Here is a 115,343-nt window from a genome sequence, read left to right as displayed (position 1 = left end):
AGATCTCTTATTTACAAATCGGTAGTTTATTAATGAAAAACTGTAAGAAAGTCGCTGCAAACTTGGTAGTATAGAATAACAGGTGCTGCTAGGACACAAGGTTTATTCGCTATTTTTGTGAGTAATTATTTTTTAAGTTGGCCGAGAAATACAATGATACATTAACCAACTGCTATGCGGAAGATTATACATATAGATATGGATGCCTTCTATGCTTCTGTTGAGCAACGAGACTTTCCGCAGTATCGGAATAAGCCTGTAATTGTAGGAGGCTCTCCGGAAGGAAGAGGTGTTGTCGCTACTGCCAGCTATGAGGCTCGGCGATATGGGGTGCATTCTGCTATGTCTGCTAGCAAAGCCCGTCAGCTTTGTCCCCATGCCATCTTTGTATATCCCCGGTTTGATGTATACAAAACTATTTCTCTGCAAATACGGGAAATATTCAGTCGTTATACCGAGCTGATAGAACCCCTTTCACTAGATGAAGCGTATCTGGATGTAACTGCTGATAAGTTGCAGATAGGTTCTGCTATGGAAATTGCGGAACAAATTCGAGCAGCTATTTTGAGCGAACTGCAACTAACTGCATCAGCTGGGGTTTCGGTAAATAAGTTTGTGGCTAAGATTGCCTCAGGTATGCAGAAACCCAATGGAATTACATTTATTGGTCCTTCCCGGATTGAGACTTTTATGGAAAAACTACCTGTGGAGAAGTTTTTTGGGGTAGGAGAGGTGACTGCCCGTAAAATGAAGAGTATGCATTTACATACAGGGGCTGATCTGAAGAAGCTATCAGAAGTGGAGCTAATCCGGATCTTTGGCAAGATGGGGTCATTTTATTATAGAATTGTACGTGGCATTGACGAAAGGCCTGTACAACCCTTTCGTGAACGCAAATCATTAGGTGTAGAAGATACTTTTCCTGAGGATTTGACTCTGCTGGTACAGATGGAGGCTGAACTGTATTATATCAGCCAGAAATTGATAGAACGTCTGCAACGAAGCAATGCCAAAGGAAGAACCCTAACCCTAAAAGTTAAATATAACGACTTCTCTCAGATCACCCGTAGCCAATCTTTTGCCGTACCGTTTGTGGATGTGTCAACCATTCAGGCAACTGCGTTACAACTCCTGGAAAAGACAGACCCTGAATCCAAACCGATACGATTGCTGGGAATCTCTATCTCTAACTTTGAAGATACCTCTTCCGACTCATTACAAGCCGATAAATCAGGCCAGCTTTGGTTGTTTTCATAATGGTTACGTAACGCGATAAACAAAATAGGTCCTACACTCTTTGCAAAAGTGTAGGACCTGATAAGATCTGAATAGGGTATGTGTTAAACAGCTTCTCTTTCTTGTAGAGAACGCAGTGCATCCTGTAATTCCTGAATCTGGTTTAGATACTCCTGTTCTTTTCGAAACATTTCTTCCTGGGTAGCAGCTAACTCTTCCATATTCTGACGCATCTCTTCTTCCTGTGACTTCATTTCCTCTGCCTGTTGCTGACTATCATCCAGTAATTGCCGTGTCCGTTCATTGGTTCTGACAGATACAATAGTCGATGCCATCTGCTGGGCTAGTTTTTCGATAAATGCAATCTTATAGCCTTCCAGTTTCTCAAAAGAGGCAAGCTCGATTACACCCTGTACATTCTCATTTACCTTCATCGGCATAATAAGCAGACAGGTAGGATTCGCCATCCCCAATCCGGAAGTAATCTTCAGGTAGTCCTGAGGTATATCTGTCAGGTATATATAGTCTTTTTCAAGTACTGCCTGGCCTACAAGACCTTCGCCAATGGCAACCTCTCTGTGAAGGTATTTTTTCCGGTTATAGGCATAAGCGGCCTTTAGCTCCAGATACGGTTTGTCATCATCTCCTGCCAGCAAAAATAATCCACCCTGATTGGCTCCAATGTATTTAACCAGTTCAGCGATGATAGCATTTGTCAGGGTATCCAGATCGGTTTCTTTGCGTAACAGTTCCCCCATAAAGTTCAGGCCTTCATTGGTCCAGTTACGTTGTGCATCCTCCTTCTTAACCTCCTTCATGCGTTTTTGCATCTTCTGTAATTCACCTACCAGGTTATTCTGATTCAGAGCCTGGTTTGAGTCATTTAATCCTTCCCATTGTGCGTCCTCTTCTTCGGTAATTTTCTTTATAAACACAGCTGCCTTTTTCAGATTTTCCATGGATTCTTCTATCACATTCCGGTTATGTTCATGACCTGGATGAAACAGATACTGCTGATTGGTCTCCTGAAGTTTTTTAAGCAGAGCTTGCTGATCTCTACCTTGTCTTCTAAGAATATTGATAATCCAGTAAAGAGTAGGTAGTCCCAATATAAGAAGTAATACTTGTATCCAGGCATTGCGGCTAACAGCTGTATCATAGTCTGTCTGTGCTTTTTGTGCAACTGCATGTTCAAATGTTTCCAGTCGTACATGCAGGCTATTCCATGCACCCCATGTACGTGATCCTCTGTCTTCGGCCAATGCCCGTTTAAAGTCATCTGTACTGTCTACTTTGAGCATCTCAATCATGCCCTGCCCAAACTGATGGTAATTCTTTAATACACCTTTAACTTCTGCCAAAGAAGTTAGAAAGGAATCCAGCTTAACGGTAGATTCAGGCATAAGCGCCTTTTGTTCTGTAATAATTTTAGCCAGCGTATCGGCTACACGTTGTGAAGCGCTAACATTATAGCTGATATGGCCTATAAATCCATCGTCTTTTGTGATTCCGAAACCACGAAGGTTTTTATCATAGTTTACCAGGCCCTGGTTCTGTACTTCCATAGAATGCGATAAAATCGCTTCTGACAGTTTCTGAGCATAGGTCGTGGTAGACATTATGTGTCGGTTATAAAAGACCGTTACTGCGGATAGTATAATCAGAATCCCAACAAGGGCTGCTGATAGGACAATGCCATTCTGGCGTACAAAGTTTTTTAACGTCATATAGGATACCATCTAAACAATATACAATACATCAGTACCTGAATAATTTATCAGTTACATTCTTTCTAAAGAAAAATAGAGTTACAGAGGCAAAAGCACAATCAAAATCAAACAGATTGGCTATACAAAAAATCTTACTAGCTACTTGTCAGATTATTTCAAGGATGGTATTCATTTTACAGAATGTACATGCCGTTCACATAATTACTTTTCTGCCTGTTGTAAGGATACAATACTGCTAATCTGAATCTTCCGGGTGCAAATTAGAGATAGTTTAAAAGCACTGAAACTACAATAGTGGGTAATTCTGTAGTCATGTAATATTACTTTCGATTCGGTATATTTTAGGCTTACTAGCTTTATATCGAATAGGAAAAGCCTAAAAAACAGGGTCTTATATTTTTTTACAAAAGATGTAAAATGGATACCATGACACGCAATAACATATAAAGTCTAAAAATTACATTTCTATAAGCCAAACAATAAATAGATTTATGGTTGGAGACTAAAGCACTTCATTGGCTTTAGAGTGAGTCAATCTGTTTTTCAAGTATCTTGCCATTATATTCTACACCACTTCAATAACATAGTCCATCAATGGGAAGAGATTTATATCTTTATCAATTAAGCACTAAAGATATTCAGGAACAGTTGCCTCTTGAGATTAAACGTTTGGATGATTCTGAACAGTCATTTAAAAACTGGCTTTCCAGAGAAAATGATCTATCCTATGAAACGATATGTCAGAAGATTGCCCATGACCCCAACTCACTTACAGGCAGTGAATTGTCTCAACTGACAACATGGCTTTGGAATGTATATGGTGATGCAAACTATGATGAGTCATTACTTGCCCGATTAGGTCTTATAGAGGTTTGGTGGGAGGGTATTACCTGTTATTGTAATGTCGTAATTGAGCAGTTGAATAAATATTTTGATCAATTGCCAGAAAGATCATCTCCTCCGGATTATGTTTTTACTTCTAAAGAGTTAGTGAATTTTATAGAGTGGATGATTATTCTTCTAGGACATTTTTTTGTCAACGAAAGAATGGGAGAAGACGAGGAACTGAAGCAGCTTACCAAACAAATAGATGAATTGGGTTTGATTCACCCTAACCATTATGCACAGGCTCAGAAGATATATAAAGAGCAGTTGCAACAGCGCCAGGAGTTGGGTGAATACTATACAGGCAAATGGAGTACTGACTATTTTTCTACTGCCTGGAGGGTATTTGATCTGATCGCTCTGCGAGCTGTTGTTGCAGAGGCAAATACAAACTTTTATCTGCTGGATTCTTATTAATAGCAGAATGCATTCAGGATAAAGCTTCTTCCAGTGTAGAAACAAACTTTACCAGAGAGCCTTTATTGCTTTCGTAAATAAAGCTTTGTAAACTATGGCTGGAATACTGTGAGAAATCACCCACAATAGCCAATTGCATGCGATAATTTGAGAACTTCTGCAGAACCTCACCTGCCAGCTTGGTTTTCAGATCAAAAAAGTCTGGTGTGATATTTTGTTCATATACAATAATCTTGTCTGCTCCCTGATAAGAACAATTACCAATCAGATCCAGTGCATCCTGTAAATTGGTAATTATCAAGGCTTCAGAGATGGCTTCTGCAATAGAAGTACCATTGGTCTGGTGGATTTTTATATTCATGAGTATAAGTGAAGTAGTTGTATTGTAGGTTGCTTGTCGCAAAGTTGTGAAATTTTTCTTTGTCAGTTATAGTGAATCGAATAGTGAGATGATATAACACGATTAGTGAATAGGCAATAAAATGCCTATTTTTTTGGAATAATATTCTTTTATAGCTTTTTTTGCTAAAAGAGGCATTTTATTGCCGTTTTGTTATGGAGCTTATAGCTATTGGCGAAATTATACGAGAACGACGCAAATCCCGTAAAGTTACTCAAGATGACCTAGCTGAAATTGCAGGTATATCTATTCGGACATTGCGTGATATTGAGAATGGGATGGGTAATCCTGAGTTAGAGACTTTAGTAAAAATTTGTCATGCATTAGGTTTAGAAATAAAAGTGGAAGTGATTAAATGAGCATACAAGCAGGAGTATATATAAATGATCAGTTGGCAGGAATTCTGGAAAAGGTATCAGATCGGCATTACATTTTTCGGTATGATCTTCAATATTTTAATGACCCGGATTGTCTTTCAATTAGCCTTTCTCTGCCAAAGGATAAACAGGAATATAATTCTACTACACTCTTTCCTTTCTTTTATGGCCTATTATCTGAAGGAATAAACAAACAGACACAATGCCGATTACTGCATATTGATGAAAATGATCACTTTGGTCTACTTTTGCGAACAGCACATACAAATACAATTGGAGCTATTACTGTAAAAGAAATTAAAGATATGACGGATTTTGGTCAGGAGAATATGAGCAACAAAGAAATAGATATATGAAATGTCCAGGATGTTTAAAAACACAGCCCCAAACTGAGTATTGCCGTAAGTGCATTACCGAACTTTTTGATGGGCATAAAGTTAGTCCTTTTTTGTCTTTTGAATCACCTTATAAAGAAGAGTCAAATATATATAGTGATTTGACCAAAAAGATTTCTATTTCTGGTGTACAGATTAAATATTCAATAATAAGGGAAAAAAATACGCTTCGCCTGACAGAGAAAGGAGGGCAATATATTCTTAAACCTATCCCTATCGGCCAATTCAGATATCTTGATCAGGCACCTGCCAATGAACATTTAACAATGCAGATTGCTCGTCAGTTATTCAAGATTAATGTGCCGCCTAATGCTGTTGTCTATTTTAAAGATACTAGTCCCGCTTACCTTGTAAAACGGTTTGATGTGAGAGCAGATGGATTACGGTTTCAACAGGAAGATTTTGCTCAAATTGCACAGGTTACAGAATATACTCATGGACAAAACTACAAATATGATCTTTCTTATGAACAGATTGGACAACTGATCAAAAAATACATTGCTTCCTATCCTATTGAGATAGAAAAGTTTTTTCGGATGATTATTTTCAACTATGTTTTCTCGAATGGAGATGCACATGTGAAAAACTTTTCAGCTATACGGACGTTGGAAGGTGATTATATTTTAGCCCCTGCATATGACTTGTTGTGTACCCGTATTCATGTTCCCTCAGAGTCAGATATGGCATTGATGCTTTTTACAGATACTTTCACGACTGCTTATGACGCATATGGTTTTTATACGCGCTTTGATTTTCTGCAGTTTGGAAAGGTATTAGGACTTAAGGAAAGCCGTATAATCAAAATACTTTCCGAATTTACTAATCGCCATATGGAAGTAATTAAGTTGATTGATAATTCTTTATTGAAAGATGAGGTAAAACATCTGTTTAAAACGTTTTATGAGAAGAAGGTAAACTGTCTTCAAATGGAATGGACAGAAAAGTGATAGGTGATTTCTTTTTGGCCTTATGATTTTGGATTGTCATTGTACAAATTACTTTTGTATAAATCCTATTTTGTGTCAATTCACATATCCCTTATGAACCGATCAAGTCTCTTTCTTTTTTTGTTGGGCACTGTTATGACGATAACCGGATGCCAGTCTTCTGAAAAGCAACAAACCAATACTTCTACTACAGATACATCTCAAACAGAGATAGCTTCTGTCGATTGGGCTTTATTGCCTTTTCAGAAAGTAGATTCTGCCAATCCGATTCTGTTGCCAAAGTCTGGTACTATCTTTCATTGTCCAATCTGGAAAAAAGATGTTCAGTGGGAAGAGCATGATGTATATAATCCTACAGCTGTAGTGAGAGATGGAAAGGTATATATGATCTATCGGGCAGAAGATACAGTGAAAGCGGTGAAAGGTACTTCGCGCCTGGGATTAGCTGAAAGCAGTGATGGTATCCATTTTACACGACTGTCACAACCTGTTTTCTATCCGGATAATGATGCCATGAAACAATACGAGTGGATGGGAGGATGTGAAGATCCACGTGTTGTGGAAGATTCAACAGGGACCTATTACATGACCTATACTGCATATGATGGCAAGACAGCCCGATTGTGTGTGGCAAGTTCAAAGGACCTGAAGAAATGGAAAAAACATGGACTGGCTTTCAAAGAACCCAAATACAAGGATATGTGGTCAAAGTCAGGTTCGATTGTTTGTAAACAACAGGATAGTCGAATGGTGGCTACAAAGATTAATGGCAAATACTGGATGTACTGGGGTGAGAATGGATTACTGGCTCACTCTGATAACCTAACAGACTGGACTTTTTTCGCAGATGAAAAGGGAGAACCTAAGGCCGTAGTTGCAAAACGATCTGATACAAAGCTTTTTGATAATGGTTTAGTTGAGCCGGGACCAGCCGCTATGCTGACTGACAAAGGAATATTGCTTATTTATAATGGTGCTGCATTCAGACCTAAACCGCAGGAAGGGGTGGAGATGTATGCAGGGGGACAGGTGCTTTTGGATAAAAACGATCCGTCAAAGATACTTGCTCGTCTGGATCAACCATTTATAAAACCAGAGAAAGACTATGAACTGGTAGGACAGGTCAATAAAGTAACGTTTGTGGAAGGACTAGTATTTTTCAGGGATAAATGGTTTTTGTATTATGGCACTGCGGATTCGAAAATCGCTGTAGCAGTAAAAGAGTAATCAATGCAAAGAAAAGTGGATATCTAGTATATTTGTATGAAGCTATCCACTTTTCTTCCTAATGTTCAAACGTGCAAAATTCTTCTTTACAGGCATTGCTTTCGCATTGTATGCTTGTTCTATCTCTATTAGTGCACAAACTCAGTCACCTTTATCCCTCAATGGATTTTCTCAATGGATTACCGGACACGATGAGAAAACAGAACAGTTGGTTCCTCTGAACACTCAGGAGGGATTGGTAAAAAATAAAGGGAAGGTAGTTGCCCATGTGAAATTTAATGTGAAAGGGTATGGCGAAATGTCTTTTCCTATTGATCCAAAGACATTGCCTGGCGAAGAAGCCCGAAAAGTAGATCTCAGTAAAAGTAAATTTATTCGGGTAACTTATCAGGCCAATCAGGAAGTAGTATTGCAGCTACGACAAACAGGGGTGCATGGAGGAGTACAGAATCATGTGGTTCTACCTGCTAGTAAAAAGCCAGCAACCCGAATAATCTATTTCTCAGAATTTAAGGGTGGCAAAACCATACTGGATTTGTCGGATGTGGCCAAATTTAACTTTGCCTTTCTGTCAAACCCTCCTCAAGAATCCTTCGCAGAGCTAAGGGTCAAAGCTTTCTATATTGACCAATATCAACCATAAGTTAAATCATTCTCTGAAACTGAAACTAGCCACTACACTCTTTTGCAAAAGTGTAGTGGCTAGCTTTAAAACTCCTAACCACAATTTAAGGACGAATCCTGTCTGTATTTAGCTCCCTGTTGCTGTGGTTGCATTACTCGAAACAGTAAAGCTTGTACTCAGCGTTCCGGCAGTATAATCTCCGCCCTCATAGAGTCCATTAGTAGCTGTTCCTGTTGAACTTCCACCCAGATATACAGAATAGGTTGTGCCCTGAATCAGAGAGGGAGATGATACCACAACAGATTGAAATGTCTTGGCAGGACTGAATGTTATAATTTCATTGCCAGTAGCATCTTGTATGTGGATCAACTGATTGGCTTGTTTCGAAGAACTGAAATTAATCTTTACAGAGTTTTGAGTAGAGGACTGACTAGGCGCTTGTGCCATACCTGTACTTCCTGCAGCTACCAGTAGCCCTCCTGAAATGGTGAATGTACGATCATAGTCAATTGCTCCATTGCTATTCTGTGTAGGACCATTGACAACAATAACTCCACCTGTGATCTCAATGTACCCATTGGAATCAATACCATCTCCTGACGCATTCACATACAGATAGCCTCCATGCATATAAAAATGGTTTTCGGAAGTATCATCGCCTGAAGAGGCATTTACTCCGTCATCGGTAGAAGTTAGCTGAATGCTTGTACCCTCATTAATTGTAATTTCAGCACTTTCTATACCTTCCTCAGATTGTGTGATGACAATATTGCCTCCATTAAATATCAGCGACTCTTCACCATGTATCCCATCATTTCCAGCTGTCAGGGTAAATGTCCCGCCATCAATAATCAGGTTCTTGTCACTTTTCAGGGTAGATTCTGCAGCAGTGACAGCATAAGTGCCATCTTTGATAATCATTCCACCTTCACTTACAATTCCTCCATCCGCATTGCCTGTTACAGTAAGAGAACCCGTTCCAAATATAGAAAGCCTGGCTGCGCTATACAGTGTTCCATCCAATTTGCTGGCGCTTCCGTCTGTAAGGGTATTCTGGGTAGAAGGTGTGAGATATATGATAGTTTTAGCTGCATTTTTTACATATAGAGGAGCCGTAGATGTACTGGTTATATATGCTCCGTTTAATATGATTTTGACCTTGCTGGATGTGTCTGTGTTGACAACCACTTGTCCATCTGTCAATGTACCACTTACACTATAGGTGCCTGCTGCTGTAATGGTTGCAGTTGTGTTTTCTACAGTTACACCCTCTCCTGTCACAGCAACAGATGTGCTATTCAATGTAATGTAGGTGATGTCTGTGTCAAAGATATAATCATCTGCTTCTTCTGTATTGGTTTGGGCTGTTAGTTCGGTATCCGAGTCGGTATCAGTTGTAGTTCCGGGAGTTGGATCGGTTTCTTTGTCTGAACAGGATACCAATGTGAAGAATGTGAATGCTAAGGCTAGTAATGAATTTTTTACTTTTATCATCGCAAAATATATGTTTGTTATGATAATTGAACGCATGACTGTTTCCAATATTTCCTTCTATCTGGATAGTATAGACGTATGGACAGATTGAGTAGGCTAAACAGTCATTTTTGTCTATCATAATATTGGTTTGTCTGTCGTGAGTACAACGGATGACTACTCGCACACTATTATAAGAGTTTGAATATATAAGTAATGAAGTAATACTCGTTCTTTCAGTGTTATAACGAGTGTACATACAAAATAAAACTGCTACCTCATATAGGTAGCAGTTTAGGCTTAAAAAGGGGGCTATATATCTATTTACGATTGAGAAGCTGGTTTTTGCTGCTCATTCATTTGGTGAGCTACTGCACTGTCTGGCATTATATTACTCATGCCTATCTGTACTTTATTCTTCAATCCTGAAATAACTTTATCATCTCCTGACATCAGTGCTTCATAGCCGTCTTTGGCAACATCTGCCGGATCAGATAGTTTTCCTTCTTGTACAATCTTACTTGATACCATGTCAGCCTTATTGAAAAAGTCAGTATCGGTTGCTCCGGGCAGAAGGGCTGTAACAGTGATGTTTGTTTCTTTAAGCTCTTCTCGAATAGCTTCTGAAAAGGACAAGACAAAGGCTTTGGTACCATGATAAACAGACTGCCATGGTCCTGGTGTCTTGCTGGCAATAGAAGCCAGATTCAGAATTTTTCCTGAATTTCTTTGAATCATGTCTTTCAGGAAACATTTAGTCAAAATGACTACTGACGCAATATTCAGATCGATAACAGCTAGTTCGCGGTTTATATCTGTATCCTGGAATTTTCCATAAATCCCCTGACCTGCATCATTGACCAGTATATCAACCTGAATGTTTCTGTTTTTTACGTCCTCATATAATGAGAACGCTGCATCCCGATTAAAAAGATCTTTGGCTATCGGAACCACATCTATTCCAAGTTGTCTGAATTCCTGCGCTTTATTTTCCAGTTCCTGCTGATCTCTGCTTACAATCACCAAATTGTAATGATCTTTTGCAAACAGTTTCGCCAACTCATATCCAATGCCACTTGTGGCACCTGTAATAAGAACATATTTGTTTTCGGTTGTCATAGCAAATACACTTTTAAATGAAAAAACAGAAAAACGAAAAATAACATGCCTCACTTGTTATTAAATGCACTGATAATGAGCTTTATAGATTCTACAGCAGATCACGTTGTCTAGCAAGATAAATTCTACAGGAAATGGCTGACATAGGATAGCTTGCTAATTTCTGTGATACAGCAGTGTTTTTAATTCAATTGTTTTTTTATTACTTGAAAAACAATCTGAATGTATTCCTATACTTATCTATGTTAGTTTACAAAAAATCTTATCTGTTAATTCTCTCCCTTTTTGTTGCATTCTGTACTACACTATCTGCACAGACCCTCCCTAAAGCTGTTGTAACAGAATTGAAATCGCCCTACTTTGAGAAGTTGTATACACATACCTATTATAGTCTTCTGGATCGTATGGGAAAAGATGGTTTTCTGCCTGAATCTCTAACTGGTGCGTATGAAGGAATGTATTGTCGTACTGTAGGTGCTTTGGTGCCATTACTGATTGAGACAGGTCGTTTCCAGGAAGCAGAAGCAACCATTTCGTGTGTATTAAAGGCTACACAGGAAAATGGGCTGGAACGTATACCACATGTAATTGTACTGAAAGACCAGAAATATTCTATTCTCAGCGATGAACCCCAAATAGATGGACAGGCACATGTGATTCTGGCCTGGGCAAAACTTGCTTTAAAGAGAGGGCATACTGATTTTGAAGATAAGACCTGGCAGTTGATAAAGACCTTGACAAATCGTACCTGTGATCGACAGAACCTTTCGTCTGGCTGGTGGTCTACTGAAACAGGACTGGTGAGAAACATCGCACTTGAACATTCCAGGGATGGCCGTCGCTGGGATGCCTGGGACTTACTGACACAGAGCTTTGTAGGTGCTGCATTAAAGGAAATGACCGCAGTGGCCCAGCGTAGAGGAGATGCAACACTAGCTGCTTACTGGCAAAAGAGACTGAATGTACTACAAGATGGCATTCGAAAAAATTTAACCACAGTCAGAGACCGGGATACTACCTATCTGGAAATGCGGCTTCCGGATGGCAATGGGGGAACTCCCTATCTGGGAATGGGGTGGGTAACACTTTCTCCAATTGCGGCCCAATGGGAGTGTATGGATCATACTATTCTACAAAACACAGTGAAGGCTATGCAGCGAACCATGATGAAAACAACCAATGGACTTACCTGGATGCCTACAGATAGTTATCCGGATGGTCGTGTTTCCAATGAGATTATTGGAAAAGGGATTGCATGGGAAATAGAATTTGCTCGTTCTGAAAAAGACTTTAACCGGATTCAACAATTATTGCAACTAATCAAGGAAGTTAATGCGTCACAACCTATCTATATGGAAGGAGGGTGGCTGCAGGCAACTGGATATAAACCCGCGGATAAGTTAACTGACCAGGATATAAAGAGCCTGAAAGGAGCTGCTTGGAAAATTAAAGATGCAGGCAACGGCGAACAAACCGCCTGGTGGTGTTGGGCAATGGCTCGTCTACGAAAAGAGGCTGGATTACCAGTAGAGCCAAAAAGACCAGTGAATTGAGAGTCGGGTATTTATGATTTCATAAAAGCCAGGAGTTGTTCCAACTTATGAGAAAAAGGTAATTTGCTCTCTCATCCTGTTGTTTTTCAGAAAGAAACACTCCTTCTTTCTGTCATTCTGAAAGAAACTCGTGACAAATAGAGTTGCGCTTGGTTTATGAGAGAAAAATACACTCCAAAAGGAAAAGCAGCTGATCTTGCCACGAGGTACTGTCCTGATTTTTAGGATTACCTCAAGGAATTGATGAGAAATCTGAAAAAAGACCTTCCCCAAAATAAAACAGAGTCCACGCTAAAACGTAGACTCTGTTACTAGGCCATATAAGATAAACTGTTAGTAGGCCTCTCTTATAAGGTTAGCGCTTTAAGAGCATAGTCAGGTTGTTGTTTTCGATGCAGATCCTGATTGTATTTGACAAGAGTAAAAAAGAATGTCGTTCCTTGATCAGGTTTGCTTTCAAGCCAGATCCTGCCTTGCAGGTCACTGATAAAATCTCTGCAAAGAAGTAGACCTACTCCTGAACCACGCTCCCCATTGGTACCTGGCTGTGAATTTTTGTCCTGCCAGTTGAACAATTTATTTTGTTGTTCTTTGCTCATTCCCCGACCACTGTCTTTTATGGATATAACCAGATGCTCCTTCCCCTCTAAATCATATTCTTCCCAGCCTCTTACTTCAATAGTACCTGAGACTGTATACTTGTTTGCATTCCCCAATAGGTTCCGAAGTATAAAGCGAAGTATATCATAATCTGCCCACGCTGTCAGAGAAGGCATTGCATTGATAAGCAGATTATGTTTTTGAGAGGCTGATATCGCTAACTTGAAAAGTTCACTTTCTACCAGTTTCTCAAGATTAATCGGTTGGTTGTGAATGGACATTCCTTTGATCTGTCGGGAAGTCCAATGTACCAGATTACTTAATAGCTCATCTGTGGAAACCAGCATCAGACTAATTTTGTCAATTACTTTTTTTTGTTCCTGTGCGGGTATGTCATCATTAGTGAGTAGTGGTAAAAATCCACGTAGGAGATTAACTGGTGTACGAACATCATGAGAGATGATAGACAGAAACCTACTCATAAGCTGGTTAGTTTCTTCCGAACGTTGATGCATTTCATTGAGCTGCTGATTTTGCAACTGCAGCATCTCTGCATCATTGGCAAGTTGCCGATTCTTTTGCCGAAGCTCGAGTTGTTGCACTACCTGGCGGGAAAGCAATTCCAATGCAAATTTTTGTTCTGAGGTCAGTTGTCTTGGTACCTGATCCATTACACACAGTGTACCAAGCTTGTAACCCAATGGAGTCACAAGGGGCATACCGGCATAGAAGCGGATATGTGGATCGTTCACTACCAGAGGATTTTCACAATACTGATTATCTTCAAGTGTATTATCAATAATAAAAAGATTGTTCTGAGTTATGGCTGATGTGCAGAAAGTAATCTCGCGTGGAATTTCTGATGCTTCTACACCAATCTTCGCTTTAGCCCAAAGGCGCTCATGATCAAGGAGAGAGATCAACGATATGGGTGTCTGGCAAATCTGGGAAGCAAGGCAAACAATGTCATCAAAGTCTTTTTCAGCAGGAGTATCCAAAATATGGTATGAAAACAATGCCTGAAGCCGTTTTGCTTCTTCCAACGATATACTAGAATCTTTCATTACAAAATGACGGATGAAAAAAAGTTAATTTTACTGTAACCGGCTGTAGTGAAAACGATTCCTGGGCTTCAATTCTAAGAGAAAATAGGTCAGGCTTGCCAGATAAAATGTTACCTGACAATATCATTACAACAAAAATAAATCAAAATAGTCAGGAAATAATTAAAGAAAGATTAAAATCGACGAATGTAAATATGGATAACTGTATAGGTATGAGTAAGATTTTTTAATAGGTATATATACCTGTTTATGTCAGAAAATTGGAGAAATGATAACCCATTTAAGTAGTAACATATTGTTAGTCAGATTGTTATTGTTTGAGCAGATGTTGCTAATTGCTGTTGTTTAGAAAGAGCTTTCCTAAAACTTTGATTCGTAGGATATTGTATGATTAAAGAATAGATTCTGTAAAATTGATAAGCGGAAATTAGCCAATATGACTTTAAACTATACACAAACCCGACTGTTGGAAAAAGGGGAGCAAATTCCCTATGAGTTACTGCTTCTAGCAGATGAGACTATAGAAATCATAGATTCCTATGCAAAGGGAGGGGAGATTTATATTTTTGAACACAATTCCCAGATTATTGGAGTATACATACTGTATATACTAGACATTGAAACAATAGAGATCAAAAATATTGCAGTGCATAAAGACTATCAGAGATTGGGTATTGGGACTCACTTATTAAATGAAGCAACCCAACGAGCTAAAGAAAAAGGATTTAAAACATTAGTTATTGGAACTGCCAATGGGGCAATTAAACAATTATATCTATATCAAAAAATAGGTTTTGAAATAACTGGAATCCGGAAAAACTTTTTTGTAGACAATTATCCGGCACCAATCTATGAGAATGGAATTCTATGCAAACATATGATTATGCTTGAGAAATAACTATAGAAATTTAGTTTCAGGCAAACTGGAAAGGTAAAATTCTGATTCTGTTAGAATGCTTCTCCGATAAATATATAGAAACCAGGACCCTCCTGAGTAAAGGCTACATCCAATCGGGTGAATATATCTTTCTTAGGAAAGATAAGGAAACGAAGGCCTGCACCTGCTGACCATACAAAATCATGAAATTGTAAGGTGCGAACGCTGTTAAACACAGTCCCACTACCTGCAAATACAGCAGCGCCTACTCGTTTGGTAAATCCCAGGGGTAAAGGCAGAAAGCGATATTCGACTTGAGCTGCAATCTGATTATTGTCTCTGAACCGACCCAAATAATATCCACGCATGATGCTTTCGCCACCTAATAGTGAAAGCTGATTAAAGGGTGGATTACCAAAGTTAAATTGTCCGAATACCTGAGCTGCCAGTACATCCCGTTTGTTAATAGGACGATAGATGCGAGTGTCAGAAATGACAGAGGTAAACGAAAAGTCGCTTCCACGATTTTTGTCATAATTTAGGAGAGAAAGCTCTGAAAAAAATCCCTTACGTACATTCAATACATTGTGTCGGTTATCATATAAGATTCCCAAACCAACTCCCAGATTGGCAGAGCCAGTACTTCCTGGCGGATGGTCGATAGGTTCATCTGTATTGAGTTCAAACTCAACAGAACTTAATCGCTGATAGTCAACTTCCAGTCCAAAGTAAAGACTCGGATATATCTTGCGTAGCACTCTTTCTCTAATCTGAAGCAGATTGGCATTGACCTGGGCCAGATGTTCTTCAGGAGAATCGGGACCAATGCCATGGTAAAGAAGAGGAAAACTTTGGAGACGCAGCCGACCTAGCGAAAACCATTTGTTCTCGTGAGAGTATAAGGCATGATCAAACCAAAAGCCATATTGTCGTTTTAAAGTAAGAAACGTAAAGCCATTGATTTCACTTAAACGATTGTTCGTATCTCCTTTGGCGTAAAATACATAGAGACTGCTTAACCCAAACTCCCAGCTGGTTTCGGGTGCATAGGCCAGCGTTGGATAAACTAAAAACTGAGACTTGGCATTTGCACTTGTATCATTGACAAGTTTATTCCAGTAACGGGAGATGAAACCGGGTTTCTGGTGGGGTTGGGTATAGGCGATTTTATTACCCAGTGATAGCAAAAATACTAGTAGCAAAAAGATACATCTTTTACCATTTTTCATGACTTCCTGTATGATTTACGATGAGGCTATTTTTCTCTTTCTTTCATTTGTAGCTTTATCTATACTCTTCAGATATATCCACATGAAAGTATCTGATTTTGTAGATAATCTACTATCTGTCTCCCTTCAGACTTGTACGAAAATCGTACCACATCACAACTAGCATAAGGATTGTCAGGCTAGTTAATCTGAAGAGGCACATTATTTTACTTTTGACTTCTACGTCCTTTATGCTTAAACCCTAACTGAATAGTACCCCAAAGTGTATAATGTAGTTGCTTGAAAGATGGATAACCATTTTCAAGCGGACTGTCATATGTGCATATCAGAAATATACCCATTTATAAAGCTTGATAAACTATACATTCTTACCATGATTCTAAAACAAAAGTTTCCCTGGTCCAAACTTCTTTTTACTTTTCGACATACCAGCCTGCAAAGATCCGGAGAACGTATACTGGCTGCTACAGGCGTTGCTATTATAGTAACTGTCATCGAAGTTATGACAGATGTGAAGACCTATACACTTACAGCTATACCCTTTACAATTATGGGGGTTGCGATTAGTATTTTCCTGGGGTTTCGTAATAATACTGCCTATGATCGTTTCTGGGAAGGACGTATTCTTTGGGGACAACTGGTCAATGTGAGTCGTAGTTTTGCGCGACAGATTATAACGCTTGTTGTCAAGCAACCTGCTTCATTGCAGGAAAGAGAGCTGGATAAACTGGGGAAAGATGGAGTCGCAGTACCTGAGCCTTATATGGCTTTTCAACAGGAGCTCGTACGGATGATCATTGCGCACGTACACTCACTACGTCATTTGCTACGTGATACAACACCTGATGAAGAGTTGAAAAAGTATCTTTCCAAACAGGATCTGGATTGGCTTAATGAACAACCCAATGTGACGTTAGGACTTTTACAACGAATGGGTGAAAAGATTCAACATGCTTGGCAAAAGGGATGGATACATGATTTTCACCTGCCTGTACTGGAAGCGAGTCTTACAGAGATAACGGCTATACAAGGTGGTTGCGAACGAATCAAAAATACTCCGTTTCCTGTTACCTATGTCATACTCGGTCACCGGATTGTTGCATTCTTCTGTTTCTTCCTTCCTTTCGGGATTGTCGATACTGCAGGAGTACTGACACCTCTAGTGGTGTTTCTTGTGTCACTAGCCTTTTTTGGATTGGATGCCATTGGAGAAGAGATCGAAGATCCATTTGGAACAGAGCCTCATCATTTGCCTTTGTCAGCTTTATGTACCACTATTGAACGAAACCTGTTAGGTTTTCTTCAGCAGAAAAATTTGCCAGCACCTGCAGAGCCTGTTGATAATGTATTGATTTAAGAGGTTTTCTTATCCAGGTTGGTAGTAGTACCAACCTGAACAGTAGGAAATGGGGTGTTAGTAATAACACCACTAACAAGAGAGACTGCAAACTCTTTTCCTCAAGTTTGGGATGGCTTATGTGTTGTTTCTGTGTATGTTTGCCGAGCAAAAGTTCTATTCCAATAATCGGTAAATATGGCTTTGGCTACTAAAGAAACAACAATATGAGTCTGATCAAAGACATATACACACCCGCTTTTTATAATCGTTTTGCCGATGTTGTGACTCCTGTCATTCCATCCTTTGAGAAGAATACATTTGTTACGATGATCTTAACAGATTCCTTCACAAACATGGAATGGAAGGAGCGAATGTTACATACAACAAAAGTGTTTCATCATTTTTTGCCGGAAGCTTTCCCAGAAGCTGCACCACTATTGTTAAAAACTGTAGATGCTTTGTTAGAGCAGGGATGGGGAGAAGATGGATTGGCTTTTGTGTTTTTACCAGAATATGTAGCTCTTTATGGATTGGAGGATCTGGCTGTAGCAATACCTGTACTGGAAAGGCTGACCCAATTTGTGAGTTGTGAATTTGCTGTACGTCCCTTTTTGCTGAAATATGGCAATGATATGATTCGCGAAATGACTAAGTGGTCTTTGCATCCCAATCATAAAGTGCGACGATTAGCCAGTGAGGGGAGTCGTCCTCGTTTGCCCTGGGGGCTTGCTATTCCAGCCCTGAAAAAAGATCCTTTGCCTATCTTGCCATTACTCGAGAATCTGAAAAATGATCCGTCCGAATGGGTAAGACGGAGTGTAGCCAACAACCTGAATGATATTGCAAAAGATAATCCGGCTGTGGTACTGGAGATTGCACATAAGTGGAAAGGCCACAGCAAAGAGACAGATGCTATTATCAAGCATGGATGCAGAACTTTACTAAAACAGGGGCATACAGAGGTATTATCGTATTACGGCTTACAGAGTAGTTTCATTGCAGTAAAGGGTTTTGAGATTCGTACGACGGAAGTAAAAATGGGCGATACACTGGAATTTGCTATGGTGGTTACTAATACTCATACACAAAGCCAGATAGTCCGCTTAGAATATGGTATTTACTATCTGAAGGCAAATGGAAGTCTGAATAGAAAGGTTTTTAAAATCAGTGAGAGAGAATATAAGGCAGGAGAGTCAGTTACTGTAGTCAAACGGCACTCTTTCAGACCTATTACCACACGAGTATTTTATGCTGGTATGCATCAGGCATCTGTGATCATTAATGGGGTGGAAATGGCTATATCTTCATTTAATCTTGTATAAGGGAAGATGTTTTAATCTTTCAGCTATAAGCTTGTTCCTTTTCATTACTCTCCTTATAGTGTTTAGAGGTCTCTCTTCCTTTATTTACTTAAATTTCTGATCATTCTTCAACTTGCGGCATGGTACTTTTTTGCTTGTCCAAAAAAGTACCCCAAAAAGGACACTTTCTGCCGAACCTCCCCCACGCAAAGCCATGGGCTTTCCTCGCGGCAGAAAGACTCCCTACGCACCTACACCACCATCCACGATTGAAGGCAACACAACTCTCTTTGTAACTCCTTCGTTCTTCTTTCCTATCCTTTGGTCTAGAATACCACAAAGAACGAGAGTATCAGTGATAAACCTAGCGGAAAAGACTCTCTATACCTCGCTACCCTTATCAATTAAGTCTGCATAATGCTATTTGTAGCTTTTTTTGCTCTGTTATAACTTCCTTCTTTAAAGGAAATGATATCCTCTTTCTGAAAGTTTGGGATAGTCTAATTTCTTAGTTTATTAAGCAGGCATTCCGGACAAGATACTTTCATATAATCTCTGATAGTGCTTGGTTTGGGCTGTTAATGAAAACGATTGTTCTGCTTTTTGACGTGCTGCTTCATGCAAAAACTGTTTGTCTGGGGATTGTAATATCCATTTGATTCCTTCTGCCAGAGAACTAGGTTCAAAGGGTGTGGCCAGGTAGCCATTTTGTTGATGGTCAATAATATCCGGAATACCACCAATGTTAAAGGCTACTGTTGGTGTACCACAAGCTAGTGACTCAACCAGGGTGTTGGGAAGATTGTCTTCCAGTGAAGGTGCAATAAAGACATCGGCAGCAGAGTAAACAAGAGATAATGACAGATTATCTGCAAAACGTCCCAATGAGTTGATGGGAAATTCTGCTTCCTGCATTTGCTGAAAAGAGGTTGCTCCAAATACAAGCAATTCAATTTTATCATTGAGCTCACTTTCATGCAGTTGCTTGAGAGCTGGGAGTAACAGGTGTAGTCCTTTGCGTGTATCTTCAATATTGGCAGCCCCAAACAAGAGTAAATATTTATTCTGAGGTAGATTGAGTAGCTGACGTGCTGACTGCTTATCAATAGGTCTATATTGATTCATATCCAGCCCATTGGAAATTTGCTGGACCGGCACATTCCGGAATAACGAACTTTCGCGTGCACAGTTTGCCATCCAGGTACTGGGAGCTACTATTGACATGGAGAGATCTTTCCAATGCTTATTTTTTCGTTTCCAGATGTAATGTGATAGATCTTTTTCTTTTGTACTGCCCAATACAGTACAGGCTCCACAAGTATGTTTATATCTATCACAGGTACTGCTGTAGTGACAACCTCCTGTAAAAGGCCACATATCATGGAGAGTCCAGACAATAGGCTTTTGGAAGGCTTGCAATGCCTTGAGATCCAGAAAGCCGTGATTGATCCAATGTAAGTGGACGATATCGGGGTTGAGTTTGTGCACTATGTCTGTAAATGACTGAAGTGCAAAAGGAGGGGAGAATGCCCCACTGGTTCTTTGTTTGTATAATCTCAGTGGAAGATGTGAAATGTGTTCACTCAGCTTAAGTTTAGCTGATAGCTTTCCTAGAGCACCATCGGGTGTGAATATAAATTCATCATCAGATGTTTTTACCTGCACAAAGGCAGATGATTCAATTTTGTCAGCTCGTAGTCCCTGATGCAAACGAAGCATTGCCCGACCTGCCCCTCCATCATCTCTTTGATTAAAATGTAAAATTCTCATTATACGGAAATAAGCAGCTTGATCCCGGAAGCGAAATCAACTAAGTTTGGTTTCGTAAAGTTAGGTTAAATTTTGCTGATTGGATAAAGGAAGGACAGATGATTCCGAACACACGATTGTCTTACTATCTACGTTGGGATTAACCTGTCAGATTGAGTATCCTACACATTTTGCAGTGTTGATTGTTTATATACAACCAACGTGAAGGAAAATATTGTAGTGATACAAGTTAATAGAATACTCTTCCTGGTCATAAAAGACCTTGTCTGTAGATTAGGATTGCGTGAAATATACAAAAGATTGTTGGCTTTTTATATAACCTCATATGAAAAGCTAAAATTGAGGTATTTAAGACGTTTCCTACTAAATTTATAGTCTGATAAAATCAGTATCCAATCCTTTCCTATACGATTTACTAATTCAGGAAAGGATTGGATACTGATTTTATATGTTAGCTAGACCTATATTTCGATTCTTACATTTTTGATAATAACAGTTTACCAATCTCAGGAATCGCCAATAGCTTTTTGAGAGATGCATTTTTGCTGTTAACCAATTCTTGTGCCATGAACAGGCGCATATCATTTGGGATAAATTCCAGCAACAGGAATAGCTTCAGATTGTCTGTCTGGGCTTTATCTATACTGATATTGTTAACAATAAGATAGTTGATAAGACGAGTAGAAATTACGGACAGGATATCCAGTCGTTTGGTTTTTTGTTCTACAAGTCCTCGTAACTGTTTTTCGATACCATCAAACTTTTTGGCATTGATGATTTCTTCCGGACTAATCAGCTGGTTAAGCTGTAGCTTCACAAAGCTCAGGAAGGCTGCTGCTGTTTCTTCATCCAGTGAGGCATCCGCCAGCATTTTTACCAAAGGTAAATTTTCTGACAGATCCTCTATTTTTTCGGTTTCTCTGAAAAACTGTACTAGTGACCGTGGGGTCGTCCGGTTTCCTGTTACCATTTCAGGATACGTCAGAATAAAGTTAATACCCCGAGGGTCGATTTTGGCTGCCTCAGCCCAGCGTGCCCAGCTTTGTACTTCAAACTGCAAGGTAATGTGCAACATCCGTGTAAGTACAGCGTCATCCATGGAAGTTACAGAATAATCACCCCCATCAGGGTTAGCGGTAAGGACAATATGCCACTTAGGAGGCATTTTCCAACTTACCAGTTCGTAGTTCTGTAACAACTGCATGATACCACGCAAAATCCGGTCATCCGCACGGTTTACGTCATCTATCAGGAATATTCCAGGTCCTTCAGTACGTGGTACCCAGTCCGGAGGAATAAAATGGGTTTGCTGTCCGTTTTCATCTATTTTGGGCATCCCTACCAGGTCGCCCATTTCTTCAAACTGAGCCGGAGCTATATAGACAAAATTAGCTCCTAGCTTATCTGCTACATTTCGGACAATCTGTGTTTTACCAACGCCATGTCGTCCCCAGATACAGACAGGTGTTGGGGGTTCGTTGGGTTTGGGTGGTGTGATAAATGTATACTTGAGTACATGTTCCAGAAATCCTTCCAGCTCTATACTGTTACATTTGGAGCCGTAGGTGATGTAATTAAAATTCTGACTGTTGGGATTGTCGTTTTTAGCCATGCTGCGTTTGAATTATAACTAATGATTGTTTTAAGTTTTTAAATTTTATTAATGGATTATATGTTACCGGATTTTCAGGAATAGATCCCCACCATACATATCTTCACGTTCATGTGGTATTTTTTGTTGGTCCGCACTATTCACACATATCCATTCCAGCCTTGAACATTGTTGTAGCCAATCCCAGTTTTTAACTTTGCATCCTTTCATTGTCAGTCGTTTTAGATTGGGTAATTGTGCCAGAGTGCTAAAATCTTTCATCGAGTTACTGGAAATATCTAGTTCAACCAATGACTGTAACTGACTAAGAGAGGCAGGAAGAGTACCCTTACATCCATTAAGGTATAGCCTCTCGATTGTAGGGATCTGTACCAGTAAGGAAAAAACCTTTTCAAGATCCAGTTCTGGATTTGAACTTAGATGGAGTGTTTTCAGATTCGGAAACAGAAGAATGTTTTCTGTAATTTCCTTTAGTCCGAGGCGTCGCCAGTCTATAGACAAACTACCTGTGTTTTTTCCATAGTGACGGTTGAGATGGTGCTGGTATTCTACCATCAGCAAAAAATCCGTCCGGCTTATATTTTCGTGTGTGCTGATACGTAGATTAAAATCTGTTTCCTTGTAACTTGGTTTACCCATAAGAGGTACAAATGCTGCACTACCCACTTTTTGATAAACCTGACGGGCTCTCTTCCGGATTTTGGTATCTTTATGTGTCATAGCAATGGCTGCAATCATACTTTGTACCGCTACAGGAGCGCCACCACTTTCCACCATTTGAAAGGCCAGGTTTACATTTTCATCATCACCGGAACACAGTAGCCGGATGATACTCTGGTTGAGTTCTTCATTATCATTTTCAAGCAAATAGGGTTTTTCCAGATAATGCAAAAACTCAGTCAGGTGTTCTTCCACAATAAAACTTTTGTCCTCCAGAATAACTTGCTCCAATACATTCCAATCACTTTTTGTATGCAGTATATAGATAGGTTCTCCTCCTGACTTCTCTTCCAGTGATATTTGTGTGTCTTTAAGTTTGGTTTTTAATGTGGTTTTATTGGCAGAAGCCAGCTTTTCATAACCCATTAATACGACAGGAACGGCAGACTTGTGTTTTTCGAGTAAGTGATTGGTTGTATAGGTTTTGACTCGATTCCAGCTTTTGACGCTACATAAAAACAATAGCTCTCTGTGTCTGTCGGATAGTGGTTGGGTAGCGTATTTCTCGCGAAATTTATTGACTTCTTTATAACCTACATGCCGATAATTGAAAAAGCTTACCTGCTTAAATTTACTGAAGAATAACGGGATACTGGTTATATCCTTAAAGACCATAGATATGAGTTCGACATGTTTGAACCGATCCAGACCTAAGAGTACTTCTGTGAGTGGCTCACTCTTTTTGGGATAAAAGTTTATTATTTCTTCCAATACTGGAAATGTATGTAGTAATTCCAGCATACGGGCAAGAGAGAAGGGTAGAGTTGTATAGGACTGTAAATTTAGCATTTTCAGTGCTGGTAGTTTCGCCAATGAACTCCACCATTCATAATTGTCTGTTTGGGGAGGTTGCAGACTGGTTAGATTGGGAAGGTATTGTAGTTGCTCAGGAAATTTGTCAACTCCCTTTGTTTCAAAAGGTATAGATAACTGAAGTTTTTCCAGTTTTGTCGCATTTTCCCAATCTTTGGGAAGAACAAGTGAAGAATCAAAACGAAACGATAGTGATTTGAGATTAGGCATTATCTTGAATGAAATCTCAAGGTCTGGGGACTTATAACCCCAAATATCAAGAGATTCTAACTGAGGATTTGCCTGTAGTATTTCTGGCAATGTCACCCATTTATCCGAATCTTTAAACTTAGTATCAATATAGGACGAAATATTATATGTAAGCTGTGTATACTTTTCCTGATTAAATTCTTCAAAGGTTATTTTTTGAGGATTATCATAGGTTCTAAGGGATATGGATTTCATAGCCTGTGTACTGGTGAGTTAGAAAAATGGTTTAGTTCTTTGTTACAATGAAAAGTTATTCTCTGAGTTTTACACGTCTGCCTGGCAGTTGCTGGAAGGTGTCGCTGCTTTGTTCTATACCCTCTTTGGTGATAATCCATAACAACGGGAACCGGAGATGCATTTTAGGAACAGATCCATACCCATCTGTAAAGTAGATCATCATGTCAGGCAGGTATTCCTGATTTGCATAAAGCAATGGAGGTTCAAAGCTGGTTCCGCCACCTCCTGTAACCGTTTTAGGTACAATACCTCTGTATTCGTATATATTGCCGATAGCAGCGTCACATTCCACAATACGGACCTCTGCCCCAGACCGCCAGATATGGTAAATCTCGCTGAAAAATGTGCTTAGCTCTTCATTCCCAATACTTCCAGATGTATCAATTGCCAGTAATACTTTCTGCTTGCGTTTTACCTTGATACCTGGAACAGTTCCATACCGTTTGGATGGTTTTTTTAAGGTGTTTTTAATATACGTCTTCCGGCTACTTTCTGAAAAAATACGCAACGCCTTACGCCAGTTAAGCTGAGGCACTTTGCGAATCATAAAAAGGTCAAGATAACGCTGTAGATGTGCAGGAAGCTTTCCAATACTTTTCGGACCAGCCCGTTCAACAGATATACGGATCAGGTTATCAAGCTGCATGTCATAGATACTTTTTTCCACTGGGTTGAGGCGGACTAAGGCGTCCCATCCCTTATGACGCAACATCTCTTCTGTCCAGTTTTTGCCTATTGACTCCAGCAGGTTATAGGTATTTATGGTTGGCTTTTCTGTGTTGTCTTCTGAAGAGTCTGAAGGCTCCTCCGAATTTTCATTACCATTTCCACTCGCATTTCCATTTCCACCATTACTGCCTCCGCCACTAGTGCTACCACTACCTATTCCTGAAGACTTACCTGTCCCTGGCTTTGGTGAAGGTAATTCACACTTACTGTTACAACAACCTTTGGTGTCCCACACTTTTTTCAGTTTATCATAGTAATAATCTACTGATTCAAAGGGGGCGAGGTCAACATCCGGGAAGGTATCAAGAAACATACCTGTTTGTGGTAGGTGGCTCCGTGTAATGTATTGATTTACCACCAGATCTGCGGCGACATTATACAGGAAGGGGATGTGATGCTTTTCAAGTCGGGTAACGTGTTTGAATACCAGGTGCAGTACTTCATGTTTTACCAGACCCAGACGTAATTCTTTACTGGTTAAGGTTTCTGTCCAGAATGTTGGATTTACATACAATACATAGGTATCTCCGTTCACTCCAACGGCCATGGTTCCAAATGAGTTATCAATCTGTTTGTTCAGACTTGACAGAAAATGGGCATAATACGGTTCGTTGAGAATAAATTCAACACCTACCCGTGCTACTTCATCTAAAATATTTTGCATACTGACAATGGTATCTTTTAACTACTAGCTGTGTTGTGGTTTGATTATGAAGTTGTGTTTATTCGTATAATTTGAATCTGAGGTGCGTATTGTTGCCAATCAGTCAGAACGTTATCTATGTTCCAGTTGATGTCATTTTTATGCACTTCGATAGTTTTTAAGTGTTCTATTTTACTTAAATGTTCGATAATTTGTTTGTTCATTCCACTCATCGTATGCTCATATACTACCAGTCTTTCTACAGGTGTATAAATGGGTAAAGACAGTAAACTGAACCAACTGTCTCGTATATCCAGTGTTTGATCCTGAAGAAGTGCACTAGCTGCATATTTCTGAATTTTGCCTTTCGTTTCCAGCCAGGGATACAAAAGACTTATGTTATATTGTGCAATTCGCTGAAAGATATTTTCTTTTTGAAGTTGAACCAATGCATATTCGGCAAGGTCATCAGCCTTGTATGAAATTTTGATAATTAGACTTCTGAAAAAGTATTTCCACCAGTCGTTATACTGTGTACTTGGATCAAATGTCTGACGATCATGGATTGGTGGAGTATCAACACTGGTTAGGAACATTTCAAAAGCTGTATCAAACAATAGCTTTTTGTCTATTACCTCTTCCTGCATAAATATTTCCACCAAACGTTTATTTTCTTTTTGCCAGTGTTTTTTTACCAGTTGCACCATCTCAAAAGGTCCGGTTTGCTCAAATACTCTTCGCAGGTCTGGAGCTGGATTGTATACACGCCATATTTTGTAAAAACACATACAGAATACATGGTATAAGATAGAAGCGGGGATACCTCCTGTGGCTATCATCTGCAATGCCAGTCTGATATTATCTTCACTCCCTGAGAATAACAACCGACGCAGGTTTTCAGTCATTGACTCATCTGCCTCTTTCAGGAAGGGTTGTTCCTGCATCTCAAGCCATTGGCGCAGGTGCTCGGCAGTCGCAAATAGTAGGGAAGTCTGGTAAATGGTGCTAATATTATTTTGTGTGAGGTTTTCTCCTACAACCAGATGTGTTGTATTGGGTTGTAGTTTGGTATGTACAGTGATTTGCTGAGCCTGCAGCCGTTCGATTAAGACCTGGCGTTTCATACCGAAAAATAAATTCCCTAACAGACAGATGTTTGTTTCAGATGGTTGTATACCTGACAAAAAGGGATCTGTTAACCGTTGGTTAAGTAGTATATGTACTTTCTGTTGAAATGCCTTTAATTCTATACTCAATAATGCACACAAATCCTGATCGCTGGCCCCGGCTATCTGACTGGTGTTATCCGTAAATACAGCCCATGCTATGTTGGGTAGATGTGCAGGTAGTGATTTTATTTTATTCAGAAACTGAACTACAGGAGCTCCATCTCTGCAGATAGGATTTTTAGCTATAGGATTTCCTGCCAGATTTAGCTTCTGTAGTTTTTTGAAATTCAGGAAACCATCCGGTAAATGAGCAATTTTGTTCGCTTCTAATCCTATTATTTCCAGTGTTGGAAAGCGTTCAGCCTGAAAAGGAAGATTCGTGAACCTGTTACCTGCCAGACTTAGTTCTTTCAGATTTACCAGTTGATAAATAGAATCCGGTAGGTCAGTTAGCTTATGACGTTTGATAGACAAATGGGTAAGATAGACCAGTTGTCCAAGTTGTGATAGCCAACTAATATCTATTTTTTTTCTGGATTGCTGACGGAACTCTAGTTTAAGGACTTTCAGTTGCGGAAGTGCCAGAATAGCCTGTATCATCTGATTGTCTACCTGTTGGTATACCAGATGTAACTCTTGTAATGACTGTAGTCTTACTATTTCAGCTTTTATCAGATCCCACCGAATGGTTTCCTCTCCCCAAATGCATTGCAACTGTTCAAGAAAAGGAAACTTGTGTACCAAGACTATATCTTTGGCATTCTTTACCAGCAATGCTTTTACATTCTGCGGTTCTTGGAGGCCTTCTGCAATAGTATATATTTTGTTTTTTATTTCATTAGCCATAGCCTGTACTTAATAAGTTTGTACCGTAATCTGAAGATGGGGTAAGGTATCTTTCAGTTTGGCAACTCCCTTCTGCCATCCATCATAATACTCTTTTCCATAAGAAGTGGTGATATCTACCGAGTAATGGTATAGGACTAATTCTTTGAGACTGGACATTTTCTGAATAGTTTTTCGGTTGGTTGCTACCTCTGTCATTACATTCTGAGAACAGATAATCCGTTCAACGTCTGTAAATTCCAGTAGTTCTGTGGGCAGTTTAAACTTTCCAAAATAACTATCATCTGTAAACAGGACATTGAGTGTTTTTTCTTCCAGCTGTGCTTTAATGGCAAGTCGGGCTGGTTCACCTCCTGCTACAAAACAGCGTTTAACGAGGTAATGAAAAGGCCGAAGAAATCCTTCATCATTATAGGACTTCATTCGCTGGCTGTTTTCAATGGCAAATATGCGTAATCCTGTCGCTACAAGTTTGTTAAGGTCAAAGAGTTCAGATGGTTTGTCAAATAGTAAGTCAATGGTTTTGTAAAAGCCTGCCTTCTGCTGTTTGACAATGAAATCATATTGCTCAGGTGTGGTATATTTTTCAAGAACTTTCTTAAACCCAGCTCTATAACCTCCCGCTTTCAGAAAACTCAGTAGCAAGATCATATAAAACAAGTCATCAGGTACACCTCCACTTAGCATAATCTCTGCAGCAAGTTTAACATTACTTTCCTCCTGACTTCGTAACAGGCGAAATAAGTTTTCCTGAGTCTCTGTATCAGATTCTTTCAGATAAGGGCGATCAAGTTGCTGTAAAAAATCACGCAGGTGTTGTGGCAAAGCCAGTGGTAACTGATACTTCAGCACTTCTGTTACTTGTTTGGCAGTCAGGCTTTCTCCTATGCAAAGCAGGGTTGTGGTAGGAGTAAGCTTTTCAGATGCTTCAATGCCATGTTGTTTTAGTTGCTCAATAGTCTCTGGAACAGATATTCCTTTAAATTTTCCAATCAGGGCAATATGCTGAGATGAGGTGCCTGTCTCCTTTAGTGGATTGGTTACTTTTTTCAATAATTCCTGCATGGCTTTTCGGTTCAGTAACTCAATATCCATGCTCAAAGCAGGTAATAACTCTTTTGGGGTAGTAGACTCGTTTGGCTGGTTTTGTAACAGATTTAGATACAGCTCCCGCAGAGGTGTTGATGTGTTTTGTTTATTTGACTGGGTAATCAGTTTGGTAATCATGGACTCCTTTAATTCTGTTTTTTTCAGAATTGGATTCGCATACAAAGAGATATTTGTCAACTCTTTGAGAGAGGTGATCCAGACAGGAATAGTTTCAAATCCATTATAAGCTAAGTCAATGACTTTAAGATGGGTAAATGATTTTAACTGTTCAGGTAAGTTAGTAAGATCTGCTTTTGAAAAGGATAGTTGAGTGATCTTTTGTGGATTGAGACAAGCAAGAGCATCCTGTATCTCTTCCAGAGATGTTGATTCCAGATGTAAGGCTGTTGCCTGAGATAAGGGTTCTGATAGAGAAATGGTACACCCCTGCAAGTGTATTTCTGTTAAGTGAGGTAAGCCATTCAGGGATACAGAAAGAGTCACATCTGGATGAAAATTTGTATATCCATAACGAATCCATAACTTTCGCAGTTGAGTAAATTTGTGTAGCTGGTTGACAATTTTTTGCATCCAGACACCTTTGTTTTCAAAAGCTCCGATTTCCACTATCTGCCAGTGGGTCTGACTTAGAATTTCCTGAATGATTGACTCGGGTTGTGGGTCTGAAATTTTAATCCCTTGTTCTGTGTAGGAATCTCCAGAAGGTAATAGTAGTTCAAACTTGAACCAGGTACTAAACTCTGTGAAATCAATGCCAATGCAAGTAGGGTAGGCCTGAAATGCCTCTGTTAAGGACGAAAAAGTATTCATAAACTGTTTGTTAGATAGCTGGGTTTCTGAGTATAAATTGTATAGGTCTGATTATAGAAAGAATAGGTTATCTATCAAGAATAAATAAGGAATTGACAAGTTTGTTAATCTTTTTTAATACAACTGCTTCTGGATAATCATCCGCTATAGATAATTGGTTATTATAAAGTCTCAAATCATAATGATCCCTTGAAATAACTTCTATAACGACACGTCGTCCATCCATAACTACTAGATTATGATCAGGGTATAGTTTTCCGAGTTTGGTTATTTCCTCATTCATTTCTGCTCTTGTTGGTATGTCTAGCAATCCATTGCTTATAGCATTCTGAATAAAAGGTTTCCATCCTTCTTTGGGAGATATTGGCTTCTTCTCCAACTTGTTTGTAGAAAAATGATAATTAATGCATTCTCCTTTCCATTCATTATTATAGAGAGTATATCTAAGACAATAAATACCACCAAAACTGGCAAATAAATACAGGCGGATTTCACAATCATCTTTGAAAGCCAGAGAGTCAGAGATATATATTTTGTTTTTCCAATGTATAAACGTCTCATATTCACCATATCCTTCAGATGAATGCCGAGGCATATGTAGCATCTCCTTAAAGGAAAGTGAGGTGTCTACTTTGGGAGTAACAGGTGGCTGTAAAGAAGTTGCTTTCTTCTCATCGTTACATCCCAATAAAAGGCATAAAATCAGGTAATAATATGGTTTCATTGTCGACGGTAGATTCCAGTTAACAGCTTTTCAATGATATTACTAGTTCTCATAATTTTTTAAAGTAACCTCTATCGTAGGAAATAGCTCTGCCAGTTGTTGCTTGTCTACAGATACCTGGGAGAGCTTATATAACTCAAGTTTTTTGAGCTGATTCATTTTCTTCAATAGCTTCACATTGTTGGGCATAGTGGCACAGGCATAGGAGCAAATGATTTTTTCAACCTGCTTGAACTCCTGTAATTCTTTGGCAAATTGAAACTGATCTTTAACTGTAGCACTGGAAAACAGCAAATCCAGTGTATTTCCGTCTGTCATCTTCTGATATAGGTGCTGAGCTGCGTCACCACCTAATCGAAGGCTTTTTTTGAACACATCCCGGAATGCATAGTAGTTGGTGCGTCCGGGAGGATAGACCCGATTCCGAAACTCTATAGGTGTATATAGTACCTGTAAGCCAGCTTTTAAAACCAGTTGGATATCAAACTCACTGGATTCAAGTAGCTTGTTTATAACCACATCAAATTCTTTCTGCCGGTATTTCTTAATAAAGTCGTATTGTTGTGCTGTTGCGTATTTTTCCAGTAAAGGTCGAAAATACTTCCAATGGAAGGTTCCTTTGCGTATTCCTAACCACAAGATCTGATAAAAAAGGCCATCCGGGATTCCCCCGGCCATCATCATTTGTGCCGCCAGTTTGACTGTACTTTCTTCATCACTCACAATCAGACGGTTTATATTTTCCTGCATTTCCTCTCCGGATTCTTTCAAATATGGTGTTTCCAGTTTCTCCAGAAATTCTTTCAGATACTGAGGCACAATCAGCCGGAAATTTTTTGATAGAATGGTTTTAACTTGTTCGGCTGTAAGGGAATCTCCTACACATACATAGGTAGTGGCATCACTTAGTTTATCACTTGCTTTTATCTTGTGTTTCTTCAATTGAGACAAGATGTCTTTTGTTGACCAGCCTTTGACCTTGCCCAATATGGAGATAGTATCTTTTTCACTGGTAAAGTGCTGATTCAGTGAATCGGAGAGTATAGAGGCTAGTTGGTTAGTCGCTTTTCTTCTCAACAGTTCAATAGCAGATGTTAGTGCCCAAAGTAATCCTGTCATATCATCCTCTACAGTCTGTTTGTCATTTTTCTGTAGCAATGCACTAAAGAATTCACGCAATGATTTCGGGAACTGATTTTCATCACACCAATGGATTAATCGAAGCAATACTGTTTTGCCTTTGATTTCTGTATCTGTCGTGAGCGGATTCTGATTCAGTAACAGATCTTCCAGCTGGGTTAGTGAGAATATTTCGTAGGGGATATGAGTCAGTTGATTGTTATTCAGGTTAAGCAATTTCAGATTAGTGTGAGCGCTTATACCTGTGAGATCCGAAATTTTGTTTCCTGTCAGTCCCAGATAGGTCAATTTTTTGAATCGTTGAAGGTTTGTAGGTAAGGTTGTAAGACCTGCATGCCGTAATTCCAGTTTTTGCAGTGTGTCAGGGTTTAAAACCTCAAGAATGGGTGTTACATCTGTCTTTTGAAAACTACCTAGTATAAACGTATGAATAGTGGGTAGAGGTTCTTTAACCTGTACTTCTACCTCATTTAGATTTGCTATTTCCAGAAAGGAGAGTCCTTGCAATGAAACTTTGCCATCAGGCATTTGAAATGGATGTTTGTATTCAAGTTTTCGTAAATTTTTAAACTGGTACAGGTTGTCCAGTAGCTGTTGGACAAATTCATTTCTCTGTTCCAGTTTAAAGGACATTACTTCCCAATGAGTTTGGGTCAGAATCGCTTCAAGAATTTTTTCATCTATATCGGTAATGGTCTCTGTACTGAGAAGCTCCTCGGTTAGTGACTGATCGATGAAATGCGGAAGTACTAATCTGAGCAGAAATGTGGCATGACCATACGCCTTTGTCTCTATTTTGGCTCCTATACACTGAGGATATTTTAGTAAAAGCTTTTTGAGGTCTAAAAATGCAGTCATTGAATACTATTTTAACCAAACAAAGATAGAATGTTTCGGACAGGATGTATTATTTCTAGTATAATCTTACTTAAATACAAAGGTTCTTATACGTAGGAATAGCTCTTTGTGTTTTAATGAAGATTGTCTCTTTCCTATATGTGTTACCAGAATATACACCTGAAATCCTGCAGACCTGGCCGTGGTTTGGAAAGTACGATAAAAGGGAGAAGAAATTACTAACTAGAATGAATACAAAAAATGGAAGCCGTTAGCCTGAAAGCCTATACAAATTCGATAGTGATGCAAAAAAAGCAAAAAAAATGTAACGATAAAATTTGAGACAGAATAGTATTTACTGATGGTTGTCGCCAGTAAATACTATTAGTCTGGAAAGCAAAAAGTTATCATTCTCTGCTACTTATTTTTTCTCTTTAAGATGCATAATCTTTTCAACCAGCGACTGGGTCAGCGGTTTGGTGAAATAACCACTCAAAAGAGGATGTGATTTGGCTTGTTGGACATCATCAGGTGATACAGATGAACTCAGCATAGCAATTTTCAGGAGAGAGGGCCATTCGGGTAAGTTAAATGTAAAACGTTCCAGCCATTCCCATCCTGATATACAGGGCATATTGATATCTAATAGTACGATAGGTACTATTGGCGGACGTGAATTACGCTGTGAGCCAAATTCTTCTGTAAGTGTATGCAATGCCTCAACCGGATCTGTAAAGCTGATAATCTGGCAATCAGATAACCACATTTTCAACATTCGGGTATGAATGATATGAAATAATTCGTCATCGTCTATAATATAAAGACGGAGTTGTTCCTTTTCTAACGAGGCCGGAGTCATACTAATTGGGTCTTGTTATCCCGCCTACCTCTCTTCTATAGGAATCCCAATTCGAAGGCTATCTATTGCATTCAGAACAATAGTTACCTATACTCCACTGGAAGCATAGACCGTAAATTAAAGAGTATACAAGAGGTAGTTTCGGTTTTATTAGAGTCAGACAACCAATATCCTGTCTAATACTACTGTATAGTAGAATATATAGACCAATAAGGGACTTGTATCGGTGAATAGAAAAAGGGGAACAGGCTTTGGGTTAACCTATTATTTATCAAATTATTTATCAAAGTCAGACCGAAACAGGACATCCCATAAAGAAGAGCTGACACCATATCCCTTGGTTGAATCCTGGTAATGATGGCGCATGTGGTGCTGTTTCATCTTTTTCATGAATCCATTTTTCATAGGCAAATGATGAAGGGCATAATGTGAAATGTCATAAAACAGATAACCTGACACAAATGCTGCAAAAAAAGCCGGAACCATATGCATTGGCAGTAGACTTTTAAAAAGCCAGTAGAAACCAAATGCTAATGGAATGCTTACAGAGGGAGGCATTACGAGGCGAAGTGCATCATTGGGATAGTCGTGATGTACACCATGAAAGATAAAATGCAATCGTTGTCCCCAGCTTGATTGAGGCTCAAAATGAAAGACAAACCGATGCAGGACATATTCTGTAATAGTCCATAGCAAGAGACCACCAGCCAGACTACCCAAAAATACGCCTATACTATTGTGCTGAATAGCTAGTGCCTGGTACAGAAAATAGCCGATAACAGGAATATAGATAAAAAGAGGTACTGAAAAATGTACCTTGGATAATGGCTCTAATAAAGGACTTTTAAACATAGGAGTGGATTCCTGGCTATTAGATACATACTGTTTTTTCATGGTGGATCAGGGTTTAAATAGCTGCACTACTTCTTTTCCAGTGGTAGGATCAGTTCCTTTTACTTCTACACATACTACATTCGGAACCCAGAATGATCCCCCTTCGATCTGGAGAAAGACTTTGTTTACGTCTATCGTTTTACCATTGATAGTGGTGTGTATGCGATAACGATTCAGAAGTGCTGACCATTCCAGATAGAGTAGTTGTTTCTTGTAGGAAACAAAAGAAAGCTCAAATCGATTATCCGCTAATTTACGGGTTTTCAGTCCATAAGCAAATTGTCTCTGAATATAAGAAAGTTCCTCTTTTTGTCCATTCTCTCCATAGCGTATCCAGTAAACATGTACAGGTTCTTCTGTGTCGAGTTTACCTTTCTTCATATTCAGATCATACATAATGGTATTGTGATTGGGTGTACGCTGAATATAGAAGAGAGTCTGATCACTTACAGGGGGAGTCGGAAAGGTATGTTGCAATTTGCAAATACAGGGAAGCGCATTGTCAACAGTTTTATCGTGTAATGTGAAGGATAGAAGAAATAGGGGTATTATAAGAAATTTCATGTTTGTAAGCTACTTTGCCTTTTATCGGTATGGTGGTTATCTGACAACACAGATACAGTTTGTATGGTTCGCTTTGGCTTTATATGCGAATATGTAGATCTGTTTATTCTTTTTATAAAAATTTGTGACCTGTTAGTATTCTTATTGTTTTCCTTATTGAATTGTCCTTTATATACTTAGGCATGACTCTTTTAAATATAGCATTGGTGTTGGTACCCATGAGCAGGTTAAACACGGCATTGACCCGGTTCAGCAGTTGAACTCTTTTCTTTGAAAGCTAATAGAGTATTTTTAATTGCTATATATATCAGTGAATTATCTGTGAGGGTAATGAGGTTTTTCCTTTGACGGCTTATGAAAAAATACGATTAGTGTTCTTTTTGGATAAATCCTTTCTCTACACTATCGTCAATTAATGCTTTGGCAAAACTCCACAAGGTTTCAGAACCATGAGCCATTGTCTGAACTTTTTGTACTACCTGCGCATACGAAATCTGATGTTCCTTCCAGGTACCTCCGCCATTGGAAACATTCTGTAATACAGGCTCCAGACGGTCTATAGATTTGGCAAAGCGAGCTTCAGGTGTTTCTGCTGCCTCAAACTCTTCCCATATCTCTGTAAATTCAAGGGCTTGTTCTGCCGGAAGTAAGCCAAACAATCGCTCCGCTGCCAGGCGTTCGGCATGGGTGTTGGTATGGTTAATCGCTGTGTCAAACAGAAATACATCACCCGCATCAATTTCGACCAGATCGTGGATCAACAGCATCTTTACTACCTTCATTGTATCTACTGGTTCATTGGCATGTTCTGCCAGAACCATTGCCATGATAGCCAGATGCCAGCTATGTTCAGCGTCGTTTTCTTTTCGCTGGCTATTAAAAAGACAGGTTTTACGCTGAATGTATTTGAGTTTGTCTATCTCCTGAATAAAGGCGATCTGCTTTAAAAGATATTCGAAGTTCATACAAATACGTGCTAAATTCTGTAAAGGTAGTTTTTAGACCACATAGATACAGAACATTTCCGAAAGATTAACTAACAGGTACAAATGACAAGAAAGTAACAACAGACTAGGTTCTCTCACGTATTAGACTTATACTCGCAAATACACTACTTCTTACCTATGCCCTCATTTGAAGAACTTACACAAGCTGCTGGCGAGCTTCGGAATGCTTACTGGCAACAAATCGGAGAACTGGCTCCAGATGTGATTTCACATTTGATCAATCCCGCTTTTATGGGTGGACCCGCCTGGCCTGCTTTACGACAGGCATTTGCTAAAATTACTACACCCACAACAATGATTCTAGCCAGTGATGGCCTTTCCGATCCTTATTCGGATGTTGACACCAACCCGGAAAATGCAGGCTACAATGGCCTGGGCCTGGAGATGTATGTTGAAACGCCAGAGATATTGCCTACATACGATCTGATCATGGAAAGCTGGCAGTTTGATGTCTTGTATCAGGTAAGCCAACTAGCTGCACAAAACGGGAATCTACTGGGGCTATTGAATAAATACCAGTTTCTTACAACCGAAATATACGCCAATAAAGTACCCGATGCATTCCGAAATTCAGCTGGTAGAGTAGGAGTGATTCTGGGCTTACCATCTGATAGTCGCTCCAATACGATGCAAGGCAATCTGGAAGAAATCCGTTTGGTCAATACCAAATTGCTGACATTGGATGAGTTGGAGTTTGTACTGGAAAAGAAGGAGAAGGGACGTATGGAACTGGCAGAATTGCTAATCCAACAGGGAAATGCCACTCTATCAGATCTTACCCGAAAGTCTGTTGTTTGAGGTTGTTGACTTGTATATCAACTATGCTATAAGTCTGAAAAAAAACAAAAAATCGTTGAGCATGCTTCATTGACAATAAGTTAAAAAGCATGCTCAATGAGAACTACTGTACAATCTCCAGAAGCATCTCAGGCTCATTGGTAGTAATAAAATCTACATTCTTTTGCAGAAGCCATTCCATCAGACTTTTCTCATTGACAGTCCAAACATTGACTGTTTGTTTTTTCTGATGCGCCTCCTCAAACCAGGACTCATTTTTCTTTAATATAGAATGATGATAGTCTAATCCATCTATATGATCAGCTGCCAGTTGAGCAGGAGAGAGTTCTCCATTCAGATACGCAACTTTGGCATGAGGCTCCATGCTTTTAATTTTTTTGCATACATCATAATCAAAGCTGATGTATTCTGCCCATGCCTGAGCCTTAAGTTCACGTACCATAGCTATTACTTTCTCAGTAAGTAGCAATGCCCTTTCTTTGCTCACTACAGAAGGTTTAAGTTCCAGAATAAGCCGTGTACGGTTTTGTTTCATTCCCTCCTGTAAATAAGACAAAAGAGTAGGCAGCGACTCTCCATTGCTCAGTTTGATTTGTGAAAGCTGGGAAGATTCTGTTTTCTCAATGGTAAATCCCTGGATCGCTGCATCATGATTGATGTAGGGAATAGAGTCAGCAGACAGGTGAATGTCAAATTCACTGCCCATACATCCTAGTGCAACCGCATTACGAAGAGCTGTAAGTGAATTCTCCGTAGTACCTGATTTCTTCCAGGCACCTCTGTGTGCAATTACCTTGTTGCGTATAAACTGATCTTTGACAATACGGAAGGTATTGGTTACTACTTTGCCTTCAGCAGTTGTTGCTTCAATAGTCACATCATGCCAGAAAGTGTTGGCAGGTAAGGTGTTGGGACGAACACTGAGTTGACCATTTTTCTTAATTGCAAATGCACTGGCTAAAGGGCCTTTTACTGCAAATTTTTTGTATACAGTGGTTTTTGTTGGATCTTCTGCTATGCCAATGATTTTGTTATCATCTGTATAGGTGTATCCCGAGAGGGTAAGTTGTTGCGCCATAGAGGATAAGGTACAAAAACAAATGAGAGATACAAGAAATATTCTTTTCATAGGCTTATACGAATAAGTGTGGCTGTAAAAATTGGTTTGTATAGCATAAATGCGGGGCCGAAGAATGGAAAAACTAACGAATGTGTGAAATTTTCTATGTAAAATATTGGTAACATAATCGTAACATACAAGAGAAAATAGAAGAAATTTATCTCATTTCTTTGTATGAATCAGCTAGTTGATCATTTCTTATGTGTCAATTGGTATACATTATTCTGTTTATTCTTATCCATAAAAGTGATATAAGGGTCCAGGACAATAGAATGAGGTTCTTTATTGACAATAAATGAAAGCCGGTTGGTTGGTTGATGGAAAGGATGCGACTTCAAGTAAAGTATCTCTGTGGTATCTGCTACCTTGTCTGGATCACAGGAAAATACGCCAATAGGTATTTGCTCGTGTATTTTCATCGCAATTTCTTTTTTACTGTTTAAGAGTTCACTTTTCTGTATATTGATATTCATGTCAATCTGAAATCTACCATCAGCAAGTTTGTGATAGGAGGCAGAAGGAATAGATAGATCATAAAATACTATCTTCTTAAACCATTCATCTATATGGGAGTGCAGCGAATCGGGAGAAACTATATATAGCTCGTTTAACAAGTCCTGTATGGATGCCTGTCTGTGAGGAATAGTATATTTTCGGAGTATGGCCTGCAAAGCCTGATTCACTTTGTCCGGGCCTATTGATTCCTTTAGAGCCTGCATCACAATAGCTCCTTTGTAGTAGTACACATAGGTCTGATTTGTTACCTGATCAAGAGGTACTTCTTTTACTCCTGCATATCCACGGGCAGCAAAGTACTCATCCCGTTTATTGCCTAGGTATTCCTGCAATCGATTTTTTCCATATTTCTTTTCTGTTAGCAGGGTTTCTGAATATTCTGCCAGGGTTTCGGTTAGCACCTTACTACCAGGCAAAGAAGCAGGTTCCAGTTGGTGTGCCCACCATTCGTGTGCCATCTCATGTGCCAGAATCGTATACGAATAATTTGTCTTTTGGCTATCGCTATAATCAGCCAGAAAGTTTACGGTTTCTGCTGTAAACAGTATGCCTGGATAGGCTGTAGCCGCTCCCCGATACTGTGGTATTTCTGTGATAGAGAGTTGTTTATGCTGATAGGGACCAAATGCCTGCTGGTAAGTGTCTAAAGACTGCCGAACTGACTCAAGCATGCTGGCTACATTGTAACTCTGTCCTGAAAGATAATACGCCTTTATCTGAATTCCTTTGTGATGGGTTTGTGCTTCCTGATAATTGGCAGAGGAAAGAGGAAAGGAAAAAGCGATGGTTTGGTCTGTCTTATAGTGAAAATAGCTTCTGCCAGTCTGTTGCCACTCTTTTTGCAGATTACCTACTGTAACTACTTTTTGTCCTTTTGACGTAGATACAATAGTCTCATAGTGTACCCAGTTGTAATATTGAGGTCTGGATAGGGCTGCGTAAGATGTAGATTTCTGAGCTGTAAGGCCTCTTTTGCTACGTTCTATCGGATTCTCCAATTCTATGTGATAAGCATAGCCAAGCAAAGGCAGATATTTTTCTAGCTCGATATAGGAACCATTGCTGACAACCGAATTTTCATTGTTAAACTGTGTAAAACCTGATCGGTTTACCTTTAGTAAAAATTGCATCGTTGTTTTTTGTCCTGGTTGTAGAGGTTTGTCAAACTGTAACCAGTAATGATGGAATACAGAATCGTGTCTGATAAGGCGGGCATTTTGTAGTGATATTGTACACTGCCCCACTTCGGAGTCCAACCAGACCAAAACCTTTTGGATGGGCACAGTTGTCTTATTTTGTAGCTGATAACTGCCTTTTACATGATACTCTCTTAATTCAGGGTAGAGGTCAACAGCCGTTTTTACATCTGTAATGATAGGCTGAGGAAGAGCTGCATACTGTTTGTACTTTTTTTCATAGGATGCACGGTAGTCTGCTTTTTCTCCTGAGCTAAGATAATTGTGTACTTTGTTTGTCTGATAGAATATATAACTTCCACATGCTGAAAATAGGAGCAGGCATACTAGTAACCAGCTTTTCTGCCACTTTCCTGAAAAGAACTGAGCTTGTTGAATGCGAGTTCTGAAAGAAAGATGCTCTCCTCGTATCCATAGGGTATAGGCAATGGCAACTAGAATACCCATAAAAGCACTCCAGTAGCCCATATACCAGTGAAAAGCCTGAGCATAGTGACCAAATCCATTGAATGCAGAATGTAGAAGGGTAGGAGTCTGGGCAAATCGTAGCAGATAATGTTCAACCCCTGGTATTTGATTCGTAATAAGTAGTAAAAGAAGACATCCTGACACAATCATACCCAGGTATTTGTTGCCAATCACTAGCTGGAGAACTATAATCAGCAGGCCAATAAGAAAAAGTGGCAAGCCACTATAGTAGAGCAGAGATAAATATACTGAACATTCAAAGGTATAGTAGTTATGGAAGAGTTGTACACTTATGCCCGTCAAACAGTTTAATACAATCAGCGTTACCACCAGAAAAGCCATTGTGGCTACTTTGGACAAGAACAGTACAAGATTTGAAACCGGAGTAGTATCTATCAGTGCATCTGTTTTGACAGTGCGTTCATGCCAGAGGAGTTCCATGCTGTAAAACAACAGAATAAGAATAGCTAGTTTCGTTTCCAGAATTTCATTAACAATCAAGCTGGTTGTTGGGTAAAACGAGATGCCAAAAGCTCCATTTGTCATCGATTCACTCACTTCGATGCTAAGATAAAATACCCAGAGTACCAGCATGGCTATGAATGCAATATTCCCAAACATCTGTTTCACAGAAAGCCAGGTTTGTCCGATAAACATCCTTGCCTGAGTTGTCGGTAAAAATGTATTGGACAAGACCCGGTTATATGCTGTTGGCGTATAGGATTGCTCTTTTTTAGATTTTTGTTTGGTAAGCTTGTTTGGTAGTATACGAAACGAAGCGAGTTTGCAGGTAAGTGCAAACAGAAGCAGGCTTAGGCCGATCCATAGAAGCCTGTTTGCCAGGAATGAACCTTCCAGTGAAAGCAATTGTGTATTACGTTGAGTAGAAGGCCAGAAGCGGGTTGTTCCAAAAAAAGCTACCAGTCCATAGGGATCAAGTAAGACAGAGAGAAAATTATCCTGAGAGCTTTTGAACGTGGAGGATGCCATCAGAGGTGAATTACCCAGAATAGAAGCCACCATATACAAAATGTACACTCCCACTCCTGCAATGTAGGTGAGAATCGAACTACGTGTCAACAGAGCTACGGCAAAAATCACTGTGGTATTAAAGAGAATATTGGGTATCCCTAATTCCAGCAATGGATATAAGTAATATGAGGAGTGAAAAGGCCCAATATAGGCCGATTGAACCAAAAATAGCCCAAGTAACATCCCCATTACAATCATGAAGAGAATGAATAGTGTTGGTAGAAGTAATCCGGCAAAACGAGAGATCAGATACTGGAATTTACTGATGGACGTAGCATAAACCAGCGAATCCATTTTGTGTGTACTATCTCGTAAAACCACATTGGCTGCAAAGACAGTAGTACCAAATAATAGAAACAAAGAAAATAAACTAAGAATTACTGAAATAGCATAGGGAGAGTTCTTATATACTTCCTCGCCTCCGAAGCCACCTTTGACAGAGATGAACCCCATGACAAAAAACAGTAGTACGGCAATTTTGAATGAGATTTGTCTGAAATGATACCTCCATTCAAAAGTAATAAGCTGAATTAACATACACTTATCTCCTTTCCAGTGGATTGTGTACCAAACAAAACCGAGAAATACACATCTTCCAGATCAGGTTCCAGCAGAGTAAATCCTGCTTCCGGTTGATAGTCAGACAATACTTGAATTTGTGTTTTGCCGGCCAGTAAGCGAACAGACAATACAGATAAGGCTTTCTGGTAGTGTGGAAGTTGGTCTCTGGTTATTGTTTTGTGCCAGACGCGTCCTTTCAGAGTTTGGATTAATGAAGCTGGTTCACCTTGCAATACAATTTTGCCACCTGCCAATATGGCCATACGGGGGCATAGTTCTCTTACATCTTCTACAATATGCGTCGACAACAACAGAACAACATTTTCGCCGATTTCACTCAGCAGATTCAGAAAGCGATTGCGTTCCTGTGGATCTAATCCTGCAGTGGGTTCGTCCACAATAATCAGACGGGGACTACCCAATAATGCCTGTGCAATGCCAAAGCGTTGTTTCATGCCACCAGAAAAAGTCCCTACAGCTTTGTTGCGAACAGCATATAGATTGGTTTGTTCCAGTAGAGCCAGTGCCTGTTCTCTACGTTGTTTTCTGGAAAGGATACCCTTTAACAGTGCCATGTGGTCAAGTAGTTCGAAAGCTGACATACGGGGGTATACACCAAATTCCTGAGGCAGGTATCCTAGCTGACTTCTTAGTGTTTGTGGGTTTTGATGAATATCTATATCTCCAAAAAGTATTTGTCCCTCATCGGGCTTTTGTAAGGTGGCGATGGTACGCATCAGTGAGGATTTTCCTGCCCCGTTTGGACCCAGTAACCCAAACATGCCTTGAGGGATATGTAACGAAACACTATCCAGTGCTTTGGTTTCGGAAGAATAACTCTTGCTAATGCTGCGGATCTCTAATGTTTGCATAGATCTGTCGTGGATTAAAATTATTCACAAAGGATCTGGAGAATCATCAGATCACCAACTTATAATGATGACAGCTGTTAAAGTGATGATGAAGAGTATATTATTTTCGGAAGATAGCTAGACGGAATGTTTATCATGAAAATACCGCCTTTGATCATTTTAATTTGATTTAGGGTTTTAAATATATCTTCTTTGGTGGTTTGTAAATCATACTATGAATGCATTCCCGAAAAAGATAGAAGCTTTTTTCCTGACTAGTGATGTTTGGGTCTATGGTGGATTGATACTCTTTGGCAGCTTATATAAAACCAATGAATATTCTCCCTATAGCTGGACAGAATATATGTCTTACACCATGCAGTTGACTATTCTTTTCTGCCCTGTATTGTTGTTTGAAAGCTTTAGAGAATACCTTGTTCGTTCCTTCAGAACTAGATATTATATTGTTGCCTGTGTTGTTTGTTTTGTAGGCTATTTGCCTGTGTTTACCTGGTGGTATCCGAATGTTGAGATATGTTGTGGTATTCTTTTGCCTGCAGATTTTCTGATCACGATGGCCTTGTTGGTAATCGGTTTAAAAGTTGTACTGGAAGCCAATCGGTATCTTCGAAAAAAGATTCCGTCCAGAGCCTGGGTACGATTTCTGGAGCTGGACACCATGATTTTACTTTCTATGTTGCTAATAACCCTTATACTGGCTCTGATGACCGTTTCCAGTATGAATAACCCGGAGTATCATACCAAAGAACAACTTCTGATAGGATATGTTTTCGACTTTCAGAAGATCATACATAATCTCTGGTCTTTGGTACTGATTTGGGGACAGTTCTTTATTACCTACTTTGCGTTTTTCTTCTTCTATTATATAAACCGGCATTTTCTGATTCCCAAACTGCTAAAGCAGAGAGGGTTTATTACTTATTTTCTTGCTACAATAGCATGTATAGTGTTGTTCTACCCTATATGGGCACAAATAATTATGTTTTTGCCTATCAATATGTTGTTAGGAGGGATGGTTACTTCGGCTTTTCATGGAGAAAACGGTTGGGGTGCCTTTGCTATTATTGCCATCAGTCTACCTCTGGTGCTGACTCTTCAGTGGTTCCGGCAAAATAACCAGATTATCGCCTTGGAAAAGGCAAAGGCGCAGACAGAACTGGATTTATTGAAGCAACAGGTAAACCCACATTTTTTCTTCAATACCTTGAACAATTTGTATTCGTTAAGTCTGGCAAAATCAGATCAGACCCCTGAACTTATTTTGCAGCTCTCTGATCTGATGCGGTATGTGATCTACAAAGGCAAAGAGCAAAAAGTAGCTATAGAAGAAGATATAGCATATATAGATGACTATATTCGTCTGCAACAGATCCGGTTACATAAAGAGCTAGACTTCCGGTTTGAGAAACAAATACAAGATAACAAACTTCAGATACCACCTTTGCTACTAATCACACTGGTTGAGAATGCATTTAAGCATGGTATAGAACCTGCGGAAGGAAAAACAAAGTTATACCTGCATTTATATAGTGATACACAAAGCCTTTTGTTTACATCGATAAATACTTTTGAACCAGGAGTGATACAACAGAAAGGCATTGGGCTGGAAAATCTCAAACAAAAGCTGATACTTCTTTTTCCTGAGAAACATGAATTACTTTTACAGTCAGAAGGAACTACTTATACAGCGAAGTTGAAATTACTCTTCTTATGAAACTCTCTGCACTGATTATTGATGATGAACCTCTGGCACACGATGTTATTCTTCGGTACCTGGAAGATGTGTCTTTTGTTCAGGTAGTAGGGCAATGCTATCAGGCATCAGAAGCTATACAGGTAGTAAACACCCAAAAGATAGATCTGATTTTTTTAGATATCCGGATGCCCAGAATACAAGGACTGGATTTACTACGGACTCTTCGCCAGAAGCCTCTGGTAATTATCACTTCTGCCTATCAGGAATATGCATTGGAAAGCTTTGAACTGGATGTGTGTGATTACCTGCTAAAGCCGTTTCGGTTTGATCGTTTTCTGAAAGCTGTTCAAAAAGCCTATGAATTGTATCAACTGAAAAACCAGGAAGGGAGCAATCTGCCTGGTGTTAGTGAACCTGCTCCAGAACAACAGATTTTTATTAAATCTGATAAACGTTTCATCCAACTAAATCTGAAGGATATCTATTATCTGGAAGCCTATGGCAATTATATAAAGATTTGGCTGGAGGATCGCTATCATCTTACCATGCGTACCATGGGTAGTTTTGAAGATCAATTGCCTGAAAATGATTTTATTCGTGTACACAAATCTTTCATTGTTAACAAAAATCATGTAGCTTACCTGGAAGGTAAAATGGTAATCTTAAAAAATAACAAAAGAATTCAGGTTGGGAAGAACTATACACAGGCATTTAAGGGTTTTATACAATAGAGGGGGAGATTATCATCAAAGAGTCTATGGCATACTTTTAGACATATAGAAAAAAGGATAGGAATACCCAAGAATAGAGAGATATTGTGAGGGAGAATGGTAGTGGAAAACGGATTATATGGCTAAGCATAGTATTTTGAGTCCGAGATCATACCAACCTATTATTTTTTATATAAACCTTTACGGCAATGAAAATTGTAGTAGTGGGCGGCGGATTCGCTGGAATCAACTTCGTTAAGTCGCTATCACATGACAAACAGTTTGAGATAACTCTTGTCGACAAGAATAACTATCATTTCTTTCCACCACTTTTGTATCAGGTGGCCACTGCTTTTATTGAGCCTTCTAATATAAGTCACCCTTTCCGCAGAATGTTTCAGCATAAGGATAATTTGCGGTTTCATATGGGAAGTCTTGTCAGAATAAACCCACAGAACAATACAATTGAGACAGATACAGGTATACTGCCTTATGACTATCTGATCCTGGCTATGGGTACTGAAACCAACTATTTTGGTATAGAAGGAGTTGCTCAGAAGGCTCTGCCTATGAAAACCATTGATGAGGCACTGGTACTTCGAAATCAGTTGCTGATGAATATGGAGAAGGCTGTGAGAGCAAAAACTAAAGAAGAACGGGATTGCTATCTGAATATAGTGATCGCTGGAGGAGGTCCTACCGGAGTAGAACTGGCAGGTATGCTGGCAGAGCTGGGACAATATACAGCAGAAAAAGAATATCCTGAAATTAAGGACTTTGGATCACACATTTACCTGGTTGATGCAGGCCCTGTCTTGCTGGCTCCAATGAGTACCAAAGCCCAGAAAGAAGCTGCTCATGTACTGGAAAAGCTAGGTGTAAATGTTATTCTGAATACACCTGTAAAAGATTATCGGGATGGAAAGGTGTTTCTGGCAGATGGAAGTACCATTGAAACCAATGCTTTATTATGGGCTTCTGGGGTAATTGCCAGAGAAGCTCCTGGCCTGGCCCCTGAAGTTATTACTCGGGGGAGACGTATTCTGGTAAATGAATACAATCAGGTACAGGGAACAACTAATATCTTTGCTTTGGGTGATCAGTGTATGCAGTTGTCAGATCCGAAGTTCCCGAAAGGTCATCCACAGGTGGCGCAGGTCGCTATACAACAAGGTGCATTGCTGGCTAAAAACCTGAAGCGGTTGAAGGACAATGAATCATTAAAACCTTTCCGGTACAACGACAAGGGTAGCATGGCAATCATCTCCAAATACAAAGCGGTTGCCGATCTGCCTGGATTCTCTTTCAAAGGTTTCTTTGCCTGGATGGTTTGGTTGTTTATTCACATTATACCATTGGTTGGCTTTAGAAATAAAATGCGTTTGGCCTTTAGCTGGATGTGGTCATTTATTACCAACGATCCTACCTTGCGACTTATTATTCGTCCAAATGCAGCTACAATCCAAAAAGAGAAAGAAGCAGAACTACATAATGTCTAAGTATATACCAGAACCAGACTAATAAAGTCTGGTTCTTTTTTTATGTCTCTGGTTTTCTTCAATGATAGAGAATCGTCATTGATCTTATCCAGAGTTTTGAATTTGTTTTTCATGTATTCTACAAACAGCTAGGAACACGATCCAGTACATCCAGAGACTTACGAATCAGCCATGTTGGAACTGCATAGGTGAGTGTTCCTGTAATGACTCGGATATTTGCCTTGTGTATGGCATTGAATTCAAAGTCAATAGATGAAGATCAAAGACTCCATCCTGAGGTTCTACTGTACTCTACATCAACTCTGCTATACGAGACACATTAATTCCTGTTTGTTTCATCATTTGGATATCTTTCTCCAGTCGTTCGTATTGCACTCTTTATAACAAGCAACACCATTCAGCATATAGTCTGTTTTGTTGGACTGGCTATAAATCTGAATGTATAAAATGGAAAGTGGGATACTAAAGAAGATGTATTTTCTTGAAATCAGGAGTATGTAGTAGGTAGGGTATAAGAAGGTAGATAATGAATGAGTTTAGAGAAGTTGTAAGTGTATGTCTGAATAGCGGGATGCCTGTAAAATTTGCCAGATACAGAGCATCAGTGTATTTGTTTTTGTAGCTGTCAGGTGGATGGTTTGAGAACAAACAACATACGTTAAATTCAACTACTTTTGATAAATTTGATGAAAGATGATTATATCCCACTACCTGATGAGAAGATGGAACAAAACCAAAAAGTAACATTTGCTGCTAAAATTGAACAGCATAATGAGATGGATGCTGGCTATATCGCATTTCCGTATGATGTACAGGAATTGTATGGAGTAAAAGGACAGGTAAAAGTAAAAGCATTGCTTGATGGAAAAGTGCTTTATCGGGGTAGCCTTGCTAATATGGGGGCGGGTTGCCATAGACTAGGGATGACAAAAGCTATCCGCAAAGAACTCAATAAAACATTTGGTGATATAGTGGATGTAGAAATAGAGAAAGATACAGAGGAAAGAGTGGTTGAACTTCCAGAAGATGTGATTCCATTATTAGAGGCTAATCCTGAGGCAAAATCTTATTTTGAAAAATTGTCTTATACCAATCGAAAGGAATACATTGTCTGGATTGAGTCTGCTAAAAAAGCTGAAACTCGTACTCAGCGGCTTACTCTCTTTATAGAGAAGCTCAATCAGCATAAAAAATATTCGGATAAATAAGTAAATAATGCCTTTACACGGGATAACTCTACGATCTTGTAAGCAATTTAAAACAATGAGATTAGTGAATTTTTATAAACACATGCAGACAGGTATAAGCTATTGCTTCCTATTGGGTTGGCTACTTTGCTCCTGTTCTGAAACTAAATCTAACCACAATCAATCCATTCAGGATACTGCGGCTGTCTTACTACAACAGGATAGTACATCCGTTTTTACTACTACTGCTCTTGTAGAAGATACTACAGTCCGCTTTGATATGTCAGAGGTGTGCCTTCTGAACCTGATACCAAAATCAAGATCCTGGAGACTGGAAATTTTCATAACAATGAAGTATGGAAAGGTGCAGACAATAAGCAATGGTACGGACTATTTCAGACTACTACTGGGTATTATGTGAAGAAAACTATTGTTCAGGTGAAAACTGTATATGATGCGCTTTTGGATACTAAGTATGTATGGTCTGGAAGACAAGTTTCCGTATCAGATAAGGACACTTGCCTTTTACTTATTACAGGTATAAGTCTGCCTGAGAGAAATATAGATACAGTTGTGATGTCACAAAAGACAATTTGGCCAAGCGAAAAAAATTCTTTTACAGTGGATTCTATCACCTATACGTTGCGAGCTACAGGAAAGAGACAAAAGATCAGTAATGAGGTATCAGACTATCGTTTGTATATCTCCATCATTAAAGATGGTGTAGAAAAACAGCAACTTCTGGTTGAGCATGATGTATTTGATGATACTATGACTGTTGTTATGTGGGTAGGAGATTTGGATGGTGACTATAAGCCCGATGCTATTATTGATGTCTCCAATCATTATAATAATCATAGACCTGCCTTATTTTTATCAGGAGAAGCCAGTGAAAAGGAGATAATGAAAAAAGTAGCTGAGTTTTCACAACTGGGATGTTAATGAAGACTAATATCTGTTTGAAAATACCTGATGACAAAGGAAAAGAAGATGTTTGAAAGACAATGAAATAGTTGACTTGTTCTCTTCTGACCTATTATTATTTGGCCGGTTATATTCTTTTGCTGGTTACTTATTATTTTTCTTACTATCCTAAGAAGCAGATTATGATATTTTTAGATACTTTGGTAGATTTGTATAAAACCGGGCTAAATTTAGATAAAATCTCGAAACTGTATGTTTTGTCATTTCTTGTTATCCATTGTGACAAAAATGAATGGATTATTGAGTTACTTTTTGGGAACTACTACTTTGGGTAGTATATATTTTTTTGAAAATCAGACAGAAACAAATAGTTTGTACCTGAAATTTCTCAAACCTGTATACATTGACCTGATACACTTACCCCTAATACGTTAGAATCTCACAACCATAAGAGAAATCTGCGTGTCACATATAAAATGTGCTTTCAGAAGTACAATGCTGTTTTCAGTTAGAAAATGGTATTATATAAACGTTATACCATTCTTTTTTTGACCTTGTTTCCTTGTGAAAATCTATTCTGAAATACGTGTATTTTATCTCATAGCATTTTTTTTTGTAGGTGTTGTAGATAGTTTGGTTGCTCAGCATCAGGCAATAGATACTACTATTAGTGAATTAGCTCGTACCACACCCACTACTTATCGGACTACCTATCGAAAACTTGAGAATAACCTGCGTCTGGCAGCAGATCAACTATCTGATGAGGAATTGATAAGTATACTGGGCAAGATACAGAATGCCACCAGGCATTTGTCTTTTAAAGGACCTCTGGCTGCAGGATATCGGATGGAAGCGGTCATTTATGAACTAACGAATCATGTTTCTCAAGCACTTGACGCTGCTGTACGAGCTTGCCGATTGGCTCGTAGTTATCATTTGCCTGTTGAACTGGCAGATGACCTTGCCCAGACAGGAAATGTCTATAATTCTTTGGATCAGGCAGATTCTAGTCTAAAGTATTATCTCAATGCACTAAATATATATGCAAGTACTAAGCAACAATTATCTCAGGGGCGAATTCTCTATCGAATAGGAAATCTTTTTTATCACACTAAACAGGAAAAACTTTCTCTTTCCTACCTACAGAAGGCATTAGATATCAGTGCAGATTCTCTGGATTCTCGTTCTCATATTAGCTTGCTGAATACGATTGGCTTGATTTATCGTAATCAAAAGCAATATACAAAGGCTATAAATTATAATAAGCAGTCATTAAAGCTGGCTGAAGAAGTAAAAGATAGTGCCTGGATTGGGATAAATTATGGTAACATCGGGCATATATATGAGCTGAAACATAATTATACTACAGCCCTGAAATATTATCAGGCTAACCTGGAGCTAAGTCGTAAATTTATGATATGGGGGGATGTTGTCACTACCATGAGCAGAGTAAGCCAAATCTATACAAAAGAACAAAAATATGCTCAGGCCAAACAGGTGTTGGCGAATGCTCGCTTATTAGCGATGCGTGAAAAGGAATACGATGATCTGATAGAGGTATATCAATCGTATGTAGATTGCTACCAACATGCTAACCAGTTTGATAGTGCATTTTATTATCAGCAACTGTACTATCAGGTAAAAGATTCTTTGGGGCGACAATCATTTAATACTGAGGTTGAACATATACGTGTTTCTTTTGAATTCGATAAAAAACAGGGAGAAATAGAGTTGTTGAAAAAAAACAATGCTGTCATCACGGCTTCAGAACAAAAGAAGGAATCCTGGTTACTTGCTTCTTCTTTTCTGTTGGTTTGCACAACATTGTTTGCCGGACTGTTGTATAGAAGTAATCATCAGAAAAATAAGGCAAATCGGTTATTGATCACTCAGCAAAGGGAACTGTTTGAAAAAAATGAGGAGATAAACCGACAAAACGAAGAAATATTGGATTTGAATAATCATCTGGAAGAAAGTGTAGCTGAACGAACTGAGGAATTACAAATTGCTCATGATAATCTGGTAAAACAAAATCAGAATCTGGAACAGTTTACCTACATTATTTCGCATAATCTTCGGGCGCCTATTGCTCAGATCATGGGTTTGGTTGGGATCTTTAGTGAAAGCCAGCAGAATGGTTCAGCGACTCCTCAAATGCTCGAGTACCTGAATCGTTCGGCTAGTAATCTGGATATGATTGTCAATGACCTGAATGATATTCTGCTAATGCGTAATCAGGCAGATGCTGTACGGGAACCTGTACATCTGGATGAGGTTGCACAAACAGTATTGGAAAGTTTGAAAGGACCCATTGCTAATACCCAGGCGCAGGTACTAACTGATTTTTCAGATGTACAAGTAATTACTGCTATAAGAAGTTATTTGACAAGTATTCTTTATAATCTACTTTCTAATGCAATCAAATACCGTAGTCCTGATCGGTCCCTTATTGTTACTATTCAGACATTACAGGTAGATAAATATGTATGTGTGTCTGTACAGGATAATGGTTTAGGTATGGATCTGACAAAGAATGATCCCAAAAAACTCTTTAAGCTCTACCATCGAATGCATTTTCATACAGAAGGAAAAGGTATGGGATTGTTTATTGTAAAGGAACAGGTTGATGCTATGAATGGTAAGATTGAGGTAGATAGTGAACCCAACAAAGGAACAACATTCCGTATTTATTTGCCTTCATAGTATATACAGACTCAACTGATAGAATATCGTCATAATTTCAATGGAGTTGCAACATGATTATGGATGGGATTTTATCTACCGTAAATGAGCTTAAAGAAGATAATCTGAAGAAAATAGTAAAAATGAGTATATATACTTGTTTGTCAACATTGGTCACATGTAAGTACTTGGTCTATAGAAGTGGGTGATACACTATAATTTATTAAAAATGATAGTGAAATAGAGTGTTTATTTGATAATAATCAATTTTATTGCTAAACAAGAATTTTAGAGAAATACAGTGAAACTCTGTATTTTGAGAATATTTACTTAGTTTTTAATAATGAAGTGTTTAAGTATTTATACTATTAACTAGATAATGAGCTAAAAGTGAGAAAAAATAGTGAAGTTTAAAATTTTAATGGGTTGAGTTAATAATGGTTGTATTTGTAATCGTTTGAAGATAAGGGTGTTGTAAGTTTTTGTTTTTGACTAAGCTGTTCTGCATTTTTGATTCACTGTACCTTTGTGTTGATTTTTTTTGAAGTGAAGTTAAACTCATTTTCACAACGAAAAACGTACAGGCATGTATTCTTTCCATAATTTCTCTATAAGCAGGAAACTTCTTGTTATTTTCTCAGTAGTGCTTCTTATAGAGGTAATAAGTTTTATTCCGTTGCGGAATTTTATTGCCAGCATGAACCTCAATTCACAACTGGTAGATGTGGCAGGTCGTAACCGGATGCTTTCTCAGCGAATTGCAGCGTTTAGTCTACTGGCTACATCTGCTACAGGCGATATGGCTGCTTCTGCAAAAGAAGAATTAAGCAAGGCACTGACATTGCATATTTCATCTGTTAAAGTGCTCAAGGAGGGTGGAGTCCCTGCCCAGACTGAAACCTATATGTTGTTTCCACCTGCATCACCACAGGTATTGGCTGAATTGAATGAAGTAGAGACTTTGTTATCAGACTATCAGGATCGAACCAAGACATTGACAGAAGCAGATGTGTCAGTTGAAACGAAAAAAGATTCTGCAACGATAGCACTAGCTAGTATTCAGATGCAGAAAAGCAGTAATCAGTTAGGGCAGAAAATAATAAAAGGTGCTTTGCTGGTACATAACCAGAAAGTGGTGTCTCTATTGGTTCAACAGGCAGAAATCACTAAAACGAATTTTAATATCTATCTTCTGTTTTTACTGCTGGTAAACGTATCTCTTTTAGGAGGTGTATATTGGGCTGTTAAGCAGCTAATTGGAAAACCTATTGAGGAAATATCCACCATTTCTGACCGAATTGCTGATGGTGATTTATCCCGACAAATTGCCTATGAATCTGCTGATGAAATGGGACGTATTGCCAGATCGATTAATCTTCTGATTTCGGACCTGAAAAATTCAGCAGCTTTTGTCAATGAGATTGAAAAAGGCAACCTGGAAGCTACATACAAAGTGAAAGTGAACGATCAGATTACTGTAGAAGATAATTTGCCTAAGGCAATTTTGCAGATGAGAGATCGGCTACGTCAGATTTCTATTGAAGATGCTCGGCGTAACTGGCTAAATGAAGGATTAGCTCAGTTTAATGAAGTGATTCGTACACAAGCTGAAGATCTGAATGAGTTATCTCTTGTATTGATAAGGCAATTGATAAAATATCTTCCGGCTAATCAGGGAGGAATCTATCTGTTTTCTGGCAATATGGATAGAGCTAGAGGACTTGAGTCTGGAGCTTATCTTGAACTACTGGCCTGTGTAGCATTTAATCGGCGTAAATACATAGACCAGCGTGTTCCAGTGGAAGAAGGATTACTGGGATCTTGTGTACTGGAGGGACAAAGTATTTTATTGACACAGATACCTCATACCTATCTGCGTATTACATCTGGATTAGGTGAAGAAACTCCTGCATGCCTTTTGTTAGTGCCCTTATTTAATAATCGCAAAGAAGTAATAGGAGTAATTGAACTGGCATCGTTTGAGAAATTTGAGTCTCATCAGCAGGATTTTGTAGAGAGGTTATCTGAAATGATTGGTTCTACTTTCCAGAATGTACGAAATGCGCAGGAAACCAAACATCTTCTGGCTCAGACACAACAGTTGAGCGAGGAAATGAAGGCTCAGGAAGAAGAACTACGTCAGAATCTGGAAGAGTTAATGGCTACACAGGAAGAAATGAGACGCCGAGAGTCTCAAAATCAGAAAGAACCAGCGACACAAGCGCATTTTGTGTACGTAAAAGGAGACGGAATGATGAAGTGGGCTAAGAAAAATCAAACGACATGATAGATAGGAAGAATATCTGCAGAAAGTTATTTTGTAGGTATTTCTGATTCATAAGAGGGTAAAGCCTGAATAGGATGAGGTAATTCTGGCTGGTTAGCCCAAGGTTTACGAATAACACATATCTTTAACCGATAAAGGGCAGTTTTATCCAGTCTATTGTAAAATTCCTGAATCTTTTTCATTTTTTGCTTTCGAGATAACTCTTTCTCAAAAGAAAATCTGTTCTCAAAGTAAGATATTACGAGTCCATCTTTGTATATAAGGGTAAAATCTTTTTCCAACTTCTGTTTCAATAACTTACGGATTGCAGGTTTAATGGTTAGATTGTCAATATCAGCAGGATTGTAGATACGAGTTGATTGCTGTAGAGAGTGAAACTGAAACACAGAATTCAGAATGTCTAATTCTAGCGGTTTGTTTCTAAGCGCTGTACAATGATTCAGGAAAAACTCCAGTCCCAAATAATTATGTATAAGAATCCCGATTTTGGGCTGCTCAAGTACAGCTTCATGTAACTCTAACGGGTAAATAACTTTGGATTCTATAACGGCATCATACAATCCCGAATGGGTCCAGTGATACAGTTGTTTGTTGGATAGATCCAATGCAATAACATAACTTGGGCAGTCTATGCAGTTATCACTGGCATGATATAAGACTGTATTCAGACTCTGGATATAGAGAGAATCTTTGTAAAACAACGATGTACCTGGATATACAATAGAATCAATGTAAACTCCATCATGAAAGCTTCTGATATTTTGGGCTATGTATTCATCTACAAGGTTTATATTGCTTCGCTCTTTCTCTTGAAAAGAAGGCGTTGTTACAGAAAGTGTATTATGTGTGTTTTTAGATTTACATCCGAAGAGATAGCTTACTACTACTAATAACACCCAAATAGCATTCTTCATAAGGATAGTATAGATAAATCAAAGTGTGTGTATCATAAACGATTGGAAAGAAGATTTCTGATTTGCTTGCTGTATTTTATTTGTAGATGAACATAACTAAAATGATATAAACTACTTCTCTCTATATAAACCTGAAAAATAAGCTGCAAAATTTTAAGAGATGTCTTACTTTTGGGAGACTAGAAGCTTTTAAATGATTAGATCTGTTCTTCTCAATTGTACAATAGGATTCCTGTTATATAATTTGTACTATCTTGTTGTGACAGGTACAATTATCGTTGTGCTATTACCTGGTTGTGCTTTGGTTATATTTTTAGTAATTATGAGTATTCAAGGCATAGGAAGAACATCACAAAACTTTTTGAAAGCTATATAGTTACTTACGCTGATAAGCGCATTGGTTGTACCCTTTTGGTTACATTACATGCATTTTAAAAGAATGGAGAACAATCAGGTAAGGAGATATTATAGCCAAAATGCCTTAGACTAATTTCCAATGAGTCATCCTATAGAGGTAATCCTTGAACATTTGAAACAACATCCGGAGATTGTTGTTGAACGATCCGGTGATTCTATTCGAGTTCTACCCAAATCAGAGAAAGGATTTACTGTAATCTTGTCTGCTCAACCAGATTCTTTATTTATTGTCTACTTTGAAATGTGGCATTCAGAGTTTGACAGATGGGAAGATGCTTTCCAGTGTTTTATGTGGGGATTGAGTAACCAATGCCGGTTGAAAGTAACGAAACGAGGAGACACCCCTTACAAGTGGACAGCTGAATCTTCTTACACTGGAACCTGGGAGTTTGTAAGTGCTACCGGAGTTCTAAACTTTGCTTTCTGGAAGACAACGACAGAGTATTATCTGCAAAATGACTGGGTAAGAATGACTCCAAAATCATAAATTATCTGCTACTCAAAACCAGAAATTGCTACATGTTCCTGATTGATTATACAGAAAATGGATTATTAAGATGTTTCGGCTTTAAACTTATCGTGTTTATAGTTTCCTATCTTACATAGTGCTATAGCTATTGGATGGTTTTTGGGCAAACAGGATAATAACTCACTAGGAACAGCTAGTTGATCATCTATAGTACGATAGTACTCAAGCACCTCTTCAAAATAAGCTTCTCCTTTGGTGGGAAAGCCTAATTGGTAATAGCAATAACCAATCTGCTCCCGCAATTTAACATACCGCCAGATAGGGAATTCCTGTTTTAAAGCTTCCTGATCAACCATTTCATATTCTCGTAATGCCTCATCCAGTTCTCGGTCATCGTGCAAGCAGTGAGCCAGATAAAGTCTGGACCTGTAATAGTCAGAGTCAATGGCTAATGATTGCTCAAATTTGCCTTTCGCAACCTTTCTGAGAGTGGGACGGTCGCCATCCGAAAAATAGTATAAATAGCCCCAGAGGTAATAATCTTCTGCATCCAACTGCTGGGATGGTATAGCTTTTAAAATAACTTCGACTGCATTTCTCAAAATGAGTTTCTCTGAATCATCAACAGGCTTATCAAATGCATCAAATTTCTTATATAAAAAATCTTTGTATCCGTCTATAAAATCACTGATTTGCAAATTGTCTCGCGTTAATGCTTCAAAGTCAACAATCCGATCAAAGGGAATCTGACGACTTTCCTGTAAAATTTTGCTCATTTTATCCGCGTAACGATGAGCAAAAGCTTCCCTTTCATTTTTTGGAATATATACATACTCATCACCGGTTTGATTATACTGGACATAGTGCCCGATTTCATGCAGTAAAGTTCGGTATAATTGGGTGGCTCTTACCTTATCCGGTTCCGGATAGATACGGAATTCTCTTCGGTTTTCTTCTATTCTGTGTCCATCGTGTCGGAGTCGTTCCAGTTCTCTTTGAGCATCTACATGTAAATTTCTCTTCCATACCAAACTTCGTTGGTAGCTCTGTGCTTCAAGAATAATCGCAGGCTGTATTACATTTTCAAATTCGTACCCATAGACAAGCCTACCCCATACAGGAGAAAGTATCTCCTCTTTTCGTTTGGGTTGACGCAAAATGATGGTTGTCAGATCTCCCAGATCTTTAACCAGCACATTACGCAGGATTACTTCCAGGTCCTCGATAGTACAGGCATGATAATAATCGGGACGTGTTTTCTCCACAACAAAGAGAAAGTTGACTCCATTGATGCAGCGCCTGACTTTTGTGTATTCTGTGAGGTTTTCATCAAAAAATTTAGTAGAATGTCGTAAAAAAGGGATCACCATCTTATTATTCCGTTTGAATCCCTGTTTGGCAGTGCCAATATTCTTATTTCTGCGTATTGGATTTCTCAATATGAAATGTAGATTGGTTGGCTTCTTGCGTAAAAATTAAAATTTCTCTTTTCCGGGTCTTTCTACGGATTACCCTAATTCAAAATTGGTTGTCAAATATACACTGGTAAGCTCTAATCAGTCTCTTAATTGAATTAGAAAATTATTTCCTTTCCTATGAGAATATATAAATTTTTCTTTGAAATGCATGGCTAATTTGTAAAAAGATAGCATATTTGATCTTTGTATAGTTATATACATGCCCTTCTAAAGCTAAGAAAAGTACCCAGACTAAAATAAGAGCTGATGCCAGCCTCATTGAAAAATGCATTAACCAACCCCTAACAATTTTTTATGTTTAAATCTGGTTTACTTATTCTTAGTTTATTGCTGATACCCATCGCGATTCATGCACAAAATAAGAGCTATGGAGGTACTTCTTTTTATACAGAACGATTAGCGGATGAAGAAGCTGTTTATTTTACACCTGCAAACTTTCCCATTAAAGCAGATGGCAAAACAGACGTTTCAGATGCTTTGCAGAATGCCATAAACGACCTGAAAACAACACACAACTTTGGAATTCTCTTTATTCCTCAGGGAACCTATCTTATCTCTAAGACTATCTATATTCCACAGGCAATACGTTTGATAGGGTATGGAAGTAAACGACCTGAATTTGTTTTGAAGAAAAACTCACCTGGTTTTCAGGCTCCTGATAGTACAGATAAAGGGAAAGCCCACTATATGTTCTGGTTCACCAGTCAGGTAGTGCAGGAAGGCAAGAAAGTGAATGATGCCAATGCCGGGACCTTTTATAGTGCTATGTCTAACATAAACCTTCGGATTGAAGACAGTAATCCTTATGCAGTTGCCTTGCGAACTCATTATGCTCAGCATAGCTTTATCTCTCATGTTGACATTCAGATTGGAAACGGTAAGGCTGGAATGTTTGATGTAGGTAATGAAATGAATGATGTCCGGTTTTTTGGTGGGGAATATGGGATTTATACAACCAAACCTTCTCCAGGCTGGCAGTTTGTTATGATTGATACCTATTTTGAAGGACAGCGGAAATCGGCTATTAATACGCGTGAAGCTGGGCTTACCATCATACGTATGAGAGCCGTTAATGTGCCTTCAGTAATAGAGATTCAGCCTAATTATGTAGAGAAGCTGTTTATGGAAGATTGCCAGTTTGATCGTATAAGCGGACCAGCAATTACCATTAGCCTGGGCGAAAATGCAGGTAATCAGATCAGTCTTCGTAACGTTGATTGTCGTAATGTACCTGTACTGATAAGTTTTCGTGAATCCGGACAAACCGTAACCAGCAAAGAGGCTATCTATAAAATAAAGAATTTTATGCACGGTTTACAGATGAGCAGTCTCTATGCTGATCCTGTGAATCACACCATCTCAGAGTTAGTACCTCTAAAAACATTTCCTGTCCCTGTTGCCAAAGATATTCCCAATCTGCCACCTATTGGTACCTGGGTAAATCTCAAAACGCTGGGAGCTACAGGAGATGGTACTACTGATGATACAAAAGCTATTCAGGAAGCTATTGATAAATACCCAACTATTTATGTACCACAAGGTTGGTATAAGGTTAGTGAAACAATCAAACTAAAGCCGAACACCGTTTTAATTGGTTTGAATCCTATTGGAACTCAATTTGTACTTGATAATAATACAGTTGCCTTTGGCAGTTTTGGCGCTCCCAAGCCATTGCTCGAAACGGCCAAAGGTGGAAAGAATATTGTGAGTGGTATTGGCCTGTCTACAGGCGCAGATAATCCACGGGCTGTTGCCTGTAAATGGACTGCTGGTGAGCAATCCTATCTCAATGATGTAAAATTTATTGGGGGACATGGAAGTATGCAGCGAAAGTGGAAACAACCTGCGGCACCTCCGCTTCCCTGGATTACAAGTGTAGATCCTTCCTGGGATACACAATACTGGAGTTTGTGGGTTACGGATGGAGGAGGAGGCATTATTGAAAACATATGGTCGGCTAGTTCGTATGCCAATGCCGGAGCCTATATATCCAACACCAGCACTCCCGGACGAATCTATGCTATGTCGGTAGAGCACCATGTGCGAAATGAAGTGCGTTTCTCCAATGTAGCTAACTGGAAGGTATATGCCTTGCAATTAGAAGAAGAGAGCCTGGAAAGTACAGAATGTCTGCCATTGGATATTCAGAATTGTCGGGATATGGTCTTTGCCAATCTGTATATGTTTCGGGTAATCCGGGTGAATAAGCCTTATCCTTATTCTGTTCGTGTATCTGGCAATGCTACTATTGAATTTCTGAATGTACACAATTATAGCCAGATTAAGTATACAACCAACACCCCTCTATATGATCCCAACAGTAATTATACTGTCCGTCCGTGGGAGTTTAACCGATTGATCATTACAGAATTGGATAACCAACCCGGGAAATCCTTTCAGACAGAAGGGAATATAGAAAAGCTGGCAACTGGATTTGAGTTTCCGGAAGGTATTACAAAAGACAGTAAGGGCAATATCTATTTCTGTGAATCCCGTATGCGGCGCATTTACAAATGGTCGGCAGAGACTCGTCGCATTAACCTGCTGGCAGATTATCCCTGGGAACCACATGCATTGTCATGCGATAAGAACGATAATTTACTTGTGGTATTTAAGTACGTTCCCAAAAAAGGATATCTGGTAGATGGAAAACCGGAGGTTTACACTAATCCGCCCGATGCTGCCGGAACATCTTTTAGTGGTTGGGGAAATTCTGGTTTTGGTACGCTGGTATATAGCATTAATCCTGCCGATCCGGATGAGACTATTCAGCTTTTGCCAAAAGTAAAGATGGGAAGTATTGCCACTATCTTTAAAGCCCTTTATCCATCCCATCGCTGGAGAGATTATCACGATTTTAATACAGTCACAGTCAATAAACCATCCGAATGTTATGTGGCTAAAGACGGAGTTACTATTATTCCTGTAGTGTATGATCTGGCACGTTCTGCCTGTCTGGTAGAAGCTTATCCTGGCAAGCTGTTATATGAAACTGATGAATACGACAAGAGAACCGTGAGACTGCAAGTAAGCCCGGAAGGATATGTCTCTGGTCTGACTTATTTTACGGAGAAGGGAGAGTTTGCTTCTGCAGTGGATCAGCAAGGAAATGTCTATATAGCCGATGGGCAGATCTACGTATATAACCCGGATGGTAAACTGATAAACACAGTAAAGGTTCCTGAAAGACCTTCAACCATTACGCTGGATACGAATAATCAGAACCTGTATATAACCGGTAGTACATCGTTTTATTGCGTTCATCTCAAATAAAATGTATCAGACCAGAAGAATACATATCTTTCTGGTCTGATCCCCAAGTTTTAAAACGAAATTTGTTAAGTTGATTACGGTAATGAGACCGAATTTTTATGCGCTAGCGAGCAGGTTGATTGCATTTGTTGCTGTACTGATGGTAAGTGGCTTTGTGATCAAGTCATTTGTTATGAGTTCTGGAATAATCTCTCCCTCTGATAAGAAAAATCAGATAAAAGTAAAGGGAGCTATTGTGCGGGGAGATACTACTGTTCAGAAGCTGGCATTGGTATTTACCGGAGATGAATTTGGGGATGGGGGAGAATTTGTTGCAACTACATTGAAACAGAAGAAGATTAAGGCCTCATTTTTTCTTACCGGAAATTTTTACCGTAATCCGGTCTTTCATTCTGTGATAAAAAAGCTGAAAAGCGATGGCCACTACCTTGGATCTCATTCCGACAAACACCTCTTGTATTGCGACTGGCAGAAGAGAGATAGCTTGCTGGTGACAAAAAAAGAGTTTACAACAGATCTTGCCAATTCCTATAAGGAATTGAAGCGATGGAATATCTCATCTGCTGATGCGCCGTATTTTTTGCCTCCATATGAGTGGTATAATGATTCTATTGCTGTGTGGACCCAACAGGCTGGCATGCAATTAGTCAATTTTACATCGGGTACACATAGCAATGCAGATTATACTTATCCTGAAATGGCAGATCGTTATGTATCCAGTGAACGAATCTATCAATCCATACTTACCTATGAGCAGAAACATGATTCCGGATTAAACGGTTTTATGCTTCTGCTTCATCTGGGTACCGATCCACGTCGGACAGATAAGTTTTATCGGTATCTGCCTCAGCTGATTGATGAATTGCAAAACCGAAACTATCGGTTGGTGACAGTACCTGATTTGTTAAATTCCTGATTGTTATTTCTTTGCTTACTTCTTTCATGAAAAGATTAAGTATCTCGTTAGTATTTTTTTTTCTGCCTTCCTGGCTGAGCTATACCAATATACCAACCTATACTACTTCATTTGTACAGGCATGGATACGTATTAATCAGTTAGGGTACACACCTGTAGGTATCAAGGTGGCTGTGTGGTGTGCCAAAGAAAAAAGTCAGATTAAGGAGTTTGAACTAGTGGATGCTACTACAAAGAAGGTTGTTTTTAAAGGGGATGTTGGAAAAGCGTTTGGAGCTTATGGACCTTTTCTAGATACCTACCGACTTGATTTCTCTAAGTTCCAGCGGACAGGGCAGTTTTATCTTCAGGCAGGAGGAGTGCGATCACCACAATTTCGGATAGGGACTGATGCATACAAAGGGGCTGCCGATTTCTGTTTACGTTATATGCGGCAGCAGCGTACCGGATTCAATCCTTATCTGAAAGATAGTTGTCACACGCATGATGGATATGCGTTGTACGGTACAAAAGCGGGACTTCCTGACAGTAGTCATGTGGATGTAGTAGGAGGGTGGCATGATGCAACGGATTATTTGCAGTATGCGACAACATCTGCCAATGCGACCTATCATCTGCTGATGGCTTATCGGGATTTTCCAGGTGTATTTACAGACACCCGGCAGGCAAATGGACTGGAAGGAAAAAATAAACAGGCAGATGTGCTGGATGAGGCCCGGTGGGGGTTGGACTGGCTAGTGAAAATGCATCCTCGTCCGGACTGGATGTTTAACCAGATTGCTGATGACAGAGATCATATTTCTATGCGTATGCCTGCTCAGGATAGTCAGTATGGTCGGGGATATGAACGTCCGGTGTATTTTATTAATGGAGAGTCTCAGCAACAGGGAAAGGGAATGAATCATACTACAGGCACCTCTTCTACGGCTGCCAAATTTGTGAGTGCATTTGCCTTAGGAGCTCAACTCTATAAACAGACAGACAAAGCATATAGTGATCAGTTACAGGAAAAAGCTAAAACCGCCTATGCTTTCGCTTTGAAGAAGCCTGGTGTGACACAAACCGTATCAGTGAAGTCTCCCTACATCTATGCAGAAGACAACTGGGTAGATGACATGGAACTGGCTGCTACCTGGCAGAAACAATGGAATGAAGCACTGCAATATGCCACAAACGAATCGGTTACTCCCTGGCTGGGTAAAGATACTGCTGCTCACTACCAGTGGTATCCGTTTATTAATCTGGGGCATTATGAGTTGGCTCAACAGGTTAAAGGAAAGGATAGAGAAATGGTAGTTGGATACTATAAAAAAGGAATTGAACAAGTCTGGAATAAAGCCAAAGCCAATGCATTTTATAGAGGAGTTCCCTTTATCTGGTGCAGCAATAACCTCACTGTGGCTTTTGCTATTCAGTGTTTGTGGTATCAGAAGCTTACAAACAGCCATGAGTTTGAGGCCTTGGGGCAGGCTACGATTGACTGGTTGTTTGGCTGTAATCCCTGGGGAACTTCTATGGTATATGGTTTACCTGCCTGGGGAGATACACCTGCCGATCCACATGCTGCCTTTACCCATCTGAAACAATATCCTATTGATGGTGGATTAGTAGATGGACCTGTATATGGAAGTATTTACAAGAAACTAATTGGTATCCAATTGCACGAACTCGATGAGTATGCCACTTTTCAGAGCGATCTGGTTGTATATCATGACGACTACGGTGACTACAGTACCAATGAACCCACTATGGATGGTACAGCCTCGCTGATCTATTTGTTAGCCGCTAAAGAAGCAGAAGCAATGGGTAAGAAATAACAAAAGATAGCTTAAAAGCTATCTTTGTCTTGTTTATTCTACCTCCATAGTTGCTTTGGTAATAAAGAGCTGGAAGCGAGGTAAAAAGTTGCCATGTACATGAATGGATTTAAGCTTACCCTTTACACGGCCAATCTTTCCTTTTAACATTTCAAACTCTGCCATAGAGAGCTTATTTTCCAGAATTACGTACTCAAAACAGAGGATATTGGTGGCTTTGTGATTGCTTTGAGTAATCATTAGCGTATCTGCTCTATTGTTGGCAGGGTGAATAACATTAAAACCTTGTTTGGTTTCCAGTGGATGTCCTGGTAGAATAAGAGTTTTACCTTTAAATTCTTTTACATTTTTGAACGCTTCGTCCTTAGAGAGCTTCCTGTCGTTCATCATACCAGACTGTGAAAGCAGATACATATATCGAAGCATAGCTGCCTGGTCTAGTTCCTGCTCTTCTTTGGAAAGTCTATTCAGATATCCGAATGAGGTTTTGCTGGCTTCTTCCCACTGCTCTTGATCAAGATAGTCAACCAGTTGATTCCATTCATCAGAGGTGATAGATTTTATCTCCTGAGCTATGAGGAGTTGAGGAAGCCAGATAAGCAGAAATAAAAGTTTTTTCATTTTGTGTAAAAACAGACAGATGTGGTTTAGTTCATTTTAGGTAATAGAGCTTGAGACCTTTTACTTCGGAATTTCAAGACTATCGTTTACTTCTCTCGCTTCTTCTTTTGTTTTTTCTTTTTCTCGTCCTGATGTTTCTCGATCCTATCCCATGCTTCTTTTGTTAGTATCACCAGTTTGTTTGAAGCACAATCCCAGATTGAAACATAGGTTTGAGAAACCACATAATGTTGCTGCCAGTGAGCATATTTCTGATACAAAAGCAACGTGCAAATATCTGTTGGTGTAATAGTACCACCTGTTTCCGGAAGATGTGTATGCATGGTAATTACACCAGTTGTGTCTTTCGCATAGTCGATGGGGATGATGTTTTTATGCAGGGGTTTTTGAGATACCAGCAGATTATTCTCATCAAATGTAAGCAGATAATCATTGCCTATAATAACTACTCCTTGTTTCTGAGGGCCTGTGAGAACATATACTTTTCTTGAATATTTATCCACTACAGGAATCAGGTTAAGACTGGTGTTTTGGTATTTTTTAAATAATGTATCCTGATTAATCTGAGTCAGTGCTTTCTTGCGAATCAGGTATAAATCTCTTTCCTGCGGAGTAAAGACTCGTTCTGTAGTATCAATACGAGCTGTTTGTGTATTGAATGTATCATCAAATATAAACGTAACCAGTACTTTGGGATCATTTCCTCTGGAGAAGAAAAGACAGCGATTTTCTTCTGCTTCTGTATAAGAGAAATATCCTTCTGCCTGTTCTTTTTTACCCGAAAAATGTTCCAGAAACAGATCAGTACCATACCAGGATGCCATTTCTGATTTGTATAATCGAAATCCTTCTGCTACAATAGTTTGTTCATCGGGTTCTTGTGCATAAAGTGAGGTGGATAGCAGAAAAGGAATCGAAAATATAAGGTGTTTTAAAAGATACATAGAGAAGGACTGAATATGAAGGAAGGTTTCAACTGTAGGTAAACTGGTCGTACTATATTTAACACCTCTATTTTAGAGAAAATACAACTTTTACACGAGTTGCCAATTGTATGAACTGGACTACGTTTAACAACGTGCTATCGTCAGTACTAATTCCTGCAAATCGTAGGGTAGCAACCTTTGGCGGAGCAGTTGAGTAGTTGTATGCTGGGTCATTTTCGTCAATATCTGCAATTTTGACAACCTTATGTAGTTTTCTACCTGATGCATTAGCTAAGATTGTAGCTTTTTCACGCGCATTTGTAATTGCCTGTTCCAATATATCTTTCTCAACTTTATGTATCTGAGATGAAGTAAAATCGCTATCTATTTCAGTAAATCCTTCTTTGATTAGTCGGGTTTGCACCTGTGTATAAAGCTGGATAGAGTCTATATGAAATGTGATCTGTTGACTGGAAGAAATACTAGGTTCTTTGGTCTCATAATCAAATTCTTTGTTAACAGACATTAGAGAATATTCAATATTGCGATCTGGGATTTTTAAATTTTTTAAAAGTGCTACCAGCTTCTTTTCCTGAGCCTGATGCTGTTCATATACAGCATTGACATCAGAAGGGTGAGTGGCCTGTAAACTTATCGTAAAGAGTATTTGATCTGCGGGTACTTCTATTTTTGCTTCTCCTAATACTATGATGCGGTTTTCCGGTGAGTTATTTTGTGCAATCAGAGATAAGGTAAAGAGATTTACCAGTATAAGCTGGAAGATCCGGAATCTTACTTTCATAAATAAGGTGGTTTGATAGATCGTATAATGGCTATTAATAATACAGGAGTGATAATGTAAACAGAATATATAAACTAATCTCAGTTGTCAAGTTGTGATTGGAGGGATGCTGTTTCTGTCAGTAATTCCTGCGCTTTGTCTTTATACTCTGATGAGGATTGTGCAACTTGGACAGACGAAGAATTGATCCACCGAATTAGGATTTGATTATGCATGTAAAAACGATCCTCCTTGACAGTTGTTTTTTGAGAGTCAAAAGCTTCCGGATCGTTATTTTCCTGTGCTGCTTTTTTGTCATAATACATGGGACGATTATAGCGGTGCTCTTGTCGCAGAATGAAAAAAGGATTTCCATTTTCCAGATAATATTCTGTTGTTATATAACCCGTTTCCCCATAATAGGTGGCTTTCATTGCCAGGAGTTTCCCACTTTTGTAAAATCCCGTTACACTACTACCTTCTGATGATCCTTCCAGATCCTTTTGAACTGTATCTAATACGGAAAGCTGCTGATGTATCAACGTGTATTCCTGTCGGATTTCTTTGATTTGACTATCCTGATTTTGTGCCTTAGCGGTAAAACCAGCTAACAGAATGAAGATAAGGAATAAGGCTATCTGCCATATGACAGTTTGGGCAAACCCTCTCATGCTTGTTCAGCTTTGCGATATGTCACGTAAATAAAATCAAAAAACATAATCCAGAAAAGAAAATAGGAAAGCTGTAGTAGTTCGTGACCATATAATTGATGTAATAGAGTGAGGATAGCACCTAGATAAGTAACAACAACCCACACCACTTTGATCAGGTCTAATTGTGATTTTTCCGGTTTTCTGATAAGCCAGATAAAGTATAACACAGGAATAACACTAAGGCTGATTAGTAAGATTTCTTTGTATCCAGGCCAGTGCATAATTTTGAATAGTACTCCAATAATGATAATACCAATGCTTATACGAATTCCTGAGGTATAAAACCTTTGTTTATATAATTGGCTTTGACTAAACATAAGTGCGAGAGCAAAAAATCTGCAGAATGTTTCTATAGAACTCAGGTTTGCTAGTTTAGAAGGAAATGCATCTGCCAATAGTGCTTGCCAGGTGATGAGGATACAAAATAGAACAGATACTGCTAGTAAAGTTATAAAGGTAGATCTTTTGCTCAGATGCATGTTTTCTTGAATAGTAACAAAGATTTGTGAGGCACAAGATACAAACAGAAGAAAGATAAGATACTGATTTTTGATCTGGAAATATATGTAGGTAAGAATTCTGTGGATTAAGTAAACTATAAAAACAAGTATAAGCTTAAGGTATAGTACAGTAGAATTTTAGTTATCCATAGTATAAGGATGTATAGTAGGTATCCATCTCGGGATATGTTTTTTGTATTGCCGATAGGATTCTCCAAAACGTTTTTCCAGGCTGGGTTCTTCCAGTAAGATAAAGTATAGTGTATTGAGTATAAAAAATATCCCTGCCCAGATAAGAAGAGGAAGAGAATGGAAAGCTAAGGATTCACCTGTCAAAATGAAAAAAACGCCACTGATCATTGGATTGCGACAATAACGATAGGGACCTGTAACAATCAGTGTTTGAGTGGGTTGCCAGGGTGCTAGAGTACCTCTACCATGTTTCATGAAAAGATAAACAGTATACGAAAACAATAGCAAACCAACTATAAGAAGTCCTATTCCTGCAAGAACAATAGCAAGCGAATGAAAAGGTAGTTGTTTTTGGGGATCGTAAATGCAATAAGGAATAATTACCGTTACTGTAAACGGCAAAATAGCCATATCCCGGATATGTTTTAGTAAGGATGGCCTGGAGTCAGACATACTTTTGTATAGTCAAAATCTGACAAAATGAATCCGATGATTTAGTTCAATGTAGTCAAATCTATCAGAGATATAAAGAAATAATCAATAAAAGATAAATGAAGTAGATTGTTTGATCTGATTCGGTATACTGTTTTTAGTGAGAATCGATATATTTACAAGGAAATAACGAATCACTTGCATGAAGCATATTGACCCCTTATCATCAACTCTGATTGCTATTTTTTGTCTGGTTGTAGGAAACTCCTTTGCCCAATCCCCGCGTGATTCTATACGAACCAGTCAGCGAAGAGATACTTCTATGACAGGCAAGACATTTACATTGTCGGAGATTGTGGTATCTGCTTCCCGGATGGAAGAGAAACTTCTGCAATCTCCCATTAGTATTGAAAAGATGAGTAGCCGGGATATTCGCTTGTCGGCACAGCCATCCTATTTTGATGCATTGGAGAATATAAAAGGAGTGCAGATGATTGTACCCAGCCTTGGATTTAAAGTGCTCAATACCCGTGGATTTGCCAATACTACCAATGTGCGTTTTGTGCAGCTTGTGGATGGAATGGATAATCAGGCTCCGCATATTGGTGCTCCGATTGCCAGTGCGATGGCTCCAGGTGACCTGGATGTAGAAAGTGTGGAAGTTATTCCGGGTACAGCCTCTGCGTTGTATGGAATGAATGCCATCAATGGCCTGGCCAATATTCTCACCCGAAATCCTTTTGAACATACAGGTCTGAGTATACAGCAAAAGGTAGGTATAAACCATGTGAATGATACACAGATCTCTCCTCAGTTGTATTCTGAAACGGCTTTGCGTTATGCACAAAAACTTTCGTCTAAACTGGCTTTTAAGATCAATGGTTCCTACACAGGTGGCTATGACTGGATTGCGGATGACAGAGCCGATTTGTTTTCCAATGGCAATGCTTCGGCCGGACTTACTGGATCAGACAATCCGGCAATAGACCCTGTGAATTCCTATGGAAATGAATCAGCTAACCGACGCACGCTATCCTTAAATGGAAAAAATATTGTAGTAGCCCGTACCGGATATGCAGAAAAGGATGTGACTGATTATCATCTGCGAAACTGGAAGGGTGACATTGCTTTACACTGGCGTCCTGTAAAGGGACACGAAGTCATCTACGCCTACCGGATTGCCTATCTGAATTCTATTTATCAGCGATCTAATCGGTTCCGTCTGGAAGACTATCGGCTTGGTCAGTATAGCATTCAGTGGCGTGCTCCCGGCTGGCAGATTCGCACGTATCTGACGTCTGAAAATACAGGAAATTCTTACAATCTACGCTCCATGGCCGAAAACATCGATCGTGGATATAAAACAGATAATGTATGGTTCTCAAATTTTACACAGGCGTTTAATCAGGCTATCTCTCAGGATAAAAGTACTACTGATGCCCTACAAGTGGCCCGTCAGGCTGCAGATGCAGGCAGGCCTGTACCAGGAACTGCTGCATTTCAGAAGCAGATAGATACACTGCGAACAGTAAATAACTGGGACATTGGTGCAGCCTTACGGGTAAAAGCGTATCTGTTTCATATAGAAGGGCAAGCCAATCTGGGCGAAAACCTTTTGAAAGGATTTAAGAACACTAGTGGTATTGACATTAATCTGGGATTTGATCATCGACGGTATAGTATTGTACCTGACGGCAATTATTTTATTAATCCTACAGAGCCAGGCAAGAATCTGATCTATGGAAAAACAGGTGGGTTTGTTCAGCTAAACCGATCTTTTGCACAATCGAAGGTAAAGGTAGGGTTGACATTGCGATGGGATAAATCAGATTACTTTACCCTGAAATGGAATCCGCGTGTTACAGTTGTATATTCTCCATCAGAGATGCATCACTTCAGAGCTTCCTTCCAGAGTGGATATCGCTTTCCCAGTATCTTTGAAGGCTTTTCGAATGTGAATAGTGGAGGAGTAAAAAGGGTAGGAGGGTTGCCTGTGATGTCGAATGGCATTTTTGAAAATTCTTATATCCGATCTTCTGTAGATGCCTTTGTATCTGCTGTCAATGCAGGAGTGAACAAGCTGGGCGCCTCCAAACGGGATAGTCTTATTGCCGCGAATGCAGGGTTAATTACCCGTAATACCTATACATATCTGAAACCTGAGCAGATTCAGTCACTGGAGGTGGGATATAAAGGGTTGTGGCTGGATGGGGATTTGTATGTGGACGCAGACTTTTATTATAATTACTATCAGAATTTTATGGCTCAGATTGAAGCCAATATTCCCAAAGGGAGTAATCCGGATTCTCTGGCTTTTTATATGTATGACCGTACCAAACAGGACAGATACCGTTTATGGACTAATTCTAAAACTACTGTATACAACTACGGAGCCAGTGTTGGACTTCGGTATATGCTTACATCTGATTTGTCATTACGAGGCAATGTATCGTTTGCCCGACTGGATCATAAAACTTCCAATGACGGACTGGAAGACGGGTTTAATACACCACAATGGACATTGAATATGGGAATTGCTCATGAGCATATCTGGAAAGGTTTGGGTGCCGGACTGACCTATAAGTGGCAAATCCGTTACTACTGGCAGTCTTTTCTGGTAAATGGATATGTGCCTTCTTATTCTACGGTAGATGCTCAGATTTCGTATCATTTTTCGGGTGTATTGGATGGCCGTATAGGTGCTACCAATCTGCTCAATTACTACTATGTGTCCTTTCTGGGTGGCCCTCAGATAGGTGGATTTTATTATACCACCTTTACATGGAATCTTCCTCAGAAACGAGATAAGTAGTGACTATCAGTAGGTAATTCTTTTTTCTAAGATCCGGTCATAGTTGTTTTACGTAAGTTTGTCAGATGGATAACAGAGAAAGAATATAACACGGATTTTAGAAAACAGACATAAAATGAACATTGCGTTTAAATAAACCGTTTATAGGGTAAGAAAGATATTTCTGTTGTCTGGACAAACTACAGATCCATTGTCAACCCAAAAATAAATTACAATGAAAAACAGACCAGGCATAAAGGCCATACTTATTGTATTTAGTATTGTTTGTACCGTGCTCTGTACCAGTTGTGTACAGGGACAAAATGAAAAGAAAGGAAAACCTATGACAAATCCGTATTATTCCCAAACCGATACCACACACCTGAATGTGTCTAATACTGAATGGAAAAAAATACTTCCGGCTGACTTGTATGCTGTAGCAAGAGAACAAGCTACAGAACGCGCCTTTACTGGTAAATATTGGGATAAGGATGAGAAGGGGACCTATTATTGTGCTGTATGTGGTAATAAGCTGTTTAACTCAACAGCCAAATTTGCCAGCAGTTGTGGATGGCCTAGCTTCTTTGAAGCAGTTCGTCCTAATAGTGTGATTTACAAAGAAGATAACTCATATGGTATGCATAGAGTAGAGGTAATCTGTAGCCGTTGTGACTCTCATTTGGGGCATATTTTTGATGATGGCCCTGCACCTACTTACAAGCGATTCTGTATGAACTCTATCTCGCTTACCTTTGAGCCGTTTAACCAGAAATCACACACACAGCAGACTGTTTCCAGTAATTAGTAAGGAGATTTCTGATAGTGTCCGAAATTAGTGGTTGATAATAGTGTATACAATTTAGTTTTAGTCCATTAGTCTTCTTTTGGTTGAGGAAAGACTAATGGATTATTTTTTTAGTACATCTTTTGCCTATCACTGGGCATTAAACGAATTGCGTTCATATACAGTAACCAGTTGATGGGCAGATGTGTATACTTTGTGAAACTCACTTGCTAATTCACTGCTAGTTGAAGTGAGCTTAGGGTCCCGTTCTGTGGTTCCAATCAGTACAACATGGGTAATTTGTCCGTGAGATAATTGCTCAAAGCCAGCGATGTTGAGCGGTTTTTTGGGCGAGAGTTGATCAATTACAGGATCTTTGACAAAGTCCCATTGCCTTCCATTGATAGGAAAATAATTGTATTGAGCCTGGTAACAGCCAAATTTGCCAGCAGTTGTGGATGGCCTAGCTTCTTTGAAGCAGTTCGTCCTAATAGTGTGATTTACAAAGAAGATAACTCATATGGTATGCATAGAGTAGAGGTAATCTGTAGCCGTTGTGACTCTCATTTGGGGCATATTTTTGATGATGGCCCTGCACCTACTTACAAGCGATTCTGTATGAACTCTATCTCGCTTACCTTTGAGCCGTTTAACCAGAAATCACACACACAGCAGACTGTTTCCAGTAATTAGTAAGGAGATTTCTGATAGTGTCCGAAATTAGTGGTTGATAATAGTGTATACAATTTAGTTTTAGTCCATTAGTCTTCTTTTGGTTGAGGAAAGACTAATGGATTATTTTTTTAGTACATCTTTTGCCTATCACTGGGCATTAAACGAATTGCGTTCATATACAGTAACCAGTTGATGGGCAGATGTGTATACTTTGTGAAACTCACTTGCTAATTCACTGCTAGTTGAAGTGAGCTTAGGGTCCCGTTCTGTGGTTCCAATCAGTACAACATGGGTAATTTGTCCGTGAGATAATTGCTCAAAGCCAGCGATGTTGAGCGGTTTTTTGGGCGAGAGTTGATCAATTACAGGATCTTTGACAAAGTCCCATTGCCTTCCATTGATAGGAAAATAATTGTATTGAGCCTGGTAATTGTGTAAACATACTTGTTGGTCTCCCAAACACAGATAGTTGGATATATGTATAAAATGTCGGGGCAGATGTTCCGGATTTTTAAGCCGTGTATCGTATTCAATAGATGTATAAGGCAAAACTACGGCATGAGAAGGAATAAAACGTTCTGCTGTTAAAATCTCCTCCATTTCCATAGAAAGCGTATTCATATACCGGATCTGACGAACGAGAAAGCCTGTTGCCAGAAAAAATGTTAGCAAAAGAATTGATTTTTGCATTCGGTCAGAAACAGGTTCTGAGGAATAGGTGGCAATAATCAGAATAATCAGTGTACAGAATAAAAATCCAATTCGGGGACGGATGATGAAGCCACCTGCAATACGTTCAGGCATAAATAAGTATAGTACCAAAGTCACACTACCTATTACTACAAATGCCAGAAAGTATTTGTATTGACAGTAGTAGAGTAAACGGCGTAATGTAATTACCAGCAGAATTACTAGGGTTAGTGACAGTAGAGAAAAGAGGATTTGAGTAAGTAAACTACCATCTGAATCAAGAATAGTAGTCATACTGGCTAAACCCCATAGGAAGTCTAGTTGCTCATGAGGAATATAGATTTCCTCTTTACTTTTGTTGGATAAGATAAAGTATACAAAAAGCAATCCGGCAGGTGCGTATATCAACAACCAGTATTGCAATGATTGGCGAAAATTTTCGGGTAAAGAGAGTAATTTTATCAAGCCCGATTTCCATTGCATAAAAGGCCATCGGTTACCAGATCGCTGATAGGTGTAACGGTCCAGAAGAAATGCTCCACTGATCAGGGCGGAAAATAAAAATGTAAGCGGATGTGAAAAGAGGATTAATAAGACAAGGCCAGTCAATATAAGTATGTTTCTGCGTGTAAAATAATAGTCAATAGAGATCCATTTGCCAATAAAAAGAAATAGCAGTATAAAACTGATTGACTGATTATAAAAGCCATACATAAAAACCTGGCTATACAGGAACGGGAAAATCAGTAGTGAATAGATACTTGCATTGGGATTTAGCCGGGTCAATGCATAGCGAAAAGTCAGTGGAAGTCCGACTATGTAACTCAGCAGGATTATTTTCTCAGCCAGAGCTGCTGGAATACTATACATCAGTAATGCCAGTGTTACATGACCTATCCAGTTAGTAGAAAAATGATGATTAAGCTGATAGAAATTGTCAATTAAGTCAATATTGCCATCCCAGAAATTTTTCAGCAACAATGCATTATACAAATGCGCAGGCCCATCATCCGTTAGTGTATACTTTTCCAGAAAAAGAGGAATCAGATAGAGACCTGTAAGAAAAGAAAATAAAAAAATTTCGATTGATATACCCTTGGATAGAGGCTGTCTCTGCTCCAGTACCATTTTAGAAGCGACCATTTACCGTAAGCTCAGTGTTCTGTATAGTTATAAGTAGTATACAAAAAAGTAAAGGCTTGTCTGTAAAAGACAAGACACAATGTATTTATTTTACTTTTTTACCGAGACTTTAGCGTTAACAATATACTTAAAAGTGTATTAACTTCCTAATCTATACTTGTATTTTAATACATATTGACTGCAGAATGTAAACGGAAAGAGCCAATAGTTGATAATCAGTTAAAATGGACTTGAAAAGTAAAGAGACGCACCCTATCCCAGATTATTACTCTCAAAATATCTTTTGACAAGTACCTGAATGTACCGTTTCAGATATGCATCATTGAGAAATACATTAGACCAGTTTTCATAACGCTGACATTGTACGCCTAAGTAAAAGAAATGCGAACATACTGCCAGTGTAGGAAGTAGGCGCTTTTCTTCCGTCGTGAGGGGAGTGATGGATTCATAACCCATTAGAAAGCTTTCTGTTTTGCTTTGGTATTCTGTTTCTACTTTTTCTGTGTTATGAAGTTGTAGAAGATAATAGGCGATATCATGACAAAGCCAGCCATTGCCGCAAAAATCAAAGTCAAAAAGCGTAATCTCTTTATCATCATAGATGTTCAGGTTATCAAACCAGATATCCATATGTACTACTCCCTGACGAATAGATTGCAGGTTGGCCGTGGTGAGTTGGTCGAGTAGGTACCTCTGAGCAGATTTCATAAACTGCATTTCAGGGATATCGGTTGGAAGAAACTTCTTTAGTTCCTCAAAAGGATCCATCAACAATAGTTGTGGGGTATACTGAACCCGTTGTAGCGTTAGATTATGTGTAACCTGATGAAATCTGGCCATCGTTTCACCCACCTGATAATGCTGATCTATGGAGAGACTATGGCATTTTTCGCCAGGGGCAAACGAAAACATCACACCCAATCGTGTTCCTTCCGGTGCATTGATGGGTTGAATATACTGACCGGAAACATCTGGTAAGGCTACTGAAACCGCTATATTGTGATTTTGTACAAGCTGGAGTAAGCGGATTTCTTCTGTTATTTCCTGTTCACTACGCCAGTTCAGGCTATAGATCCGAAAAATATAACGGTTAGTTTGATCTGTAATGAGATAGGTGTGATTAACTCCTGCTTTTAACAGGCGGCAAGTGGTAGATGTACTGAGATTATATTGTTCTTGCAGCAAAGGACTTAACGCGTTCGATGAAAGGATCGAACTGGAAACAGGAAAATGAGCCATGAAAGAGAGTGGATAGCAGTAAGGACAGGCAAATATAGTACTTTCCTGCACTAGTTTACACAGATGAAATTGATTCCACTATCCTTATTTATCATGAAGAGCAAAATCAGTAGGCAGAGACAGGCCTGTATTTTGGTTGATAAGAGAGGAATATTTTGATTTCTGATAGGCTTTCTAGCACTATTCCTGAATGAATACAGATGACATTACTCTATCAACAAGTAATAACATGTACAATAAACTTACCTTACCCGAAATTTTAGGCCTGTATTGCGTTCTCGATTTGTCTGAATCCAAATGGTTTTCTGATAAAGCGTTCTGCACCCTTTTCTATTGCCTGAACATGTGCACTATCCATCGCACTGAGCACAATGATACGTATATTAGGCAGAATATCTTTAATCTGTGAAATATAGTCAACGCCCTTGCCGTCAGGTAAGTTGTTATCCATCAGTACTATAGACGGCTTAAAGGCCTTCGCTTTTTCCAGTCCATCTGTCAATGTCTGAGCACATACCACCTGGTAATGTCTTGTTTCCAGAAAGCGAGTAAGAAGATCGCACACTACAGTTTCATCTTCAATAATCAACACACTACTTTCCATTTTATTTAGTCGGTGTATATTTTAGAGATATTTCTTTACTTGATTCTAGTTATAACAATATCTGTGCCTACGGTTATTGATCTCTTCAAAATGTTTTCTGAATATGTTAGCCAAATAGGTTGTATAGCTGTTTCTACTTAATTTATCGGTTTTGTTATAATAGGCTTATTTTCAGGAAGATGTATATATTAAATAAAACGGATAAACAGATGGTTCTTTAAGTAATTTCTACATTTTATTAAACTAAAGAATAAGGCCTCTAAAGGTGTTACTAATTCTCTACACTACTATGCATCTGATAAATGCTACGGCCAGGTTTCTGCTCTCTCTTTTACAGAGGGTTATCCTATGTTTGCTGCCTGGGCCATGTCCATGCATACCACACAATGGTACCGGTGAGAACAATTTCCACAACTGCCAGATAACTATAAAAGATCATCCATGTATCATTAGTGGTAATGAGTATAAGGGTCATAATGAGAGTAAAAAAGACTCCAAAGAGCAGATTAGCCCAGCGGCTTATCTGTGGTTTAAGTATAAGAGATAGAAAGATCATAAGACTGGGGACAGTCATAAGAAGAGAAAAGCACAAAAGTGAAATAGGAGTAGTTGTACCTACTCCAGACTGACCTTCCATCAGATGTTTGATACGTCCTGGCACAAATAGCGAGAAAAAATCACCATATACATAGCAAAACATTACTGCTGTCCACAAAGCTGCAAGCTTAATTCTGACATTTACCTGAAAATCCTGGAGTGTATGGGTATGCATAAGCGTTAGTGAAAATAAAAAGTACAGCATTTATGCAAAATCCTTTGTAAAGTAACCCTGAAGTTATTCTATCACTATCTAAATAGATGCGATAGTGATAGAATACCACATGCAACATCATCCAAGCTCCAGTGTTGTTTCTACCTGAATCTGTTGTATGAAATACTGATCGTGAGAAATAACCAGTACAGTACCTGTAAAGGCTTGTATCGCATGTGTCAACACTTCCTGGCTATGTATATCCAGATTGTTGGTAGGTTCATCGAGTATTACCATATCCGGAGTATTATCGCTGGCTGCCAGACAGCAGAGAAGTAGTTTCATCTTTTCACCACCACTGAGGTCTGCACATTTTCTGTCCCACATGTCACGGCCAAACTGGTGTTGATAGAGAAGCATTTTGAGTTCATGTTCCTGTAAGTGCCGGGTATTGAATTTCTCTATTTGTTCCACTATGGAATACTGAGGTTCTATAGCTGAATACTCCTGATCCATATAAATATAGTGAAAGTCCGCTCTGTACACTTCTCCTTCGGAAGGTGATAACTTGCCGGTTATGAGATGCAAAAGAGTAGTTTTGCCTGCTCCGTTGTTTCCTGATATGCGTATTCTATCACCTGAACGAATCTGGAAGGACAGGGGAGAAGACCACAGCTTTTGCTGTGTATACGCAAAGTTGATGGCTTTAGCCGCTATCAGAATTTTTCCCTGATGGAGATCGGATTTTCGCAGATCAACCTGTAATACTTTAGAAGCTTGTATCTGTGTTTTGAGTTCTTTGAGGTCTTCTGAAATACCACTGATTTTCTCATTGTGTGCTTCTTTGAGCTTGGCTGTACTTTGCTCAGCCTGTCCTTTGCGGCTATTGGCAATGATACGGGGTAAAGCAAGCTTTTGTCCGTGAGCTTTTCCCCGAGCCTCTTTCTTGTGGCGTTGTTCTGCTACTTCCCTGGCCTTTTGTTGTGCCTGTTTTAATGTCTTTTCTTTGTCATCTACCTGTTCCTGCAAAGCCTGTAGTTTGGTTTCTTTCTGTTCTTTATAAAAATCATAATTGCCTCCATACACCTCAATGCCATTGTGGCTGAGTTCCAGTGTAACAGGGAGTAGATTTAACAATGTTCTGTCGTGACTAACTACTACAATGGTGGCTTTGCTGCCACTGAGAAATGCATAAAGAAGATCACGACTGTGCGTATCCAGGTGATTGGAAGGTTCATCCATCAGAATAATTTTGGGAGAATGGATGGATATGCCTGCCAGAAAAACTTTGGTTTTTTCTCCTCCACTCAGCGATTGAAGAGTTTGGTCTAGATCCAGATGCTGGAGCTGCCAGAATTCCAGAGCTGCTTTTACCCGTTCTTCAATCTCCCAGTCATCATCCAGTGCTGTAAAATGTTCAGGAGAGGCATCTCCTTGCAGGATAGCCTGTAGTGCCTTTATTTTCTGATCTACACCCAGCATTTCTGCTAGGCTAAAGGCATCGTACTGCCCCATATGCTGAGGAACATAATAGGGTTTTTCTGAGAGAGTTATGTCTCCCTCAGATGCCTGCAGGCGGCCTGCCATTATTTGTAAAAGGGTAGACTTGCCAGTGCCATTTGGACCAATGAGAGCCGCTTTCTCTCCTGTAGCAAGAGACAGCGTGAGATTACGAAATAAGACTTCCCGATCGGGATGGATATAGGAAATGGATCTGAGGATGATACTCATAGCAATAAAGAGGATAAATAAATGGAGAGAATAGAGTATAGAGAGGCTACACAAACCGAACGGATTTGCAAAGCATCGATAAGAGAGAAAAAGCAGGGCTTTTTGCTAAGGTATCTATTACATCGTATCTAAGTTTAGCCAATACAGGTAGGAGATCTGTAGTTGACAAATGAATATATATTACCAAAATGCTCCAGAAGGGGCTGAAACCGCATGATGGTATATGACCATCATTTACTTAGATATTCTCATTGGAGTAATGAATTATGTTTGTAATGCTACAAAGGTAAAACAGATAACCGGAAAAACAAAATTTGTCGTTATTGATTGGCGATTCTGTAAATAGGCTGAATTTGATACATATCTATTCATAACCGGAGTTCTGGTCATGAATGAAATGAAAAAAATATTTTAAGACTTCCAGTTGAAATCGTTTTTGACCATTATTCGAATCATTTTTACGTTTGACCAGAATACTGATCACTTTCAAGAAATATTCGAATAATGGTCACTTTCTTGTTTGACCGGAATTTAGTTCACTGTCATAAATGACCGGAGTTTAGTTCAAAATAGAAAAAGCACTAAGATTATAGTCTGTTTTTGTCTAGATTTTTGAGTAAATGTCTGATAATCAATAGGGGTAAGAAGGGCCAGATGCGGGTAAGTTGCGGGTCAGATGTAAGTAGTTGATAATCAGTTAGGGTAAGAAGGGGTAAGAATATTTTCTATACTACGTGTGTTATATATATTATATAAAAAGAAAATAATAAATATAGCATATACTAACCCTTTCTGCTCCTATTTTTCTGCTACCGTTTAGCCCTAAACATCTTACCCTTCTTACCCGCATTGATTATCAACTACTTAGATCTTGCCCGCAACTGACCCGCATCCGACCCTTCTTACCCCTTGATATAGTTTCAAGCTATCAAAATGCTTTCTCTTAACAGACAAAGTTGTTCACTACCGGACAATGAGTGTCCGGTAGTGAACAACCAACATATCCACTATACCTGCTAAAAGCCCATTTTAAGGCGTTTAGAGCCTGTCTACATTATGGCATATGATTTGGTTTGCAAAATGATAACTAATCAATACCATCCTATGCGGAGAGCTTTTCTGGGAGAGTTTGAAGAACTCATTTTACTGATTGTAGCTGCCTGTACCGAAGATGCCTATGGTGTAACCATCTGGGAGCAGGTACAGGAGCAGACAGGCCGGAGTATTACCATCAGTGCTGTACATGCTACTTTATATCGTCTGGAGGAGAAAGGATTTCTGTCTTCACAGATGGGTGGGGCCACTGCCGAGCGGGGAGGGCGCAGAAAACGATTTTTTTCACTGACAGTAGCAGGTAGCAGGGCACTGATAGAACTGGAACAGATGCGCCAGAAATTATGGAAAGCTATTCCGGAAGGTAAACTTCAGATACTCGGTCAGTAACTACTAAAACGTCTGTGTGATGAATAAAGAATTACTATATACAAATGAACATAAAAGGTCTTACAGAACATTCTGGCGGTGGCATATAGGAATCGATTTGCTTTTGCTTGTTCCGTATGTCTGGGCAGGCAGTGATGCCTTATACCGCTTTTATTATGGTCTATCGCTTAGAGATGAGCATGCCTTGTTGAATCTTCAGATTCTAACAGGAGTGTTTTTGGGTTATCTGGCTCATAGTACTTATCTGATATGCTGTATGGTTTATTTTTTCTTTACAAAAGATTTTCGGGTAGTCGGCTATCTCTCTTTTTACACTGTATTAATTGTGCTGCTAACATGTAGTGCGTATGCCTGTACAGCAGCTCTGCTTGTTTTTGGAATGTAATAATACTGCACACTCTATTGATACGATTTTACTGACTGTTTGATTCTGTTGATTATGAATACCAAAAATCATCCTACACAACCCCCTCGCTGGGCAGACCGCCTGCTGGAATGGTTTGTATCAGATCATCTGCTGGAAGACGTGCAGGGCGATTTGTATGAGATCTATCAGCGAAGAGTCAAACTAGTAGGTATAGCCAAAGCCCAAAGAGAATACGGATGGAATGTGATCCGGTATATCAATCCGTTTTTCAGAAAACAAAAAACTACTCACTATACTCAACCTTTGATATCAACAACTATGTTACGAAACTATTTTATTATCACCTGGCGGCAGCTACTGACTAACAAAGCCTATAGTTTCCTGAATATAGCCGGACTGGCTACAGGCATGAGTGTAGCCTTACTGATCGGACTATGGGTGTATCATCAGTACTCCTATGACCGTTTTCTGCCAGAGTCAGAGCAACTGTATCAGGTGAAACGTAACTTTGATGAAAATGGAGATAATACACTTACTTTTAATACTACCTCACTAAAACTGACAAATGTACTCCGTAGTGAAGTTCCCGAAATAGAGTATGTAGCAGAAAGTGACTGGATGGGGTCACATGGATTAAAAGTAGGGGAGACAAAGTTATTTAAGAATGGAGCAGTGATAGGACGTGATTTTTTGCAAATGTTTCAGTATCCACTACTGGAAGGAGATCCCAAAACTGCATTACATTCGGCCTATTCCATTGTACTTACAGAATCAACAGCCAAAGCTTTGTTTGGCGATGAAAACGCCATGGGAAAGATCGTGCGCTTTGATAATGACAACGATCTGAAGGTGACAGGCATTTTAAAAGATATTCCTTCCAACTCTTCCTTTCAGTTTAATTTCCTGGTTCCGTTTGACTACTATGAGCAAACCAAATCCTGGATAAAAGAGGCCCGTACAGGCAGCTTTGGAAATAATTCTTTCCAGATTTTTGTCAAGTTGAAAAAAGGTGCTGATTACGATCAGGTTCTCGCAAAAATAGGACCCATCGAACATACAGAAAAAGATAACGTCAATGCGATGCGATCTACAGTGATTATGCAGCCATTACAACGATGGCATTTATACTCCGAATACATCAATGGCAAGGATAGTGGTGGGTTTATTGAATATGTGCGTATTTTTAGTGTAATCGGAGTGTTGGTATTGCTAATTGCCTGTATCAACTTTATCAATCTGACTACTGCCCGCAGCGAAAAACGGGCGAAAGAAGTAGGTATTCGTAAGTCCATCGGTTCCGAACGCAAACAGCTTATCGCACAGTTTCTGGTAGAAGCTGTAGTATTGACAGGAATTGCCTTTGTACTGGCGTTCTTCCTATCCTGGGCTATTCTACCTGCATTTAACGCTCTAACAGCCGCACACATACATATTCCTTTTGCCAATGTCTATTTCTGGCTCATTACCATAGGGTTTGTGTGTATTACCGCTTTGCTGGCAGGTAGCAGACCCGCCTTTTATCTGTCTTCCTTTCAGCCTGTCAAAGTCCTGAAGGGGGCTATGCGAATGGGAAAAACAGCTTCCTTGCCCCGCAAAGTATTAGTAGTTGCGCAGTTTTGCTGCTCCATTGCGTTGATTACAGGGGCTATTGTCATCTACCAGCAAGTTCAGTATGCCAAAGACCGGCCTACAGGATATGATGTAAACCGACTCTTGTCAACGAGTGTAAACGGAGATCTGAGAAAGAATCATACTGCACTGAAAAATGAATTGCTTCAGAAGGGTATCATCGAATCCGTTACTACTTCTTCCAGTCCGGCAACAGATATTTCCTGGCATTCTACTCCTGAACAATGGCCTGGAAAACGTGCAGGTGAAACAGTAGAGTTAGGGGTGATTATCACAGACAACGAGTATTTTAAAACAATGGGAATGGCAATAAAAGATGGGCGAAATTTCTTTAGTGCAACAGATACCAACAGTGTTATTTTTAATGAAACAGCGATTAAGCGTTTACGCTTAGAAAATCCGATAGGTCAGCTAATTACTTTTAACGAAAAGCAATACCAGATTGCAGGAGTCGTAAAGGATGCTCTTATGATGTCTCCTTTCACAGCAGCTGATCCCACTATGTTTTTATGTACACCTGATGTACAGGATGAGATGATGTATCGGTTGTCACCACAGATCAAAACACAGGACGCTCTCCAGCAGCTTACAGCATTATTCACAAAGTATAATCCTTCGTATCCCTACACCTATGAGTTTACCGATGTAACATATGCCAAAAAGTTCAATCTGGAAGTACTAATCGGAAAGCTGGCAGGGATCTTTGCAGGCTTAGCCATCTTTATTTCCTGTCTGGGATTGTTTGGCCTGGCTGCTTATATGGCCGAACAACGCACCAAAGAGGTGGGTATTCGTAAAGTATTGGGTGCTTCGGTATTTAGTCTGTGGGAACTACTCTCCAAAGATTTTCTGGCACTTGTACTGATTGCCTTTGTGATAGCAACACCTATATCCTGGTACCTGCTCAATGGATGGCTCTCCCAATATGCTTATCATACACAAATTTCCTGGTGGGTGTTTGTGCTGACAGGCTTGGGTGCCTTAGGCATTGCGCTGGTTACTGTAAGTTTTCAGGCAATCAAGGCTGCCTTAATGAATCCTGTCAAGTCATTACGTTCTGAATAAGCACACTGAAAAAATCTATGGAACCCATTCCAAATCCGCCCCGCTGGGCAGATCGCCTGTTGGAATATTTCGTATCAGATCATCTGCTGGAAGACGTGCAGGGCGATTTGTATGAAATCTATCAGCGAAGAGCTAAGATGGTAGGTATAGCCAAAGCCCGTAGGGAATATGGATGGAATGCTGTGCGGTACGTCAATCCCTTTTTCAGAAGTTATAAATCCAATCATGACACTCAACCTCTATTCTCTACTTCTATGATTCAAAACTATATAAAAATAGCCCTACGTTCTCTCTGGAAAAGTAAAGGCTATGCCACTATCAATATACTGGGGCTTTCAGTGGCCTTCTGTATCTGCACATTTTTATTCTTAACTGCCTATAATCAGCTTACTTTTGACTCCTTTCATGCAGATAAAGACCGAATTTACCAGGCTTATTTATTCTTTAACAATCCTGATAAGCCAGAGCGAAGAGGACAGTTACCACTTCCGTTTGTTCCTGCTATCAAAGCTGAATATCCGGAGGTAGAGGCTGCTACACGTTTTGTGAACGAGAGAAGCCTTATCGAATACAAAGACAAATCGCTGGATAAAGTAATACGTTTGGTAGATGCTGATTTTCTGAAGATATTTTCGTTTCCTCTGATCAAAGGAAACCGGCAAACGGCTTTTCAGGAGCTAGGAAATATTGTATTAAATGAGACAACTGCCAATGCCTTATTTGGCACAGAAGATCCGATAGGAAAGCAGATTCAACTCAAAGACAATGGAGAAACAAAGAGCTACATCGTAACTGGAGTGCTGGCAGATGCCCCCACCAACTCGACAGTGCGATATGATGTGCTAGTCCGGATTGAGAATATACCCGGATATCACAGCCGACAGAATCAGTGGGATGATTTCTCACATACAGTATATGTAAAGCTTGCTGAAAACACCGATCCTGAAGCCCTTCAGAAAAAGCTAAAGCCATTCTCGCAAAAGTATTTTGTTTCTACCATTGAAACCATGAAGAAGAAGGGCGCCCATCCAGACCAGTATGGAGATCTGTTTGCGGTACGGTTTCAGAATCTATCTAAGCTTCACTTTGATAGTGAGCTCTCTGGTGGACCTCCTGTGACGGTTGTCTATGTATTGCTGGGGATAGCTCTCTTTATTCTGCTGATTGCCTGTTTTAACTTTATTAATCTGAGTATAGCCCGCTCCTTTACCCGTGCCCGTGAGGTGGGTGTGCGTAAATACCTGGGGGCTTTGAAGAGCCAGCTCTTTATGCAGATATGGGGTGAAACAACGGTAGTGTGTTTTCTCGGACTGATGGTGGGAGTAATGCTGGTAGTTCTGCTGGTGCCAGAGTTCAATGCTGCATTTGATGGGAAGATTAGCCTGAAATATGTACTCCAGCCAGGGGTTATTGTAGGGATACTGGTTATGTTTCTGTTTGTAACCTTGCTGGCAGGAGGATATCCAGCCTGGCAGATGTCACTGTTCAATGCTATTGAAGTACTCAAGGGAAAAATTACATTAAAGCGTCCTGGCTTTCTGCGTAATTCGCTGATAGTAACACAATTTGCCATGTCGTGTCTGCTTACCTGTTGCACCATACTGGCTGTTCAGCAAACAGATTATCTGCGTTCTGTGCCACTGGGCTTTGAAAAAGAACAGATTATCAGTATTCCGGTTGGCAACAAGTATGAGGGTAGACAAGTACTGCAACGCATGCGAAATAGATTTGCCAACGATCCATCAGTAATCGCTATCAGTGGTTCCAATGTGAATCTGGGACGTGGCAAAGACAATTCTACAAGTCGTGCCATGCTGGGGTTTGATTACAAAGGGAAGAATATAACTACAGATTGGTTGCTGGTAGATTACGATTATCTGAAAACTCTCAACATCAAATTATTGAACGGTAGAGAGTTTGAACGTGGCTATGCAGCGGATTCAGTTGATAAAGTAGTGATTACAGAAAGTATGGCTCAGGCACTTGGCGAAAAACAAGCCGTCAACTCCTATTTTCAGGTAGATAGTGGGGGAACCAAGTACCAGGTAATCGGACTGATTGCTGATTATCATTTGTATTCCCTTGCCCAGAAAAAATCGCCAATTACTATGCATATTTCCAGTACCGAAGGAATCAGCTACATTTTTGTCCGGGTAGCTCCGCAGAGTGTAAAAACAGCTATGAACAAGATGAGAGATACCTGGAAAGAGGTGGCTCCGGGTGCTGAATTTATTGGCTCGTTTGTAGATGAGAATGTCGACAGCTGGTATAAAAGCGAAGAGAAAATGTCACAGCTATTTTCAATTGCTTCTCTGGTTGCTATTCTATTGTCCTGTCTGGGATTGTTTGCGGTAGCTCTATTGGTAGTAGAACAACGTACCAAAGAAATCGGTATCCGTAAAGTGCTGGGTGCCAGCATTGCTAACCTGATCCTTATTCTTTCCAAAGATTTTCTCAAGCTGATCGTGATCGCACTGGCAATAGCTACTCCACTGGCTTGGTTTGGTATGCAACAGTGGCTCAATAGCTATCCATACAAGATTCAGATCAATGCATGGGTATTTGTAGGAGTAGGGGTGGCAGCAGTCTCAATTACTTTACTGACAGTCAGTTTTCAGGCAATCAAAGCTGCCTTAATGAATCCTGTCAAGTCATTACGTTCTGAATAAGGATTATATAGCTTTAACTCTCTGATATAAATACTATGGTAAGCAGTTATCTTCTGGTCACCTGGCGAAACCTGATTCGTAACAAAGTACTCTCTGCTATTAAGATCGTTGGACTGGGGATAGGAATAGCTTTATCATTACTGATATTTTTATGGGTAGCAGATGAGTGGCAGTATGATGCCTTTCATACCGAAGGAGATTTACTTTACAGAGTTTTGCTAACTCAGCGATATGATGATGGACAGGTCTCTACAGATGATCAGACTCCTAGTCTTCTGGCACAGGCATTGAAGAAAGAGTTTCCGGAGATTCAATATGCGGTAACCGTTACAACAGAAGAAAAGCTCTTGTTTCAAGTTGGAAAAATAACAGATAAAGAGCTAGGAGAGTATGCTGATGAAGCGTTCTTTGCAATGTTTGACTTTCCTCTTATGCAAGGCAATAAAAGAACTGTATTGTCTTTTCCCGATCAGGTAGTTATTTCGCAAAGACTAGCCCACAAATATTTTAGGGATCAGAATCCGATAGGTCAGATTATCCGGATTGATAAAAATACACTATGTAAAGTAAGTGGCGTATTCAGGGATATTCCTGATAATTCCTCTCTGAAATTTGATTTTTTGCTTCCTTTTAAAGCATTGGCAATCCAATATAAATGGGTGCACGACTGGAACGCAATCGGGCCACGTACATTTTTAAAATTACATAAAACGGCAGATGTACAAAAGCTGAATTCAAAGATTGAAAGCTATCTGAAAGATCGGCAAACAGAGTATCAATCCACATTGTCATTACAGGCATATGAAGATATGTATCTTCATAGCCGGTTTGCAAATGGTAAACAGGCTGGAGGACGAATCGAATATGTCTGGCTCTTTAGCATAGTTGCCATTTTTGTTCTCGTGATTGCTGCTATCAATTTTATGAATCTGACTGTAGCCGGAGCTGTAACACGATTCAAGGAGGTGGGCATACGTAAGATCAATGGTGCTTCACAAGGAATGATTGCGGGTCAATTCTTAGTAGAGACATTGTTGATTACTGTATTTGCCTGCTTGTTTGCGGTATTGCTCATTGCTATGATATTGCCTGCTTTTAATGATATAAGTGGAAAGCATATTCAGGTCACTGCGCATAACTTTCAGTTTGTTGGTGTAGTGTTTTTTTTATTTGTCTTACTGATAGGGATATCAGGACTCTATCCATCCTTGTTTCTATCGTCTGTTAAGCCTGTATCGGTTTTTAAAAGAACCTTTATATTTCGACCAGGAAGTTTGTGGTTTGGTAAAGGGTTGGTTGTCTTTCAGTTTAGTTTGTCAGGGTTATTGATCTTGGGGACTCTGATCATTCACCAACAGATGGAATATATTCAGGACAGAAATCTGGGGTTTGATAAGGAGAATCTGATCTATAAGGAGTTGGATGGCCGTTTAGTACAAAACTATAACGCTTTTAAAAATGAGTTGAACCAAAGATCTTCCATTCAGTCAATTACGGTTTGTAATCAACCTCCTATGCAGGTAGGAGGTACAATTACGTCTGTTGAATGGCCGGGAAAGAAACCAGATGAGAAAATAGCTTTTTCGTACTGGGGAGTAGGATATGGTTTTGTAAAAACCATGAATCTTCAACTAAAAGATGGAAGAGATTTTTCAGAACAGCTGACAACTGACTCTGTGAATGTCCTGCTTAATGAAGAAGCTGTAAAACGTATGGGTTTGCAAAATCCAGTAGGACAGCCTATTACATTACACAGGTCCTTTGTTGCCAAAGGCAGAATTATTGGTATAGTGAAAGATTTTCATCTTACATCACTTCATACAGCCATTGATCCGCTGATTATGTATCTGGATCCTATGCCTGAAGGATACATGTTAGTGAAAACTCTGCCCGGAAAGACCCGCCAGGCAATCGCAGACATGGAAAAGGTTCATAAAAAATACAATCCTGATTTTCCTTTTGACTATGATTTTGTCAATACTGCCTATACCAGGTTATATAAAAGTGAAGAGGTGATTAGTGTATTAAGTCTGTACTTTTCCTTCTTTGCCATTTTTATTTCATCCATAGGTTTATTAGGGCTAACCATTCTCACTACAACTCAACGCACCAAAGAAGTTGGCATTCGCAAAGTGTTGGGCGCTTCGGTAAGCCAGATTACACTATTGTTATCCAGTGATTTTCTAAAGCTGGTTTTACTAGCTAATGGTATTGCACTACCTGTTGGATGGTATGCTATGAACCAATGGCTACATAATTTTGCCTATAGAGCAGATGTTTCCTGGCAAGTATTTATGTGGACTTTAATTCTGGCCTTAGGTATAGCCTTTCTGACGATAAGTTTTCAGACAATCAAAGCTGCTTTACAGAACCCTGTTAAGAGTTTACGAACTGAATAAGCACACTAAATAAATCATATGGAACCCATTCCCAATCCCCCCCGCTGGGCAGATCGTTTGCTGGAGTATTTCGTGTCAAACCACCTGCTGGAAGATGTGCAGGGTGACCTATATGAGATCTATCAGCGAAGAGCTAAGATGGTAGGTATAGCCAAAGCCCGTAGGGAATATGGATGGAATGCTGTGCGGTACGTCAATCCGTTCTTTCGAAAACAAAAGTCTGGTCACTACACTCAACCTTTATTTTCTGCTACCATGATCCGAAATTATGTAAAAATAGCTGTTCGGGGACTGCTCCGTCACAAAAGCTATGCTTTTATCAATATTGCAGGGTTGGCATTAGGGCTTGCAGCTACGATTGTTATTCTTCTGATTGTTCGCAATGAATTGACCTATGATAGTTTTCATGCCAAGGCAGACCGAACGTATAGAGTGACTGTACGTGCCCTGGATTATAATCCAAGTGTGTCTTTTGCTATTGCACCTGCCTTGAGAAATGATTTTCCGGAAGCTGAAAATATTTCTCAGTTTTGGCACTGGCAGGAGGGAATGATAAAAATAGGGTCTGAACGGTATAGTGAAAAAGCACTTGCATTTGCAGATGATCAGTTTGTTCAGGTATTTAATTTTGACTGGGTAGAGGGAAATCCGAAAACGGCTCTTCAGGCCCCCAATTCTATTGTACTTACCGAATCTGCGGCACAAAAGTATTTTGGAAAGGAAGATCCTATCGGTAAAACTATTCAGCTAGAAAATCGCTGGGATTTAAGAGTAACAGGTGTGATGAAAGATCTCCCTTCCAATACACATTTTTCGTTTCGATTTTTGATATCCTGGGCAACCATCCAAAAAGATGCCGAGAAATCTCCCTTTTGGAATATACAGGGAGGTTTTACCTATGTTACTCTTCCAGAGAAGATAGCTGCCCAAAAAGTAGAAGCACTACTTCCTGCTTTTGTAGATAAAAACTGGGGAAAGGATATTGCAAAGGAGGCCAGATTACTATTGCAACCTTTACAGGAAATCCATTATGATAAACGTTATATGACACATATTGTTAAGACCAGAACCAAAGAAAGTATTTATGGACTACTGGGTGTCGCTGTATTTATCATACTATCAGCCTGTATCAACTTTGTGAATCTGGCAACCGCACAAGCTATCAGACGTGCTAAAGAAGTAGGTGTGCGAAAAACCATGGGCGCTTACCGGCGACAGCTGATAGGGCAGATGCTTGGTGAGACTTCTACATTGGTTTTTGTAGCTGTTATGGTAGCTATGGTATTAATTTCCTTTTTTATTCCGGTCTCAGAATCCTTACTGGACATCAGGCTTAGCAGTACACAGATTATGGAACCTGATGTACTAGGCATTATTGCCGGAATCGTTTTGCTTACTATTTTGCTGGCAGGATTGTATCCGGCACTTATTCAATCTGGCTTTGAGCCTGTTCAGGCTCTTAAGTCTAAGATCACAGACCAGTCTGTGGGTGGAGTTGGTCTACGTAAGGGATTAGTGGTTATGCAATTTGTCATTACTCAAGCCATTATTATTGCTACATTGGTTGTTGCCAGTCAAATGGATTTTTTCCTGAACCAGGATTTAGGGTTTACGAAAGATGCTGTTATTTCGTTTCCAGTTGGACAGAAAAGAGAAGTTTTGCTGCAAAAGCTGGCAAATAATCCTGGTGTACAACAAGTAAGTCTGGCTTCTGCTGGTCCGGCGTATAATTCAAGCTTTGCCCCTTTTATCGCCCCCGAGTTTGGCGTAACAGAAAATCAGGTGACAGAGTTAAAACGTATTGATGAAAATTATATGGATATGTTTCAGCTAAAGCTTCTGGCAGGAGAACCTATACGAAAAATCAATGGAGAAGATAGTATAAAGAGAATTGTGGTGAATCAGGCATTAATCCGCAAACTGGGCATTTTCGATCCTCAGAAGGCTATTGGAAAACAGATTCGTGGTGCAGGAGATCCTTGTGTAATTATAGGTGTAGTTAAAGATTTTCAGAGTGAATCCAAACATGCATTAATCCGGCCCTGTATATTGTCCTATAACCCCAAGAGTTTCTGGCAGGCCAATGTAAAGCTTCGTCCGGAGCGAATGCATGAAACGCTGGCATCTATTGAAGCGGACTGGACTGCACTAAACCCTGAGTCTTTGTTTACTTATGAATTTCTGGATGAACACATTGCAAAAAAATATGCACAGGAACAAAATGTGTACAATGCTTTCAGACTTTTTGCTACAATAGCTATTCTGATAGGATGCTTGGGCTTATATGGTTTGGTATCACTTATGACTGTACAGAAAACAAAAGAAGTAGGGATACGAAAAGTATTGGGTGCGTCAGTTAGTAGCATTGTATTGTTGTTTTCACGTCAGTTTATATGGCTTGTACTCATAGCCTTTGTCATTGCCGGACCACTCGTCTGGTATTTTATGAATCAGTGGCTACAAGAGTTTGCATATCATATTCAGTTAGGTCCGGTCATTTTTCTGATTTCACTGATCCTAACTATTCTTATTGCTGCTCTTACTATCGGATATCAGAGTATTAAAGCAGCTTTGGCCAATCCGATTAAAAGTTTACGTTCTGAGTAGAAGAATAACCGCTTTGGTAGAGTAAATACCCTGCACTCTTCAATCTATCTGGTTGGAGAGTGCATTTTTTATGGTAAGTGAATCCAACTAAATGAAAACCATATAGAGTATGCTAATGGTTTCTCCAATTTGCTTTATCTTAAACACCCGATATATTTATGTTTTTTGTCTATATGAACTACCTTCAAACCATTACATTTCGTCTTGTAGTTATTTTTCTTCTTTGCTCAACAGTGGGGTTTAGTCAATCAATTACCAGAAAAGAAGTTGAGGGCAAAATTACCAGCCTTATTCGTTCTTCTCACTCTGATGTAGGGGTTGCTGTGCTGGATCTGGATTCCGGAGAAAAGATGGGATTCAATAATAAAAAACATTACCCTATGCAGAGTGTCTTTAAATTTCACCTGGGATTAGCTGTATTGAAAAAGATAGACGAAGGTGTTTTGTCATTGGACCAGATAGTGGATGTGAAAAAAGAAAAGCTGGATACAAATACCTGGAGTCCGATGATAAAAGAGTATCCCAATCAGGATCTGCATGTTTCGATAAAAGATCTACTCAGATACACCGTAGAACAAAGTGATAACAATGCCTGTGATATCTTATTTGAACTAGTGGGTGGACCTGCAAAAGTCAATGCTTATATCCATAGCACAGGGGTACAGGATATTAAGATCTCTGCTACAGAAGGTGAGATGAAAAAGGCATGGTCTGTTCAGTTTACCAACTGGTCTACACCCACGGCTGCCGTTCAACTACTTGAAAAATTTTATAAGGGCAATCTCCTCAAAAAAGCGCAGCATGACTTTTTATGGGAACTGTTGGTACATTCGATACGATCTGAACGCCTGCAGACCGCCTTACCAAAGGATGCAGTAGTGGGGCATAAATCTGGTACTTCAGGCCGGAATGCACAAGGTGTGCGGGCTGCTTTTAATGACATTGGCATTGTGAACTTGTCTAATGGAAAACATTTTGCTATTGCTTTGTTTGTATCAGATAGCAAAGAAAGTGATGAGGCTACTATACAACTTATGAAAGATATAACAAAAGTTGTATGGGAATATTATAAATGAGAAGGAAGCGTCATGGCAACATTCCTACTTTGTGGGATGTAGTTGAATAGTATAATCTGGTTTTCCTATTCGACGTACTGTTACTGTAGACGAAAGCTTTCGTCCGGTTACTTAGCCTATTTTACGAAAATTAAAGCTGACACTTCAGGAAAGGCAGGATCTGGAAGCTTTTTTACGAATACTAGGAACTATAGCTCAACGCGTTAATCCTCCAGATCTTCCTTTGTAAATAATAGTTGTTAACAATTATCGGGTGCACTGCCTGGCACACGGAATATATGTTGTATTTGTATCTGATTGATATGAGTAAGCTTTGTGCCCCATTGTAGTTTGTTTGCATGGGCAAACAGCTGTTCAAGACTGGCAAAATTAGCTGTCATATCGGGGTTAAGATGGACACAGTGTATCCAATCAGGCTTGATTAAAAAACGAATATTTTGTGTGTTGACTACAAGTGTTCCGTTAAGTCCTTTTTTAATTAGTTTGGCTCCGCTTAGCTGGGGGTCTTTTTCTGACATTTTCTGTATTTTAATTAGTTTATCTGTAAACTGTTTGCGATTTGCAAAAAAACAATCACTTTACAAAATCAAAAGTGATTGTATATTGTTGTAATAGAGCCTGTTATTGTTGAAGTGTTACAATAATACTTTCTGCTAAGGTAGGTAGTGTGTATGAGTGATATGTCTTGGCTGAAATACAAAAAAGAGTAGTTGATGAACTGTTTTTTTAGATGTTTCTCGACTTCATATCACTCTCTGGCATAAAGGCATCCTGGACTTCATCTGTACAAGGAGCTTGTGGTAGATGAATAGAGAAGGTACTTCCTGCACCTTTCTGACTTTTTACAGTTATCTTTCCATTGTTCTTGCGTATAAATTCCTGGCATAACACAAGCCCCATACCAGTGCCTTTTTCACCTTCTGTTCCTTGTGACTGACGTATGTTGTCCAGTTTGAACAGATCCTCTATTTTTTCGATGGTCATACCCTGGCCATTGTCTTCTACTGATAAAATCACTGTAAGATTGTTTTCTTCGGCATAAATACTAATGCATCCTTGACGGGAGGTAAATTTAATGGCATTATTGACCAGATTTCTAAGTACAAACTCGATCTGATTAGGATCAGCATATATAGTAAGGTTAGGTGGAATATCTGTATGGAGATCAATCTGTTTTTGCTGGGCTATATCTCCATAGGTATCTTTGATTTTCTCTACAAGTTCAGCAACAGAAGTAACCGAAAATTCCGGTGGGCTAGCCTGCATTTGAGAATGTGCCCAAATAATCAAATTATTGGCTAGACCAAGTGTATTATGCAGTTTTTTGCTGAACTCATCCATGATAGATTGAAGTTCCTTGGGTGAAAACATCTCCATATCCTGGGCCAGGAGATTTACCAAACCACTCATACTATTGAGAGGAGAAACCATGTCATGGGCAATGATCTTAAAGAATTTATCCTTAGCTGCATTATTTTCTTCCAGCTTCTGCGACTTCTCATGGATAATATCTTTCTGTTTTAACAATTCAGTAACCAGCTTTCTTCGGGTCAGATAGAGAAATAATACTACAATACAAACCAGACACAGTAATGTAGATATAACAATAGTAAGCGTCAGCAATTGTTTTTGATCCTCAATTACTTCCTGTTTTAGCGCATGCTGCCGAACGAGGTGTTGATTATCATTGGATAGTTTGAGTGCATCCAGTACAGACCCTACCATTGCTGCTTTATCACGATTTTGCCATACAATGAGATCATCATTGGCTTTGGTATACTCATCAAGCAGTTGCTGAGCAGCCGGAAAATTTTTTTTCTGAAGATAATAACTGCTCAGATATTGGTAGGAAGTCCGAAGATGAAGGGAGTAAATGTTATTTTTCGACAATAAAAATGCCTCCTTGAGATAGTTGCATTCCTGTTCTGCCTGTCCATTTTGATGAGCAATTCGACTTAACTGGATCATCGCATCAGCTGCTGATTCTTTGATCGCATTTTTGCCAAGCGTTTTGTAGAGTTGCAACACCCGATGAAAACTTCTGGCTGCATCTGCCAATTGATTTTCCCGAAAATGAATAGATCCTTTTAACCGATAGCCCAGCATCAGACCCCGCTGAAAATATAAAGACTGATAAATGCGAATACACTCTTCTGCATGTATAGATGCATCCTGTAGTTTTCCTGAGAAAAATTCTGCATCCCCCAGATTATACAGACAGATAGCGGTTCTCTCTGCCAGTTGTTTTTGTTGGAAAATAGCCAACGCTTTATTATGATAATTTATAGCTTTAGCATATGACTGATTATTTTTATACAATACACCCAGCGTCATATAACAATTGCCCAAACCTACTGTATCATGTATTTGTTCAAACAGATGTATGGCTTTCTGAACAAATTCCAGTGTAAAGTAAAATGACTCCTGAGCCGCATACATAGAAGCCAGATTTCGGTATGCATATGCCTCACCTTGCTTATTGCCTGTTCGAAGACTGAGTTCTAATGCACTTTGTGCAAACCCTGCCCCCTGACTGGCAGATATGTAGGCATATTCTCTGGATAAATAATTCAGGGATTCAATTCGTACAGAATCTGTAAGAGTTGAATCTGCAAGTTTTGTCTGCAGACTATCTACAATTGTATTTTGAGCGTTCAAAGGATGACTTATACCCAACCACCCAATAAACATCACAAAAAATAATTTATACCAGGATATACCACTCATCTACTACAAACAATTAATTGGATTATCTTTTGTCTCGGGGTTATCTATTGTATTTATTATCTGTCAGCAGCTTATGTAATTACATTTTAGACGAATACTGGATATGCGGATACCAAACTGCTTATTAGATGGATTTATGAAAATAAAGAGTATCTGCTGATTGAATAGTTTACTACTAAGTTTCAGAATGAATATTATTCTGAAAACAAACAACTAAGATGTATTTGCGGAATCTCAACATACGTATAGGTATTAAAGACTATATACTACGTATGAATGCATAAGTATGGCTCGTAGAAGGGTACTAGTTGCTAAGTAATAAAAAAACACATAGAAAAGCAATTTCTCCTGAATGGGAACTTTCAGATACAGTATACCATTGTAATACTGAAAGATAAACAGGAAGCGCTATCACCCTTTACTTCATTTCTAACGAAATGCCAATGGCTTTCTCATCCTGATAAATACTTTTAACTAGCTCCTATTATACTTAACCTCTACAAACCTATGCTTGAAAGATCTTTGGTTGATATCCCTTTATACCGGCTGGAAGAATGTTCCAATGGGTCTTATTTTATAGTGGAAAAGTGGACCTATGAAGATGATGAATGTCCGTTACTAAATGAGCCTCACCGTAATGATGGATATGGGGTAGATTTATTGCTGACGGGCAGTGCTAATTACTCTATTGATTTTAAAGAATTTACTGTACATGCTCCTGCATTGGTACTGATCGGCCCCGAGCAGATCCACAAGAAAAGTATTGAGCCAGGTACAGAACTGATTACAATTGCCTTTATGAGTTATTTTCTGACCAATGAAACAGAAGATATGGTGGGCTACCTGGAATGTATGCTTCGCTCAAATGTGATAGAGCTGGACCAGCAACAGTTAAGAGATATTCTGCCTTTGACAGAGTACTTGCTCCGTGAGTCCGAAACAAATCAACCTTACAAGGATTCTGTTGTTCGCAATCTGTTGAATACATTTCTGATTGCGTGTGCCCGAATGCAGAAAACCTGTGTCAGTCAATACATGGCCAATATAGAAAAAGGACAATTGGTAAGTCGGTTCAGATTGCTGGTGAATCAGCATTTTGCCCAAAAAGTACAGGTTTCTCAATATGCAGATTTGCTGCATGTGACCCCAGGTCACCTCAATGATACCATTAAGGCTGCGGTTGGAAAAACAGCCAAACAGATTATCGATGAGAAAAGAGTGCTGGAAGCCAAGCGGTTACTGTTCTGGGGTAATAGTGCCGTCAAGGAAATCAGCTGGAAACTGAACTTTGAAGATGATGCCTATTTTCATCGGTTCTTTAAGAAACATACCGGGTTAACTCCACTGGAATTTCAACTATCCGCGAAAAGTACAGTTGGTTCCGTAATTATGTAAATCATTTTATACCGGAAGTCTTTTACCTTTGTCCTATTGATTCTTAACTATTACAGGACATAGACACACACCTATTCTCCTATGGCTTCCGGTATTTTTACTTGCACAGGTCCGCAGTTAGTCTGTTGTTGCCACCACTGATCTGAAAGTATATCCTATCTCTGTTGAAGATTGGTGCTGGTATGAATAATGCATGCCTTGATATCCCCATGCCTTTGACTCCATAACCTGTTTGTCAACAGAAGTTGCCAGTAGATTTAATAGACAGAATTTCCAATAAGAAAAACTTTCAGAGAGAAAGTCTGATGGGAATGCTATGTCCTGAAAGATAAGAGCCAGATATATTTTTTAACTATTAACCGTATAATCTATGCAACCGTTAAACCATTCAAAACTCGTTTCTGCAATTACTAATGTATTTCTTCATAGTCTGTTGCTAGGCCTTCTTTATGCCTGTGGCGGCAATTCAGAACAAGTTGGAAACCAGATGGAAACACCAGAAATTCCAGTGTTGGAAGTGAAGTCGATGTCTGCAAGTACCTATCGGGATATACCCGCTACACTGGAAGGAAAAGTGAATGTAGAACTTCGACCGCAGGTAGATGGCTACCTGGAAAAGATTTATATTGATGAGGGGGCCTTTGTCACAAAAGGACAACCATTGTTTCAAATCAACGATGCTCCTTATCAAGAACAGCTACATACAGCAGAGGCAAGTTTACTGGCTGCCAAAGCCAGTGTAACCAAAGCAAAGCTAGAAGTAGATCGCTTGTCGCCATTGGTACAAAATAAGGTGGTGTCAGAAATACAACTTCAATCAGCACAGGCTGCTTATGAGGCAGCAAAGGCCAATGAAGCACAGGCACAAGCTATGGTATCCAGTGCTCGGATCAATCTGAGTTATACTCATATTACTGCTCCTGTAAGCGGATATGTTGGCAGGATTCCTTATAAAACAGGTAGTCTGGTAGGACGCAGTGAATCACAACCTCTTACTGTCTTATCGGATGTAAATGAGATGTATGCGTATTTTTCCATGAGCGAATCCGAATTCCTGAAGTTTAAAGAACGGTTTCCCGGTAATACGATACAGGAAAAGATTACACATCTTCCTCCGGTTCAGTTAGTGCTTTCTGATAATAGCTTGTTTCCTCAACCTGGAAAGATAGAAACCCTGGAAGGACAGTTTAACAAAACGATGGGATCGATTAGTTTTCGGGCCGTTTTCTCAAATCCTGGCGGCTTGTTACGTTCCGGTAATACAGGCAAAGTCCGAATGCCTAATCTTTACAATACGGCTATGGTAATTCCACAGGAGGCTACCTTTGAATTACAGGATCAGGTACTGGTATTTACTGTCACAGATAGCAATAAGGTAGTTAGCCGACCTGTGCAGATTGCAGATCAGAGTGGCAATTATTATCTGGTGGGCAATGGGATAAAAGCAGGTGAACAGATAGTTTTTGCCGGACATAACCGGTTAAGAGATGGCGCACTGATCAAACCACAACGTGTATCACTAGATAGTTTGCTACAAGCCAATCCTTTGTAAGTCTACTCCATTTTATTCTGGAATTTAACGTCATAAGGGACCCGTTTTTCGGGTCTCCAGCTAACTCTATTTTTTATGTTACAAAAATTTATTGAAAGACCCGTACTAGCTACGGTTGTCTCCATCCTCCTGGTGCTACTGGGAGTCATATCACTGGTGTCTTTACCGGTGACACAGTTTCCGGACATTGCTCCGCCCAGTGTACAGGTACAGGCCAATTATCCGGGTGCCAATGCAGAAGTGGTGGCCCGTTCGGTAGCTACTCCTATCGAAGAAGCTGTCAATGGAGTGGAGAATATGACCTACATGACCTCTAACTCCAACAATGATGGCACTATGACATTGAGCGTCTATTTTAAACTGGGAACTGACCCGAATCAGGCTGCTGTCAATGTACAGAACCGGGTAGACAAAGTAACTAGTCAATTGCCACAGGAAGTTATTCAGGCTGGTATCAGTACACAGAAGCAGCAGAACAGTATGATTATGGTACTGAACCTGTTCAGTGACGAGGAACGCTACAATGAAACGTTTCTGCAAAACTATGCCCGTATCAATATCATTCCGGAGATTCAGCGTGTGCCGGGTGTTGGACAGGCTATGACCTTTGGCTCCAAGGACTATGCTATGCGAATCTGGCTGAAACCTGATCGTTTGGCTGCGTATCAGTTATCTCCACAGGAGGTGATGGCTGCTATTCAGGAGCAAAATCTGGAAGCTGCACCTGGTCGGTTGGGTGAGAATAGCCTGGAATCGTTTGAATATGTTATCAAATACAAAGGCAAACGTAACAAAGGAACTCAGTTTGAAGATATTATTCTGAAAGCCAATCCAGATGGTTCGTTTCTGCATCTGAAAGATGTAGCCCGTGTAGAACTGGGTTCATTTACCTATAATAATAACACTCACGTAAATGGCAAACACGGAATCGGGATTGCGATCTATCAGACAGCAGGGTCTAATGCCAATGACATTCAGACACAAATCAATGCCTTATTCAAAAAAGCTACCGAAGCTCTTCCTGCAGGTATAGATCATACTATTATTTATAGTACTAAAGAGTATCTGGATGAGTCTATTGAGCAGGTAAAACATACACTGGTAGAAGCATTTATACTGGTGGTGATTGTGGTGTTTATTTTCTTACAGAATTTCAGAGCTACCCTGATTCCTGCTGTTGCAGTGCCTGTAGCTATTATTGGTACGTTTTTCTTCATGCAGTTATTCGGCTTCAGTATCAATTTGCTTACGTTGTTTGCTTTGATTCTGGCAATTGGTATTGTAGTGGATGATGCCATTGTGGTAGTAGAAGCGGTGCATACCAAAATGGAGGGAACACATCTGTCTCCACAGATTGCTACAATTCGTTCCATGCAGGAGATTTCAGGTGCTATTATATCTATCACACTGGTAATGTCGGCAGTATTTATTCCGGTAGGGTTTATGCAAGGTCCTGCTGGTGTATTTTATCGGCAGTTTGCCTTTACATTGGCTATTGCCATTCTGATTTCTGCTATTAACGCCTTGACACTGAGTCCTGCGTTGTGTGCACTATTGCTGAAAGACCATTCAGAAGAGAGTTCTCACGGCAAACAAAACTTTGCAGATCGGTTCTTTCATTCCTTCAATTCAGGATTTGAAGCAATTACCAATAAATATGTAGGTGCACTTCGGTTTCTGGTTCGCCGGAAATGGTTGGCAATTGCCGGTCTCGTACTGGTGACCGGTGTTACCGTATGGATTGTGCGTAGTACGCCAACCGGTTTCATTCCTAATGAAGACCAGTCGTTTATGGTATATTCGATTACCATGCCTGCGGGTTCTTCCCTGCAACGTACACAGCATGTGGTGGAAAAAGTAGATAGCATTCTGGCTAGTATGGATGCGGTTCGGGAATACATAGGAGTAACCGGAATGAATATTCTAACCAACTCCATTAGCTCCAATTATGCAGTAGGTTTTGTGAGACTAAAGCCTAACGAAGAGCGGGGAGAGGTACGTGATCTCAATCAGGTAATGCAACTGGCAAATCAGAGGTTGGCCAGTATCAAGGAAGCCAACGTGTTGTTATTCAATTTGCCTACAGTACCAGGCTTCAGCAACATGGGGGGATTTGAGTTGATGTTGCAGGACAGAGCCAGTGGTTCACTGGACGGATTGGGACAAACTGCCAATGCTTTTATTGGCGAGTTGATGAAACGCAAAGAGATAGCGTTTGCTTTTACTACATTCAGTACCGCCAATCCGCAACTGATGCTGGAAGTAGATGAGAAAAAAGCCAAACAACTAGGTGTCTCCATCAGCAGTTTATTACAGACTATGCAGGTATACTACGGTAGCAGTTTTGTGTCAGACTTTAACCGGTTTGGGAAGTTCTACCGGGTTATTATACAGGCAGAAGCAGATCAGCGTGCAACGCCAACATCTCTGGCAGGTATATATGTGAAAAACCAGACAGGGGAGATGGTACCTGTAAATACACTTGTCTCTCTGAAACGGGTATTTGGAACCCAGACAGTAACCCGAAACAACCTGTTCAACTCTGTAATGATCAATGGGCAGCCTGCTCCTGGTTATAGTTCTGGTGATGCTATCAAAGCAGTAGAGCAAGTTGCCAAGAAACACTTACCACGTACCTATTCCTATGAATGGACAGGTATGTCGAAGGAAGAAATAGCTTCTGGCGGACAATCCGGTGTGATCTTCCTATTGTGTCTGGTGTTTGTGTACTTCCTGCTGGCAGCTCAGTTTGAGAGTTATATCTTACCTTTCTCTGTCATTCTGTCTATACCTCCGGGAATTTTGGGTGTATTCCTGTTCATTAACCCTGCTGGAATTGATAACAATATTTATGTACAGGTAGGGTTGATTATGTTGATAGGGTTGCTCTCCAAAAATGCCATTCTGATTGTTGAATATGCTTTACAACGTCGTCAGGCAGGCATGGGCTTGCTGGCATCAGCTCTGGAAGCGGCAAGGCTTCGATTACGACCTATTCTGATGACATCCTTTGCCTTTATTGCCGGACTGGTTCCTTTGATGCGGGCAACAGGCTCCTCTGCGATGGGAAATAAATCCATCAGTATCGGTGCGGCAGGAGGGATGCTTACAGGTGTAGTACTAGGGTTGTTTATTATTCCGGTTCTGTTTGTGATTTGTCAGCACGTACAGGAAAAAATAAAACGTCCCAAATCTGTAGTCAAGCATCATGAAGAAGTAGAAGCTGTGGCTCCCTAGTAATCTATAACAGTCTATTCTTCAGATTTTGTAAGATCTGAAGAATAGACCTCTGCTCAACTTGCCATCTTACATGGCAACTGTACATAACTATTAATAAATCTATGAAAAATAAATATAAAAGAACTTCACAGTCCCTACTGTATGTAGTTGGGCTGTGGCTTCTCCTGTGGGTTGCAGGCTGTAAGGCTGGAAAAGATTATCAACGGCCTTCTATAGCGTTACCTGCTCAGTTTCACACGGTAGCTGCTACCGATTCGAGTATAATTGATATCAGCTGGAATCAGTTATTTCCTGATCCTGTGCTGCGTCAGTGGATAGATAAAGCCCTAACTCAGAATTACGATATGCAACTGGCTATCAAACGGGTAGAAACCGCAGAGGCCTACGTAAAACAATCCCGTGTTGCACTCTTACCTGCAGTAAATGCTCAGGTGGCTGCTTCCAGTACTACTCCATCCAAAAACAGTTTGAACGGACTTAGTCTGGAAAACTTTTTAGGCCGAAACCATCTGGAAGATTACACAGCCCAGCTTACATTATCCTGGGAGCTTGATATCTGGGGAAAAATTCGTCGGCAGAACGAAGCAGTACGAGCAACCTACTTACAATCTGCAGAAGCCAGCCGGGCTGTGAAAACACGCTTGATCGCCAATGTATCACAGAACTATTTTAACCTGCTGATGCTGGAGCAACAACTAGAGGTAGCCCGCCAGAATAAACTGCTAAGTGATACCATCGTACAAATGATGCAATTGCAAAAGACTGCCGGGGAAGTGACAGAACTGGCTGTACAGCAAACTCAGTCTCAGGCGCAGTCAGCAGCACTGCTGGTGTCTCAACTGGAACAGGAAATCACGATTCAGGAAAATGCCTTACACATTTTAGCAGGTGAGTTGCCTGGAACACCCATTGCACATTCGCGTCTGAATGATTTTCAATTATGGACTGACGTGAAGACAGGAATTCCTGCACAGGTAATCAGCAAACGCCCGGATGTACGAGCCAGTGAAATGGAGCTAGTGGCAGCCAATGCGCGGGTAGGAGCTGCACAGGCCAATCGCTATCCAACTCTAAATATTACCGCTGCAGGTGGTGTAAATGCCTTTCAGGCAAGTGAATGGTTTGTTGTACCTGGGTCATTATTCGGAACTGTAGCAGGTGGAATAGCTCAGCCTGTATTTCAACGTAGAGCATTGAAAACCCAACTGGAAGTTGCTAGAATACAAAGTCAGGAGTCAGAACTTCGGTTTCGACAAACTGTGCTTAATGCAGTAGGAGAGGTTTCAAATGCACTTGTCCGGATTGAAAAATTGCAGGAGCAACAACAGATAGCATCCAATCGGGTAGAAATACAGAGAGGAGCTATTCAGAATGCTCAGGCTCTGTTTAAAAGCGGTATTGCTAATTATCTGGAAGTAATCACAGCACAAAGCAATGGTTTACAAGCCCGGTTAGATCAGGCTTCTATCAAACGCCAGCAACTGGATGCCATGGTAGAGTTATACCGATCACTGGGTGGAGGTTGAAAGTTAATAGTTAGTAATGGAAAAAACCTTCCTTGTTTTGAGGAAGGTTTTTTAGTTTTAGATAGGCACAAAGTTATTTAGCTTTTTTAATAGGAAGGATAATAGCGTATCTCAAAAGTGTTTCCCAACTCATTGACCAGTTGCTGGTATATTTCGACTCCTTCTTTTTGGTAGGCGTCTCTTTCTGACTCACTGGTAAAGTCTGAATCAGGAGGATAATCGCTATTGAATGTTGCTTGAAATTGACTATCCCATTCTTCCAGTCTTTTCTTTAACGCGCTAGTTATAAGAAGTGAATCAATAGATATATTGTGATGTATTCCTTCTGCATCTGCTATCCATATTGGATAACACTCAAATTCAGGTATTAACTTCATTCGTTGTTTCACAATATCATCTGTTTTATAATGACTAAACATGATTCATCCCAAATTTTGAGGCAAAGAATTTGACTGAAATACATACCAATATGAAGATGTTACAAAGAGAGCAAAGATCACTTTCATCACGGAAGGTAGTGTAGGTGCGTAGGGTGTCCTTTTCCCGCGAGGTTGGCCTTTGGCCTTGCGGGCGGAAGGATCGGGAAAAGGTGCCCTTTTTTGCACACACACAAATCTGGCTCACCAAACTCTCGTTTGGTGCCCTGTTTTTTGGGCAAGCAAAAAATGAAGGAGCCTAGGGAAGAAGGATGTAAGGGACTATAAACCAATCTAGGAAAGACAAGTAAAAAATGAAGAAGCTATAAGAAGAGTGATGAAAGTGACTATAAACAAAACATGCAAAAAATGAAGGAAGTGTGATTCTTTAAAATAACCCAACACCTATACTCATTTCAAAAAGCATAGGCGTTGGATAAAAACTAAGATCCCAAATTCGGGATTAGCCCATCAATCTACTAACAATTGTGTAACTGCCGCAGCATTCATAGCCCATTGCTGGGTATATACCTCATCTGCTTCTGGTGTTTCCAAAACCTGCAAGTTTTGTGCATTAGCTTTGATAGACAACAGATTTCCTACACTTAACTTGCTATCCAGCTTTTTAAGCATGGATTCTATATTTCGTGTATCCAGACCTTGTACAACCTGTCCTCCAAATGGCATTTCCAGCCAGATAACTTCTTTAGCTTCTACATCCAGTACCCCGAATACCATTCCCTTTGCCAGACTATTGGTTACACGAACCTGATGCTGTACACAGGAGGGATCATAGGCTACTCCGGTTTGTTCAGATATCTTCATTGGAAAGCGAGTGTTCATCCATCCAATCACCAGATTAGGGGTGATAGAGCCATTGCTATACGCATTGCAAGTAAACGTTACATATTTTGCCTGTGCCTTACGCAGTTCATTTACATTGATTTCAATGTATTCGGCTGTTCCAATCTGGTTTGGAATGCTTCGGATATCTCCACTGTGCTTACAGCCGGTTGCTACCAGAGAAGAGTAAGAGCAGAATTCCATTCTAGACGCAAACGCAATATGACAACTCAAGTCCATATCCATATGTTGGGCAGGCAAACCTGTTCCCCACTGCATAAATAAACGTACGGTGTCTCCTTCAATGGGAAAACGAGTTCCCATTAAAGTCGAAGGCAAATCCTGCACATTGTCACTCCGGTCACCGATAGATACAGGCATCTTAAACAGGATCGGATCAATGTAAATAGTTTTGCTTTTTGTTTCCTGTGCTGCAAAACGTTTTTCCATTGCTACCAGACAAAGATCGGCTACTGCTGACTTCATCTCATCCAGCTGATCATCATTATATAACGGTAACAGTGCATTGGCCGGAATATTTTTGCTAATACCTCCCAGTGGTTTTACTACCCGGTTAAAGCCTTTCGTGAAATAATTTTCCGCATACATATTCAATGTAAATACAAGACGGGCAGGTACTTTGTCAATGACTTCCGCAAAAGCCTCGACAACAGGCTCGCTTCCAAACCATAACATATTGGCAAACAGTGATCGTGCAAACAGACCCGGACGTTGTTTCAACAGTTTTAAGGTATTCTCCTGATCCATACGCAGACGGAACTGATTGACACGTCCCTGCCATACTTCATACACCTGATTGTAAAACAAATCCATCATCTCTTTCAGCTTCTCAAAGCCTGCACGTTTGCTGTATTCAGCCAGACGTAACGCCCGGATAAACCGTACCCACATTCCGCGTTTTGGGTGCATCATCTCACACATCTTTTCTGCGTCCATTGGCAGATTGTTCAACCAATGCGCTACCATACTACTAGTCTTACGACTGTATTTCAGCTTTAATGCATCTTTAGCAGCCAGTTTCGCTTTTGCACTATTTCCCAGCAAGGGCATACTATGCCTGTTATTGTTTTTATGGCGCTGGATAATGGTCTTTGGCTCAATAATCTGTAAGAAACCTGTATGCTTATACCACAGATAACGCAGGATATCCGTAGGAGAAGTAAACAAGGCCTGTGCTTTTTCGGGTTGGTTTTGCTCAATACATATATCTATCACTGTCATCAGTGTTTCTTTCATTCCGATAGACACTTCCGGCAATGGCAGTTCTTTCAATAAGATTTTCAGACTATCGATCTGAGTAGCATCCAGTGCTGTTTTGGATGTAAGTAAATCTTTGAAAAAGTTTTTTAGCTCTTTCTCAGTCCAGAGTTCCAGCATTTTTAGCTTACTTCCCTGGCCGTACGATTCAATTTTTCCAAACTCAAACGGCGTTCCACAGAATGGGCAACCATTGTAGCGTTCCAATGGAAATGTATTAGCTGGAATAATGTGTCCACAAGGCAGTGTAGTACCACGTCCTTCAAAGACATTGACAAAGAATGTAATGATATGATCTGTTACAGTCTCACCTGTTGGTGTATCCCATCCTTTTACCAATGGAGTCCAGTTCTTGTTGACACCCATTACTTCCCGAAACTTCTCCAGTAGATTTGCCTGGAAAGCAGGAGTTGTCTGATTAAGTGCATGCAATAAAGGTTCAGATACACCGTATCCTAATTTACCTAAATTGGCTACCAGCACTGAGGTAGTTCCTCTAAGCGTTTTGTTGATTGTAGTATTTTCTACATTCGGAATAAAAATGGCCTTTTGACGAAGGCTTACATTGATCAATTGATTCATAGTTGTAGTTAATCGTTAAATCAGATAATCGGAGAACTGCTTTTTTTGGAGAAAATAGAAGTAAGCACTCCTTGACCTTAATTTGGAAGGCAGGCTGGATTCGAACCAGCGACCCCTAGATCCATAGAGAAGTAAGTCTTGATTGACCCATCGGGTAATTTCAATACTTTTCAGTCTAGTGCTCTAACCGCTGAGCTACTGCCTTCATATTGTATACTTTATCTAAAATCAGGTAATTGTAAAGCTGTTTTTTACCAAAAAAAAGAGAAGTAAGCCTGACTTGACCTTGATTTTGCGAAGCAGGTAGGAATCGAACCTACGACCTACGGCGTGACAGGCTGGAAGTAAACATGTTTTGACCAGAATGGTAATTGTCAGTCATTTTGGGATCGAACCAAAGAATCTCCGAAGAGATTCTTGCCAGTTGAAGTATGACTAAATTGACCATAGTGATAATGTTAATGTTATACGTCGTTCTACCACTGAACTACTGCTTCAAAGACAAATGCGGTAATTGAAAGAGTTTTTTCTTAAAAGGAAGTTTAGAAGTAACTTATTCTTGACCTGCATTTGATGTTACAAAGATATCTCTGATTCTACGCAGCCTATTTGCGTAGTGAAAAAGATTTCTGAAATATTTTTTCTGATATAGGTGAAGCTACTTTTGCTTATGATTTAATGTGTTGATATATAGATAGTTATGTATTTTGGTTGCCTCAAGTTTTCTTAAAATTATTTTGCTACCAGCCTTCCTGTACCAGTATACGAGGCCCGTACAATAGGTGGATGACCTTTATAGTTGACATTCCCTATGGAGTTAACAAACGCATTGATCACCTGTTTGGTATACACTTCACAATCTAACACATTCGTAGAGTTTACGTAAGTGCTGTCTGTAATGAGGCTATAACCTTTAAATGCAACCATATTGGTTAGTCCAAGATTCAGAAAAGGAGTTCTGCCAGAGATTTCATATGTTCCTGTATTAATAGCATTAAGTCCGAGATAACGGGTTACAATGACATCTTTGAGTTTCAGAGAACCTGCATGAATGGAGAAATTGAGTGTATCTGCTGTAAACGATTCAGCACTTTTTACAGAACAGCTGTTACAGGACAATAGATATAGATTCCTGACAGCAATGGTAATGGTCCCCATTCCATTAATGGATAAATTCCCGTTGCTTACATTATAATAGGCATCACTCATGGAGGTAGAGATTACCTTGTTCACAGGACCGCCTACCAGATTAAAGGTTACAAACCCATTGGATGTAATGGTAGTAAACGACCCCAAAGGTTTGGGTGGAACTTCCTCCACTTCACAGGATACAAGCCCTGTAAAAACGAGTACTAACAGAAAGAGTTGAATCGCCTTTTTCATCCCTTTTATATACCCGACAACTAGTGAGGGTAACAAAAGGGATGAAGTGCTGTCTGTAAGTTTTTTTATTGGTTTTATGCATCTTGCCTACAGAGGTTTACGGGCATGGATAAGACCATAGTCCAGTAAGGTAGGAATCTCTTCCTGTACGTTAACAAGACCTGAAGCAGAAAACCATTGACGATATTCTTTACGGCTATAGGCTCTGCCTTTGGTACCTAGAAACAGCATAGCCGAATAGTCTGTCACTGCCAGTGGCCCATCCAGTGTATCATCCAGAAAGGCATCATGTATCCAGATTTCACCATTAGGACGAAGTGCATTGGCGAATTTTTGGGCGAGTGACTGACAAATATCCTCAGGCCAGTCATGAAACAGACTGGCTGCCAGCAGAAAATCTGTTTGTGGCAGAGGATCTGTTAACATATCAGCCGGGAAAAACAGTACTCTGGATCGAATATCAGCTGCATTTTCCTTATCACTGTTACAAAATTCTTCCAGCAACTCTGCTGCTACCTTCAATACTGCCGGACGATCTACCACGGTAGCTGTTGATTGTGGATTTGCGCGCAGCCACTCATAAGTATAGTATCCCGTACCACCTGCTACATCCAACAGATGTCCTTGTCGATTGGGCAGATGACTGGCAACAATCGGAGAGAGGTAACGGGCTCTTCCTGCCAGAGCAAGTGTAAACATACGGGCTGCTTCCGGATCATCCATAGGAGAAGGTGCTTCATCATCTTTTACATAGGAAACGCCCTGACTTGTATCCACAGGCCCATCGTTTAGTAAATGCTGAACCATAGTCAATACACCCGGATCATCTTTTTCCAAGCCAGCATAACCTATCAGATTGTGTAGATTGGATTTGGTGAGATAACGTCCCAACTCCGTAAGGCTTAGTTTTTTATCCTCTGTGTAACAAATCATTCCCATAGCACAGAGTGCGGGAAATAAGACCATTGCCGGGCGATTTTTTATGGCTAATTGCTCCTGTAGTTCGGTAATAGATAAAGGTCCATGGGAAAGTATCTCGAAAACAGGTAAATGGTGAACAGCTGCTACCAGCAGATGTGAGCTGGCTTTTGCACGTAAATGGCGTGTAATAGGTGCAATATCTGGGAAAGGAAGCGACATATAAAGAATGGTTGTAGACGATTTTCAACAGAAGTAAAACTCAAATTTCTAATTTCTATTCCGAAAAGAAAATGGAGTCTCTGATAAAGTAAAACAATACTATGCCCGTCTTCTTATATAAGCCTCCTCTTAAGCGATCAAAAACAAACATTTTTTAACACAAACTTACACATTTGAACTTTTTTGAAAGAATGATACTTATCCTTTATAAAAAAATCTACCTTTGTTAGATTTCTTTATAGCATGTAAAAAATATGAGCAGTATAGATAGAAAGACCAGACACAAAGAAGCCTTGCGCACAGGCATTCTTCAGGCAGCACGCAATATTGCTTTAAAGGAAGGCTGGCAGGCTGTCACTATTCGCAAGATTGCCGATGAGGTAGAGTACACACCACCGATAGTATATGAGTTTTTTGAAAACAAAGAGGCTGTTTTCTTTGAAGTAGCCATGGATGGGTTCACCATCTTACGTAACATGCTTGAAGCAGAGGTAATAGAAGATACTCATAAGCAACTATGTCGGTATGCTATTATACACTGGCATTTTGCTGAGCAGAACCCGGAATTGTATAAGCTTATGTTTAGCATTGAATCGATTCCTTCTGTTGCAGAAGAACGCCCTCAGGAAGTGCTCAGTATTGGTGAGTTAATTAAAAATGCTATGAAGGCCATTACTCCAGATCTTGAGGATAAAGAATATAAAGAATTGTTTTTTCAGTGGATGTGTATTGTGCATGGCTTTATTACTATGGCCCTCATTATGAGACACCGTATTGAAAAAGAACCAGATGCCTGGGAGCCTGAGCTTTATCTGGAAAGAGCTACTCGTCGCTTTATCAAAAGTATACAATAATTTTTTTGCTATTCAACTTTTAATACTTCTATGAATTCCACTTTTAAAAAGCGTTTCTTTCACGCTGCCGGATGTCGGTTATTGATCCTGATTGGGTTAGTGATCAGTCAGCCTATGTGGGCACAGACGGCAGATTCCAGTGCTTCTTTTTCCATAAAAGATTGTATTGAGTATGCCACCAAAAAAAACAGTAAATTAAAAGTTTCTCGTTATGATGAGGAAATTGCACAACAGCAAGTACGTCAGATCAGAGGTCGTGGACTACCTCAGGTAAATGTGAATGGAACATTTGAAGATAGGATAAAGATTCCTTTATTCATAATTCCTGGATTGGCAGAAGGAGGGATCAAGGCAGGATATCAATTTAATACTAATCTTTCTGGAGAGGTTACCCAGATGCTTTTTGATCCATCCTTTTGGGTTGGCTTAAAGGCTGCAAAGTATTCTAATCAACTTTATCAACAGAATACCCAACAAGTAAATGAGCAAACTGCCTATTCTATTGCAGATGCTTATTATCAGGTGATTGTTGCTCAAAAGCAGTTACAGTTGCTACATTCCAACCTTACAAATACTCAAGCTACTCTTAATAGTACTGAATTACAATTTAAAAATGGAGTAGCAAAACAGGTGGATGTAAGCCGACTAAAGGTAAACGCCAGCAACCTGCAATCACAAATACGGCAATCAGAGTTAAGTTTACTACAATCTCTGAACAACCTGAAGTTTCAGATGGGAATGCCATTAACTGAACAGATTACTCTTAGTGATACAACATTGACCTTTAATGAATCTGACGCTTTTTATTCTGATGCGTCTGAAAATTCTTTTGAAGGCAGGATAGACTATCGGATTTTACAAACTAACCTGGCTTTACAAGGGTTGGATAAACGTAATATAGCAAGTGGTTATTATCCGACATTAACGGCGTTTGCTAATTACGGATATACAGGACAGGGTTCTAATTTTGGATTCTTTAAAACACCAGGAAATGGTTGGATAGACTATACTTCTTCCTCTATTGGCCTAAGATTACGTATTCCAATATTCGATGGTTTACAACGAAGTGCTCAGGTTCAACAATCTAAGTTAAAAGCCCGTCAGATCGAAGAAAATATTACTCTGACAAAGCAAAATATTAGTCTGGAAGTTGCTAACTCACTAACCCAATATCGTAATACAGTACAGCGTATTGAGTCAGAACAGAAAAATGTTGAATTGGCTCAGGAAGTTTACCAGATAACCCAACTAGAATTCAGAGAAGGAGTAGGCACTTCCACAGATGTAGTAAATGCAGAGACCTCATTGCGTCAGGCACAGAATACTTATATCACTACATTATTGGACTTGTATAGAGCACGATTGAATATTGAACGTTCTAAAGGAAATCTGCTTCCCTATTTGAATTCCGCTAAATAATAACTGATACTATACTCTTATATATTATAGAAACATGAAACGCATTCTCACCATACTAGTCATTATCGTTGTTATAGCTCTGGTAGGTTTCCGGCTGATGAACAACAAAAAACAGATTGACGCAAAGAAACAAATGCCCGATACAACCGGAGTACAAATTTCGGTTAATGTGGCAGAAGTAAAAAGCAAAGCAAGTGAAAAGAATCTGACACTGGTTGGGACTGTAACAGCCAATAAGGTGATAGATATTAAGGCTGAAGTAGCTGGTACATTGACCAGTGTAAACTTTGAACTGGGTGACCAGATACGCCAGGGACAGGTATTGGCACGGGTAGATGCACGGGTGAAGTCATTGGCGGTTTCTACGGCTGAACAGACCCTTGCCAATGCTAAACAGAACGTAGATCGCTATACCAATCTATTCAAAGGTGGAGCTGCTACAGAGGCTCAGCTTCAACAATACCAGCTTACCTATGACAATGCAAAAAACCAGCTGGAACAGGCTCGGAAAGAACTGAATAATACAAATATCGTTGCGCCAATCAGTGGAGTTATCACATTGAAACCAGTAGAGACAGGTGCTTTTGTCAATGTCGGCGCTTCTATTGGCACACTGGTAGATGTATCTAAGTTAAAAGTGCAGTTGAATGTAGCAGAGCGGGATGTGTATGCACTAAAGCTAGGTGATCCGGTAAGTCTGACAGCTTCGGTATATCCGGGAGTAAAATTTGAAGGAAAAATAACCTTTATTAGTCCCAGAGGCGATGATGCGCACAACTATCCGGTAGAAATACAGTTGGTTAATCAGTCTAAGAATCCATTAAAGGCTGGTACCTATGTAGATGTTGCCTTTAATCGTAAGAGCCAGGTGCCTACTTTGCAGATCCCACGTGAAGCACTGGTAGGTAGTATCAAAGATGCACAGGTGTATGTGGTGGGAGCAAACAATGTAGTGAAACTTCGTAAAGTTACGATTGGAGGAGATAACGGTACAGCATTGGAAGTGCTGGATGGATTGAAAGAAGGAGAGAAGGTAGTTACTACCGGACAAATTAACCTCTACGACAATGCTCATGTGGCAGTGATTCAGTAAAGGTAAAAATTATTCAACGTCACGATTTTTAATTTACGGAAACTATGTCTATTACCGAGATTTCCATTAAACGACCTGCACTGGTAATTGTAATTTTTACCGTGCTGGGTATATTGGGTCTGCTGAGTTACTCTCAGCTTAATTACAACCTGCTTCCAAAGTTTGAAGCTCCGGTGATGTCTGTGATTACGTTATATCCGGGAGCTGCGGCAGGAGAGGTTGAAACATCTGTAACGAAAAAGATTGAAGATGCCTTATCCTCACTGGAAAACCTGGACAAGATTCAATCAACTTCTCAGGAAGGTGTATCAATGGTGGTGATTCAGTTGTTGCAATCTGCTAATGTAGATGAATCCGTGCAGGATGCTCAACGAAAAGTAAACTCGATCTTATCACAGTTACCAGATGATGTAGAGGCACCTACTATAAATAAGTTCTCAACAGACGATTTGCCTATTCTGCAAATGGGGGTATCTGCCAATGTGAGCCCCACTACATTTTACAAGATGGTAGAGGATAGGATACAACCTCAGCTGGCAAAGATACAGGGGGTAGGACAGATCACGCTGGTAGGTGGCGAAGAACGTCAGATTAAAGTAAACCTGGACCCTGAACGTTTACAGGCTTATCACCTGTCGCTCAATCAGGTTACGCAGGCCATTATTACTGCCAATCAGGACTTCCCAACAGGAAAGGTAGAAACCACAGATCAGCAATATAGTTTGCGTATTGCTGCTAAGTTTACCTCTCTGGACCAGTTGCGTAAACTGGTGATCTCTAACCAGCCGAACGGAAGTCGGATTACCCTGGAGGACATTGCAGAGGTAGAAGACGGAATTGCCGAAATTACAACTATCAACCGTATCAACGGACGTACTTCCATTGGTTTGATTGTGCAAAAGCAGGCAGACGCCAATGCGGTAGATGTAAGCAAAAAGGTAAAAGCCGAACTAAGTAAGATTGAGAAGATGTATGCTGCTGAAAAAGTGAAGTTCAATATCGCCAATGACAGTTCTATCTATACTTTAGCCTCTGCCAATGCGGTTCAGGAAGACTTGATTCTGGCTGTAATCATTGTAGCTGCTGTGATGTTGATATTCCTGCATAGCTTACGTAGCTCACTGATTGTCATGGTGGCGATTCCAGCGTCTATGATCTCTACATTCATTCTGATGTATGTCTTCAACTTCTCGCTTAACCTGATGACCTTGATGGCTCTTTCGCTGGTAGTAGGGATTCTGGTTGATGACTCGATTGTGGTGTTGGAGAATATTTACCGCCATATGGAAATGGGTAAAGATAAACGTACTGCTGCACTGGATGGACGGAATGAGATTGGCTTTACAGCTCTTGCCATTACGTTGGTGGACGTGGTGGTATTCTTACCGATGTCACTGGTATCCGGATTGATTGGGAATATTCTGCGTGAATTTGCGCTGGTGGTCGTATTCTCTACATTGATGAGTTTGTTTGTGTCTTTTACTATTACACCTATGCTGGCTTCCCGTTTCGGAAAGCTGGACCATTTTACCAAAAATACTCTCTGGGGACGTATTTCACTGGGATTTGAAGACTTGTTTACTCGCCTTCAGGATTTCTACACACGCATTTTAAAGTGGAGTCTGGGACATCGGTGGGCAATCTATCTGGGTGCATTTATATTATTTGTAGGGTCTATCGCGCTGGTGCCTGCCGGATTTATCGGAAGTGAGTTTGCTGCGCAGGGTGATCGTGGCGAAATGATTATTCAGTTGGAACTAGAACCACAGGTAACTATGTACCAGAACAATCAGACCACACGGAAAGTAGAACAGCTACTAATGGAACAACCTGAAGTAAAGCTGGTTTTGAGTAAGGTAGGGTACACCAGTGCACAGATGGGAGCAGGAACAGGTTCCAACAACCGTTCAGAACTAACGGTGCTTCTGGTAGATCGCAAGGAACGTTCGGTAACGACTGAAGAGTTTGGTGCAAAAATAAAGGAGAAGATTCAGAAACTTCCTGGCATAAAAGCCAAAGCTGCTGCTACCAGTATTACAGGAAATGCCAATACTGCTCCTGTACAGATTGTATTGAAGGGAACAGACCTGGAAAAAGTGCGTCAGGCAGCAGAAATGGTTATGGGTGTGGTAAAGAAAACACCTGGTACAACAGATGTGGAGTTTTCAGTGGAAGATCCAAATCCTGAATTACAGGTGCAACTGGACCGGGAACGTATGGCATCATTAGGACTTTCTGTAAGTGATGTAGGTAGCACGCTGCGTACAGCCTTTAATGGTAACGATGACTCAAAATACAGAGAGGGACAATATGAATACGATATAAATATTGCCCTGGATCGTTTTAACCGGGCCAACAGTGAGGATGTGAGTAATATTCCCTTTGTGAATAATCAGGGTAAGCTGGTGTCGCTGAAGCAATTTGCTACTGTATCTCAGGAACTGGGAGCCAGCAAACTTGAACGCCGTGATCGTTTGTCTGCTATTACAGTCAATGCTCAGGTAGTTGGTCGTCCGATTGGTACAGTAGGGGCAGATATTCAGAAAGTTATGCAAACAAAGAAACTGCCGGAAGGCATTGTGATTGAGTATGCTGGTTCACTTCAACAGCAATCGGATGCGTTTGGTAGTCTGGGTATTGCGTTGTTGATTGCTATTGTATTCGTATATCTGATCATGGTAGCCTTATACGATTCCTTCCTGTATCCGTTTATTGTATTGTTCTCACTGCCTGTGGCGTTGATTGGTGCACTAGTGGCATTGGCACTAGCTCTTGAAAACCTGAGTATTTTCTCTATTATTGGGATGATCATGCTGATGGGTCTGGTGGCTAAAAACGCGATCCTGCTGGTAGACTTTACCAATCACCTGAAGGAACAGGGAATGCCTGTAAGGGAAGCATTGGTAGAGGCGGGTAGAGAACGTTTGCGTCCTATCCTGATGACGACCATTGCTATGATCTTTGGTATGTTGCCGATTGCATTGGCGTCTGGTGCTGGGGCCGAAACCAAAAACGGTCTGGCCTGGGTAATTATAGGTGGTCTGACCAGTTCACTATTATTGACACTGGTACTGGTGCCTTCTGCCTATCTGACATTTGAACTGGCAATTACTAAAGTGAAAAAACGTTTTGGCCGTAAATCTGATTCGATTGCCCCTGTGCCATCGCTTTCAGAAGAAACCAAGTAATTATATACTGGATTTTTCCAGAAACGACTTTGCTATTGTTTACAAGACAGAGCAAAGTCGTTTTCTTTTTGATGAATTACAGGTAAAGACTTATTTTTGATTATCCTGATCCTGCATCAGAAATATTCCTCTCATAAATTATTCATATGGCTTATAGCAGAGATTTAATCTTACGTGTTTTAGAGCAGATCCGTGATATGCTTGCCCGTGTAGTAGGATTGGTAGAAGAAGGTAGAATAGAGCAGGCATTAGCTCAAAGTAACGCCATTGCTCAAAAAGTTACAGGTAAAGGTTTGGATGAGTTGTTGGAATTGGATCTACAGGCAATTGCGCAGTTGATAGTAGAGGGTTCAGAGAAAGACCAGTTAAAACAGCTAGAATATCTTTCAGATATATTATTTGTATATGCATCACGCATTACATCGGATTCAGTAAAAAAAGATAAAGCTTTAACATTGTCAGCCTCCTTGCTGGAATATATTGTGGACAAACAATCTATAGTACTGGATATGACTTTGTCTTTTAAGATGAATAAGATTAAGAGGTATAGAGAACAAGGTAGATAACCTTTTCGGGTATGTCTTGTTAAATTGTTTTTAACCGATATGGTATAGAAAAGAACTAATAACTAACGTCTGATCTTAAAAAAAACGCCTTTTTCTGTTACATTTTTTGGTTGTACATTGTTATAATTGCATCTGCATTTTGCGATCAGACAACTTCGTCTGTTTGTCATTCATCAAACTATACAAATACACATAATGGATTTTCTGATAGGGTTACTAGGCATGATGTTCATGGTGCCTCTGGTAACAGGTTATGTGGCGAATAGCAGAGGAAGGTCGTTCTGGAAATGGTTTGGTATTGCCTGTGTATTGCCAGTAGTATCATTTGCTGTTTTGATTTTTCTTCCTGACAAAAGCCTGTAACGAGTTGTCTTACAAACGATTTTTTTACTTAGCTTCTGTATAAATGAGTCAAGAGCCACTCCTGAAAAGGAAATGGCTCTTTTGCTTTACTAGTACAGTGAGGAAGCTTTAAAGCATTCCGTTTGAGTGGGCCATAGTAGCAGGTATAGCCTGCTTAACGCCCCATTGTTCTACAATCTTTTCTTTACTCAGGCGAAAGAGATCATAGAATACATACGAATCGTTTTTTACTTTTCCTTCTGCCTGCACCACAACAAAGTTCCCTTCACCAATGATCCGATGTATCCGGGTGCGAACAACTGTTGTCGTACTGATATATTCCTGCAGACCTGCCTGCCCATTTGCAACTTCGGGCAAATGCTGAATCAAAGCAGGATCAACATAGTTGTCAAGTGAAGTCCTATGCTGAGAAATAAAGACATCCTCATAAAACTTCCGGACTATCGACTTATTCTGCTCTGTATAACCAGTATCCTCTATCTCTACAGGGCCTTCAACCATAGGATTGCCACTGGCTGTAGAGGAAGGTTCGATTTCAACAGCATCCCAGTGCTCAGTTAGTTTGCCATCTTGTATCCTATACAAATCTACAGTGGCATTCTGCTGATTTTGCCAGGGCATGCTGGAATGGACAATTACATAGGGTCCCTCTGCAATAAAGCGCATAAACGGCTTAACAGGATTTGCCGGACGGGGAATAGATGTAAGATAACCTATAAACTCCATAACGCCGGCTTTGCCTGTTTTAATCATCGGATTGTGCTGGATATAGTCTTCCGCAATTACTTTATTGGCAAATTCAACATCAGCTTGTCCAAATATGCGGCGATAGACTTCACGAATAAGCTGAGTATTATTTATATGTTCTGACATAAAAGAATCGTTTTTGGATGAACGTACTAGTTTGCAGGTACATAGCATGCCTGGAAGCAGGCATAACATACCCGAGATGAAATAGTGACATTTCATTTTTGTAAATTTTTAAAAAGACATAGAAAATACGTCAGGCGAGTTTGCCTGATGTCTCTGATAAATGGTTAAGGCAATGCAAAGCATTACTGTTTACCATAGAAATAGGGTATCTTCAGAGAAGGAGTGCGATATGTGGACACTAAAATAGTCAGCTACCAAAACTAGAAAAATCAAAGCTTCAAGGCAAGAGATTTACCGAATTCTTGAAAAGAATAAAGGATAAGATGTAAGAATCCTTGATAGAAAAGCCACAAAGAGAGTTGCGATGACTTTAATCGCAGATGGTCGTGTAGGTGCGTTGGCCTCCTCCTGCGACGAGGTTAGCCTCTTATCTTGTGCTATATCTTTTCTGGAAATGGCGGTTTTAAAAAGAGAGCGCTGGTTCGAACGTCCGTTCGGACCTAATTTGAAAGCAACGTCCGTTGCGTTGGGACAAATTGATACTTGTTTAGGTTTGGGTTAGCACCCAAACAGAGTTTTACCCACCAACGCAGCGTCCGCTCAATGCTGTCAACTTAAGGACTGTTTACAATCCAGATCGTTTATGAGTAGGAAATTTTCGTCGGGAACTTTTCTGTCTGGGTCTAGGGAAGGTACGTCCTGGTCGCCAAGGGATCTT

84 protein-coding genes and 1 tRNA gene are annotated in these 115,343 nt (G+C 39.8%); 43 read left to right on the top strand and 42 right to left on the bottom strand.

Annotation, left to right across the window (positions count from 1 at the left end):
- The first annotated feature begins 174 nt into the window (after positions 1–174).
- A complete protein-coding gene (gene dinB / locus QNI15_RS28680; RefSeq protein WP_314002453.1) occupies positions 175–1,257 on the top strand; it encodes a DNA polymerase IV in 1,083 nt (360 codons plus the stop codon).
- A gap of 83 nt (positions 1,258–1,340) precedes the next feature.
- On the opposite strand, the gene QNI15_RS28675 is transcribed toward dinB, so the two are convergent.
- Positions 1,341–2,963 (bottom strand): GAF domain-containing protein, encoded by a 1,623-nt coding sequence (locus QNI15_RS28675; protein WP_314002455.1) that lies wholly within the window; start codon positions 2,961–2,963, stop codon positions 1,341–1,343.
- A 597-nt stretch (positions 2,964–3,560) separates the two neighbouring features.
- Between QNI15_RS28675 and QNI15_RS28670 the strand changes: the two genes are divergently transcribed.
- The gene (locus QNI15_RS28670) at positions 3,561–4,268 is read left to right on the top strand and encodes a hypothetical protein (RefSeq protein WP_314002457.1); all 708 of its coding nucleotides are present in this window, start codon (positions 3,561–3,563) and stop codon (positions 4,266–4,268) included.
- Between the two features lie 13 nt (positions 4,269–4,281).
- On the opposite strand, the gene QNI15_RS28665 is transcribed toward QNI15_RS28670, so the two are convergent.
- Complete coding sequence (locus tag QNI15_RS28665; RefSeq protein ID WP_314002459.1) at positions 4,282–4,629, bottom strand: DUF4180 domain-containing protein; 348 nt, start codon at positions 4,627–4,629, stop codon at positions 4,282–4,284.
- A 194-nt stretch (positions 4,630–4,823) separates the two neighbouring features.
- On the opposite strand from QNI15_RS28665, the gene QNI15_RS28660 reads away from it, so the two are divergent.
- The 5 genes from QNI15_RS28660 to QNI15_RS28640 all read left to right on the top strand — a co-directional run bounded on the left by QNI15_RS28660 (position 4,824) and on the right by QNI15_RS28640 (position 8,257).
- Positions 4,824–5,027, top strand: a complete 204-nt coding sequence (locus QNI15_RS28660; RefSeq protein ID WP_313977481.1) for a helix-turn-helix domain-containing protein — start codon at positions 4,824–4,826, stop codon at positions 5,025–5,027.
- Positions 5,024–5,401, top strand: coding sequence for a HipA N-terminal domain-containing protein (locus tag QNI15_RS28655; RefSeq protein ID WP_313977479.1), 378 nt, complete (start codon positions 5,024–5,026; stop codon positions 5,399–5,401). The genes QNI15_RS28660 and QNI15_RS28655 overlap by 4 nt, the downstream gene beginning before the upstream one ends.
- On the top strand, positions 5,398–6,387 hold the full coding sequence (locus tag QNI15_RS28650) for a HipA domain-containing protein (RefSeq protein WP_314035104.1): 990 nt from the start codon (positions 5,398–5,400) through the stop codon (positions 6,385–6,387). Before QNI15_RS28655 ends, QNI15_RS28650 begins: the two co-directional genes overlap by 4 nt.
- A gap of 93 nt (positions 6,388–6,480) precedes the next feature.
- Entirely contained in the window at positions 6,481–7,614 is a 1,134-nt protein-coding gene (locus tag QNI15_RS28645) for a glycoside hydrolase family 130 protein (RefSeq protein ID WP_314002463.1), read from the top strand.
- A gap of 61 nt (positions 7,615–7,675) precedes the next feature.
- The gene (locus QNI15_RS28640) at positions 7,676–8,257 is read left to right on the top strand and encodes a hypothetical protein (RefSeq protein ID WP_314002465.1); all 582 of its coding nucleotides are present in this window, start codon (positions 7,676–7,678) and stop codon (positions 8,255–8,257) included.
- A 108-nt stretch (positions 8,258–8,365) separates the two neighbouring features.
- Here the strand turns inward: QNI15_RS28640 and QNI15_RS28635 are convergent, their stop codons facing one another.
- On the bottom strand, positions 8,366–9,733 hold the full coding sequence (locus QNI15_RS28635) for a carbohydrate-binding domain-containing protein (protein ID WP_314035102.1): 1,368 nt from the start codon (positions 9,731–9,733) through the stop codon (positions 8,366–8,368).
- Between the two features lie 303 nt (positions 9,734–10,036).
- Positions 10,037–10,831, bottom strand: coding sequence for an SDR family NAD(P)-dependent oxidoreductase (locus tag QNI15_RS28630; protein ID WP_314002469.1), 795 nt, complete (start codon positions 10,829–10,831; stop codon positions 10,037–10,039).
- Between the two features lie 242 nt (positions 10,832–11,073).
- Between QNI15_RS28630 and QNI15_RS28625 the strand changes: the two genes are divergently transcribed.
- Entirely contained in the window at positions 11,074–12,384 is a 1,311-nt protein-coding gene (locus tag QNI15_RS28625; protein ID WP_314035100.1) for a hypothetical protein, read from the top strand.
- A gap of 347 nt (positions 12,385–12,731) precedes the next feature.
- Here the strand turns inward: QNI15_RS28625 and QNI15_RS28620 are convergent, their stop codons facing one another.
- Positions 12,732–14,048 (bottom strand): GAF domain-containing sensor histidine kinase, encoded by a 1,317-nt coding sequence (locus QNI15_RS28620; RefSeq protein WP_314035098.1) that lies wholly within the window; start codon positions 14,046–14,048, stop codon positions 12,732–12,734.
- A 436-nt stretch (positions 14,049–14,484) separates the two neighbouring features.
- On the opposite strand from QNI15_RS28620, the gene QNI15_RS28615 reads away from it, so the two are divergent.
- Positions 14,485–14,946, top strand: a complete 462-nt coding sequence (locus QNI15_RS28615; protein WP_314035096.1) for a GNAT family N-acetyltransferase — start codon at positions 14,485–14,487, stop codon at positions 14,944–14,946.
- Positions 14,947–14,996: 50 nt separating this feature from the next.
- Here QNI15_RS28615 and QNI15_RS28610 read toward each other — a convergent pair whose 3' ends face one another.
- On the bottom strand, positions 14,997–16,133 hold the full coding sequence (locus QNI15_RS28610) for a BamA/TamA family outer membrane protein (protein ID WP_449359637.1): 1,137 nt from the start codon (positions 16,131–16,133) through the stop codon (positions 14,997–14,999).
- 394 nt (positions 16,134–16,527) lie between these two features.
- Between QNI15_RS28610 and QNI15_RS28605 the strand changes: the two genes are divergently transcribed.
- Both QNI15_RS28605 and QNI15_RS28600 read left to right on the top strand, forming a co-directional pair.
- Positions 16,528–17,511: a bestrophin family protein gene (locus tag QNI15_RS28605; RefSeq protein WP_314035092.1), complete on the top strand. Its 984-nt coding sequence runs from the start codon at positions 16,528–16,530 to the stop codon at positions 17,509–17,511.
- A gap of 206 nt (positions 17,512–17,717) precedes the next feature.
- The gene (locus tag QNI15_RS28600; protein WP_314035090.1) at positions 17,718–18,815 is read left to right on the top strand and encodes a DNA alkylation repair protein; all 1,098 of its coding nucleotides are present in this window, start codon (positions 17,718–17,720) and stop codon (positions 18,813–18,815) included.
- A 495-nt stretch (positions 18,816–19,310) separates the two neighbouring features.
- Here QNI15_RS28600 and QNI15_RS28595 read toward each other — a convergent pair whose 3' ends face one another.
- The 12 genes from QNI15_RS28595 to QNI15_RS28540 form a co-directional block, all read right to left on the bottom strand.
- Positions 19,311–20,564 carry a glycosyltransferase family 4 protein gene (locus QNI15_RS28595; protein WP_314035088.1) on the bottom strand — a complete coding sequence of 418 codons (1,254 nt, stop codon included), beginning with the start codon at positions 20,562–20,564 and terminating at the stop codon, positions 19,311–19,313.
- Between the two features lie 475 nt (positions 20,565–21,039).
- Positions 21,040–22,176, bottom strand: coding sequence for an AAA family ATPase (locus QNI15_RS28590; protein ID WP_313988854.1), 1,137 nt, complete (start codon positions 22,174–22,176; stop codon positions 21,040–21,042).
- A gap of 63 nt (positions 22,177–22,239) precedes the next feature.
- Positions 22,240–24,153 (bottom strand): leucine-rich repeat domain-containing protein, encoded by a 1,914-nt coding sequence (locus QNI15_RS28585; RefSeq protein WP_314035086.1) that lies wholly within the window; start codon positions 24,151–24,153, stop codon positions 22,240–22,242.
- 55 nt (positions 24,154–24,208) lie between these two features.
- Positions 24,209–25,588, bottom strand: coding sequence for a vWA domain-containing protein (locus QNI15_RS28580; RefSeq protein ID WP_314002487.1), 1,380 nt, complete (start codon positions 25,586–25,588; stop codon positions 24,209–24,211).
- Positions 25,589–25,632: 44 nt separating this feature from the next.
- Entirely contained in the window at positions 25,633–27,582 is a 1,950-nt protein-coding gene (locus QNI15_RS28575) for a leucine-rich repeat domain-containing protein (RefSeq protein WP_314035084.1), read from the bottom strand.
- A gap of 9 nt (positions 27,583–27,591) precedes the next feature.
- A complete protein-coding gene (locus QNI15_RS28570; protein ID WP_314035082.1) occupies positions 27,592–29,502 on the bottom strand; it encodes a leucine-rich repeat domain-containing protein in 1,911 nt (636 codons plus the stop codon).
- Positions 29,503–29,569: 67 nt separating this feature from the next.
- Positions 29,570–30,226, bottom strand: coding sequence for a hypothetical protein (locus QNI15_RS28565; protein ID WP_314002493.1), 657 nt, complete (start codon positions 30,224–30,226; stop codon positions 29,570–29,572).
- Between the two features lie 42 nt (positions 30,227–30,268).
- Positions 30,269–32,224 carry a hypothetical protein gene (locus QNI15_RS28560; protein ID WP_314035080.1) on the bottom strand — a complete coding sequence of 652 codons (1,956 nt, stop codon included), beginning with the start codon at positions 32,222–32,224 and terminating at the stop codon, positions 30,269–30,271.
- Positions 32,225–32,624: 400 nt separating this feature from the next.
- Positions 32,625–33,062, bottom strand: coding sequence for a response regulator (locus QNI15_RS28555; protein ID WP_313988868.1), 438 nt, complete (start codon positions 33,060–33,062; stop codon positions 32,625–32,627).
- Positions 33,063–33,338: 276 nt separating this feature from the next.
- Positions 33,339–33,956: a sterol desaturase family protein gene (locus QNI15_RS28550; protein ID WP_314035078.1), complete on the bottom strand. Its 618-nt coding sequence runs from the start codon at positions 33,954–33,956 to the stop codon at positions 33,339–33,341.
- 6 nt (positions 33,957–33,962) lie between these two features.
- Positions 33,963–34,520 carry a DUF4833 domain-containing protein gene (locus tag QNI15_RS28545; protein WP_314035076.1) on the bottom strand — a complete coding sequence of 186 codons (558 nt, stop codon included), beginning with the start codon at positions 34,518–34,520 and terminating at the stop codon, positions 33,963–33,965.
- A 368-nt stretch (positions 34,521–34,888) separates the two neighbouring features.
- A complete protein-coding gene (locus QNI15_RS28540) occupies positions 34,889–35,485 on the bottom strand; it encodes an HD domain-containing protein (RefSeq protein WP_314002497.1) in 597 nt (198 codons plus the stop codon).
- 159 nt (positions 35,486–35,644) lie between these two features.
- On the opposite strand from QNI15_RS28540, the gene QNI15_RS28535 reads away from it, so the two are divergent.
- Positions 35,645–36,325 carry a suppressor of fused domain protein gene (locus QNI15_RS28535; RefSeq protein ID WP_314002499.1) on the top strand — a complete coding sequence of 227 codons (681 nt, stop codon included), beginning with the start codon at positions 35,645–35,647 and terminating at the stop codon, positions 36,323–36,325.
- 103 nt (positions 36,326–36,428) lie between these two features.
- Here the strand turns inward: QNI15_RS28535 and QNI15_RS28530 are convergent, their stop codons facing one another.
- The 3 genes from QNI15_RS28530 to QNI15_RS28520 form a co-directional block, all read right to left on the bottom strand.
- Complete coding sequence (locus QNI15_RS28530) at positions 36,429–37,403, bottom strand: glycerophosphodiester phosphodiesterase (RefSeq protein WP_314002500.1); 975 nt, start codon at positions 37,401–37,403, stop codon at positions 36,429–36,431.
- A gap of 233 nt (positions 37,404–37,636) precedes the next feature.
- Positions 37,637–41,110, bottom strand: coding sequence for an ABC transporter permease/M1 family aminopeptidase (locus QNI15_RS28525; RefSeq protein WP_314035074.1), 3,474 nt, complete (start codon positions 41,108–41,110; stop codon positions 37,637–37,639).
- 77 nt (positions 41,111–41,187) lie between these two features.
- Positions 41,188–42,090: an ABC transporter ATP-binding protein gene (locus QNI15_RS28520; protein WP_314035072.1), complete on the bottom strand. Its 903-nt coding sequence runs from the start codon at positions 42,088–42,090 to the stop codon at positions 41,188–41,190.
- A 214-nt stretch (positions 42,091–42,304) separates the two neighbouring features.
- On the opposite strand from QNI15_RS28520, the gene QNI15_RS28515 reads away from it, so the two are divergent.
- The 7 genes from QNI15_RS28515 to QNI15_RS28485 all read left to right on the top strand — a co-directional run bounded on the left by QNI15_RS28515 (position 42,305) and on the right by QNI15_RS28485 (position 53,075).
- Entirely contained in the window at positions 42,305–43,804 is a 1,500-nt protein-coding gene (locus tag QNI15_RS28515) for a sensor histidine kinase (RefSeq protein WP_314002506.1), read from the top strand.
- Positions 43,801–44,517: a LytR/AlgR family response regulator transcription factor gene (locus QNI15_RS28510; protein ID WP_314002508.1), complete on the top strand. Its 717-nt coding sequence runs from the start codon at positions 43,801–43,803 to the stop codon at positions 44,515–44,517. Before QNI15_RS28515 ends, QNI15_RS28510 begins: the two co-directional genes overlap by 4 nt.
- Before the next feature lie 188 nt (positions 44,518–44,705).
- Positions 44,706–45,995, top strand: coding sequence for an NAD(P)/FAD-dependent oxidoreductase (locus tag QNI15_RS28505; RefSeq protein WP_314002510.1), 1,290 nt, complete (start codon positions 44,706–44,708; stop codon positions 45,993–45,995).
- 686 nt (positions 45,996–46,681) lie between these two features.
- Positions 46,682–47,203, top strand: coding sequence for a YdeI/OmpD-associated family protein (locus tag QNI15_RS28500; protein ID WP_314035070.1), 522 nt, complete (start codon positions 46,682–46,684; stop codon positions 47,201–47,203).
- Between the two features lie 270 nt (positions 47,204–47,473).
- Positions 47,474–48,124 carry a hypothetical protein gene (locus tag QNI15_RS28495; RefSeq protein WP_314002514.1) on the top strand — a complete coding sequence of 217 codons (651 nt, stop codon included), beginning with the start codon at positions 47,474–47,476 and terminating at the stop codon, positions 48,122–48,124.
- 546 nt (positions 48,125–48,670) lie between these two features.
- Positions 48,671–50,809: a tetratricopeptide repeat-containing sensor histidine kinase gene (locus QNI15_RS28490; protein WP_314035068.1), complete on the top strand. Its 2,139-nt coding sequence runs from the start codon at positions 48,671–48,673 to the stop codon at positions 50,807–50,809.
- A gap of 676 nt (positions 50,810–51,485) precedes the next feature.
- Positions 51,486–53,075, top strand: coding sequence for a GAF domain-containing protein (locus tag QNI15_RS28485; protein WP_314035067.1), 1,590 nt, complete (start codon positions 51,486–51,488; stop codon positions 53,073–53,075).
- Positions 53,076–53,101: 26 nt separating this feature from the next.
- Here QNI15_RS28485 and QNI15_RS28480 read toward each other — a convergent pair whose 3' ends face one another.
- Positions 53,102–53,989 (bottom strand): hypothetical protein, encoded by an 888-nt coding sequence (locus tag QNI15_RS28480; RefSeq protein ID WP_314035065.1) that lies wholly within the window; start codon positions 53,987–53,989, stop codon positions 53,102–53,104.
- 496 nt (positions 53,990–54,485) lie between these two features.
- Between QNI15_RS28480 and QNI15_RS28475 the strand changes: the two genes are divergently transcribed.
- On the top strand, positions 54,486–54,893 hold the full coding sequence (locus QNI15_RS28475; protein WP_314035063.1) for a hypothetical protein: 408 nt from the start codon (positions 54,486–54,488) through the stop codon (positions 54,891–54,893).
- 65 nt (positions 54,894–54,958) lie between these two features.
- On the opposite strand, the gene QNI15_RS28470 is transcribed toward QNI15_RS28475, so the two are convergent.
- The gene (locus tag QNI15_RS28470) at positions 54,959–56,314 is read right to left on the bottom strand and encodes a tetratricopeptide repeat protein (RefSeq protein ID WP_314035061.1); all 1,356 of its coding nucleotides are present in this window, start codon (positions 56,312–56,314) and stop codon (positions 54,959–54,961) included.
- 333 nt (positions 56,315–56,647) lie between these two features.
- On the opposite strand from QNI15_RS28470, the gene QNI15_RS28465 reads away from it, so the two are divergent.
- From QNI15_RS28465 to QNI15_RS28455, 3 genes are all read left to right on the top strand, one after another.
- Positions 56,648–59,626, top strand: coding sequence for a glycosyl hydrolase family 28-related protein (locus tag QNI15_RS28465; RefSeq protein WP_314035059.1), 2,979 nt, complete (start codon positions 56,648–56,650; stop codon positions 59,624–59,626).
- 82 nt (positions 59,627–59,708) lie between these two features.
- Entirely contained in the window at positions 59,709–60,542 is an 834-nt protein-coding gene (locus tag QNI15_RS28460; RefSeq protein ID WP_314035057.1) for a polysaccharide deacetylase family protein, read from the top strand.
- A gap of 26 nt (positions 60,543–60,568) precedes the next feature.
- A complete protein-coding gene (locus tag QNI15_RS28455) occupies positions 60,569–62,359 on the top strand; it encodes a glycoside hydrolase family 9 protein (RefSeq protein ID WP_314035055.1) in 1,791 nt (596 codons plus the stop codon).
- A 33-nt stretch (positions 62,360–62,392) separates the two neighbouring features.
- Here QNI15_RS28455 and QNI15_RS28450 read toward each other — a convergent pair whose 3' ends face one another.
- From QNI15_RS28450 to QNI15_RS28425, 6 genes are all read right to left on the bottom strand, one after another.
- Positions 62,393–62,980: a hypothetical protein gene (locus tag QNI15_RS28450; protein ID WP_314002535.1), complete on the bottom strand. Its 588-nt coding sequence runs from the start codon at positions 62,978–62,980 to the stop codon at positions 62,393–62,395.
- 86 nt (positions 62,981–63,066) lie between these two features.
- Complete coding sequence (locus QNI15_RS28445; RefSeq protein WP_314002537.1) at positions 63,067–63,924, bottom strand: hypothetical protein; 858 nt, start codon at positions 63,922–63,924, stop codon at positions 63,067–63,069.
- 67 nt (positions 63,925–63,991) lie between these two features.
- A complete protein-coding gene (locus QNI15_RS28440) occupies positions 63,992–64,708 on the bottom strand; it encodes an SIMPL domain-containing protein (protein WP_314002539.1) in 717 nt (238 codons plus the stop codon).
- A gap of 80 nt (positions 64,709–64,788) precedes the next feature.
- Positions 64,789–65,358 carry a hypothetical protein gene (locus QNI15_RS28435; protein WP_314035053.1) on the bottom strand — a complete coding sequence of 190 codons (570 nt, stop codon included), beginning with the start codon at positions 65,356–65,358 and terminating at the stop codon, positions 64,789–64,791.
- Entirely contained in the window at positions 65,355–65,717 is a 363-nt protein-coding gene (locus QNI15_RS28430; RefSeq protein ID WP_314035051.1) for a GldL-related protein, read from the bottom strand. The genes QNI15_RS28435 and QNI15_RS28430 overlap by 4 nt, the downstream gene beginning before the upstream one ends.
- Before the next feature lie 321 nt (positions 65,718–66,038).
- A complete protein-coding gene (locus QNI15_RS28425; RefSeq protein WP_314035049.1) occupies positions 66,039–66,545 on the bottom strand; it encodes a methyltransferase family protein in 507 nt (168 codons plus the stop codon).
- A 181-nt stretch (positions 66,546–66,726) separates the two neighbouring features.
- Here QNI15_RS28425 and QNI15_RS28420 point away from each other — a divergent pair, with 181 nt between their 5' ends.
- The 3 genes from QNI15_RS28420 (at position 66,727) to msrB (QNI15_RS28410) (ending at position 70,792) form a co-directional block, all read left to right on the top strand.
- Positions 66,727–69,336 carry a TonB-dependent receptor gene (locus QNI15_RS28420; RefSeq protein ID WP_314035047.1) on the top strand — a complete coding sequence of 870 codons (2,610 nt, stop codon included), beginning with the start codon at positions 66,727–66,729 and terminating at the stop codon, positions 69,334–69,336.
- A gap of 214 nt (positions 69,337–69,550) precedes the next feature.
- A complete protein-coding gene (gene msrB / locus QNI15_RS28415; RefSeq protein WP_314035044.1) occupies positions 69,551–70,120 on the top strand; it encodes a peptide-methionine (R)-S-oxide reductase MsrB in 570 nt (189 codons plus the stop codon).
- A gap of 294 nt (positions 70,121–70,414) precedes the next feature.
- Positions 70,415–70,792 (top strand): peptide-methionine (R)-S-oxide reductase, encoded by a 378-nt coding sequence (gene msrB, locus QNI15_RS28410; RefSeq protein ID WP_314035042.1) that lies wholly within the window; start codon positions 70,415–70,417, stop codon positions 70,790–70,792.
- 129 nt (positions 70,793–70,921) lie between these two features.
- On the opposite strand, the gene QNI15_RS28405 is transcribed toward msrB (QNI15_RS28410), so the two are convergent.
- The 5 genes from QNI15_RS28405 to QNI15_RS28385 form a co-directional block, all read right to left on the bottom strand.
- Positions 70,922–72,607, bottom strand: a complete 1,686-nt coding sequence (locus QNI15_RS28405; RefSeq protein ID WP_314035040.1) for a hypothetical protein — start codon at positions 72,605–72,607, stop codon at positions 70,922–70,924.
- Between the two features lie 252 nt (positions 72,608–72,859).
- On the bottom strand, positions 72,860–73,846 hold the full coding sequence (locus tag QNI15_RS28400; protein WP_314035038.1) for a phosphotransferase enzyme family protein: 987 nt from the start codon (positions 73,844–73,846) through the stop codon (positions 72,860–72,862).
- 259 nt (positions 73,847–74,105) lie between these two features.
- Positions 74,106–74,450, bottom strand: a complete 345-nt coding sequence (locus tag QNI15_RS28395; protein WP_313988957.1) for a response regulator — start codon at positions 74,448–74,450, stop codon at positions 74,106–74,108.
- Between the two features lie 346 nt (positions 74,451–74,796).
- Complete coding sequence (locus QNI15_RS28390) at positions 74,797–75,222, bottom strand: DUF6326 family protein (RefSeq protein ID WP_314035036.1); 426 nt, start codon at positions 75,220–75,222, stop codon at positions 74,797–74,799.
- Between the two features lie 117 nt (positions 75,223–75,339).
- Positions 75,340–76,932 carry an ABC-F family ATP-binding cassette domain-containing protein gene (locus QNI15_RS28385; protein WP_314035034.1) on the bottom strand — a complete coding sequence of 531 codons (1,593 nt, stop codon included), beginning with the start codon at positions 76,930–76,932 and terminating at the stop codon, positions 75,340–75,342.
- A gap of 1,104 nt (positions 76,933–78,036) precedes the next feature.
- Between QNI15_RS28385 and QNI15_RS28380 the strand changes: the two genes are divergently transcribed.
- From QNI15_RS28380 to bla, 7 genes are all read left to right on the top strand, one after another.
- Positions 78,037–78,375 carry a PadR family transcriptional regulator gene (locus QNI15_RS28380; RefSeq protein WP_313988964.1) on the top strand — a complete coding sequence of 113 codons (339 nt, stop codon included), beginning with the start codon at positions 78,037–78,039 and terminating at the stop codon, positions 78,373–78,375.
- A gap of 19 nt (positions 78,376–78,394) precedes the next feature.
- Positions 78,395–78,760: a hypothetical protein gene (locus tag QNI15_RS28375; protein ID WP_313988967.1), complete on the top strand. Its 366-nt coding sequence runs from the start codon at positions 78,395–78,397 to the stop codon at positions 78,758–78,760.
- 54 nt (positions 78,761–78,814) lie between these two features.
- Positions 78,815–81,436: an ABC transporter permease gene (locus QNI15_RS28370; RefSeq protein ID WP_314002554.1), complete on the top strand. Its 2,622-nt coding sequence runs from the start codon at positions 78,815–78,817 to the stop codon at positions 81,434–81,436.
- Between the two features lie 17 nt (positions 81,437–81,453).
- Positions 81,454–84,105, top strand: coding sequence for an ABC transporter permease (locus QNI15_RS28365; protein ID WP_314035032.1), 2,652 nt, complete (start codon positions 81,454–81,456; stop codon positions 84,103–84,105).
- A 35-nt stretch (positions 84,106–84,140) separates the two neighbouring features.
- Entirely contained in the window at positions 84,141–86,504 is a 2,364-nt protein-coding gene (locus QNI15_RS28360) for an ABC transporter permease (protein WP_314035030.1), read from the top strand.
- Between the two features lie 18 nt (positions 86,505–86,522).
- Positions 86,523–89,111 carry an ABC transporter permease gene (locus QNI15_RS28355; protein WP_314035028.1) on the top strand — a complete coding sequence of 863 codons (2,589 nt, stop codon included), beginning with the start codon at positions 86,523–86,525 and terminating at the stop codon, positions 89,109–89,111.
- A gap of 158 nt (positions 89,112–89,269) precedes the next feature.
- On the top strand, positions 89,270–90,187 hold the full coding sequence (bla, locus tag QNI15_RS28350) for a class A beta-lactamase, subclass A2 (protein WP_314035026.1): 918 nt from the start codon (positions 89,270–89,272) through the stop codon (positions 90,185–90,187).
- A 239-nt stretch (positions 90,188–90,426) separates the two neighbouring features.
- Here bla and QNI15_RS28345 read toward each other — a convergent pair whose 3' ends face one another.
- Together QNI15_RS28345 and QNI15_RS28340 are read right to left on the bottom strand one after the other, a co-directional pair.
- Positions 90,427–90,705 (bottom strand): hypothetical protein, encoded by a 279-nt coding sequence (locus QNI15_RS28345; protein WP_314002562.1) that lies wholly within the window; start codon positions 90,703–90,705, stop codon positions 90,427–90,429.
- 208 nt (positions 90,706–90,913) lie between these two features.
- A complete protein-coding gene (locus QNI15_RS28340) occupies positions 90,914–92,845 on the bottom strand; it encodes a tetratricopeptide repeat-containing sensor histidine kinase (protein ID WP_314002564.1) in 1,932 nt (643 codons plus the stop codon).
- Between the two features lie 576 nt (positions 92,846–93,421).
- Here QNI15_RS28340 and QNI15_RS28335 point away from each other — a divergent pair.
- The 4 genes from QNI15_RS28335 (at position 93,422) to QNI15_RS28320 (ending at position 100,627) form a co-directional block, all read left to right on the top strand.
- On the top strand, positions 93,422–94,309 hold the full coding sequence (locus QNI15_RS28335) for a helix-turn-helix domain-containing protein (RefSeq protein ID WP_314035024.1): 888 nt from the start codon (positions 93,422–93,424) through the stop codon (positions 94,307–94,309).
- Positions 94,310–94,679: 370 nt separating this feature from the next.
- Positions 94,680–95,861 (top strand): efflux RND transporter periplasmic adaptor subunit, encoded by a 1,182-nt coding sequence (locus tag QNI15_RS28330; RefSeq protein WP_314035022.1) that lies wholly within the window; start codon positions 94,680–94,682, stop codon positions 95,859–95,861.
- A 75-nt stretch (positions 95,862–95,936) separates the two neighbouring features.
- Positions 95,937–99,098 (top strand): efflux RND transporter permease subunit, encoded by a 3,162-nt coding sequence (locus QNI15_RS28325; protein ID WP_314035020.1) that lies wholly within the window; start codon positions 95,937–95,939, stop codon positions 99,096–99,098.
- Between the two features lie 104 nt (positions 99,099–99,202).
- A complete protein-coding gene (locus QNI15_RS28320) occupies positions 99,203–100,627 on the top strand; it encodes an efflux transporter outer membrane subunit (protein WP_314035018.1) in 1,425 nt (474 codons plus the stop codon).
- An 86-nt stretch (positions 100,628–100,713) separates the two neighbouring features.
- Here QNI15_RS28320 and QNI15_RS28315 read toward each other — a convergent pair whose 3' ends face one another.
- From QNI15_RS28315 to QNI15_RS28295, 5 genes are all read right to left on the bottom strand, one after another.
- A complete protein-coding gene (locus QNI15_RS28315) occupies positions 100,714–101,046 on the bottom strand; it encodes a hypothetical protein (protein ID WP_314035016.1) in 333 nt (110 codons plus the stop codon).
- Between the two features lie 468 nt (positions 101,047–101,514).
- A complete protein-coding gene (locus QNI15_RS28310) occupies positions 101,515–103,746 on the bottom strand; it encodes a hypothetical protein (RefSeq protein WP_314035014.1) in 2,232 nt (743 codons plus the stop codon).
- Between the two features lie 85 nt (positions 103,747–103,831).
- Positions 103,832–103,951 (bottom strand) — tRNA-OTHER (locus QNI15_RS28305).
- A 527-nt stretch (positions 103,952–104,478) separates the two neighbouring features.
- A complete protein-coding gene (locus QNI15_RS28300; RefSeq protein WP_314035012.1) occupies positions 104,479–105,129 on the bottom strand; it encodes a GIN domain-containing protein in 651 nt (216 codons plus the stop codon).
- An 87-nt stretch (positions 105,130–105,216) separates the two neighbouring features.
- Positions 105,217–106,269 (bottom strand): methyltransferase, encoded by a 1,053-nt coding sequence (locus tag QNI15_RS28295; protein ID WP_314035009.1) that lies wholly within the window; start codon positions 106,267–106,269, stop codon positions 105,217–105,219.
- A 254-nt stretch (positions 106,270–106,523) separates the two neighbouring features.
- On the opposite strand from QNI15_RS28295, the gene QNI15_RS28290 reads away from it, so the two are divergent.
- The 6 genes from QNI15_RS28290 (at position 106,524) to QNI15_RS28265 (ending at position 113,752) form a co-directional block, all read left to right on the top strand.
- Entirely contained in the window at positions 106,524–107,123 is a 600-nt protein-coding gene (locus tag QNI15_RS28290) for a TetR/AcrR family transcriptional regulator (RefSeq protein WP_314035007.1), read from the top strand.
- Positions 107,124–107,153: 30 nt separating this feature from the next.
- Entirely contained in the window at positions 107,154–108,542 is a 1,389-nt protein-coding gene (locus QNI15_RS28285; protein WP_314035005.1) for a TolC family protein, read from the top strand.
- Positions 108,543–108,576: 34 nt separating this feature from the next.
- The gene (locus QNI15_RS28280) at positions 108,577–109,635 is read left to right on the top strand and encodes an efflux RND transporter periplasmic adaptor subunit (protein ID WP_314035003.1); all 1,059 of its coding nucleotides are present in this window, start codon (positions 108,577–108,579) and stop codon (positions 109,633–109,635) included.
- Positions 109,636–109,679: 44 nt separating this feature from the next.
- Entirely contained in the window at positions 109,680–112,823 is a 3,144-nt protein-coding gene (locus tag QNI15_RS28275; RefSeq protein ID WP_314002586.1) for an efflux RND transporter permease subunit, read from the top strand.
- 146 nt (positions 112,824–112,969) lie between these two features.
- Positions 112,970–113,389 (top strand): hypothetical protein, encoded by a 420-nt coding sequence (locus QNI15_RS28270; RefSeq protein ID WP_314035000.1) that lies wholly within the window; start codon positions 112,970–112,972, stop codon positions 113,387–113,389.
- Between the two features lie 195 nt (positions 113,390–113,584).
- Positions 113,585–113,752: a hypothetical protein gene (locus QNI15_RS28265; RefSeq protein WP_313989019.1), complete on the top strand. Its 168-nt coding sequence runs from the start codon at positions 113,585–113,587 to the stop codon at positions 113,750–113,752.
- 108 nt (positions 113,753–113,860) lie between these two features.
- Here the strand turns inward: QNI15_RS28265 and QNI15_RS28260 are convergent, their stop codons facing one another.
- The gene (locus QNI15_RS28260) at positions 113,861–114,625 is read right to left on the bottom strand and encodes a nuclear transport factor 2 family protein (RefSeq protein ID WP_314034998.1); all 765 of its coding nucleotides are present in this window, start codon (positions 114,623–114,625) and stop codon (positions 113,861–113,863) included.
- Between the last annotated feature and the right edge of the window lie 718 nt (positions 114,626–115,343).

It is taken from the genome of Xanthocytophaga flava (assembly GCF_030068545.1).
GTDB classification, from domain to species: domain Bacteria; phylum Bacteroidota; class Bacteroidia; order Cytophagales; family 172606-1; genus Xanthocytophaga; species Xanthocytophaga flava.
Note: the sequence above shows the minus strand (reverse complement) of the source record. Positions and strands in the feature narration are given on the sequence as shown.

Bases quoted from the DNA above. Each gene is read 5' to 3' on its own strand.
- dinB (WP_314002453.1), top strand. From the start codon at position 175: ATGCGGAAGATTATACATATAGATATGGATGCCTTCTATGCTTCTGTT.
- QNI15_RS28675 (WP_314002455.1), bottom strand. From the start codon at position 2,963: ATGACGTTAAAAAACTTTGTACGCCAGAATGGCATTGTCCTATCAGCA.
- QNI15_RS28670 (WP_314002457.1), top strand. From the start codon at position 3,561: ATGGGAAGAGATTTATATCTTTATCAATTAAGCACTAAAGATATTCAG.
- QNI15_RS28665 (WP_314002459.1), bottom strand. From the start codon at position 4,629: ATGAATATAAAAATCCACCAGACCAATGGTACTTCTATTGCAGAAGCC.
- QNI15_RS28660 (WP_313977481.1), top strand. From the start codon at position 4,824: ATGGAGCTTATAGCTATTGGCGAAATTATACGAGAACGACGCAAATCC.
- QNI15_RS28655 (WP_313977479.1), top strand. From the start codon at position 5,024: ATGAGCATACAAGCAGGAGTATATATAAATGATCAGTTGGCAGGAATT.
- QNI15_RS28650 (WP_314035104.1), top strand. From the start codon at position 5,398: ATGAAATGTCCAGGATGTTTAAAAACACAGCCCCAAACTGAGTATTGC.
- QNI15_RS28645 (WP_314002463.1), top strand. From the start codon at position 6,481: ATGAACCGATCAAGTCTCTTTCTTTTTTTGTTGGGCACTGTTATGACG.
- QNI15_RS28640 (WP_314002465.1), top strand. From the start codon at position 7,676: ATGTTCAAACGTGCAAAATTCTTCTTTACAGGCATTGCTTTCGCATTG.
- QNI15_RS28635 (WP_314035102.1), bottom strand. From the start codon at position 9,733: ATGATAAAAGTAAAAAATTCATTACTAGCCTTAGCATTCACATTCTTC.
- QNI15_RS28630 (WP_314002469.1), bottom strand. From the start codon at position 10,831: ATGACAACCGAAAACAAATATGTTCTTATTACAGGTGCCACAAGTGGC.
- QNI15_RS28625 (WP_314035100.1), top strand. From the start codon at position 11,074: ATGTTAGTTTACAAAAAATCTTATCTGTTAATTCTCTCCCTTTTTGTT.
- QNI15_RS28620 (WP_314035098.1), bottom strand. From the start codon at position 14,048: ATGAAAGATTCTAGTATATCGTTGGAAGAAGCAAAACGGCTTCAGGCA.
- QNI15_RS28615 (WP_314035096.1), top strand. From the start codon at position 14,485: ATGACTTTAAACTATACACAAACCCGACTGTTGGAAAAAGGGGAGCAA.
- QNI15_RS28605 (WP_314035092.1), top strand. From the start codon at position 16,528: ATGATTCTAAAACAAAAGTTTCCCTGGTCCAAACTTCTTTTTACTTTT.
- QNI15_RS28600 (WP_314035090.1), top strand. From the start codon at position 17,718: ATGAGTCTGATCAAAGACATATACACACCCGCTTTTTATAATCGTTTT.
- QNI15_RS28595 (WP_314035088.1), bottom strand. From the start codon at position 20,564: ATGAGAATTTTACATTTTAATCAAAGAGATGATGGAGGGGCAGGTCGG.
- QNI15_RS28590 (WP_313988854.1), bottom strand. From the start codon at position 22,176: ATGGCTAAAAACGACAATCCCAACAGTCAGAATTTTAATTACATCACC.
- QNI15_RS28585 (WP_314035086.1), bottom strand. From the start codon at position 24,153: ATGAAATCCATATCCCTTAGAACCTATGATAATCCTCAAAAAATAACC.
- QNI15_RS28580 (WP_314002487.1), bottom strand. From the start codon at position 25,588: ATGCAAAATATTTTAGATGAAGTAGCACGGGTAGGTGTTGAATTTATT.
- QNI15_RS28575 (WP_314035084.1), bottom strand. From the start codon at position 27,582: ATGGCTAATGAAATAAAAAACAAAATATATACTATTGCAGAAGGCCTC.
- QNI15_RS28570 (WP_314035082.1), bottom strand. From the start codon at position 29,502: ATGAATACTTTTTCGTCCTTAACAGAGGCATTTCAGGCCTACCCTACT.
- QNI15_RS28565 (WP_314002493.1), bottom strand. From the start codon at position 30,226: ATGAAACCATATTATTACCTGATTTTATGCCTTTTATTGGGATGTAAC.
- QNI15_RS28560 (WP_314035080.1), bottom strand. From the start codon at position 32,224: ATGACTGCATTTTTAGACCTCAAAAAGCTTTTACTAAAATATCCTCAG.
- QNI15_RS28555 (WP_313988868.1), bottom strand. From the start codon at position 33,062: ATGACTCCGGCCTCGTTAGAAAAGGAACAACTCCGTCTTTATATTATA.
- QNI15_RS28550 (WP_314035078.1), bottom strand. From the start codon at position 33,956: ATGAAAAAACAGTATGTATCTAATAGCCAGGAATCCACTCCTATGTTT.
- QNI15_RS28545 (WP_314035076.1), bottom strand. From the start codon at position 34,520: ATGAAATTTCTTATAATACCCCTATTTCTTCTATCCTTCACATTACAC.
- QNI15_RS28540 (WP_314002497.1), bottom strand. From the start codon at position 35,485: ATGAACTTCGAATATCTTTTAAAGCAGATCGCCTTTATTCAGGAGATA.
- QNI15_RS28535 (WP_314002499.1), top strand. From the start codon at position 35,645: ATGCCCTCATTTGAAGAACTTACACAAGCTGCTGGCGAGCTTCGGAAT.
- QNI15_RS28530 (WP_314002500.1), bottom strand. From the start codon at position 37,403: ATGGCGCAACAACTTACCCTCTCGGGATACACCTATACAGATGATAAC.
- QNI15_RS28525 (WP_314035074.1), bottom strand. From the start codon at position 41,110: ATGGGGTTCATCTCTGTCAAAGGTGGCTTCGGAGGCGAGGAAGTATAT.
- QNI15_RS28520 (WP_314035072.1), bottom strand. From the start codon at position 42,090: ATGCAAACATTAGAGATCCGCAGCATTAGCAAGAGTTATTCTTCCGAA.
- QNI15_RS28515 (WP_314002506.1), top strand. From the start codon at position 42,305: ATGAATGCATTCCCGAAAAAGATAGAAGCTTTTTTCCTGACTAGTGAT.
- QNI15_RS28510 (WP_314002508.1), top strand. From the start codon at position 43,801: ATGAAACTCTCTGCACTGATTATTGATGATGAACCTCTGGCACACGAT.
- QNI15_RS28505 (WP_314002510.1), top strand. From the start codon at position 44,706: ATGAAAATTGTAGTAGTGGGCGGCGGATTCGCTGGAATCAACTTCGTT.
- QNI15_RS28500 (WP_314035070.1), top strand. From the start codon at position 46,682: ATGAAAGATGATTATATCCCACTACCTGATGAGAAGATGGAACAAAAC.
- QNI15_RS28485 (WP_314035067.1), top strand. From the start codon at position 51,486: ATGAACCTCAATTCACAACTGGTAGATGTGGCAGGTCGTAACCGGATG.
- QNI15_RS28480 (WP_314035065.1), bottom strand. From the start codon at position 53,989: ATGAAGAATGCTATTTGGGTGTTATTAGTAGTAGTAAGCTATCTCTTC.
- QNI15_RS28475 (WP_314035063.1), top strand. From the start codon at position 54,486: ATGAGTCATCCTATAGAGGTAATCCTTGAACATTTGAAACAACATCCG.
- QNI15_RS28465 (WP_314035059.1), top strand. From the start codon at position 56,648: ATGTTTAAATCTGGTTTACTTATTCTTAGTTTATTGCTGATACCCATC.
- QNI15_RS28460 (WP_314035057.1), top strand. From the start codon at position 59,709: ATGAGACCGAATTTTTATGCGCTAGCGAGCAGGTTGATTGCATTTGTT.
- QNI15_RS28455 (WP_314035055.1), top strand. From the start codon at position 60,569: ATGAAAAGATTAAGTATCTCGTTAGTATTTTTTTTTCTGCCTTCCTGG.
- QNI15_RS28450 (WP_314002535.1), bottom strand. From the start codon at position 62,980: ATGAAAAAACTTTTATTTCTGCTTATCTGGCTTCCTCAACTCCTCATA.
- QNI15_RS28445 (WP_314002537.1), bottom strand. From the start codon at position 63,924: ATGTATCTTTTAAAACACCTTATATTTTCGATTCCTTTTCTGCTATCC.
- QNI15_RS28440 (WP_314002539.1), bottom strand. From the start codon at position 64,708: ATGAAAGTAAGATTCCGGATCTTCCAGCTTATACTGGTAAATCTCTTT.
- QNI15_RS28435 (WP_314035053.1), bottom strand. From the start codon at position 65,358: ATGAGAGGGTTTGCCCAAACTGTCATATGGCAGATAGCCTTATTCCTT.
- QNI15_RS28430 (WP_314035051.1), bottom strand. From the start codon at position 65,717: ATGTTTAGTCAAAGCCAATTATATAAACAAAGGTTTTATACCTCAGGA.
- QNI15_RS28425 (WP_314035049.1), bottom strand. From the start codon at position 66,545: ATGTCTGACTCCAGGCCATCCTTACTAAAACATATCCGGGATATGGCT.
- QNI15_RS28420 (WP_314035047.1), top strand. From the start codon at position 66,727: ATGAAGCATATTGACCCCTTATCATCAACTCTGATTGCTATTTTTTGT.
- msrB (WP_314035044.1), top strand. From the start codon at position 69,551: ATGAAAAACAGACCAGGCATAAAGGCCATACTTATTGTATTTAGTATT.
- QNI15_RS28405 (WP_314035040.1), bottom strand. From the start codon at position 72,607: ATGGTCGCTTCTAAAATGGTACTGGAGCAGAGACAGCCTCTATCCAAG.
- QNI15_RS28400 (WP_314035038.1), bottom strand. From the start codon at position 73,846: ATGGCTCATTTTCCTGTTTCCAGTTCGATCCTTTCATCGAACGCGTTA.
- QNI15_RS28395 (WP_313988957.1), bottom strand. From the start codon at position 74,450: ATGGAAAGTAGTGTGTTGATTATTGAAGATGAAACTGTAGTGTGCGAT.
- QNI15_RS28390 (WP_314035036.1), bottom strand. From the start codon at position 75,222: ATGCATACCCATACACTCCAGGATTTTCAGGTAAATGTCAGAATTAAG.
- QNI15_RS28385 (WP_314035034.1), bottom strand. From the start codon at position 76,932: ATGAGTATCATCCTCAGATCCATTTCCTATATCCATCCCGATCGGGAA.
- QNI15_RS28380 (WP_313988964.1), top strand. From the start codon at position 78,037: ATGCGGAGAGCTTTTCTGGGAGAGTTTGAAGAACTCATTTTACTGATT.
- QNI15_RS28375 (WP_313988967.1), top strand. From the start codon at position 78,395: ATGAATAAAGAATTACTATATACAAATGAACATAAAAGGTCTTACAGA.
- QNI15_RS28370 (WP_314002554.1), top strand. From the start codon at position 78,815: ATGAATACCAAAAATCATCCTACACAACCCCCTCGCTGGGCAGACCGC.
- QNI15_RS28365 (WP_314035032.1), top strand. From the start codon at position 81,454: ATGGAACCCATTCCAAATCCGCCCCGCTGGGCAGATCGCCTGTTGGAA.
- QNI15_RS28360 (WP_314035030.1), top strand. From the start codon at position 84,141: ATGGTAAGCAGTTATCTTCTGGTCACCTGGCGAAACCTGATTCGTAAC.
- QNI15_RS28355 (WP_314035028.1), top strand. From the start codon at position 86,523: ATGGAACCCATTCCCAATCCCCCCCGCTGGGCAGATCGTTTGCTGGAG.
- bla (WP_314035026.1), top strand. From the start codon at position 89,270: ATGTTTTTTGTCTATATGAACTACCTTCAAACCATTACATTTCGTCTT.
- QNI15_RS28345 (WP_314002562.1), bottom strand. From the start codon at position 90,705: ATGTCAGAAAAAGACCCCCAGCTAAGCGGAGCCAAACTAATTAAAAAA.
- QNI15_RS28335 (WP_314035024.1), top strand. From the start codon at position 93,422: ATGCTTGAAAGATCTTTGGTTGATATCCCTTTATACCGGCTGGAAGAA.
- QNI15_RS28330 (WP_314035022.1), top strand. From the start codon at position 94,680: ATGCAACCGTTAAACCATTCAAAACTCGTTTCTGCAATTACTAATGTA.
- QNI15_RS28325 (WP_314035020.1), top strand. From the start codon at position 95,937: ATGTTACAAAAATTTATTGAAAGACCCGTACTAGCTACGGTTGTCTCC.
- QNI15_RS28320 (WP_314035018.1), top strand. From the start codon at position 99,203: ATGAAAAATAAATATAAAAGAACTTCACAGTCCCTACTGTATGTAGTT.
- QNI15_RS28315 (WP_314035016.1), bottom strand. From the start codon at position 101,046: ATGTTTAGTCATTATAAAACAGATGATATTGTGAAACAACGAATGAAG.
- QNI15_RS28310 (WP_314035014.1), bottom strand. From the start codon at position 103,746: ATGAATCAATTGATCAATGTAAGCCTTCGTCAAAAGGCCATTTTTATT.
- QNI15_RS28300 (WP_314035012.1), bottom strand. From the start codon at position 105,129: ATGAAAAAGGCGATTCAACTCTTTCTGTTAGTACTCGTTTTTACAGGG.
- QNI15_RS28295 (WP_314035009.1), bottom strand. From the start codon at position 106,269: ATGTCGCTTCCTTTCCCAGATATTGCACCTATTACACGCCATTTACGT.
- QNI15_RS28290 (WP_314035007.1), top strand. From the start codon at position 106,524: ATGAGCAGTATAGATAGAAAGACCAGACACAAAGAAGCCTTGCGCACA.
- QNI15_RS28285 (WP_314035005.1), top strand. From the start codon at position 107,154: ATGAATTCCACTTTTAAAAAGCGTTTCTTTCACGCTGCCGGATGTCGG.
- QNI15_RS28280 (WP_314035003.1), top strand. From the start codon at position 108,577: ATGAAACGCATTCTCACCATACTAGTCATTATCGTTGTTATAGCTCTG.
- QNI15_RS28275 (WP_314002586.1), top strand. From the start codon at position 109,680: ATGTCTATTACCGAGATTTCCATTAAACGACCTGCACTGGTAATTGTA.
- QNI15_RS28270 (WP_314035000.1), top strand. From the start codon at position 112,970: ATGGCTTATAGCAGAGATTTAATCTTACGTGTTTTAGAGCAGATCCGT.
- QNI15_RS28265 (WP_313989019.1), top strand. From the start codon at position 113,585: ATGGATTTTCTGATAGGGTTACTAGGCATGATGTTCATGGTGCCTCTG.
- QNI15_RS28260 (WP_314034998.1), bottom strand. From the start codon at position 114,625: ATGTCAGAACATATAAATAATACTCAGCTTATTCGTGAAGTCTATCGC.